Raw genomic sequence first — 103,825 nt, forward strand, 5'->3', positions numbered from 1 at the left:
GATCGGCGATTCGCAGCACGCCGTTGTCGGGATAGAAAGTCAGAGTGACCGGCATGCCGTCGATCACGCAGGTCGCGGTGCAGGGACGCGTGCTAACCATAGTCAATGTCCTTTGATTGTGCGATGAGTGCATCTGGATGCTGTCGAGCATTCAGCAAGGGGCATGCCTGGGATTGTCGCGTGGTTTCGCGCGCGCATTTGAGCGCCGAAATAACCCCACCCGCAACCGCAATTTTCCGCAGTCTTGAGCGAACGATTTAATAGGATGCTAAGGTGTATTCCGTTCTCGGATGCACCACCGCTTCATCGTTCCGACCGTGTAAAAGCAGGCCACCCAGCCTGCTTTTTTTGCTCGTGCGCTATCGTGCTCGCGTGCGAACGCCACGGTGATTAGCGCGGTGCAGCCGCTCCAATCACATTCGTTGTTCGTAACCCGCCAAACAATACTATGTTGAGAGAAGACAAACTGCCGGCGAGCGCGGTCGCGCCCGACGACCGCGCGGCGTCGCCCCTGCGTTCATGGCTCGCGGTCGTGGCCGTTGCAATCGGCGCCTTCGCGTTCGTCACCACCGAATTTCTGCCCGTTGGACTTTTGCCGCGCATTGCCGCCGATCTGGGCGTGTCCCCCGGCACGGCCGGTTTGATGGTCACCGTGCCTGGCGTTATCGCGGCGATCTCGGCGCCTGGCCTCATGCTGGTCGCCGGCCGCATGGATCGGCGGCTCGTATTTCTGCTGCTCACGGCTTTACTGTTGGCGTCTAATCTGATTTCGGCACTGGCGCCGAACTTCATCCTGATGCTGGTGGGACGCGCGTTGCTCGGCGCTGCGTTGGGCGGCTTCTGGACGCTTGCCACCGCGGCCTCCGGGCGGCTCGTGCAACCCAAAGATTCGGCGCGTGCCATGGCGACAATTCTCACCGGCGTGACCTGTGCAACGGTGATCGGCGTGCCGCTCGGGACCTTTATCGCCAGCTTCGCGTCATGGCGCGCGTCGTTCATGGCAACGGGCGGACTCGTTGCAAGCGCGCTGATCGCGCAGTTCCTGTTCGTGCCGTCGTTGCCGTCGAACACCGCGTTGCGTCTGCACGACCTCGTTTCGCTGCTGCGCAGGCCGCATCCGCGTCGCAGCCTGGTGATGGTCGGGCTCGTATTCGGCGCCCATTTTTCGTCGTACACGTACATCACGCCGTTTCTGCTGCACAACGCGAACCTGAGTATGCCAACTATTACGTGGTTGTTGCTCGGCTTCGGCATCATTGGGTTCTTTTCGAACTTCGCAGTTTCGTCCACGGTTACGCGCAGCCTCAAGATCTCGCTCGGCGCGATGATTTCGCTGCTGATGTTCGCGCTTGTCCTGCTGCCCACGCTGCAACAGTCGTCTGCTGGCGTCGTCGCGCTCGTGCTCGCGTGGGGCGTGGCGTTCGGCGCGTTGCCGCTTTGCTTCAGCATGTGGATTCAGCGCGCCACGCCCGATTCGCCCGAAGCCGGCTCCGCGCTGTTCGTGAGCATCATTCAGGTGGCGATCGCGGTGGGCTCTCTGGTGGGCGGTATTGTGGTCGATCAGGTGGGAATTGCCACGGATTTCCTGTTCGGCAGCGGTCTCGCGTTGCTCGGCCTTGCGGCGCTCGTCAGCTTCGGCAGAAGCGGTCAGGCGAAGCCCGCACCGAAAACAGTGGCATGCCGCGAATGCAGCACCGCGTGCAGCGAGTAATCGCGCAAGCCGGGCGCACGAGTGTTGAAATTCGCGCGAGCGCCCGCAATTTCCGTTGCTAACTACCTGTGCGCTATATGCCTGCATATACGTTCGGGAATGCCGACAACCGAAGCAACACGTAAAGACAGGCGGATGAAAAAGGTTACTTCCCGACTACCCCCAGCCAAACGCGCCGAACTGCTGTGCTTTCTGGTCGCGATCGCAGCGGCGTCGTATGCGCTCAGTGCGGAGTGGCGCGTGGATCACGTCGTCCAGTGCTGCCGCCAATGGCTCGCCAGGAACAGCGCGCGCATGCATTGGCTCGAGCGGCTGCGCATCGGGCAACTTGCGCTGAAGATCGCGAGCCAGGACCTGCTGAACGCGGGCGTCGCAGTGCGCCTCTCGAACGTGCAGGCGCTCTTCACGAGCGAGCTGGAGTTGAACGAAGCCAGCACGATGGTTCAGCGCATGATGGCGCTCTGCCAGGAAGCGATCTGAATCGGCTAGTTGACGATGCGTATTGCGCAGCGCGCGTGCGGTTCGGCGCGCGCTGCGCCACTTCATGCAAAGCCTGAGCAGGCGCTCACGCTCACGTAATCAGCCCGGCGAAGTGCACGCAGTTGCCCTGAGCGTCGACGGCAATGCTCATGCCCTCGGCGTTCAGGTTCACTGTGGGCTGAGTGCCCGGCGTGCTGCTGACCGTTACGGCGATCGGTATGTACTCCGCCCCGTCGAAATCGAGGGTTTGGCCGGGGTGGCTGTCGCTGACCGCCGACAGTTGCTTGAGCAGCGGCGCCGTCAGAAACACGATAGTCGACAGACCAGTCGGCCAAAGCTCGCTCCACCGTGCGTCTGAACTCAGGGTCGCAGAGGCCACGAAGCGCGGCTCGGTCTCGTTGTTGATCGGCAGGTTCGCTGTGGTCATCCAGGCGGCGAACGCCAGGTTGATGTCCAGCTCCGGAACGTGCTGCTGCGTGAGCCATGCACGCAGCGAGTTCGGCCCGGTTGCAAGGCACATCATCTCGAATGCTTCTTCGCCATACGGCCGGACGTGCTTGATCAGAAAGTCTGCTGAGATACCCATGTTGAACTCCTTAATGCGTCGTGCGAGTGATTGGGCGCTTGCGGGAAAACGTTCGCCGCAGCCGGGGCCATGCCATGCGGTCAATTGGCGTTCTTCAGTTCGACGGGGCCTTCGGAGGTGCCCGTTGCCGCTTCCAGATGAACGATGTCGCCGAGCATGGGCGCCACGCCGTTGACCACGCGCGCGTTGACGATGACCGTGCCGTTGCTGAACTTCTCGACGGAGTAGCTCGTCGTCATGCGGTCCACTTTCATCGATGCATTCACGTAGCGCAAACCCGTCAGCACAATGTTCCATTGCGGCTGGCCGCGATATTCGCCGATGGTCGCGAAGGCGGGCGTGCTGAAAATCGTCGGTCCGTACGAATGATTGATGACGGCGCGTTCGATCAGGTCCACTAGCTCGGCCCATCGGATGCCATAGATCACGGTGCTCGCCCGTGCCGGCGGGTAGTCGCCGAAGCGCTCGCGCGCGGCCTGCGCGGCGAGCTCGGGAATATCGGTTTCATAAAAGTGCTTGTCGAGAAATTCGAATTCACTAGGCATGTCTTTCTCCCTGACGAGTGCCGGAATCAATGCGCATAGGCGCGGCGGGCCGGATGGCCAGTGTTCGTGCTACGCCGGTATGAACGCGCCGAAAGACGCTTTGTGAAGTCACGCCGCCACCGCCCGCGTGCGGCATACTGTGCGCATAATCGTATGACGATTGATTCACGCCAGGCCGAATCGAACGTTCAACGTGTTCCGCCAGAAGAGCACGCCGGGGGCAAGAAAAAGTGGAATCAACAGCACGCAATGCAACCGCAGATGCCGGTTTTTCCAGGACCGAAAACCGGCAAGCACTACTGAGGCAGTCGAAGCTTTTCCGCGACATGCCCGAGTCTTTGATCCATCACGTTGCATCGCATGTCGTGGAGCGACGGCTGGAAGATGGCGAGGCGCTCTTCCTCAAACACGATCCCGACGACTTCGTTGCGCTCGTCGTCTCGGGGCGTCTTTATACGCTGCTCTACGGCCCCGACGGCAGGGAACTGATTACCGAGAGCGCCGAGCCTGGCGAGGTGGTCGGCGAAACCGCTCTTGTCGATGCGAGCCGCCGTCAGGCGGCAGCATTCGCGTGCGGACCGACGCGCGTGTTGCTGCTATGGCGGCGCCACTTTCCTCAATTGACGAAAGAGCCGCTATTCATCCAGCGCCTCTTGATGCTTCTGTGCGACAAGGTGCGCAAGGCCGCAGCGTTTATCGAATCGGTCTGCCTTTACCGGCTTGAATCGCGTCTTGCGCGCCATCTCATCTCGGCAATCGATCAATGCGGCCGGGCAGAACTCGGCGGCATTGTCGTGCCGCTGCCGCCCAGCCAAAGCAATCTCGCGGCCATGGTGAACGTGAGCCGCCCGAAGCTCAATGCGCAATTGCAAGCCTGGCGGCGCGACGGAGTCATCAGCTGGACGCACGACACCTTGCTGATAGCCGACGTCGATCATCTGCGCTCGGTCGCGTACATCTCCATTACCTGAGCGCGTGCCGCTCGCCGTTTGCCGATCCGCCCGGCCGGGGTCTGCGCGCGGCATGCAGCGCGCGGCGCACCCTCGTGTCCGTGCGTGGATGCGTGCAAACGTTGCGTTGAACAAAGAAGGGAATGACGAAACAGGAGGGAACGACTCGCGCCGGAGAGCGTTTCGCTGCTCCGGCGCGTGGCAGCGCGTCAGATTGCGCTGGTGCTAGGCGGGTTCAGCGCATTGAGGATCGTCAGAAGGCTCGTCAGGTTGTCGCTGACACCAGTCTGCGCGACCTTTTCGGTGGCCCCGGCCGCCGCGGTGGTGTCGAGCGTGTAGACCTGCATGACGCCCTGGTTGGCGGCAGCCTGCGACAGCGTGTTCTGCTGCTGCTGCGAGGACACGGCGTTCTGGAAGAGAATGCCCGTGGAATGCGCCATCGTTTGATACAGCGAGCCCATTGCCATTGCGGGCGCTTCTGCGACAACCTTGACGTTCGACTGCGTGACGGCATCGGTTATCTGATTGTTGACGGCTGTGGGAAAGGCCATTGCTATGCTCCTGGGTTCAAGGTAAAGACGGAGATCGAGCCGCTACGCTTGCGCGTGGCGGAACTGCCGGGCGTTATCGACGGCGGAAGGCGTTGAGCACCGTGAGCAGGCTCGTCAGGTTGTCGGCAACGCCGGTCTGTGCGACCTTCTCCGTGGCGCCTGCAGCGGCCGTCGTATCGACGCTGTAAATCTGCATCACGCCCTGGTTCGTGGCCGCCTGCGTCAGCGTGTTCTGTTGCTGCTGCGCCGACACCGCGTTCTCGAACAGAATGCCGGTCGAGTGGGCCATGGTCTGATAGATCGAGCCCATCGCCATGGCCGGCGCTTCGCCGACCACCTTGACGTTCGACTGAGTGACGGCGTCGGTGACCTGATCGTTGACGGAAGTGGGAAATGCCATTTTCGAACTCCTTCGGTTTAGTGCGCGGCGGGTGTCGCGCTGGTTGCATGAACGTCCTCTGAGGGACTCTGTGAAGCGGGTGTCGGTGTCGGTGTGGATTCGTTTGCTGTCGTTGCCGTTGCCGTTGCAGAAGCCGGAGCCGGAGCCGCGTTCGCCGCGTTGTCCAGTTGCGCGAGTGCGCTTGCCAGTTGCCGCTGCAACGGACCAAAGTAACGCTCGAAGCACTGCTCGACTTCCGTCTTGACAAGATTGGCGAGGCGGTCCGCAATCTGCGGCAACGCCAGTTGCGCGGCGGGCGGCAGGCCGCTCGCCGGGGTCACGAGCATCGACGGGCGCAGATCGTTGAGCGATTGCGCCGTTTCTACGATCTTCAGAATCGCCTGCTCCTCGCGTTCCTGTGCTTGCAGCGCTTGCGCTGCGGTCGCCTTCAGCTTCTGCAAGACCTCGCGGATCAGCGACTCGGAACGCTGCCTGCCTTCGTTGAGCGCTTGCGCTGCTTGCAACCTTGCGTGGACGGCCGGGTCGGTGGAGGCGGCCGCACTCGCCACCGCACTCGCCACCGCGCTTTGCCCCGGCTGTTCCTTTGCCGTGGATTGCTGGAATTGCTCCAGCTCCGCCAGTTCAGCGGCGGTGAGCGGGCGTTGCAGCCAGGTCGTGGCGAGACGGCGAAGCGACGCTAATGCGTCTGGGTCGGAATTGCTCATCGGTATGCTCCTGATAGTTTCGGCTCGTGACCGGCGAAGCCCGTGAAAGCGGGTCGGTCAACTGGGCCAACCAGGCCAACGCAGCAGCAGCGCGCCGCGTTAGCTGGCTTTGCGGTTGGCGAGCGTCGCGCTGTAGCGTGCGATGCTCTGATCGATCTTGTCGATGGCGAAGCTGGCGGACTCCGCTTCGATTGCACCGGCTGCCGCTGCCACCGCCGCGGCTGCGCCCATCAACAGGTCGGTCGCCAATGCGCCGAGCGCGTCTTCCGCGGCGGCGGCGAGCTTCTGCTCGGCGAGGTTCTCGGTCATCTTCTTGAGCAGCACCGCCTGGCTCGCGAGCGCGAGCTTGCTGACGCCGTCGAAATAGCTCGCTGCCGATTGCGCGACGAGACCCGATGCCTGGCTGATCATCATGTCCGGAGGCGTTGCCACTTGCGACGCCGCATAGCTCGCGGTCTCGGCGTTCGTGAGTTGCACTGCCTGCACGATCTGACTGTTGAGCGCGCTCGTGGGCGGACTGCTGTTGGCCGCCTGTTGCGATGTCGCGCGTTCGCGCATCTTCGACAAAGGCGTGGGCCCTGGCATGGTCGCGGTCGTAGTGCGGGCAGGGGCGGATTCTTCCGGCACGTTCTGCCTGGCGGCTACAGGTGGCGGCATGCCGGCAGGGGCCGCCGCTTCGCTTTCAGCGGGTGTGCGTCCGGTTGCTTGCATCGTTGCTCCTGTTTCGTCGGTCGCGTGCGCCGGCGGCGTGGTCATCGGCCTGGTTGCGGCTGGAGTCGCATCTGCGGTCGCGTTTCGAGCCGCGTCCGGAGTCGTGGCCAGAGCCGCGTCTGAAGTCGTGGCCGGAGCCGCGTCTCGAGTTGTGCCTATAGCCGCGTCGGGGGCCCCGCCTCGACCCGTGTCTGTAGCAGCGTCAGGGGCCGCGTCAGGGCCCGATCGGGCGGCCGTCGACGCGGGCCGCCCGCGTTTGGTGAATAAGTCCCACAGAGCCATGAATGCCTTCTCCTTGCGTATGCGTGGTGGTCATGGCGCGGATCAGGTGCTCTTCTCGCCAATGGCCATGATCAGCGCAACGGCTTTCGACACCACCGCCGTCGAGATCTGGTTCAAAGACTGTTGGCCATGCACCGCGTTTTGCAGCGACAAACCCGCGGAATGACTCGCGACCTGATACAGCGCTGCGATGGCCTGGGCAGGCGCCTCGGCAACGACTTTGACGTTGGTCTGCGTAACCGCATCGGTTATCTGTGCGTTGACTGCAGTTGAATCCGCCATGAACGGCTCCTTCAAGGGTGGGTTGAGTTCGACGAGCGACGCAGCCATGAACGAGTCAGACGCGTTGTCGTGAAGCGTTTTTTTCCGCAGGGCGCGCCGTGCGCAGCGTCGCGCGCAGTCTTTTACGCAGGAGTTCGATCCGCTTGCGCGCCAGCGCCTCGCTGATCTTCAACTCGCTCGCAATGGCCGCGTACGTCATCTCATGCTCGAATCGCATGGAGAAGAGAAGCTGCTGGGCCGGCGGCAGATTTGCGACCGCGTCGGCGATCTGCGCGAGACCTTCGTCGAGTTCGAACACATGCGTCGGCGACGTCGCCGCGACGGCTGTGGCGCTCAGGTAGTCCATGTCGTCGGCGGAGCAGAAGTGCAGCACGCGTGCCTCGCGGCTCGCATGTCGCGCGCTGTCGAGAAACACGTGATTGAGAACGGCGAACATGAAGCCTTCCGGGTTGAGAACCCGATGCGGCATGCGGCGCATATACAGCAGTGCCTTCAGCGCGGTATTGGCAAGCAGTTCGTCAGCCGCCACGAGGTCGCCTCTGGCGAGCTTTCTCGCGCGTCGTTCGAGAAACGGACGCACGTTCTTCCATGCGCTTTCGAAGCTCGCATTGCCAGGCGCATTGAACTCGCATGGTTCATGCGCGAGGGCTGCACAATCGCTGGTGGTCTCGGTTGTCATTGCGCTCTCACTTGGGATGGTGCGCGCAAGCTTGGAGGCCCTGAAATAGCGGCGGCTGTTACCTAGGTGACAAGCCCGCAACGATGGGTGTATCGGCATGCCGCGTGCATTGGAGATGCGCAAGCGCGCTATGCGCATGCGATGCGTCGCCAGTCGGCGCGGCTCGGGCATCCCGGCAGAGCAGGTCAACGGGTGCGCCTCGCCTGGATGCGCCCTGATTCGCTTTTGTTATCGACCTTTCGAATTCTCGGATTGTTGCGGCATCGGCGGACCCGTATATTGGCGTGAAACGCGGATACGACAACACGAACGCTGGAGACACAAATGAACCGGATCGACCTTGAAGGACGCGTGGTGGCCATTACCGGCGGCGCGCGCGGCATCGGCTATGCAGTTGCGCAACGGGCGCTGGACTCGGGCGCCTCGGTCGCGCTCTGGGACATCGACGCCGAGCGCCTTGCGCGCAGCCAGCGCGAGTTGAGCGAACGCGGCAAGGTGACGGCGGTCACCGTCGAGCTCACGCAGGAAGCGGCGGTTGCGCAGGCCGTCGCGCAGACCGTCCTCGAGCACGGCGCGATCGACGTGCTCATCAACTGCGCTGGCATTACCGGCGGCAACGGCACGACCTGGGAACTCGAGCCCGAGGTGTGGCGCCGCGTGATCGACGTGAATCTGATCGGCCCGTATCTCACGTGCCGCGCAGTCGTGCCGCAAATGCTGAAGCAGGGCTATGGGCGGATCGTCAATATCGCATCCGTTGCTGGCAAGGAGGGTAACCCGAACGCCTCGCACTACAGCGCGTCGAAGGCGGGGCTCATCGGCCTGACCAAATCGCTCGGCAAGGAACTCGCGACGAAGAACATCCTTGTCAACGCGGTCACGCCCGCCGCCGCAAAGACAGAGATCTTCGACTCGATGTCGCAACAGCACATCGACTACATGCTCTCGAAGATTCCAATGAACCGCTTCCTGCTGCCGGAAGAAGCGGCGTCGCTGATTCTCTGGCTCGCCTCGGAGGACTGCGCATTCAGTACCGGTTCGGTGTTCGACCTGTCGGGCGGACGCGCGACCTACTGAGCATGCTGCGCGCGGCGGCGCGCCGACCGAAGACGCTCCGCGTCAGTTCATGCCAACCCGCGCCGCCGAAGCTGCAAGCCGTATCAAACCAAAAGCGCAGCTGCACAGGCGAGCTGCGCGAAGGAGACGACATGGACCCCCATGCGAGCGCTTCTCTGGAAGCAATCAACAGCAAGGTAATGCGCCGGCTGTTGCCGTTCCTGTTGTTGATGTACGTGCTGGCGTTTCTGGACCGGGCGAACATCGGCTTCGCGCAGAAAGCGCTGCAGCACGATACTGGTCTGTCGAACGCCGCGTTCGCGTTCGGCGCGGGCGTGTTCTTCGTCGGCTATGCATTGTTCGAAGTGCCAAGCAACCTGCTGCTGCATCGTGTCGGCGCGCGAGCATGGATGTGCCGCATCATGGTGACGTGGGGACTCGTGTCGGCGGCAATGAGTCTTGCGCATACCGCTACCGCGTTCTACAGCCTGCGGTTTTTGCTGGGCGTCGCCGAGGCCGGATTTTTTCCCGGCGTCATTTATTACCTCACACACTGGTTTCCGCAACGTGCGCGTGCGCGCGCAGTCGGCGTGTTCTATTTCGGCGCGCCGCTGGCCTTCATTTTCGGCAGTCCGTTGTCGGGCTCGCTGCTCGAACTGCATGGCGCACTCGGCCTTGCGGGCTGGCAGTGGCTGTTTCTCGTCGAAGGCATCCTGGCCTCGCTCGTGGGCGTGTGGGCATTCTGGTATCTCGACAATCGTCCGGAAGACGCTCGCTGGCTCGACGCACAAGAGCGCACGAGCTTGCGCGTGGCTCTCGACGAAGATGCACGCGCTGCCTCCGTCCACGGACCGCATCGCATTCTTGCCGCGCTGGTGGACCCTCGTGTGCTGCTGCTCTCGCTCATCTATCTGCTGATCCAGATGAGCGTGTACGGCGTGATTTTCTATCTGCCGCAACAGGTCGCCGCGTTGCTCGGCACGACGGTCGGCTTTCACGTGGGCCTGGTCGCTGCATTGCCGTGGCTGTGCGCGCTGGCCGTAACCTGGTACGTGCCTCGCCGCGCGGATCGCACGGGCGGGCACCGCCGCTGGGCGTCCGCATTGCTCGTGGTGGCCGGTCTTGGCATTGGCGTGTCGGGGCTCGCCCATAACCCGGCCATCGGTCTCGTCGCGTTGTGTTGCGCGGCAAGCGGTTTCATTGCCGCACAACCGCTTTTCTGGACCTTCCCGACGCGCTTGCTCACTGGCGCGGCGGCCGCGGGCGGCATCGCGCTGATCAACTCGCTCGGCAGCCTTGGCGGCTTTATCGCGCCGAGCTTGCGGACTGCGGCGGAGCGCGCGTTCGCTTCCACATCGGCGGGACTGGTGGTGCTCGGCTTCTGCAGTCTGCTTGCTGCGTTGCTGATCGGCACGCTGTTGCGGCGCGACGGCGCACAGGCACCCGGTGCATTTCACGACTTGCTGCATCGCGCCCGCTAGGCGCGTGTCAGGCGACACGTTCGACGTCAATCACGGAGCCTCTCTCTCATGGCCATGCCCACTATCCGGCACGTGCGTGCCTTCATCGTTCGCGGCGGCGGAGCGGACTATCACGATCAGCCCGACGGACACTGGATCGACGATCATATTTCCACGCCGATGGCGCGTTATCCCGAGTATCGCCAGAGCCGCCAGTCCTTCGGCATCAATGTGCTGGGCACGCTGGTCGTCGAAATAGAAGCGAGCGACGGCACGGTTGGCTTCGCGGTGACGACGGGCGGCGAGATTGGCGCGTTCATCGTCGAGAAACACCTTGCGCGGTTTCTGGAGGGCCAACTGGTCACTGACATCGAGAAGATGTGGGATCAGATGTACTACTCCACGCTTTACTACGGGCGCAAAGGAGTGGTGCTCAATACGATTTCCGGCGTGGATCTCGCGTTGTGGGATCTGCTCGCAAAAGTGCGCAAGGAGCCGGTGTATCAACTGCTGGGTGGCCCGGTGCGCGACGAGCTGGTGTTCTACGCGACGGGCGCGCGTCCCGATCTCGCGAAGCAGATGGGCTTTATCGGCGGAAAACTGCCGTTGCAGCACGGCCCGGCCGAAGGCGAGGCGGGGCTCAAGCTCAATCTCGAGAAACTCGCGGACATGCGCAGCCGTGTCGGCGACGACTTCTGGCTGATGTACGACTGCTGGATGAGTCTGGACGTGCCGTACGCGAAGCGCCTTGCACAAGCCGCTCACGAGTATGGGCTCAAATGGATAGAAGAGTGCCTGCCGCCTGACGACTACTGGGGTTACGCCGAACTGCGCCGCAACGTGCCGCGCGGCATGATGGTGTCCACGGGCGAACATGAAGCCACGCGCTGGGGCTTTCGCATGCTGCTCGAGATGCAGTGCTGCGATCTGATCCAGCCGGACGTGGGCTGGTGCGGCGGCATCACGGAACTCATCAAGATTTCGGCGCTGGCCGACGCGCATAACGTAATGGTCGTGCCGCATGGCTCGTCCGTGTATAGCTACCATTTCGTGCTCACGCGTCACAACTCGCCGTTCTCCGAGTTTCTGATGATGGCGCCCAAGGCCGACGAGGTCGTGCCTATGTTCACGCCGCTGCTGCTCGACGAACCGGTGCCGGTCAACGGTCGCATGAAAGTGCCGGACACGCCGGGCTTCGGCGTGCGGCTCAACCCGGAATGTGCATTGGTGCGGCCTTATCCGCGTTGATCGGGCCTCGTGCATCCGTTCGTACTCGCATCTACTGAGAGGGGAATCACGTGCTGCTCAAGGACAAGGTTGTGATCGTCACCGGCGGCTCGCGCGGCATTGGGCGCGCGATAGCGGTCGCGTGCGCAACCGAAGGCGCGGACGTCGCGATCAACTACTGGGGCGATAACGACGCGTCGTATGGACGCCGCTCGGCCGTCGCGGAAGTGGTCGGGCAAATCGAGGCGCTCGGGCGGCGCGTGATCGCAATCGAAGGCAATGTTGCCGCGCGTGAAACGGGCCAGCAACTGGTACGCGAGACGGTCGCGGCATTCGGCAAGGTGGATGTGCTCGCAAGCAATGCGGGCATTTGTCCGTTCCATGCGTTTCTGGACATGCCCGCGGACATATTGGAGTCCACCGTCGCGGTGAATCTGAACGGCGCGTTCTATGTCACGCAAGCCGCCGCGCAGCAGATGAAAGCGCAAGGCACCGGCGGCGCGATCGTTGCGACGAGTTCTATCAGCGCGTTGGTGGGCGGCGGCATGCAAACGCATTACACGCCGACCAAGGCAGGCGTTCATTCGCTGATGCAGTCGTGCGCGGTCGCATTGGGACCGTACGGCATCCGCTGCAATTCGGTCATGCCGGGCACGATCGCCACGGACCTGAATGCCGAAGATCTCGCGGACGAAGCCAAGAAGGCCTACTTCGAAAAGCGCATTCCTCTCGGACGCCTTGGCCGTCCGGAGGATGTCGCCGAGTGCGTGGTGTTTCTCGCATCGGACCGCGCGCGCTATGTAACGGGCGCGGCGTTGCTTGTCGACGGCGGCCTGTTCGTCAATCTGCAATGACGTGCGATGCCGCCTTCAACTGACCGGCGCCGAAGCATTCGCGGCTTGCGTGGAAGCAGCCGCGCCGTCGCGCGCAAGTCGCCGGGAAAACCCGCGCAGCAGTTCGATGAAGCGCAGCGCCGGCTCGGCGAGCGGTTCTTCCTTGCGCGTGAGAATGCCGAAGCCCGCGAGGCTCTTGCCGATTTCGAGCGGCAGCGCGACCAGCAGCTTGCCGCGCACGTGGTCGCGCACCACGGACTCAGGCAGCATGGCCACCGCGTCGTAGTTCTCGAGCAATTGCAGCGTCGCGAAAATCGACGCGCATTCAGTGAGGTTGACCGGCGTGGCCAGCCCGGCACGCGCCAGCTCTTCTTCGAACAGCACGCGCGCCGGACTCGTCACCGGCTGGGCGACCCAAGGCCAGTCGATCAGTTCGCGCAACGTGATGTGCGTGCGGCTTGCCAGTGGATGCACCGAGCGCACCACCAGCAGCAGGGTCTCGCGCGCGAGCGGCTCGAAACCGAAATCGTTGTGTTGCAAGGGACTTGTCAGGCGGCCAAGCGCAAGGTCCACTTCGCGGCGATGCAGCAACTGCACGACCTGGTCGCTGGTTTCGCCGAGTATGCGCACGTTCAGCAGCGGGCTTTCGGTCTTCAGCGCGGCAACGGCCATGGCCATCAGATCGGGCGCGGCGCCCATGATCGCGCCCACCGTCAACTGACCGTGGCCGCCGCGGCGCTTGACTTCGAGGTCTTCGGCAAAGCGCGTCAGTTCGGCAAGCGCCCGCCGTGCGTAGGCCAGCGTGACGACACCAAGCGGCGTGGGCGTCATGCCGCGCGCGTTGCGCTCGAACAGCAGAAAGCCGAAGGCTTCCTCGATGTCGCCAAGCATGCGGCTTGCGCTCGGCTGCGCGACGTTGATGGCCTCAGCGGCCTGATGGAGATTGCGCGCGTCGTCGAGCGCGACCAGCAGCGCTAGGTGTTTGAACTTGAGCCGATTAACGAGTGAGACGGTTGCTGAGAGTTGGCTCATGGTCCGGTGCGATTCGGTTTGTGGATCGCCCAATCAGAACAACGGATTGAGATGCTATCGACGCACGAATTATAGTCTTTGCAGGCGCTGCGCCTCGAAAGCGCCAATAACGAAGAGACAGCCGCAATGGAGACAATCGCTTTCCGGATGGTGCTCAACCCCGGCATGCGCGAGGAATACGAGCGCCGTCACGCGCAGATCTGGCCGGAACTGGTTGACGCGTTGCACAACGCCGGCGTGCGCGACTACCGCATTTTCTTCGATCCCGGCACCGACCACCTTTTCGCCGTGCTCACGCGCACCTCGCAGCACACGATGGACGCGCTCCCGCAACTCGAGGTCATGCGCAAATGGTGGGATTACATGGCGGACATCATGCATACCGCCGCCGACCATACGCCGCTGCAGCAACCGTTGGAACAGGTGTTCCGCCTGGGTCCGCTCAACTGATCTTCACGCTGTCCACGCTTGAATTGCCGGAGGCACCGCATGCAGGTTGTCGATTCGCATATCCACTTGTGGGACCTGAAAACGCATCGTTATCCGTGGCTGGAAAATCCGGGGGTGTCGTTCGTCGGCGACGCTCGCGACCTCAAGCACGACTATCTGCTCGACGACCTGCTCGCCGAAGCAGGCGACATCGAAGTGAAAAAACTCGTGCACGTGGAGGCGAATCACGATCCTGCCGATCCGGTGGAGGAAACGCGCTGGCTGCAGTCCATTGCAGATAAAGCGCAATCGCGCGGCATGCCCAATGCGATAGTCGCCGCAGTGGACCTTGCCGCGCCGAACGCGCCGGCCTGGCTCGAAGCGCATGCGTCGTTTGCGAATACGCGCGGCATCCGCCAAATTCTGAATGTGCACGAGAACAGGCTCTTCGATTATGTGGGCCGTCACTATATGCGCGAACCGCAGTGGCGCGAAAACTTCGCGCTGCTGCGCCGACATGACCTTTCTTTCGACCTGCAACTCTACCCGTCGCAAATGGAAGAGGCTGCGGCGCTCGCGCGCACACATGCCGACACGCTCTTCGCCGTCAATCATGCGGGCATGTTCGTGGACCGCAACAGCGTCGCCGGTTATCGCGCGTGGCGCGACGGCATGCGCATGCTCGCCGGTTGCCGGAACGTGTGGGTGAAAATCAGCGGACTCGCGATGTTCGATCATCAATGGACGGTGGAAAGCCTGCGGCCCTATGTGCTCGAAACGATAGACACGTTCGGTGTCGAGCGCGCGATGTTTGCGTCGAACTTTCCCGTCGACCGTTTGTTCGGCTCTTATGCGGACTTGTGGCATGCGTATGCGGCGATCGTGGAAGGAGCGAGCGTAGCGGAGAAAGACGCGCTCTTTTGCGGTAATGCGGAGCGCTTCTATCGCATCTGATGCAGCTACCGCTGCATCCGGCAAACCGCCGCAACGCTGAAGCAAATCCGAAGCAAATCCGAACTGACGCGGCAGCACGGCATACGCGCCTATCACGCAACAGAAGGAGACACGCAGTGCAGCAACCCTCAACAGCTCACGCTCAGCCGAGGCTTGAATTGCGGCATGCGAGCAAGTCGTTCGGGCGCGTGCGCGCACTGTCCGACGGCGACCTCGCGCTCTGGCCAGGCGAAGTGCATGCATTGCTCGGCGAGAACGGCGCGGGCAAGTCGACACTCGTCAAGATTCTGGCGGGCGTGCATCAACCGGATAGCGGCGAGCTGCTCGTCGACGGCGTGGCGCGCCGCTTTGCGACGCCTGCCGAAGCGCGCGATGCCGGGCTCGCGGTGATCTACCAGGAACCCACGCTGTTCTTCGAGCTCTCCATTGCGGAAAACATCTTCATGGGTAGGCAGCCGGTGGACCGCATCGGCCGTATTCAATATGACGCGATGCGCCGCGAAGTGGATGGTCTGCTCGCCTCGCTCGGTGTCGATCTGCGCTCGGATCAACTGGTGCGCGGTTTGTCGATTGCGGATCAGCAGGTGATCGAAATTGCCAAGGCGTTGTCGCTGAACGCAAACGTGCTCATCATGGACGAACCGACAGCCGCGTTGTCGCTGCCGGAAGTGGAACGGCTCTTCGCCATCGTGCGCAAGCTGCGCGAGCGCGACGTGGCGATTCTTTTCATCACGCACAGGCTCGACGAAGTCTTTGCGCTGACCCAGCGCGTCACCATCATGCGCGACGGCGCCAAGGTATTCGACGGCCTTACAGCCGACCTGAGCACCGAGGCCATCGTCGCAAAGATGGTCGGCCGCGATCTGGAAACCTTCTATCCGAAAGCGGAGCGACCGCCTGGCGAAGTGCGGCTCGCGGTTCGCGGCCTCACGCGCGTGGGTGTTTTCAAGGACATTGCCTTCGACGTCCGCGCGGGCGAAATCGTCGCGCTCGCCGGGCTGGTCGGCGCGGGGCGCAGTGAAGTGGCGCGCGCTATCTTCGGCATCGACCCGCTGGATGCCGGTGAAATCCTGGTGGGCGGCCAGCGTCTTCGCCCCGGCAGTCCTGCCGCCGCAGTGCGTGCGGGACTCGCGCTCGTGCCTGAGGACCGTCGCCAGCAAGGACTCGCGCTCGAACTGAGCATTGCGCGCAATGCGTCGATGACGGTGCTCGGCCGACTCGTCCGGCACGGCCTCATCACCACGCGCAGCGAGACGCAACTGGCGAACCGCTGGGGCACGCGGCTGCGTCTGAAAGCGGGTGATCCGCATGCGCCGGTGGGCACGCTGTCGGGCGGCAACCAGCAGAAGGTGGTGCTTGGCAAGTGGCTCGCAACCGGCCCGAAAGTGCTGATTATCGACGAACCCACACGCGGTATCGACGTGGGCGCAAAAGCCGAGGTCTATGGCGCGCTCGCCGAACTGGTGCGCGACGGCATGGCGGTGCTGATGATTTCCAGCGAATTGCCTGAAGTGCTGGGCATGGCTGACCGCGTGCTCGTCATGCACGAGGGGCGTATCAGCGCGGAGATTGCGCGCGCCGAGGCCGACGAGGAACGCATCATGGCCGCAGCACTCGGGCAAGCCATTGCACCGTTCGGACGGGCCGCATGATGCGCCATTCTTCGACACACTCCGCGCCGGTGCAGGCGCCGCCGCCCGCGAGGCGCGCCGCAAGTTCGCCTCGCGGGCTTGCCGCGAGTCTCGCGAAGAGCCGCGAGACCACGCTCTTCATCGTGCTGATTCTGCTGATTGCGGGCACCGCGCTCGCGCGGCCGCAATTCCTGAATATGCAGAATCTGCGCGACGTGCTGCTCAACGTGTCGATCATCAGCCTGCTGACAGCGGGCATGACCGTGGTGATCCTGATGCGCCATATCGACCTGTCGGTCGGCTCGACGGTCGGCATCAGCGCCTATGCGGTGGGTAGCCTCTACGTCGCCTTCCCGCATATGCCGGTAATCGTTGCGCTCGCGGCGGGGCTCGCCATCGGCCTCGTGGCGGGCGGCATCAACGCGTTGCTGGTGGCGGTGGGCCGCGTGCCGTCGCTGGTCGCCACGCTATCTACGCTCTACATCTTTCGCGGCGCGGACTACGCGTGGGTGCATGGCGGACAGATCAACGCAACCAGTCTGCCCGAAGCGTTTTCGCGTCTTGCCACCGGCACGCTCTTCGGCATACCAACGCTTGCGCTGATCGCGCTTGTCGTGCTGCTCGCGCTTGCCGTCTACCTGAAGCAGTTTCGCGGCGGCCGCGAGCATTACGCGATCGGCTCGAATCCCGAGGCCGCGCGTCTTGCCGGCGTGAATGTCGAGCGGCGCGTCATGGCGGGCTTTCTGCTGTCCGGGGCGATCGCCGGCTTTGCTGGCGCGCTGTGGCTCGCGCGCTTCGGCACCGTGGACGCGAGCACTGCGAAGGGCATCGAACTGCAAGTCGTGGCGGCGGCGGTGGTGGGTAGCGTCGCCATCACTGGAGGCGTCGGCACGATTCTTGGTGCCACGCTCGGTGCGCTCGTGCTGGGCGTGATCAGCATCGCGCTCGTCGTGCTGCATGTCTCGCCATTCTGGGAGCAGGCGATAGAAGGCGCGTTGATCGTCGCCGCGATCGCCGCCGATACCTTGCTGGCCCGCTCCGTCGCCGAACGCATGATGAGGAAACGCGATCATGGCTAAACCCGATTCCGCGCTGCTCACGCGCAAACGCGAAACGCCGCTGCAATGGGAAGTGCTGCTGGCGATCGTGCTGATACTTTCGCTGGCACTCGGACGCGTGCTGTCGCCGGTGTTTCTGACGGGCGCGAACCTGAGCAACGTGCTCGCCGACCTCACCGAGATTGCGTTGATCGCGTTGCCGATGACGCTGATTATCGTTGCCGCCGAGATCGATCTTTCGGTGGCTTCGGTGCTCGGGGCGTCGAGCGCATTGATGGGCGTGCTGTGGCACATGGGCTTGCCGATGCCGGTCGTGATCGCGCTCGTGCTGGTCGCAGGTGCTCTGGCGGGCCTGCTGAACGGCCTTGTCATCGTCAAGCTGAATCTGCCTTCGCTTGCGGTCACGATCGGCACGCTCGCGCTGTTTCGCGGCCTCGCTTATGTGCTGCTCGGCGATCAGGCCGTAGCCGACTTTCCGCCTGCGTACACCGCGTTCGGCATGGATACGCTCGGCGCGACGTTTATTCCGTTGCCGTTTGCAATCGTGATTGTCGGCGCGGTGCTCTTCACCGTGCTGCTGCAAGCCACGGCGTTTGGCCGCAGTCTCTATGCGATCGGTGCGAATCCCACCGCCGCGGCGTTCTCGGGGATCGAGGTCGCGAAAATCAGGCTGCGCCTTTTCGTGCTGTCTGGTTTGATGAGCGCGCTGGCCGGCGTGATCTACACGTTGCGCTTCACGAGCGCGCGCGGCGATAACGGCGAGGGCTTCGAGTTGTCGGTGATCGCGGCGGTGCTGTTCGGCGGCGTGAGCATTTTCGGCGGACGCGGTTCGATGATCGGTGTGCTGTTGTCGCTGCTGATTATCGGCGTGTTGAAGAACGCATTGACGCTCGACGACGTTTCCAGCGAGACGCTCACGATCGTTACCGGCGTGCTGCTGCTCGCCTCCGTGCTGATACCGAACGTGGTCGCCCGTTGGCGCGCGGCGCGCGACCGGCGTTTTATCGCGAAGTCGGCTTCTTCCACATAGCTTGACCATCAAAACCCGGACACCACTTCGTCCAACAACAAGCAGGAGACATTTCATGTTCAAACCTCTACGTCACACCGGCGCGGCGGCGCTCTGCGTAGCGTTGCTGGCGATTAGCTGCGCGACGTCTGCGGCCGGCCTGAAAAACGGCCTGAAAATCGCATTCGTGCCGAAGCAGATCAACAACCCCTACGAAGTGATCGCCGACGACGGCGGCATGGCCGCCATCAAGGAATTCGGCGGCACTGGCAAGGTGGTGGGGCCGTCGGATGCAGGCGCCTCGTCGCAGGTGCAATACATCAACACGCTGATCACACAGCGTCAGGACGCAATCGTGATCGCGGCCAACGACGCGAACGCCGTCGTGCCGTATCTGAAGAAGGCAATGTCGCAAGGCATCAAGGTCGTCACTTTCGATTCGGACACGGCGCCGGAGGGCCGGCAACTGTTCGTCAATCAGGCGAACGCGGAGGGCATCGGCCGCGGGCAGATTCAGCTCGTGTCGAAGCTGATGGGCGGCGAGGGCGAGTTCGCGGTGCTGTCCGCCACGCCGAATGCGACCAATCAGAACACGTGGATCAAGTGGATGCAGGAGGAACTGAAAAAGCCCGAGTATTCGAAGATCAAGCTCGTCAAGATTGCCTACGGTAACGACGACGATCAGAAGTCGTTCGTCGAGACGCAAGGTTTGCTGCAGGCGTATCCGAACCTGAAGGCGATTGTCGCGCCAACTACGGTTGGCATTGCGGCGGCCGCGCGTTACATCTCGTCGTCGTCGAGCAAGGGCAAGGTCGCGGTGACGGGGCTCGGCACGCCGAACCAGATGCGCGCGTTCGTGAAGAACGGCACGGTGAAGGCATTCCAGTTGTGGGACCCGAACCAGTTGGGCTATCTCGCCGGCTATGCGGCGGCGGCGCTCGCTTCGGGCACGATCAGCGGCAAAGAAGGCGAGTCGTTCGACGCCGGCAAACTCGGCAAGCGCACCGTCGGCGCGCAAGGCGAAATCATTCTCGGACCGCCGACCACCTTCGACGCGAGCAATATCGACAACTTCAATTTCTGATCGACGTGAAACGCCGCGCCTTTCGACGCGGCGCCCATGTCTGCGCGATCACGCGCGAGGTACAGACTCGAGCGACGAAACGCGAGGCGCGCCGGACGATGAACCGCCCGGCGCGCCTTTGTCGTTTTGCGTGCGTGGCCCGGCTCGCGTGCCGCACGCTCAGCGCGTTTAGAACCGGTGCTGAATACCCGCGGTGACGCCCGTTTGCGTGTCCGCTGCGCCGGTCAGGTCGCGAGACAAACTAACAGCATTGCCGTGCTTCGCCATCGCATAGCCGCCCGCCAGATACAGCACTGTGCGCTTGGAGAGCGCATATTGGCCGCGCAGCGAAAAGAGCGTCGGGTCCGCGTCGCTCGCGTTCCTGATGTCCTGGTGATAGACCGCGCCGAATAGCGAGAAGAACGGCGTGATCTCGTACTGGCCGCCGATCCAGTACATGTCGCTGCGCAGTGTCGGCGTGGCGGTGTGGAAGGTGCGCCGGTAGTTGCGGTAGCCGGCCATCGCTTTCACGGCGCCGAAGTCGTAGCTCAGGCCTGCGTGAATGCCCTGGATGTAATTGGTGGTGTCGGCGGGCGTCACGCTGTCGTTGGCACCGTTCTGACGGTCGAAGGTGACCACGGCCGCAAACGGACCGTTCTCGTAGCCCACGGCGAAGTCGTATTTCGAACTTGATTTCATGCTGCCGGGCACATTGCCAAAGCCGTACATTGCGCCGAGTTTGAAGCCGGAGAAGGTGCCGTCGTAGCGCACGGCGTTGGCCGAGCGCGTGAACATGCCGTCCTTGCGGGCGCCCGTTGCCGTGGATGAAGTCGCCCACGAATAGTTCGGCGCGTAACCCATCGGGTCGAACTGCAGCATGTAGTCGTAGGTGGTCGTGAAGGTGCGGCCGAGCGTGATCTGCCCGAAGCGGTTTTTCAGCCCGATGGTCGCGCGCCGGTCGAAGATTGCGCCGGGGCCGTCGTCGAACTGGCCGTTCGCGACGTTGATGCCGCTTTCCAACTGGAATACCGCCTTCAGGCCGCCGCCGAGATCCTCCACGCCGCGCAGACCCCAGCGCGACGTGTTCTTGCCGCCGGACACGAGGCGCGTCGCGCCGCCGTCCGCGCTCGCATGGTTCACGTATTCGACGCCCGCGTCGACAATGCCGTACAAGGTCACGCTGGACTGCGCATGCGCGCTGCTCGCCCAACCCGCCAAACCGGTGAAACCGGCAAGACCTGCGAGGCTGGCGCAGGTCGCGCCGAAGGTCTTTTTCCTGATGCTCAACTTCATCAACAGTCTCCTATAGCTGCTTTTTTTACTTCGATGGGTGATTCTGTACAGCGGCTCGGCTCGGCTCGGCTCGGCTCGGCTCGGCTCGGCTCCGTGCCGGCCTGTCAGCTCGCCTGGGCGAACGCCCAGCAGTCGTTTGCCGGGAATTCGATCCAGTGGCGCCCGGCTGCGCGCGGCACGTTGCCGAACGCCCGCAGACGCAGCGCGCCGCAATGGAACAGATACTCCCAGCGGTCGCCGAGATACATCGACGTGATGAGCTCCGCTTCGAGGCGGTTCGCGCCGGGGCCGTCGGCCACCTGCACGCGCTCGAGGCGAATCACGGCTTGTGCCTGCTGCCCGGCGCTCAGCGCCTCGCGCGCTTGCGCCTGCAACTGCCAGCCGTCGCCAGCCAAGGTCACGCGCTCGCCGTCCACCGCTGCCACGCGTGCGTCAATGCGGTTATTGCTGCCCATGAACTCGGCGGTGTAGAGCGAGCGCGGCGCGCCATACAGCTGCGCGGGCGTGCCTTCCTGTTCGATGCGGCCGTTGCGCAGCAGCAGGATGCGATCGGACATTGCCATCGCTTCGGTCTGGTCGTGCGTCACGCAAAGCGCCGACAACCCGAGCGATACGATCAGCTCGCGCAGCCAGGCGCGCGCTTCTTCGCGCAGCTTGGCGTCGAGATTGGAAAGCGGTTCGTCCAGCAGAATGACGGGCGGGTTGTAGACCAGCGCGCGCGCAATCGCGACACGCTGCTGCTGGCCGCCGGAAAGCTGATACGGGTAGCGCGCTGCGAGATGACCGAGTCCGAGTTGATCGAGCGCGCTTTGCACGCGCTTCTTTTGCTCGGCCGACGAGACGCGCCGCAGCTTTAGCCCATAACCGACGTTATCCGCCACGGTGCGATGCGGCCACAGCGCGTACGACTGGAACACGAGCCCAAGCGAGCGCTGTTCAACGGGCAGATCGACGCGCGCAGCGCCGTCGTAGAACACCTTGCCGTCGAGTTCGATGCGCCCCGACGAAGGCTGTTCGAGGCCGGCGACCGCGCGCAGCAGCGTGGTCTTGCCGCTGCCCGACGCACCGAGCAGGCACACCACTTCGCCGGGATTCAACTGGAACGACACGCCCTTGAGAATCGGGTTGTCGCCATAGCTCAGAAAGAGATTGTCGACCGAGAGCTTATCCATGAAGTTTCACTCCGAAGCGCAGGGCCACGCCGAGCCCGGCGCCGACCATCGCAATGTTGATGACAGAAAGCGCCGCGACCTGATCCACCGCACCGGTCGCCCACAGCGAGACGAGCAGCGCGCCGATCACTTCGGTGCCGGGGGAGAGCAGATAGACAGCCGTCGAGTATTCGCGCTCGAAGATCATGAAGATCAGCAGCCACGCCGCGAGCAGACCGAAGCGCACGAGCGGCAATGTGACGTCGAGGCTGACGCGGGCACGCGTGCCGCCGACGCTGCGTCCGGCTTCCTCCAGTTCGGGGCCGACCTGCAGCAGCGCGCTTTGAATCAGACGCATGCCGTATGCGAGCCACACGACCGTGTAAGCGATCCAGATGCTCCACATCGAGTTCTTCAGCTCTTTTACGCCCGGCACGAACAGAAAGATCCACAGGAACGCCAGACCGGCGAGCAGCCCCGGCACCGCGCGCGGCAGCAGCACGAGGTAGTCGAGCAGCCGCGTGGCCCAGTCGTTGCGGCGATGACCGGCGAACGCCACCAGCGAATAGAAGCCGACCGCGAGCGCACCGCCGAGCACGCCGATGCCGAGTGTGTTGAGGATCGCGCGAACCAGGTTGTCCTGTTCGAACAGCTCGGTAAAGTTGGCGAGCGTGAGCACGTCGGCAAGACGCACGCCTTCGCCCCAGTTGGTGACGAACGCGCGCAGCGTAATGCCCGAGAGCGGCACGAACACCGTCAGCAACAACCACACGGCCACGATCGCCAGCGCGACCCAGCGCCATGCGCCGAGCGGCAACACGGTCTGGCGTCCCGCCTTGCCCTTCACCGTGACGAAGCGGTTCGCGCTCCTGAGCAGCCGGCGTTGCAGCAGCACGAGCGGAAACGTGATGGCGACGATGCACACCGCGACCGCTGCCATCAGGTGATACGACGGCACGCCAAGCTTGTTGGTGAGCTTGTACAGATAGGTGGCGAGCACGAGGTGTCCTTCGGGGTCGCCGAGCACGAGCGGCAAACCGAACACCTCGAAGCCGAGAAAGAACACCAGCACGCCCGCGAAGAGCAGCGCAGGCAGGGTCATCGGCAGGCTTACGTCGAGCGCGACGCGAAACGGGCGCGCCCCCGCGACGCGCGCGGCTTCTTCAACATCCGAGCCGAGATTGCGCAGCGCCGCCGACGAATACAGGTAGACGTGCGGCACGTGCGTGAGGCCGACGATCACCGTGATCGCGAGAATCGAGTACACGGTCCACGGCGCTTCGGCGCTGCCGAAGAGCGCTTTCCACCAGACCGAATAGAAGCCGACCGGGCCGGCCGCGACGACATAGCCGAAGGCGAGCACCATCGGCGAAACGAATACGGGCGTCAGCAGCAGCGGTTCGAGCCAGCGGCGGCCGGGCAGGTCGGTACGCACCATCAGGAACGCGAGAATGCCGCCGAGCGGAATCGAAATGAACAGCATGCCGCCCGCGATCACGAAGGAGTTCTTCAGCGCGGACCAGAAGTCCGGGTCGCTGAAAATGAATTCGAAGCCCGCGAGGCCGAGCGTGCGGTTGGCGTCGAAGAACGGCGCGTTCAGCACGCTCTGAAACAGAATGAAGCCGAGCGGCAACGCGACGGCGACGGTCAGCACGGCGACGACGAGCCAGCGCAGCAGCCCCGCCAGCGGTTGCAGACGGCCGCGCGGCAATGCGCCGATGGGGCCCTCGTCGGCCGCGAGCGGCGCGCTTTCGCGAGGCCCGGTTGCGCTAGTGGAAAGCATGAGTGTCCCCCTGCGGCACAAAAGCCGCATATCGACAGGTGTTCAATGGAAAACCGCAGGCGTTCGCGCGTGGCGGCGCGAACGCGGGCGTCAGGCGAAAGCCTTTAGCTCAGAGGCAAGCGTTTAGCGCTTGATCGACTGTTGCCATTGCTTGAGAAATTCCAGGCGCTTGGACTGGTCCAGATAAACCAGCAGGCCCGAGCCGATAGGAATCGGCTTGAGGGAGTCGCCGAGTTGCTTCGTGAGGCCGGCCATCGACGTTTCGCCTTCCACGTCCGAGCGGATCGAGAACAGGCTCGCCTGATTCGCGAGCAGGGTCTGGCCGCGCTGCGACAGCAGATAATCGACCCACAGCTTCGCCGCGTTCGGATTTTTTGCCTTCTTCGAAATGGTGACGAGGCGGCTCACCACCAGCGTATAGTCTTTTGGGTAGACGTAGCCGATGGACGGATCTTTCTTGGCCTTGCTGAGCGCGTACGAGCCGAGAATGTTGTAGCCGATCAGATTCTCGCCCGAGGAAATGCGCTCCATCATCGCGCCCGTGCTCGATTGCAGCTTGGGCCCGGTGGCGCCCATCGCTTTCACCAGATCCCACGTGACTTGCGGGTTCACGCGCGCGTCCTGAGTCAGATAGTTGAAGCCGACGCCGGACTTTTCGATGTCGTAAGTGGTGACCTTGCCCTTGAACTGGTCGGGTTTTGTCTGCAGCAGCTTGATCAGATCGGCGCGCGTTTGCGGCACTTCGCCGGCGGGCACGAGACGCTTGTTGTAGACGATCGCGAGCGGTTCGTAGGTGGTGCCGTACGCCTGCTTCTGGTACTGCGCCCATTGCGGCAACTGCTTTGCTTCCGGCGAGTCGTAGCTTGCCATCAGGCCGTCGTTGACGAGCTTCACCTGCAGGTCCATAGCCGAGCTCCACAACACGTCGGCGCTCGTGCTGCTCGCCGCATTCTCGCTGATGTAGCGGTTGTACAGCTCGGTGCTGTTCATGTCGTTGTACTCGACCTTGACGCCGTAAAGACTTTCGAAGTCCTTGATAAGCGGACGCACGAGCGCAGTGTCGGTCACCGAGTAGACAATCAGCTTGCCTTCTTTCTTCGCGCCGTCGACAGTAGCCTGGTAGTCGCCCGGATAGCCGGCCGGAAAGGCTGCCCACGCGGCGTTTGCGGCGAACGCCGCAGCGGCGGCGAGAAGCTTCAGAGAGATGTGCATGTCTTCCTCCAGAAAGATGTCGTGTTGGTTTTGTGAAGGCGAATGGTAAGAGACAGGCGCTTTCTGATCGCTTTCATTTTTCGAGGGAAATGCGTCACAATGGTCGAAATCGCCTCATGGATTTCCCTGGGATTCTGTTCATGCGTGTGCTGCTTGTCGAAGACAATCCGATTCTTTCCCGCTCTCTTACCGACGCGTTGACCAATGCGAAACTCACCGTGGACTGCATGCATGACGGCGAATCCGCCGATCACGTTTTGCGCACGCAAGACTACGCGCTGGTGATTCTCGACATTGGTCTGCCCAAGCTCGACGGGCTCGAAGTGCTGCGCCGCCTGCGCGCACGCCGCAACACAGTGCCGGTGCTCATGCTGACCGCGCACGGCTCGGTGGAAGAGCGCGTGCGCGGCCTGGATCTCGGCGCAGACGACTATCTCGCCAAGCCTTTCGCGCTCACTGAACTCGAAGCGCGAGCGCGTGCGCTGCTGCGCCGTGGTCACGGTCAGGAGGCAGCGCGTGCCCAATGCGGCACGCTGGTGTATGACAGCGTCGACCGCAGCTTTACGCTCGACGGCGAGCCGCTCGCGCTCACGCCGCGCGAACGTTCGGTGCTCGAAGTATTGATCTTGCGCAACGGCCGCGCGATCAACAAGGAAACGCTGTCGGAGAAAATTTTCGGGCTCGACGAATCGGTGAACGCGGACGCCATCGAAATCTACGTACACCGTTTGCGCAAGAAGCTCGAGCGCAGTTCGGTCGGCATCGTCACGTTGCGAGGCCTCGGCTATCTGCTCGAAGCGCGCACACCATGACACGGCCGAACCTGCGCGTGCGGGTTGCGCTGTGGCTGCTGTTGCCGCTGCTGTTGCTGCTCGCGCTCGATGCCTGGCTCACCTATCAACGTGCAATGAACGCGGCGCACGCGGCATTCGACCGCACGCTCGAATTCGCGTTGCGCTCCATTCGCGACGGTGTGCGTCTGCGCGATGGGCGCATCGAGGTCGATCTGCCTTATCTCGCGTTGGAAATGTTCGAGTCGAACGGCGGCGGCAACATCTACTATCAGATTCGCGAGGAACATGGCCGCGTGGTGACGGGTTATCCCGATCTGCCGGAAACGGTCAAGATGCCGGCCGAGCCCTTCAGCGTGCAGTTCTACGACGATGTGTTTCGCGGCCGTCCGTTGCGCGTCGCTTTCCTCAGGCTGCCGGTGCACGACGTGCCCACCGCGCAAACCCGCGTGGTGCTGGTGAGAGTGGGCGAGACGATCGAGCCGCGCCAGGCGCTCGCACGCGAGATTCTCACTGGCTCGCTGCAGCAGGAGGGCCTGCTCGTCATGCTCGCGCTCGGCATTGTGTGGCTCGGCGTTGCGCGTGGCTTGCGGCCGCTCAACCGTCTGTCGGCCAAAGTCGCGGCGCGCGCCGAAGACGATCCCACACCGCTCGATACCGTCGGTCTGCCGAGCGAAGTCGCACCGCTCGTCGATTCGATCAACCAGTACATTGGCCGCACGCGGAACATGCAGTTGTCGCGGCGGCGCTTTTTCAACGACGCCGCGCATCAGTTGAAAACGCCGCTGGCGGTGATTCAGGCGGAGTCCGAACTGGCGCTGCGCGATCTGGACGGTGGGGAAGAGAGCGGGGCAGGCCCGCGGCGCGAGGGCGTGCATTTGCGGCGCCTGAATCGCGCGGTGCAGCAGGCCGTGCGCATCGTGCAGCAGTTGCTCTCGCTGTCGCGGCTGGATGCGGATAGCGGCTACACCGTCAGGCATGCGACGGTGCCGCTGCATAAGGTTGCACGCAGCGTAACGCTCGACTGGTCGCCGGTGGCGCGCTCGCGCGGCATCGATCTCGGCTTCGAAGAGGACACGCGCATCGACGTGACGGGGCAGGCCGATCTGCTCGCCGAACTGGCGGGCAATCTGATCGACAACGCGATCCGTTACTCGGGCGATGGCGCGGTTATCACCGTGCGGGTTGCATGCGAGCACGGCGCGCCACTGCTTCAGGTCATCGACAATGGACCGGGCATTGCCGCGAGCGAGCGCGACGCGGTATTCGAGCGCTTCTATCGCAGCGAGGCGACCCAGGCAGTGGAGGGCAGCGGGCTTGGGCTGTCGATTGTGCGCGAGATCGCGCGGGTGCACGAGGCGCGCGTCGAGCTGAGCGATGCGCGCGGCGGCGGCCTGGTTGTGAGCGTGTGGTTTCCGGCACGCCCGCAACAGGATGCGTGAGCCGGGCGCTTATCGACGGATCGCGAAGCTTTGGGCAAACGCCGCGGCCGGCGTGGAGCTGTTCCAGTGGGCGCCGTCCATGAATACCGGCGCGGTTGCCTGCGCCGGCACGGCGACCTTCACCTGCGCGGCCGCCTCGCGGTACAACTGCGTTTGATTGATTTGCTCAGCGATCTGCGCGTAATCGCCACGCGCGTCGATCATGCCCCAGCGCTCGAATTGCGTCAGGAACCAGGCGCCCTCGAACGGCTGCGGATAGTTCACCGCGCCCTCGTCGAAGAAGCGCACCGGCAAACCACGCGGCGCGGAGGCGGGAAGCGCGTCGCCAAAACGCGCCGCGATCAGTGCTTGGTCTATGCCGATATACTCCGGCCGCGCGAGCCAGCGCGCGATCTCGCTGCGGTGTCCGGGTCCGTCAAGCCAGCGGCAGGCTTCGAGCATCGTCTGCACGAGGGCACGCGCGGTATTGGGATTCGCGCTGACGAAATCGCGCCGGCAGGCCAGCACTTTCTCCGGATGATCGGACCACACTTCGCTCGTATAAGCCACCGTTCTGCCGACGCCTTTGGCTTCGGCCATTGCATTCCACGGCTCGCCCACGCAGAGGCCGTCGAGCCGCTCTTCGGCGAGCGCGGCGACCATCTGCGGCGGCGGAATGACCACGCTTTCCACCTCGCGCAAAGGGTCCACGCCTTGCGCGGCGAGCCAGTAGTACAGCCACATGGCGTGCGTGCCGGTGGGAAAGGTCTGCGCGAAGACCGGCTTGCGGCCGAGCGTAGCGAGCGCTTGCCGCAGCGTGCCGTGCGCGGCGAGCGCATCAGCGAGACGGTTCGACAGCGTGAACGCCTGACCGTTGCGGTTAAGCACCATCAGCACGGCCATGTCCGTTTGCGGACCGCCAAGGCCGAGCTGCACCCCGTAGACGAGGCCGTACAGCGTGTGCGCCGCGTCGAGATCGCCTGCGATCAGCTTGTCGCGCACGGCGGCCCATGAAGGCTGGCGCGACAGTTCGAGCGTGAGTCCGTGCGCGTGACCGAATTCGAGCAGCTTTGCGGCGACGAGCGGTGCCGCGTCGGAAAGCGCGACGAACCCGAGCCGCAGATGCGTTTTCTCGAGCTGCCCCAGTGGCGATGCAGCTGACGACGAAGCGGGAGGGCTGGCAGAGTTCATGGAATGCTTCACTTGAGCGATTCGGCCGCCGCGACGACCGCGCGCGCGACCTCGGCGAGCTTGACCCCCTGGTTCATCGCGCGTTTGCGCAGCGCGGCGTAGGCGGCATGCTCGGTGATTTTCTGCTGATCCATCAGCAGGCGTTTGGCGCGGTCGATCAGCTTGCGCTCGGCAAGTTCGTTCTCGACCTGGGCCAGGCGTTCGCGCAGTTGCGATTCCTGTGCGAAGCGGGCAAGCGCGACTTCCAGAATCGGCGCGAGCCGCCCGGTTTCGAGCCCTTCGACGAGATAGGCAGTCACGCCTGCGCCGACGGCGTCGCGGATCAGCTGCTGGTTGTCGTCGTGGCTGAACATGAGCACCGGCCGCGGCGCGGTGGCGTTCATTACCGCGAGCTGCTCGAGCGTGTCGCGCGAGGGCGAATCCGTGTCGATGATGATGACGTCCGGCCGCTCGCTCTGCACCGTGCTGTGCAGCGCGTGCGGGGTGGCGGTACTCGCCAGCATCTCGTAGCCGAGCCGGGCGAGCGCGTCACGCAGGTCGCCTATCGGCTTGTCGGTATCAGTGACGAGGAGAACACGCAGCATGGAGTAGTGGCAATCGACGGCTGAACACCGTTAAAGCAATTTCTATGCCATATGCTGGAAAGTCTTGTGTGCCAAGGAAATTGCGCTTTGGTGCAGGGTTTTCGCGTGGCGGCAGCGCACCGCAACAGGGCATGCGCAAGCGATGCACCGAAGCGGCGCACGCTGAGCTTTCATGGGAGGACGAATGGGAAGGTGCGCGAAGATCGCGAGCCGCGCCAAATGGGCAACACGCGCTTGCAAAAGCGCTGGGCGTGCAACCGCTACGAGGGACGCCAGTTGGCTCGAGATGGCACCACTGGCGCAACTGGCACGACTGGCACGGCGCTCCGGGTGACAATGAGCACCCTCAACATGCCTGCTGCAACAGTCCCGCGGCTACGCCGCCCCGGCTCGGCTCATGCCGAACCGGAGAACGCGCGCGAATGGATCCGCGTACAACGCCGGCGCCGGAGCACGTGCAAGAGCTTGCCCGGCCCGGTGCCTTTCGCCTTAACGGCGACGGAATTGCGAATTGCTGCGAGCCGCGCCGCCACCGCCTGCGCGCTCGTCCTTGTGACGGAAGTTGATCCGGCCTTTGGTCAGATCGTAAACCGACAGTTCCAGCGTCACGCGGTCGCCCGCGAGAATACGAATGTGGTTCTTGCGCATGCGTCCGGACGCGTAAGCGCCAACCACGACGCCGTTGTCGAGCGTCACGCGGTAACGGCTGTCCGGAAGTACTTCGTCGACGATACCGTCAAGTTCAAGCAGTTCTTCTTTCGCCATGCATAACTCCTGGTCGATGGGATTGGGGTGCGCGACGCCTCGGGCAAGGCGCTGCAGCGGATAGTGTTGCGAGCGGGCGGCAAGCCCGCGGTTGACGGCAACGGCCGATGCGCCGTTGACGCCGCTTAAAGATCGGCGACCGACTGGCCGTCCACGCGGCCGTCTATCAGTTGCTCGGCGTGGGCCGTGCACGCGATGCGCGCCTTGCCCGTGCCGTCGAACGGAAACAGATACTGCAGGCGGAACACGCGGCCCTCGGCCGCGGGGTTCGCGCCCACGCGGCAGATGCGCACCGACGCGTCGTAGCCGGCGTCCGCATGGCGGCTCGTCTGGCCGTTGGTGGGGCGGCGCGGATAGACGAGCGGGTGGATTTCATAACCCTTGTACGTCTTGACTGCTGAGTTCATAAGCATATATGTCCTGTATTACGTGGCCGGCGTGTCACGCGTGTTACGCGCGGCACGACAGGCTGGGCGGCGCTGCACCGAAAGGCGCGCCGCCATGGAAAAAGTTGGCACAGGCCCGATGCGAAAGGCTTGAGCGCGCCGCGCAAATTCGCGGATTCGATGGAGAAGAAACACGCTGATGTCGCGCGGACACCGGGCGCGTGAAAGCTGAAACTCAGCTGAACAGCTCAGCTACACAACTCGCGACGGCTAATGCAGGCGGCGCATTGCCGGAGTGACGGGACCGCCGACGGGCGGCGCTCGAACAGTCGGGGATGTTGCGGAGATGCCGGTATGAGACTGCCAGTGCTGCAAATGCGGAATACGACTATTCCAATATGATGCACTAAATGGGTCCGGTTGGATAGCAAAAAGTTCCCGGCGCGCCCAGATCGCCCGGCGGGCTCGCTACAATGGCGAGTTGCCGCGCGAGGCCGCGCTGCAACTGCGCTGCCGGTTTTGCAGCCTGATCGTGCGTGAGGGCCCGGCCGGGCTGCGCGCTCCTTCATTCGTTCTTAACGCCGCCACACCGTCATTTGCCAATGCGCCAGACCACCGCGTCCCCCGTCAAAGACCTGCTGCTCGAGCGCTATGCTCCCATCGCCGACGGCATTGCGGCGCTCTTCTACCCGTGCGCCGAAGTCGTCATTCACGACCTGCGCGACCAGAGCATCGCGTATCTTGCGAACAATCTGTCGAAGCTGGAGGTCGGCGGCCCCTCGGTGCTCGACGAGGTGCACTATGCGGCCCGCGGGCGCACCATCGGCCCCTATGAGAAGCTCAATTGGGACGGCCGGCGCATGCGTTGCGTGAGCAACATTCTGTTCGACGACAACGGCAAGCCCGCCGGCATGCTGTGCATCAACTTCAATATCGCGGTGTTCGAAGACGTGCGCGCGACGCTCGACCTTTTCATCCGGGGCGGCAATCTGACCGACGCACCCGCCGAAGACCTGTTCCGCGACGACTGGCAGGACCGCATCAACACGTATCTGCACACGTGGCTGCGCGAGCGGCAGATCGGCATTAACGCGCTCACGCGCGAACACAAGCGTGAGATTGTCGAGGCGCTGCATGCGGAAGGCGCATTTCGCGGCCGCAGTTCCGCGAACTACGTGGCGGCCGTGCTGACCATGGGCCGCGCCACCGTCTATAAAATCCTCAAACAGATGAAGGAAGGCGGCTGAGCGCCGCCCACGCAATCATGTCGACAAACGCGCGCTACCGTCACTACAAAGGCGGGATTTACGAGCTGATTTGCGAGGCGACGCTCGAGTCCGATCCGTCGGTCACGATGATCGTCTACAGGGCAAGCAACGGCACGATCTGGACACGCCCGGCAACGGTGTTTTTTGAGCAGATTGAGCATGAAGGCGTGAGCATGCCGCGCTTCGCGCAGATCGACTGAGGTCCAGCGCGTTCGACTGACGCCAGGACGGCCGGCACGGCCAGCCGCTCACGCCGCTCACGCCGCGCAACCCGCGCAACCCGCGCAACCCGCGCAACCCGCGCAACCCGCTCAGCGCGCTCAACGCGCTCAACGCGCTCAACGCGCTCCGCGCGCTCCGCGCGCCGGCAGTGCAATTGCCTCCGGCGCTTCGATCACCACGTCGGTTTGCGCAATGGCCACGCACGGCAGAATATAGCCTTCCTGCTTTTCCTCGCGGCTAAGGCCCGGCCATTCGATCGTGTAGCGCACTTCTCCCGCCGTCATTTTGCAGATGCACGTGCGGCACGTCCCGTTGCGGCATGAACGCGGCAAGCGCAGATCGGCGAAGCCGGCGGCTTCGAGAATGGTGAGCGAATCGGGCGCCTCGAAGCTGCGGCCAAGCGGCTCCACGCAAACGAGAGGCGGGCGGTCGGGATCGGACATCATGTGAATGTGTGACTGTGCTCGTCACACTTTACACGCTCGTGCGGCCGATTATCGGCAATCGCGGCAGGGACGCCTCAGCGAGTCGAGCCGCCGCGCCGTAAATAGCGGTACACGGTGTTGCGCGCGAGTCCCAGTTCGCGGGCCGCCGCCGACACGTTGCCGTCGAGCCGCGCCAATGTCTGTGCAATCAGCGTGGCCTGCCAGTCTTCCATGCGCGACGGCGCGGGCGCCTGCGTCCGCGCGTCGGGGAGTGGTAGCCCGCGCGTGTCATCGTCATTGGCTCGCGTCACGAACGGCTTGTGAGGCGCGCTGTCTTTCGCCGCAGCCTCGGCACAATCGTGCAGGAAGTCCTCCGGCAGGTCATCAAGCTCGATCTGATCCGCGTTCTCGGCCATGATGCCCGCGGTGCGCAGCACATTCGCGAGTTGCCGCAAATTGCCGGGCCAACGGTAGCTCATGAAGCGTTCCAACACCTGCTGCGAAACACGCCGCGGCACATTCTCGCCCTCGCTTTGCAGTTCGAGCATGCGCGTGACCAGCGCGGGCAGATCGGTGCGCTCGCAAAGCGCCGGCAACGTCACCACAAGTCCGTTGATGCGGTAATACAGGTCTTCGCGGAAGGTGCCTTCTTCGATCATCGCGCGTAGATTGCGGTGCGTCGCGCACACTATGCGCAGGTCCACCGGAATTGCGCGGGTGCCACCGAGCGGCACCACCGTGCGTTCCTGCAGCACGCGCATGAGCCGCACCTGTTGCGCGAGCGGCATATCGCCGATTTCGTCGAGAAACAGCGTGCCCCCGTCGGCCTGCACGATCTTGCCGACGCTGCCGCGCTTTTTCGCGCCGGTGAACGCGCCGTCCTCATAGCCGAACAGCTCGGCCTCGATCAAGCTGTCGGGCAGGGACGCGCAATTCAACGCAACGAAGGGCGCGGCGCGCCGCGGCGAATCGTGATGGATGGCGCGCGCGAGCCATTCCTTGCCCGTGCCCGTCTTGCCGAGGATCAGAATCGGAATGTCGCGGCCGCGCACTTTGGCGACGCGCCGCAAAACGCCCGAGACTTGCGGGTCGCCGGTCTCGAGCGTCTGGAGCGTGGCCGGTGTGCTCGTGGTGGCGGGCAGCGCCGGCCTGGCCGCGCGCGTTGCGCGACGCGCTGCGTCCGGTGCGAACTCGCCCACCGTTTCCACTGCATCCGCCGCTGCCCCCACATAACGCTGCGCCGCATATTCGCCGCGCGCGACCACCCGTACGCCGCTTGGCAACGTCAGCACCACGTTCTCGCGCGGCGCGTGCGCGATCCGCTGCAATACATGGGCGAACGCAACGCCGAACAGCGCCTCGAACGGCTGCGCCTGCAGTGCTGCAAGCGGTTGCCCGAACTGGAACAGCGCGCTGCGATTGGCCGACAGGAACGTGCCGTCGGCGGCGAACGCGGCGAGCCCCTCGAACAGCGTGCCGATGAATTCCGCGCGCGCGTGAAAGTGCACGCGCACTGCCTCGGCAAATTGATTGGAGAACAGATGATTTTCGATCATCTGCGCCGACATTCTGACCAGCGCGAGCGTGTGCTTATGAAAGCCGCGCGTGTCGCCGCTCACGTCGAGCGCGCCGATGGTGCGCCCGAACGGATCCGCAATCGGCGCGCACGAGCAGGTGAGAATGCGGTTGGCGTGCAGGAAGTGCTCGTCGGCGTGGACCACGGTCGGTTGTCCATCGACGAGCGCCGTGCCGATGGCATTCGTGCCGCGGTCGGCCTCGGCCCACGACACGCCCGGACACAGCGCGACGCGCTTGGCCTTCGCGACGAAATCACTATCGCCGAGACTATGCAGGACCACGCCCTGACTGTCGGTGAGCAGCACCATGCTTTGCGTGTCGACAATCTGCGCATGCAACGTTTCCATGACCGGCAGCGCATGCGTGAAGAGGGACTGATTGCGATCGACCAGTTCGCGCAGCGCAGGCTGGCGCAGCGGATGAAAATCGGGCATTTCGGACGCGCGCAGCCCGAGCTCGAGCGAACGCGCGTGAGCTTGCGCGATGACATCGGGCCGACCGATGCGGGACGGCGTGGCGGGGCGATGGCTCAAGGCATGTCTCCGGTGAGCGGTGCGGCGGGTACGTAGCCCGTCGTTTCATGCCGCAGCGCAGCATGCGCGCCGGCGGCCGAACACCGATATTACAGGAGCCAAAGCCCTGCGCGCGGCAGGGAAAACACCGCGGCGCAGTGCGGCAGCAGGTGCGCGCGGCACAGCCATGCGGGCCGACGCGCGCGCGAATCGGCGCGGCGAATGCACAATTCCCGCGCAACCCGCACCAGCGTCAAGCAAACCCGAAGAAAACTTGCGCCGCGCGCGAACTCGTCTAAAGTGGATCAAATCATCCTCGCGGCGCGCGTAGCGCGTGCAGTGCCGACGGATGACGAGCCCGCGTCGCCGGCATCGGACAAGGAGGAAGCAACGGCCAGGCGCGATCAGATGTAACCGGCTTGCGCCATTACCCATGCGAATCGTGCGCAGTGCCTAACTTCCAGGTGACTTCCATGCAGATCCTTTTCCCGAACGAAAGTCCTGAATATTCAGGTCGCGAACTCACCCTGGCGTTTCCGGCGCTGGTCGATGGGCAGAGGGTGGAGTGCATGATTACCGCGGAAGCACTCGAAGATCACTTTGGCGCGGCCTCGCCGCGCCTCGAGGACATGGTCGGCGCATTCGACACGCACCGCGAGCGCATTCAGGCGGCCACCCGGCGCCTGCTGTCGGAAACCAGCGCACAGTGCGTCGTACTGCGAAGCGGCTATGTGCGGTTCTATGAAGCGAACGGACGCGCCTGATGCGTGAGGCGTTATCCCTCACGCGTTATTCGTGATGCGTTATTCCTGATGCGTCACCCGTGATGCCTGACGCGTGAGCGCGGCGGCTCCGCCGGCCTGCTGCGAGCCTACTCGCTGCCGAGATAGAAGTAGCGGAACAGAAAGATCGCCGCGATGATCCACACCACGAGCTTCACCTGGCGCGCGCGGCCGGTCAGCAGCTTGAGCCCCGCATACGAAATGAAGCCGAATGCAACGCCGTTCGCAATGGAGTAGGTGAACGGCATCAGCAGTGCGGTGAGCGCGGCCGGCACGACTTCGGTTGCGTCGTCCCACGGCAGGTCGAGCATTTCGCGCAGCATCAGGCACGACACGTAAAGCAGCGCGGGCGCTGTCGCGTAGCCGGGCACCACGCCCGCGAGCGGCGCGAAGAACAGTGCCGCAAGAAACAGCACGGCCACGGTGATGGCCGTCACGCCGGTGCGGCCCCCCGCCTGCACGCCCGAGGCGCTTTCGATATACGCGGTCGTCGACGAAGTGCCGAGCACCGAGCCCGCCAGAATCGCGGTGCTGTCTGCGAGCAGCGCGCGATTGAGCCGGTGCATCTTGCCTTCCACCAGCAGACCCGCACGATTGGCCACGCCCATCAGCGTGCCCGTCGCATCGAACAGTTCGACCAGAAAGAACACGAGGATCACGTTCAGCACGCCGGTGGACAGCGCGCCGCGAATGTCCAGTTGCGACAGCGTCGGCGCAATGGAGGGCGGCGTGGAGACAATGCCGTGGAACTGGTTGCCGCCGAAGAAAAAGCTCAGCACGGTCACGCCGACAATGCCGATCAGAATCGCGCCGCGCACGCGCAGGTAGTCCAGCGTGACGATCGCGAAGAAGCCGATAATCGCGAGCACTACATGCGGGTTATGCAGATCGCCGAGCGTGACGAGCGTGGCGGGATTGCCGACCACCACGCCCGCTGACTTCAGCGAAATGATGGCGAGAAAGAGGCCGATGCCGCCGGTAATGGCAATGCGTATGGAATGCGGAATGCCATTGACGATCACCTCGCGCACGCGAAACAGCGTCACCACGAGAAACAGGCACCCTGAGATGAACACGGCCCCGAGTGCGGCTTGCCACGTGAAGCCCATGCCCTTGACCACGGTGTACGCGAAGTACGCGTTCAGTCCCATGCCCGGCGCGAGTGCAATCGGGTAGTTCGCATACAGACCCATGATCAGCGAGGCGAGTGCCGCCACGAGGCAGGTCGCGACGAATACCGCGTCTTTCGGCATACCCGCGTCGCCCAGAATGGCCGGGTTGACGAAGATGATGTAGGCCATCGTCAGGAAGGTGGTCAGGCCGGCCAGCACTTCGGTGCGCAGGTCGGTGCCGGCCGCATCGAGGCCGAAATAGCGTTTTATCGAATCCATAGGGCGGATCTCTCGTCGTAGGGGCGAGATGATACCTTGCCAGCGCCTCATGCGCAGCCGCAAGGGAATTCGTGCGGTTGGGCAAGCGAAAGCCTGGCGGCAGGCCGGGTTTCAATAGGCCGGAGCGGGCCCGGCGACCAGTGCGGTCGCAAGCGGCATGGCCTGCCGTGCTTCGGTCGGACGCTTATTGCGTGACGGTCGTGCCCGTCTGCTGCGCATGCCGTTGCGCGACGATGCGTGCGGCGTGCTGAGCGTTGTGCGGGTAGTTGATCCAGTCGAGCGGATCGTAGCCGGCCGCGCGCCACTCGGCGAGATCGGCTTTGACCTCGGCGCGCGTTTTCGGCGCCGAGGGATCGTAGGGACGGGACGACGACTGCGCCACCGCGGCGCTCATGCTGACGGCGGCCAGCAGCGCGCCGAGTCCGACACGGAAAAGCGTTTTCATGACAGGCTCATCTAAGCAGTTAGGGATGTCCCTGGTATTGTAGGGACGCCGGGTGCGCCGGTTAAGGCGCCGTTGCGCAATGCACTGTTTCATCCGGCGCGCGCGTGCCCGGTTCATGGCGCCGGCGGCGTGGTGGTGAGACGGTCCACCACGGCTTTCAGCAGATCCACGGGCAGCGGAAACACAATCGTCGAGTTCTTGTCGGCGGCAATCGTCGTGAGCGTTTGCAGATAGCGCAACTGCATCGCCTGCGGCTCGCGCGCGAGCGTCTGTGCCGCCTGTAACAGTTGCTGCGACGCCTGCAATTCGCCTTCGGCATGAATCACCTTGGCGCGCCGTTCGCGCTCGGCTTCGGCCTGGCGGGCAATCGCGCGGATCATCGTTTCGTTGATGTCCACATGCTTGATTTCGACGATGGCCACCTTGATGCCCCACGCATCGGTCTGCGCGTCGAGCACTTTCTGGATGTCGGCGTTCAGCTGCTCACGGTCGGCGAGCAGTTCGTCCAGTTCGTGCTTGCCGAGCACCGCGCGCAGCGTGGTCTGCGAGAGCTGGCTGGTGGCCTCGAAATAGCGCGCCACCTGGATCACCGCCTTCTCCGGATCGACCACGCGGAAATACACCACGGCGTTGACCTTCACCGAGACGTTGTCGCGCGTAATCACGTCCTGCGGCGGCACGTCGAACACGACGGTGCGCAAGTCGATGCGCACCACCTGCTGCACGACCGGAATGATCAGCACGAGCCCGGGCCCCTTGACCTTCCAGAAGCGGCCGAGCATGAACACGACGCCGCGTTCGTACTCGCGGAATATCCGTATCGACGAAGCGATCAGCCCCGCCACCAGCAGAATCAGAAGACTGCTGAAACCGAATGTGAAACCGATCATGAGGTCTTTCCTCCGGTAGAGGGCTGTTGCTGCCGCGCGCTGGCGGCAATGACGGGCTCGACCATCAGCGTGAGCCCTTGCCGCGCGCTCACGCGCACCGCTTCGCCCGCCGCGAGCGGAACCGGGCTCGACACGTGCCAGCGCTCGCCGTTGATGCGCGCCCAGCCGGCCGCCGTGCTGCCAGACGCGGCACTTGTTGCGGTACTCGTTGCGGTGCTCGTGGTGCGGCGTGCCTCGCTGTTTGCCATGCTGTCTGCAAGGTTGCGTGCGTTGCTGTCTGCGCTGTTGCCTGCGTTGCTGCCTGCGTTGCTGCCCGCTCCTGCGGCGCTGACAAGCCCCTCTTCGAGCACCACGCCGATGCTGCCGATCAACCCCTCGGAACCCGTCACCACCGGCCGGCGCCGCGCGCGCAGCGCGAGCCTGGACACACCCAGCACGAACAGCACGCTGAATACGACGACGGCGGCGATCATGGGCAACGGAATGCCGTAGCCGGGCACGTCGGTGTCGATCAGCATCAACGCGCCGATCACGAACGCGACAATGCCGCCGAAGCCGAGCGAACCGAAGGTCGGCAGAAATGCCTCGCCGATCAGAAACGCAATGCCGAGAAAGATGAGTCCGAGGCCGACGTAATTGACGGGCAGCATCTGCATCGCGAACAGCCCGACCAGCAGACTGATTGCGCCGACCACGCCGGGCAGCACGAAGCCCGGATTGGCGAATTCGAAGAAGAGCCCGTACATGCCGAGCATGAGCAGCATGAGCGCGACGTTCGGATCGGTGATGACCGCCAGAAAGTGGCTGCGCCAGTCGGGCTCGAGCGTGACGACCGGCGCGCGGGCTGTTGCAAGCTTGACGTTGCCCGCGCTGGTTACGACCGTGCGGCCGTCGAGCTGGCGCAACAGGTCGGGCACGTCGCGCGCATTGACGTCGACGACGTGCTGCGCGAGCGCGTCAGCGGCCGTCAGGCTCACCGCCTCGCGGACCGCGCGCTCGGCCCAGTCGGCGTTGCGGCCGCGCATTTGCGCGAGGCCCCGGATGTACGCGGCCGCATCGTGGACCTGCTTGCGCAGTTCGGTCGACTGGGTGTCGAGCGGCAGCGTGGCGGGTGCGGCGGGTGTGCCGGTTGCGCTACTGGCGGGAGTGCCGGCGGCGTTGCTTGCGGCAGGCGCCGCCGGGCTGCCTGAGCCCGGCGCCTGCCGCTCCCGGTCGCCGGAGCCCGGCAGCCGCGGCGTGCCGCCTCCGGGCGGCTCGGTGCCGCCAATGCCCATCTGGATCGGCGTGGCCGCGCCGAGATTGGTGCCCGGCGCCATTGCCGCAATGTGGCTTGCATAAACGATGTACGTGCCGGCGCTCGCGGCTCGCGCGCCGCTCGGCGCGATGAAGGTCGCGACCGGAACCGGCGAGGCGAGAATCGCCTTGATGATCTGCCGCATGGAGGTATCGAGCCCGCCTGGCGTGTCGAGTTGCAGCACCGCGAGCTGCGCGTGGCCGTCGGCGGCGCGCTGCAGGCTGCGCACGATGAAGTCGGCGCTCGCCGGACCGATTGCGCCGCTTACCGGAATGACCACCACGCTGTTGGCCGCGTACGCATGGCCGGGCGGCTCTGCGACGGCTGCCGCGTGGGCCGCGGGCAGTGCAATGTCTTCGCCCGACGCGAACACGGACGCTAGTTGAGATACCAGCAGGGATGCGAATGGAGAAGCAAGCAACAGCGCAAACGCCAAGCCCCTCCCAAACGCGGTCATGCCGCGCAGGAACCGGCGCGCGGCACCGCCGTGGATCAACGGCCGGCGCGCGTCAGACTGCCGGAACGGGCGACGCGGATACGTGCTCATCGCTAATGGGCGCCGCGCGCCGTCGACGGATATTCAGCGGCGCGGGCCGACACTCCAGAAAGACTGGCCTGCTGCTTACAGCTTAGTCCGATTCCGCGCGCCGCGTGAGGTCCGTGCGCGCCGGGCGATAGTCGGTGGGTCGCATGCCGGTCCATTTGCGAAATGCGCGATGAAACGCGCTCGGCTCCGCGAATCCCACCGAAGTGGCGATATCCGCGATGGTGCGCCGCGACTTCTGCAGTTCGCCGATTGCAATGTCGCGCCGCAGGTCGTCCTTGATCGACTGATAGGTGTGGCCTTCCTGCTTCAGGTGGCGCCGCATCGTCGCCTCGGCGACGTTCAGGCGCGCAGCCATCTGGTCCGCGGCGGGCCAGGCGGACATCGGCAATGCGCGCAGCGTCTTGCGCACGCGCGCGGCAAGCGAGCCCGGATTGCGGTACTTGACGATGAAGCTCGCCGGCGCATCGCGCAGGAACGGCTTCGCCGACCGCGGAGTTTGAATCACCGGAAGCTCGAGAAACACCGGCGAGAGATCCACATACGACTCGGCCTGGCCGAACGCCATGTCGTCGCAAAACATCAGCTGGTACTCGTGCGCGGCGGGCGGCGCCGCGCAGCGAAAGCGCGCCTCGATCAGCGGAATGCGGCGCCCGACCAGCCAGCACAGGAGCCCATACACGACGATGAAATACGTCGCATAGGCAAACATCGTGGGCGGCTTAGCCCCTTCCCGCTCGACAAAGCGCAGACGCACGCGCTGTGCGTGCGTTTCGATCTGCGCGCCCAGGTCGTCGAGCACGAGCCGCATGAAGCCGACGGCGCGCGCCAGCGCCTGCGCGCCGGTGCGCGCCGTGAGCGCCGCCTGCGTCATCGCGACGAAGCTGCCGGATTTCATGCGATGCGAATCCTGACCGAAAAATTCGTCGTCGAGCGCGCGTGCTATGCCGCTCCATAGCGCGCCATATTGCGCCGACGACACGCGGCTTTTCGGCGAAGCCAGCATGGGTGCGGCAATTCCCGCGGCTTCGGCGAGCTGCGACGCGTCCAATCCACGGGCGAGCGCAAGTGCCAACGTTTCGTTGACGAGACTCACGGAAATGGTGCCCTTTTCGGTTTTCATCGAGGTCGACTCTCGGGTGTGCTCAGAGTGGCAATCGCGCTCAACGTTTTGCGTCGCGGAGCAGGCGTCGCACCGTGACAAGCGGGAATTGGCGACACTGCATGGTAGCAGTATGGCAAATTCGCTCACACACAATGATCGCGCTGAGCATCGAAGCGCGCAGGGGAGTTGCCTACACTTGCTGCGAACGCAAGCACAGGACTCATGCTCATGGACAGCTTCTACACCGAAGAACAACGCATGATTCGCGACGCCGCACGCGACTTCGCGACCGAGCGCCTCGCGCCGAACGCCGCGCAGTGGGACCGCGACGCGCAACTGCCCGAGGACGTCGTGAAGCAAATGGGCGAACTGGGTTTTCTCGGCATGATCGTGCCGCCGCAGTGGGGCGGTTCGTACACCGACTACGTGGCCTACGCACTCGCGCTCGAAGAGATCGCCGCGGGCTGCGCCGCCTGCGCAACGCTGATGAGCGTGCATAACTCCGTCGGCTGCGGGCCGATTCTCAACTTTGGCAGCGACGCGCAGAAAGACCGCTATTTGCAGGACCTAGCGAGCGGTCGGCGCATCGGCGCGTTCTGTCTGACGGAGCCGCAAGCGGGCTCGGAAGCGAACAACCTGCGCACGCGAGCAGTGCTGCGCGACGGCAAGTGGATACTCAACGGCAACAAGCAGTTCGTGACAAACGGGGCCCGCGCGGACATCGCAATCGTGTTCGCCGTGACGGACCCGGATCGCGGCAAGCGCGGTATCTCCGCGTTCATCGTGCCCACCGACACGCCGGGGTTCGACGTGGGCAGGCCGGAGCACAAGCTGGGCATTCGTGCTTCGGACACCTGTCCGGTTTCGCTCGACGACTGCACGGTGCCCGAGGCGAACCTGCTCGGCGAGCCGGGCGAGGGTTTGCGCATCGCGCTGTCGAATCTCGAGGGCGGGCGCATCGGCATCGCGGCGCAGGCGGTCGGCATTGCGCGGGCCGCCTTCGACGCGGCGCGCGCCTATGCGAGCGAGCGCACGCAGTTCGGCAAGGCGCTCAAGGATCATCAGACCATCGGCAACATGCTCGCGGACATGGCCACGCGCCTGAACGCCGCGCGTCTGCTCGTGCATCACGCGGCGCGGCTGCGCTCGGCGGGCGAGCCGTGCCTGTCGGAGGCGTCGCAGGCAAAACTGTTCGCGTCGGAAACAGCCGAACAGATCTGCTCGAACGCCATTCAGATCCACGGCGGCTACGGTTATCTGGAGGACTACGCGGTGGAGCGCCACTATCGCGATGCCCGCATCACGCAAATATACGAAGGAACCAGCGAAGTGCAGCGCATGGTGATTGCGCGTCATGTTTGAGCGCTGCGCGAGCCGCGTTTGAGCGCAAAATAGCTTGCCGACAGAGCAACCGATGCCAACCGAACAAGAGCGGACCCATACCGCGCCCATCAGGAGACGACCATGACTGCAGCGAAAGCCTTCTTCGACGCCCGCGAGCTGTTATTGCGCCATCGAACCGACTATGAGCGCGCCTACCGCGAATTCGCATGGCCCGTGCTCAACGAGTTCAACTGGGCGCTCGACTACTTCGACGTGATCGCGCGCGGCAACGACAACCCCGCGCTGTGGATCGTCGACGACCCGGCCAGCGAGGGCCTGCGGGTGTCCTACGCGCAGATGTCCGAACGCTCCGCGCGCATGGCCAACTTTCTGCGCAGTGTGGGCGTGAAGCGTGGCGACCGCGTGCTGCTGATGCTGCCCAACCGTGTCGAACTATGGGACGTGATGCTCGCCGCGATGAAGCTCGGCGCAATCGTGCTGCCCGCCACCACCCAGCTTTCCGCCGACGACGTGCGCGACCGCGTGCAGATTGGCGGTGCGAACTTCGTCGTAGTGGACAGCGCGGAGTTGTCCAAATTCGATTCGCTCGAAGTACCGCTGACGCGCCTTTCCGTGGGCGCGCCGCGCGACGGCTGGATCGATCTGGCCGCGGCGTACGACGCGTCGCCGCAATTCACACCGGAAGGCGTCACGCACGCCACCGATCCGCTGCTGCTCTATTTCACGTCCGGCACCACGTCGAAGCCGAAGCTCGTCGAGCATACGCATCAGAGCTATCCGGTCGGGCATCTGTCCACCATGTACTGGATCGGCCTGCAACCGAACGACATCCATTGGAATATCAGCTCGCCGGGCTGGGCCAAACACGCGTGGAGCTGCTTCTTCGCGCCGTGGAATGCGCAGGCGTGCGTGTTCGTTTTCAACTTCGCGCGCTTCGTGCCGAAAGACACGCTGGACGTGCTGGTTCGTTTCAACGTGACCACGCTGTGCGCGCCGCCCACCGTGTGGCGCATGCTCGTGCAGGAACATCTCGCGGATTATCCGGTGAAGCTGCGCGAGATTGTCGGCGCGGGCGAGCCGCTGAATCCGGAGATTATCGAGCGCGTGAAGCACGCATGGGGCATTACGATTCGCGATGGCTATGGGCAGACCGAGACCACCTGCCAGATTGGCAACCCGCCGGGGCAAGCGGTGGTCGCGGGGTCGATGGGGCGCCCATTGCCGGGGTACAGAATCGAACTGCTCGACGCCGACGACCAGCCGGTCAGCGAAGGCGAGATCGCGTTGCCGTTAGGTCCTGAAGGCAGCGGGCGTCCGCTTGGGCTCATGACCGGCTACGCGAACAACGCGAAGGCCACGGCCGACGCCATGCGCAACGCCTTCTATCGTACGTCCGACGTGGCGCTGCGTCGCGACGACGGTTACTACGTGTACGTGGGCCGCGCCGACGATGTCTTCAAATCGTCCGACTACCGGCTAAGTCCCTTCGAACTGGAAAGCGTGCTGATCGAACACGAAGCGATCGGCGAAGCGGCAGTCGTGCCGAGCCCCGATGCGCTGCGCCTTTCGGTGCCCAAGGCGTTTGTCACCGTGCGGCAGGGCTACGAAGCTGGCCCCGAGCTTGCGCGGGCAGTGTTCGCATTCTCGCGCGAAAAGCTCGCACCTTATAAGCGGATTCGCCGTCTGCAATTCAGCGAGTTGCCGAAAACCATCTCCGGCAAGATCCGCCGCGTCGAATTGCGGCGCCGCGAAATGGAGCGGCAGGCCGAGCCCGCGCGCTTGCCGGACGAGTACTGGGAAGAAGATTTCCCCGACCTGCGCTAGCGCGCATTTCATGGCGGCATGGACCGCTTGGGCCGCTTGGGCCGCCCAGACCGCATCAGACATTCATTTTTTAAGCCACTGTCCGGGCCCAGGCCCACAACAGGAGTTCCAGCATGAACGCAATGGCCTCGAACACCGTGAAGCTGCTGATCAACCGCGAGTTCGTCGAATCGAAAACCACTGAATGGCGCGACATTGTTAATCCGGCCACGCAAGAAGTGCTGGCGCGCGTGCCGTTTGCAACCACGGACGAAGTCAACGAAGCGATCCGTGCCGCGCATGCCGCGTTCGGTACATGGAAGAACACGCCGGTCGGCGCACGCATGCGCATCATGCTGAAGTACCAGGCGCTGATTCGCGAGCATATGCCGCGCATCGCAAAGACGCTGAGCGCGGAGCAGGGCAAGACGATCGCGGACGCCGAAGGCGACATTTTTCGCGGACTCGAAGTGGTCGAGCACGCATGCTCGATCGGCACCTTGCAGCAAGGCGAATTCGCGGAAAACGTCGCGGGCGGCGTGGATACGTACACGCTGCGCCAGCCGCTTGGCGTTTGCGCGGGCATCACGCCATTCAACTTTCCCGCGATGATCCCGCTGTGGATGTTCCCGATGGCGATTGTGTGCGGCAATACCTTCGTGCTCAAGCCCTCCGAACAGGACCCGTTGTCGACCATGCAACTGGTCGAGCTCGCACTCGAGGCGGGCGTGCCCAGGGGCGTGCTCAGCGTCGTGCACGGCGGCAAGGATGTGGTGGATGCGCTCTGCACGCATGAACTGGTGAAGGCGATTTCGTTCGTCGGTTCCACGGCGGTCGGTACGCACGTATATCGCCTCGGCAGCGAACACGGCAAACGCGTGCAATCGATGATGGGCGCCAAGAATCACGCCGTCGTGCTGCCGGACGCGAATCGCGAGCAGACCTTGAATGCGCTCGCGGGCGCGGGCTTCGGCGCGGCGGGGCAGCGTTGCATGGCAACTTCGGTAGTCGTGCTGGTGGGCGCGGCGCAGCAATGGCTACCCGATCTGGTCGCCAAGGCGAAGACGCTCAAGGTGAACGCGGGCAGCGAGCCGAACACCGATATCGGCCCGGTCGTTTCGCGCGCCGCGAAGGCGCGCATTCTCGGGCTGATCGAAGCGGGCGTGAGGGAAGGCGCGACGCTTGCACTCGACGGCCGGGACGTGAAGGTGCCGGGCTACGAGCAAGGCAACTTTATCGGGCCGACGATTTTCACGGACGTGAGCACCAGGATGGAGATCTATCGCACGGAGATTTTCGGGCCGGTGCTGCTCGTGCTCAACGCGGCGACGCTTGACGATGCGATTGCGCTCGTCAACCGCAATCCGTTCGGCAACGGTGTCGGACTGTTCACGCAGAGCGGCGCGGCGGCACGCAAATTCCAGAGTGAGATCGACGTGGGGCAGGTCGGCATCAACATTCCGATTCCGGTGCCGGTGCCGTTCTTCAGCTTTACGGGCTCGCGCGGCTCCAAGCTCGGCGATCTCGGCCCGTACGGCAAGCAGGTCGTGCAGTTCTACACGCAGACCAAGACCGTGACCGCGCGCTGGTTCGATGACGACACGGTCAACGACGGCGTGAATACCACCATCACCCTGCGCTGAGCGAGCCCGCAACAACGGAGGCGGCATCATGAAGATTGGTTTTATCGGACTGGGCAACATGGGCGCGCCGATGGCGCACAACCTGCTGAAGGCGGGCCACGCGGTCAACGTTTTCGATCTCAGCGCGCAGGCCGTGCAGGCGCTTGTCGAGGCCGGCGCGAAAGCGGCCGCTTCGCCGAAAGCGGCAGCGAGCGACGCCGAGTGCGTGATCACGATGCTGCCCGCAGCCGCGCATGTGCGCAGCGTGCTGACGGCCGAAGACGGCGTGCTGGCCGGCATTGCCAAAGGCGTGACTATCGTCGATTCGAGCACGATCGACCCGGCCAGTGTCAAAGCGTTCGCCGAACTCGCGCAGCAGCATGGCAACACGTTTGTCGATGCGCCCGTTTCGGGCGGCACGGGCGGCGCAGCTGCGGGCACGCTGACCTTCATGGTGGGCGGCAGTGCGAGCGCGTACGAGCAGGTAAAGCCGGTATTGTCGGCAATGGGCAAGAACATCGTGCATTGCGGCGACACGGGCACAGGCCAGGTCGCGAAGATCTGCAACAACCTCGTGCTCGGCATCACGATGGCGGGCGTGGCCGAAGCCATGTCGCTCGGCGAAGCGCTCGGCATAGACGTGAAGGTGCTGGGCGGCATCATCAATACGTCGACGGGGCGCTGCTGGAGCTCCGACACCTATAACCCGATGCCGGGTGTGATAGACAGCGCGCCGTCGTCGCGCGGCTATACCGGCGGCTTCGGCACCGACCTCATGCTGAAAGACCTCGGGCTCGCCACGGACGCCGCAAAGTTCGCACGTCAACCTGTGTACCTTGGGGCGCTCGCGCAGCAGCTTTATCAAACGATGAGCGCGAAAGGCGCCGGACGTCTGGATTTTTCGGCGGTGATCAAGCTGTATCGCAACGACAGCGAGAACGGCAGCGGCGACAACAACGACAACAACAGCGGCAACCGCGCCGCAAACGGAGCCGCGCGATGATCGACCTCGATTACATGCACGAAGGCAGTGTCGCGCAACTCACGTTGAGGCGGCCGCCCGCAAATGCATTCACACCGGAAGGCTTGCTGCAATTGCAGCAGATAGTGGAGCGTCTGAACGGCGAGCCACGTGTGCGGGCGATTGTAATTACCGGCGAGGGACCGAAATTTTTCAGCGCGGGCGCGGACCTGAACACGTTCGCCGACGGCAATCGCGAAGTGGCGCGGATTGCAGCAGCCCGCTTCGGCACCGCCTTCGAAGCGCTGCAGAATGCGCGGCCAGTCGTGATCGCCGCGATCAACGGTTATGCGATGGGCGGCGGGCTCGAATGTGCGCTGGCTTGCGATATCCGTATTGCCGAACAGCACGCTGTGATGGCACTGCCCGAGACCGCCGTCGGCTTGCTACCGTGCGGTTGCGGCACGCAGACGCTGCCGTGGCTGGTTGGGGAAGGCTGGGCAAAGCGGATGATTCTGACCGGCGAACGCGTCGACGCGGCGACTGCACTGCGTATCGGTCTTGTCGAAGAAGTCGTGGAAAAGGGCGCTGCGCGCGACGCCGCGCTCGTCATGGCCGCGCGTGTCGCGACGCTGAGTCCGCAGGCCGTCGGTTTCAGCAAGACGTTGATTCATGGAGCCCGCAACGGCGTGCCGCGCTCGGCTGCGCTTGCTCTGGAGCGCGAACGTTTCGTCGATCTGTTCGACGGTGCCGACCAGCGCGAAGGCGTCAACGCGTTCCTCGAAAAGCGCGCGCCGCGCTGGGGGATCATGCAAAGCGATGACGCCACCAACGCCACCAACGCCACCAACGCCATCAGCCAGGAGACGCCCCGATGAGCGCTGTACAAAGCGTCGTGCCAGAGCTCGCGCCGCCCGCGGGCGTGAACGTCGAGCGCGAGATCCTGTTTCGTGTGGTCAACCGCGTCGCGATCATCACGCTGAATCGGCCGGCCGCGCTCAATGCGCTGTCGCACGCGATGATTCGCGAACTCGCGGTGCTCGTCGAACATTGCCGCAACGACGACGGGATCGTCGCGCTCGTGCTGAAAGGCGCTGGAAACAAGGGCTTTTGCGCGGGTGGCGACGTGCGCGAGGTGCATCGCCTCGCGAAGAACGGCGACAGCCGCTGGCTTGCGTTTTTTATCGACGAATACCGGCTCGACTATGCATTGCATACCTTTCCGAAGCCGGTGGTCGCGCTGCTCGACGGCATTGCGATGGGCGGCGGCATGGGGCTCGGGCAGGCTGCACGGCTGCGCATCGTCACCGAGCGCAGCAGGATCGCCATGCCCGAGACGCGCATTGGCTTCGTGCCGGATGTCGGCGCGACGCGCTTTCTCGCCGTGATGCCTGTTGAATTAGAGTTGTATGTCGGCCTGAGCGGCGCGACCTTGTCAGGCGCCGATGCATTGCGGCTGCAACTCGCCGATCTGTGCGTGCCGGCCGACTGGCTTGCCTCCGCCGAAGAACGGCTGCGGCGCATGTCGCATGAAGCCGATCTGCTGAGCGCATTGCGCGGCGTATTCGAGCCGCCGTGCAATATCGTGCCGCACGCCGCGTTGGCGCCATTGACGCAACTGGTCCTGCGGCATTTCGACCGGCGCTCCGGCGTCGACAGAATCGTGGCGACGTTGCGCCATGACCTCGAACGCGACTCGCCGCGCGAGGTGAGACAGTGGCTGCAGTCCACTTACGACGCGCTCACGGCGCATTCGCCCACCATGCTTCATGTGACGCGCGAGGCGCTGTTACGCGGCCGGCAGATGACGCTTGCCGAGTGCTTCCGCATGGAACTGGGCATCGTCAAACGCGCAATCGAGGAGGGCGACTTCTGCGAAGGCGTGCGCGCGCAGTTGATCGACAAGGACCGCAAGGGCCGCTGGGCGCCCGCCACGCTGCCGGAAGTGCGGCCCGAGCGCGTCAGGCACTTTCTGACTTCGCCGTGGAAGCGGGAAGCGCATCCTCTCGCGGACCTTGGGGGCGCAGTCTGACTGACGTTCGAGTCATGGCCGCTCGAGTCATGGCCGCTCGAGTCATGGCCGATTTGTTCAGGCTTCGCCGACTACCGCATCACTGCGCAGCACAGTGGGCGCGGGTGCCTCGCCTTCCGGCGCCTGCGCGCTGCGAACGCGCGAAACCCACAGAACGCCTGCCAGCGCCACCGCCACCGAGACCCACCCCACCGTGCCATATCCGACGATCTGGCCAGCAGACGAGTTGCCGAGCATCAGACCGCCGATCCATGCGCCGCAGCCTGTGCCCAACGCCTGCAGTGCACTGTTTGCACTGAGAAACGCGCCTCGCCGCTCGGGTTGCGGGACGGTGGTCAGCAGGGCTTGCATCGGCACCATCCGCGCCGACAGCAGCACCATGAAGAGCGGGAAGAACAGCAGCAGCGCGTAGAACGGCAGATCCGGCAAGTGCGTGATGAAAAGCACCGGCAGGCAGGCAAGCAGCGCCGCGATGCGGAACACGCGCCGCGCGCCGAAACGGTCCGCGAGTTTGCCGACGCGGCGTGAGGTGAAGAACGTTGCCGCACCGCCCGCCATGTAGAGCCACGACAATTGCTCGGGCGCTACGCCGTGGTTCGCGACGAGCACCGGCGCAATGAACGGAATGATCAGCATGTGCGCGACCATCATCACGAAGGTCAGTGCGAATGCCGCCATGTGGCGCGGATTGCCGAGCAGCCGTATGAGTTCGGGCAGCACTTCGGCGAGCGGCGGCTGGCGTGCGCCCAGATGCGCGGCGAGCGACGGCACCAGTCGCCAGCCCGTCAGCCAGATTGCGCCCGAAAGCGCGACCAGCAGCAGGAACGGCGCGGCCCAGCCGAAGTGCGCGCCGAGCATCACGCCGGCCGGCACGCCCGCGATCGCCGCGAGCGAAAAGGCGGTCATGATGGTGCCCGTCGCGGCGCCGCGCCTTTGCACGGGAATGACGTCCGCGACGATCGCCATGATCACCGATGCCAGCACGCCGCCCGTGATACCCGCAAAAGCGCGCGCGGCAAGCAGCAAGTGAAAACTGTTCGCAAACGCGCACGCGAGATTGGACAACGCGAACAGCGCGTATACGGCGAGCAGCAGACGGCGCCGGTCGAAGCGGTCGATATAGGTGGCCGCGAACAGTCCCGACAGGCCCGAACACCATGAATACGCCGACACGGCCGTCGCGAACGCGGCCGGTGTGATGGCAAACGAATGCATGATTTGTGGACCGAGCGGCATCATCACCATGAAGTCCATGATGATGGTGAACTGGGTCAGCGCAAGCAGCCAGAGCAGCCGGCGCTCATGCGTCGAGTCGATTGAATACATCGGCATTTCCTGTTTTTGTTGTTGTCGTTGCAGCCGCCGCTTGCAACCGCCGCTTTAAGTCGCGGCGCTCAGTTGCGGCGCTCAGTCGTCGAGCGTTTCATGCACGGCCGCGGCGCCCTGTTTCCAGTAGCTCGCCGCTCGAATGCGCGATTTGTCGACGCCGCGTTCCGTGCACAGGTGATAGCGGATCGCGCGCATCGTCGCGGCTTCGCCCGCGGCCCATACATAACCTTCGCCTTCTTCCGGCAAATACGTTGCGCGGACAGCTTGCAGCAACGCTTCGCCGCGCGTGGCTTCGTTATTGCGGTAAACCCACACAGGATGCAGTTCCGCCTGAGTCCTGAACTCGATGCAAGCCGACGGATCGGCCACTTCGATCACCGTGGCTACGCGCTTGCCGGCCGGCAGTTCTTCGAGGCGCCGCGCGATGGCGGGCAGGGCGGTGTCGTCGCCGATCAGCAGGTGCCAGTCGAAAGCGGTCGGAATCACCAGCGAGCCGCGCGGCCCGCCGATACCCAGATACTGGCCGGCTTTCGCCTGCGTCGCCCATGTCGCCGCAGGGCCGGCTTCGTGCATCGCGAACTCGATGTCGAGTTCGCGCGCCTCGGGGTCGAAGCGGCGCGGCGTGAAGTCGCGCGCGGTCGGCCTGCGTCCTTCGGGGAACACGGGACCGTCTGGGCCCGCTTGCGGCAGCACCGGTTTGTCCGCGCCCGGCTCGGGGAAGAACACCTTGATGTGGTCGTCGAACGAGGCCGACATGAAGTCATGCAAGTCCTCGCCGCCGAATGTCACGCGTACCAGATGCGGAGTGAGCGTTCGTACGTTTTTCACTTGCAGCAGACGGAACTTGAGCGGATGCCGTACACGCTGTACGGCGAGGTCGGGGCGGTTTTGCTGGGTCGGCATTGAGGCACTGGTCCTGTCGGTTCGGTGAGTGAATGCGCCGCGGGCTGGGCGCCAGAGGGGCGTGCGCGGCCTGCGCGGCCAGCGTGTGGCGAACAGCACCGCGGCTGGAACGAGGCGCCGGCGCGTGAAAAAGGCTCCGGCGCTCGTGCGCTCACGCGGCGGGCGCGTCGTCGCTGTTGCTGCTGGCGGGGTTCTGTTCGCCTTCGATTTCCTTCGCGGCTCGCATGAGAATCGCGGCGATGCGGCGCTGCTCTTCGGCGGGCGCATTGTCACGGCGCAGCAGCGCGTTTTTCAGCGCGCGGCGCGCCTGGTTCAGCTCGGGCAGCCAGCCGCCTTCGCTGATGTCGGCAGGTTCTTCGCCGGCAAACGCGCGGCGCACCGAGTCCATCTTGCGGGCAATGTGGCTGAGCTTTGCCAGCATCAATTCGACGCGCTCGCGATTGGCCGCGAGGTAATCGCGGCCGGCTTGCGCGAGTTCGTAGCGCTTGCGGTTGCCTTCGAGCTGCACGGTCACGTAGCCGAGTTCCTCCAGATACGTGAGCGCGGGGTACACCATGCCGGGGCTCGGGCTATAGAAGCCGTTCGAGCGCGTTTCCAGCGCCTTGATGAGCTCGTAGCCGTGGCTCGGTTGTGCGTCGATCAGTTTGAGCAGCAGCAGTTGCAGATCGTCGGAAGAGAACTTGCGGCCGCGCGGAAAACCGTCGCCTTCGCCGCCGAAGCCGCCGGGGCCGCCGCCGAACAGACCGCGTCCGCCGCGATGCTCGTGATGACGTCCCATTGCATGCCTGAGAGCCCAGGGGGAAAAACGATGGGCATGTTCGTCGCGATCGTCGTGCATGGCATGGCGATGGGCAAACGCATGCCAGAGCGCGTGCAGTGAATGGCGCTCGAAGCGAGCGTCGAAAGCGTGGTCCGCAGCGTGCGGGCGGCCGGAACGAGGGTAGTGACGCATCTTGTGTTCTCCAGATATGTCTTAAGATGTGTCGTAAGATATATATCTAAAGATGGTTTGTCAAAGTATTTTTGGGGGGGATGCCGGGCGGGGCCGGCCGCTCCATGCGAAGCGTTTGCTGCGAGAAAACGCCCACGACGTAGTCGCCGGCCCCTCGCGCACAAGGCCGGCGTCACGCGCGACGGTTTACGGCGCGAGTTGCCAGCGCAAAACCGGATGAGCCCCGTCCGTCGGCAACGCCCACACACCATCCGGGCCGAAGTCGTAGCCGGCGAAAGACGCCGGGGTCGCCATCTGCGCGGTGGTGAGACCATTTGCGGCGGGCACCGGCGTGCCCGTACTGACGCCGATGCTTGTCCCCGTCGCGACCTTGTTCCAGTAGACATTGCTGGCAACGGTTCCGTTGTTGATGTCGGCGACGCCCACGGTAGGCGGCCCGCCCGCGGGTCCGTAGCGGTTGCTCAGCGGGCTGGTCGAGAAGGATTCTTCGATGATTCCGGTGTTGCGGAGCACGAGGCCTGCCGCCGCGCCCGACAGACACGTGGAGCCGTAGCCGCCGCAGTAATTCGGCGCGAACTCCACCGTACCGGTTGCGTACGACTGACTGATGCGTCCGGTGTTGCTGGCCGCCAGCCCGCCTCCGCCGCCGGTATGCGCGAAAGCGAAGACGTCGCCCGCGGCGAATGATTGCTGTATGGACCCGCCGTTTGAGCCGACAAGGCCACCGGCTCCGCCTTCGCTCCTGACGGCTGCGTCACTGGACGACCGGACAATCGTGCCGTTGTTCCACCCGACCAGTCCGCCGGAGCTTGCGCTTGCGCTGCCGCCAGCCGAGACATCCACGCGCCCGCTCGTGTGCGCGTTGGCAATGGTTCCCTCGTTGACGCCGGCGAGCAGTCCAAAACCTCCATAACTTCCGAAGTCTCTCAGCGTGCCTTGCACGGTTACGTTGCGCACGACGCCACCGCTGCCGATCACGGCGAACAGGCCGTGCGCGTCGTGGCCGGCCGGCGGCGGGCCCGGCGAGAACGAAGTGCTGAGGCTGACATTCGAGAGCGTATGTCCGAAGCCGTCGAATTGCCCCGTGAAGGGTGCGAGGACGCCGCCGATCGCCGTGTTGTGTGCGCCGTCGGGAAGGGTGGCGTCGACATCTTTTCCCAAGGCGTAGTTGCCGGCGAGATCGACCGAAACGTTTTGCAGATCGGTCGCGCTGTTGACCAGCTTGTAACCGGTCACCTGGGTCACCAGCGCGCTGAACGGCGACGCTGCCCACGCGCTGTTCGTGTGGATCGTCCCCGGGCTGTAGCTGCCGTTCATGTCGTATAGCGCAGTGACCGTGCCGGTGCTGCCCGACCAGTCGATGGTGCCGTGGTTGAGCACGCTGCCGCCGTTGTCGATGCCTGCGGCGTCTGCTCGCAACACGAGGTTGCCGCTGCCGGTGTTCCTGAGCGTCCTGGCCGGGGCGATCGTCACGTTGCGCGAAGCAACCAGCGCTAACGACGCCGGACCGCTCCAGTCGAGATTCGACGCCACCGTCATCTCACCGGCCGCGCCATGCCCGCCGGTCGCAATTGCGTTGATCGAGGTGCCGGCGTTCAGGCTGCGCGCGAAGGCGGCCGCCGTAGGGTGATCGACGGTGAAGTCAGGCGTCGAAACGCTCCATAGTCCCGCTTCTACAGCAGCGTCTTTCTTTAACGTCAGCGAGTTCGCGAGTGTGTCGACGGTGCCGCCGCTGCCGTCTGCATTGGTTGCGTTGAGCGTGCCTTGTTGCGTGACGTGACCGCTGTCGGCGACCAGCCAGATATGGCCGTNGCGCATCGCCGTGCCGGTCGCGCGAATCCGCTCACCGCTGCCGGCGAGCGCGTAGATGTTGCCGTCGGCCGCTTGCAGATTGATTTGCGCGGCTTCTGTGATGCCGCGATCGAACACGTTGCCTTTGCTGCCGATCTGCACGAATGCCTGCCGGCTGCCCGACGATTCATACAACACGACTTCCTGGCCGGCGACGTATTCGGCCGTCCCGTTCGGCGCACTGACGGAGCCTGCATTCACGACTTCGTTGCGCGAGATGAGAAATACGTCAGCGCCGCTCGAGCCGATTTTGCCGAGATTTACCACTTTGCCATTCGACGTGCCGGTGAGCGTGAGCGTGCCACCGTTCATGAACGCGTCGTTCGGCAGATCGAGGGTGGAAGCAACGAAGCGGCCGCCGGTGCTCACGACGCCTCCCGGACCCACCAGGATACCTTGTGGATTGATCAGGTACACACTGCCGGTTGCACTCAGGCTGCCGAGAATGGCCGAAGGCGAGCCGCCCGTCACGCGGTTGAGCGTGGCGCCCATACCGTTTGCGAACGTGACGCTGTTGCCCTTGCCAATAGAAAAGCCGGTCCAGTCGATCACGCCGCGCGTCGAGCCGGGCTGCGTCACCGAAAGGGTATTTCCCTGGACCGCGATCGTTCCGGCCCCAGCCACATAGTGACCGCCTTGCGGAAGAGCGCCGCCTGCCATCGCAGCGTGCGCCCACGACAGCCCCGCGATCGAAACAACCGCGAGGGGCAGCTTGCGGGGCCAGCGCTGTCGCCGTATCAGCGCGGGTTGTGTGGGATGACTGACTGACAAGCGTGCCATATGTCCTCCTGCATCGGATGGCGGATTCACCAGCGCCCGCAGTCCGACCCGAACCACGTGGACGGTGGCTGATCTACACGCAAAATACTAGTCGGCATTTTCCGTGTTACCGATGGAACGTCCGGTTTTTCAGCCGATTTGGCGCATGACACCTTAAGCGCGCGTCGATGTATCGCTTCCGAAAATGCAAAGATTTATCAAGACGCCGTTAAACTGATTTGATATATTCAGCGGGCGCTTAGCATTGGCTTTTAAGCGGGGGTAACTCGACGGGTTTTGAATCGAGGTCCGTGCTGGTCATAGATTTGGCGCTCCGCACCTGAAACGAAAATTTTCTAATAAAGATGACCGGAGAGCTTGCCACCGTCGATGTCAGTCCCGCGGACGCGCCCGTCTCAGCGGCGACCACCGCGGCCCACGCTGCCGCGCCTGATGCGTCGGGAAGCGGCGCTCGCGCGGCGGGCGACGCCGCCGACACGCGCAAGCCGCCGTTTCGCGCAGCCGCGCCGTTGCCCACGCAAACCGCACCGCTTGGCAGTAGAAAATACTTCGTGCCGTTTTCAATCGAAGTCGAAGCAAACGGCAAACGCGTTTTCGAGCATCGTTTCGACGCAACGAATAAACCCGTATTAATCGAGTTTCCGGTTGGCACGTTCGGCGACATCATCGGCTGGTTTCCGTATGCGGTGAAATTCCAGCGGCAGCATTAGTGCAAACTCACGTGCTCGATGGGGCCGCTGCTGATCCCGCTCTTTCGGGACTGTTACCCGGACATCGAATTCGTCACTCCAGAAGAGGTCGAGCCCGAGCTCTATTACGCAAGCTATCGAGTCGGACTCTTTTTCGGCGATGAAGCGAATGTTCATCAGCCGACCGACTTCCAGATCGTCGGGCTGCATCGCACCGCCGGCTACATTCTCGGGCTGGACCCGGCCGAAGAGCCGCCGAACATCGGCTCGCCCGATAAGCCGTCCCATCGCTGAAAAATACGTTTGCGTCGCGGTGCAAAGCTCGACCCAATGCAAGTACTGGAACCATCCGCCGGGTTGGCGCGAACTGGTCGCGTTCCTGAAAGAGCATGGTTACCGCGTCATTTGCATCGATCAGAAAGCCACGCTTGTCTACGACGGCGGTACCCGGAACGTTCTCAGCGGTGGCAGCGCTTCGATTTATACGAAGGTCCGCACGGGCGGCACGCAGAACGTGATGTCCGGTGGAACAGCCTATGCAACCTTGCTTTTCGGCGGTGTGCAGAACATGTACGATGGAGCGTCCACGTCGTTGACGTTCGTCAGCAGCGCGCCACGCAGAACGTACTGAGCGGCGGTCAGGCGTACCGATACGCGGGTTTCGTCCGGTGGAGGGTGGTCGTTTCGAGCGGCGGCTCGATCTCGGCGCTGAGCGTGACGGCCGGAGGGAGCGCATCGATCGCGGCGGGCGCCGCGCTGATTGCCAACACGGCGGACAGGATCGTGTCCGGCACGAATGCGTCCGGGACTTTCTCGATTTCAAACAATACGGCGCACTCCGTATTGCTCGAGAACGGCGGCAGTCTAAGCGTGCTTAACGGCGGCGGCTACGTCGATACGCTGGCGACCTCGGGAGGCCGGCAACTGGTTTATGGACTGGCGAACGACACGACCATTACCAATGCCGGATAGCAAGCGGTGTTTCCCGGGCGTTACGCGAGCGGCAGTGTGGCAGGGCTTCAGCGAACATGGCGGTGGCGCATTTAATCTGGACTACGCGTCAACCAACAGCAATGCGCTATCGAGCGTGCTGGGGCTGCGTTTTCTCAAAGGGCTCGGCACCTTGTTCGGTCATCCGCTCGACTGGCAGACGGAACTGGCGTGGGAACATCGCTTTAGCGGCACAGCGCAGTGGGTGAGCGCAGCCTTCACCGATGAGGCGACGGCGGGCGCGCAGTGGAAGTGGTGATGCGCAAGGGGCGGGCCGAAGCGGCGCAACGCATGTCGCGCCTTCGCGGCCTTGCCCTTGATGGCTCGTTCAGATCTCCGGCTTGAGCCGATACAGTTCCGGCACGAGTGCGAGCAACAAACGTTTGAACGAAAAAAGCCGCGGCGAGATATGCGTGGCGACGTACCACGTCGCGGCGACGTTCATGCTGCGCAGCTTCAGATCGGGGCCGACGAGGGCGCTTGCGAAATGCAGGTCGCCGAGCGTCTTGCCGATAATCTCCTGCTTGATCTGCGCGCGCACCGGTGATTCGAGCGCGATGAAAGACAGTTGCGAGATCTCGTGAAGCAGCCGGTACATGCTGTTGTAATGGTGCAGCGTCTTGGTGGTGAACATTGTCGAGTCCATGCGCAGGCGTCTTTTGAACAACGCCTGATTCAGCACGGCGAGCTTGATTCTTTGCTGCAGCAGCAACGCCGCGAAAAAATGATTGTCCTCATATACGATGCCTTCCACGAAACGCAGATTGCCAATGGCGGAACGCCGCGTGACGAAGCAGCAGGGCGAGACGAAGTACCGTCCCTGGCTGAGCGACTCGACCACGAACTCATCCGACCATAACGTCGCGGTTCCCAGCGGCCGCCGATATCCGTTCACCTCCTGCTTGTACATGGGGGCGTCGTTCGGGAATACCGCCGCTTCGAACATCACGGCGTCGATCTCGGGATTGCTGAATTCCCGGTGGCACACACTCAATGTGTCGGCATCGATCAGGTCGTCGCTATCCATGTAGTACACGTACGAGCCTGTTGTCAGCGAGGTGCCCAGATTGCGCGCCGCGGATTGTCCCCGGTTAGGTTGATAGACGTATCTGAATCGCGAGTCGTTCTCGCAATAGCGCTGCGCAATCGCGGCGGTGCCGTCTGTGGAGCCGTCGTCCACGATGATCGCCTCGAAGTCCGTGAAGGACTGTCCCGCAACGCTGGCGAGCGCCTCGTCGAGATAGTGCTCCACGTTGTAGGCCGGCACGATGATGGAAAAAGCGGGCATAAGGGACCTCGATGGATTGGTAAGCAGGAACCGGAACTCAGCCGGCATCCGCGCCGCGTGCTTCCTGAGCCGCCGGCGACGCAATGGAGATGCGCGACGCGCGTCGCGAAGCAGGCGCAACGCCGCGAAAATACAGCCATGTGAAGGCCGCGGCGCCGACCGTTTCAGTCAGGATCACGGCAGCGATCGTCCCCTTCGCGCCGCCATAGCGCGTGAGCGGAACGACATAGAGAAGATGCAGAACCGTCGCGGCGAGAAACACATTGGTCAATGAGCGGGCCCGGCCCTGAGCGAGCAGCCCGAGGTCGCCGAATACGACAGCGACGCTGATGATCGGCGGCAACACGGCTTCGAGTCTCAGAAGAGGAATCGAAGCGTGAAATTGCGGGCCGATCCATGTTTCGATACCCCATGCCGCCAGTAGCTCGATGCCGATAAAGAGACTCACGGACGTCGAGAACACGATCAGCATGGCCATGCGCATGAGCCGCTGCGCGGCTTGCGGATCGGTTGCGTGGTACTGACTGATGCGCGGATAGAAAGCCTGACTGATCACCATGAACATGGCCTGCGCCGCCACCCGAATCTTGTCCGCCATCGCGAACTGACCCACCACCTCCGCTCCGTGAAAGTAGTTGAGCAGGATCGAGTTGAAGTTCACATAAAAACTGATCAATACAAAAGAGAGGAACAACGGAAAGCCGTCTTTGAGCGCGTCGACAATTTTTTTTGTGGAGACGCCGACGAGTTTCACCCACCGGTTGCGATAGAGAATCCACAGCGCGCAGACCGCGAGCAGTACATTGCCCAGACTCACGCCGAGTGCGGCGAGTGCAGCATCGCCCGGACCTTTGACTGCCAGATAGACGAATGCGAGACCGAGAAGCCGCGAAACAAAAGTCGGCAATACCAGCGCCCGCATACGTTCGAGGCCCTGAAAAAGCCACACCGGCGTAACAGCGTTGGCAACGATACCGATGAATAGCGCGGCGAGTACATCGGCATGCTCACGCAGGTCAGGCACGAACACCACGCCTGCGACGATCAGAACAAGCGCCACGCCAACCAGTATCAGCCGCGCAGCCGAGGTACTGGTACAGACCTCGGCGAGCCCTTGCGGGTCACCGCGCGCGACCGACACATGCCGCGTTGCCGTGAAATTGAAGCCGTAATCGGTCAGCAACACCATGTATTGCGCGACGGCCTGACAATAAGCCAACACCCCGAACTCTCTCGCTCCGAGTACATGTCCCAAGTACGGCAACATCAGCAATGGCACGACGTAATTGCCGCCCTGAATCAGGATCAGATAGAACAGCGTCTTGCGAATCGGAGTGGTCATGGAAATGCGCCAGGTGCGATGGTGGCTTTCGTCATGCGTAAGCCGCTCTACAGGCTCAAATGCCGCTGTGCGCGGAATTCGGTGGGCGACATGCCGTAGCGTTCCTTGAAAAGCCGGCCAAGGCGGTTTCCGTCGCCCATGCCGCATCGCCGCGCAATTTTTCCGACCGGGATATTGGTAGAACTCAACATGGTTCGAACCACGTCGAAGCGCGTGCGCAGCAGGTACTCCAGCGGAGTCATGCCGAACTCCTGCTTGAAACGGCGACGGAAATTGCGCTTGCTCATTGCCGCGGATTCCGCTGCCTGCGCAATGGAAATGGGCTTGCTGTAGTTTTCCTGTATCCAGCGGGCCGACTCGCGAACCTTGTTGGTGGTAGTCAGCGACTTGGCGTCGCCTTCACGCGGCCTCGTATGCTTGAGCGTATTCGTCTGCAGATCGACGGCTACCTTTCGGGCTATGCGCGGACCGAGGTCGCGCTCGACCTGCGAAAGGGCCAACTCGGCCGGTGCAGCGCCGCTCGTACGCGACGTCGCGGGGTTGTCGTCAAATAGAAAGACCGGTACTGCGAGCCGCGAAGCGTTTTTATAAACCAGCGCAAGCTTCGACCCTTGCGTAATGCGCAGCGATGCAACGGCACCCTGGCGCGTAATCCACGAATAGAGGCGGTTGTTCGGCTCGGTGACAACCGAGGCGTCGCGGCACGCCACGAATAACGCGTGAAAGTCGCTCACGCTGTAACGCCTCAACTGCTCGGTGACAATTGAAATGCCGCACGAGCTCGTAACAAGGCCTCCTTCTTCCGACAATACCGTGAGCCGGTACGGAGCACCCTCGCCACGGTGCAGCTCCGCCAGGTTGGCGAGGCGGAAAGCGTCGCCAATCGCACCTGCACTTGCGGTGAAGAAGTTTTGCGAAACGAGAAGACCTATGTGCATCGACGGTGCCAGACAGTCGGGTTTCTCATTGACGAGCGGCCTGGAAAGTTCGACGAGATCCATCACGATTAGGGCTCCCAATATATTTATTAAATGAGCTAAAACACGGGCGACAGTGAATTGTAATAACGGCGGTTTCTTCGGATGTGCTGCCAATCGGCGGCTCAGCCGCCAATTGCTTGTCGTGTTTCGCCAATGCGCGGCTTGCCGCGAACGCCGTTATCGGCGCCGCTTTGCGGCCCTGATTGCGGCTCTGACTACGGCCCTGATCGCGGGTCGCATTGCAGCCGCGAGATGGGCGGCGATTGCGGCGAAAACCCGCACCGGGATCAATGCAATCGCCACGACAGCAAAGACGATGAATACGGCCAGAACATAAAAAGTTGCAAAGACAATCAGTATCGGCGTGAACCAGAACCTTTCGCCACGCGATGCCAGTGGCAGGTCTCGCCAATGACCGCGCAGCGGGCCTTCTTCCATGTTGCTCTCGCTCAGGCAGAACTTGTGCGGCCGCGGCGCCGGTACTCCGTTGGCGAGACTCCAAAGCGCTTGCGAAATAGCTTCGCGAGCTGCGATCCGTTGCCCATACCGCTGCGTCGAGCGATCTTGTCGACTGGAAGATCCGATTCGGCAAGCAGCCGGCAAGAACGTTCGAGGCGGGCTTTCAGCAAGTACTCGGAAGGCGTGGTGCCGAGCTGCCGCCGGAAGCGACGCAGGAAAGTCCGCTCGCTCATCGCTGCGTTCTGGGCCACATCTGCAATGGAAATGTCGTGTTCGCAGTTCTCGCTGAGCCATTGCGCGCAGGCGTGCATTCTGCCGTCTTCCGTTTTGGGCTTGTCCGACGCTGCGGGGTTTGCGCGATTTGGGTGAGGAAGAAACGTAATACGTATTTCAGCAGGCCGTGCAATGACAGCGCCATGATCTGTGTGATCCACGATCCATACCGGAGCAATCAGATCCTGGCAATCCAGACTCGACCTGACAATAGAAGCGAGCGTTGCATCCGTATCCGGCGCAATCAGCATCTGCAGCTTGTCGGCGCCTTTGTGCGCGCGATGAATGGACTCAGCGTTTGCGGCAGCGAGGCGTTCAGGACGCGGTTCGTTTTCGCCGCATTGAAGTTCGCGGCTCGAAACGATGTCGACGTGTACATTCGTATTAATCAGACGATGTACTTGTGCCGCTTTATCCATTGGTAGGAGGCGACTAGCCGGGCCGAGTTTATTCATGCTGTCTCCTGGTGTTCAGAGTGTCGTGCGTTATTGCCTGAATGCCGGTCAGGTATGACAGTGCTTTATATCGGGCAGGAGCGAAGAGGGCGTCAGAAGAACAATACTTACGCAATCTTTCTTCGCCTTGTTTTGAATGGAAGAATAGCTGTAAGGCTAGTTGCGCGCTCACCTAAATTCAGCCTTCACCGGCCAACCTTGGCTGACAACGCAGACGTGCGTTTATGACGTACCGCGCAATGAAGGAGCGCATGCCACGGGCTGCCAAAACTCAGCTAAAGTGCATTAGCAAGGGCGCTTTGTCGGCAGGAAATTCGGCAATACAGGATCGATATGCGCCTTACATGGGAAAATATACGTAGCAATACGAAATAACGTAATAGCCAGTTATTCGCAATCGCGGAATCGGCTTGATCTGCGATCCGGCATCGGCGTGTGCGCAACCGTCGGTGCTCTCATCACCTCATAGCGGACCTGTCATCCAGCGTCGGTATGCAGTGCGACCTCGCCGGCGGCATCGGCTGTCTGGTGCCGCGCGTAGGTCTGCTGGAATACGCTTGTCTCTTCCGTACCGGTGTATTTGCGCAGCACGTTGCGGGTAATCTGCTCGACCACGCCGTGGCTCTTCGCCGAACTGTCGCCGAGTGCCCGTGCCCAGTCCGTCGTGCCCACGTTGAACACTTCTCCGGCGCTGCGACGGCCGTCCCGCAACAGCGGACGAAAAATGCCGATCGCGCCTGCACCGCCCATTTCCCATCCAGTAAGCTGATCTGTGACCGCCAGCGTTTCGAATGCATCGTCGGGCCAGTCGGGCGGAAGGCCGTCGGCCTCATAGCCGACAAGCCGGTCTTCCGCACCGAATGTCTCGTCTTTCTGCAATTGAGTGCCGGCGAAAACCCAATGTTCCGGCTGTTTTACGGTAAAGCCGATAGCCTCACGCTCGCATCTGACCCAGCGCCGGCGCCAGCGCGACCACGTGCCCCAGTGGCCGCCGCCGTGCTTATAGGTCAGTCCTATCAGATTGCTTTCATTGCCGCTTACGCGCGGGTCGAGGTCGATCTGTTCCTTCAGCACGTCCCAGTTCTCCGCAAGCTTGCGCATTTCAGTCGGCTGGCCCGGTTCAGAGCCGATAAACCTGATTGGCCGGTAGCACGTATTTCCGCTGAAAACCGCGACGTTGCCGCCCTGCGTGACGAAATACGCGACATGTGCGCGCATTTCCTCGCTCCAGTATTCGTGATGACCGACGCTCAGCATGCAGCGGTAATGTGTGAGATCGAGTGTGGTCGCGTTGTGCAGATCGAGGTCTGTATAGAAGTCGCAGGCAATGCGCTCTTTGCGTAGCCAGCGTATGAACTTCGCGTCCCAATGAGCGAATTGCTGGCGCATCGAGCGCGTGTCGTACGGATCGACCGGCTCGCCGAGGCGTGCGCCGAGTCCACCGCCCGGGCGTCGCAAACTGACGCGATTTGCCGCGCGATAACGGTGGATGCGGTCGTCGTAGAAGCTCCCGCCGCCGGTCGAGTTATAGGCGTGATACGTTGCAGTCGGAATGATGTAGGCAAGGGCCGCCTGGGGCGTGCGCGGACGGGCGATCACGAGCGCCATGCTGTCGCTTTGCGGCTGCGCCGCGAACACTGAGCGATGCGCGGCGCACAAGCGCCCGAGCTCGTCGGCGGGCTTGCCGGTAGCGTCGACTTCATACGCAATCGCCACATACGCGCCGCTGTGCAGGCTCGATGCATTCGGCCGCAGGGTGATTGTCGGCCAGTTCCAGTCTTCGTCGAAACGCATCGGCGCGCTATTGCCTGTCGATTCGAACACGTATTTGCCGTCCAGCAGATTGGCGCTCACGCCGTTCTTGCCTGTCACGACCACGCCGCACAGGCTGGTGAGCGCGTCTTCGTCCTGTTGCTGATAAATGGCGATGCTAAAGCGCCGGTTCGGCTGAACCGCAAGTTCGAATGAGGCTCCCGCAGTAAAGCTCGGATGAATCGGATAGATCTGCATGTTCGCTTTCCTTGCGCGAATTCGCCGGGCACCGGCCCAACCAATGAGTTCCGATTGCATTGCGGCACGCGATTCACGTCGCGCAACCCTTTGCTTATACAGACATGCCCCGCGCGCATCTGTGCGCTATGCCTCATTCGACTGTCACGGACTTCGCGAGATTGCGCGGTTTATCGACGTCGGTGCCGCGTGCGCATGCGGTGTGATACGCGAGTAGTTGCAGCGGCACGACGTGCAAAACCGGCGACAGGCTGCCATAGTGTTCGGGCATGCGAATAACGTGGAGCCCGTCGCCTTCCGCAATACGCGAATCGACATCGGCAAACACATACAGTTGGCCGCTGCGGGCTCTTACTTCCTGCATATTCGACTTGAGCTTGTCGAGTAGCGCGTCGTTAGGCGCCACTGTCACGACGGGCATCTGGCTTGTCACGAGCGCGAGTGGTCCGTGCTTCAATTCGCCCGCAGGATAGGCCTCGGCGTGCACGTACGAGATTTCCTTCAGCTTCAGTGCGCCTTCTAGCGCGATGGGGTAATGCAGCCCCCGGCCGAGAAAGAGCGCATGGTCGGTGCGAGCGAAAGTTTCTGCCCACGCGACGATCTGCGTTTCGAGCGCCAACACGCTGTTCAGTTTCCCCGGCAACCGATGCAACTGATCGAGAAATTTGCTTTCCTGCGCCGCGGTAAGGCGCCCGCGCTGCTTGCCCAGCGTCAACGCCAACAGGAACAACGCAACAAGCTGCGAAGTGAAGGCTTTTGTCGAAGCAACGCCGATTTCCGGTCCAGCGCTCGTCAGATACTGAAGCTCTGCCTGCCGCATCATCGTGCTGCTGGCAACGTTGCAAATGGCCAGCGTATGCCGGTGACCGTGCGATTGAGCGTGCCGCAAAGCGGCGAGCGTATCCGCCGTTTCTCCCGACTGCGAGACGACCACCACCAACGTGTTTGGATTGTGCACACTGCTGCGATAACGGTATTCGCTTGCAACTTCCACTTGAGTGGGAATTTCGGCGAGCGATTCCAGCCAGTACCTGGCTGTCATGCCGGCGTAATAACTCGTGCCGCACGCGATGATCAGTACTGAGTCGATTGCGCGAAACGCGTGCCGCGCACCCTGACCGAAAAGATCGGCTGTGACCGTCTGCACGGTTTCAATTGCGTCCGCAATGGCACCTGGTTGCTCGAAGATCTCCTTGTGCATGTAGTGCCGGTACGGGCCGAGTTCCACGGCGCCCGTGCTCGAGCGGTGTACCTTGACTTCGCGCTCGACGTGCTTGCCGCTGCGATCGAAGATCTGCACGCCCTGCAGTGTCAATTCCGCTATATCGCCTTCTTCCAGATAGATGAAGTTCTCGACGGTGCCCGCGAGCGCCATGACGTCCGAGGCCAGATAATTGCCATGTTCTCCAAGACCGACGACGAGCGGCGATCCCGCCCGCGCACCGATTACACGGCCCGGATCATTGCGCGCGAACACTGCAATTGCATAAGCACCATGAAGGCGGTCCAGAGCGTGCCGGACGGCGGAAAGCAGATTGTCCGGATTTGGTGCCGGCTGCTTTTGCCACATCTGATGAATAAGATGCGCGACAACTTCGGTATCCGTATCGGACTCGAACACATAACCGAGTGCTTCGAGTTCTTCTCGCAACGCCTCGTGGTTTTCAATGATGCCGTTATGCACGATGGCGATTTCGTCGCCCGAAAAGATGGGATGCGCGTTTCTCGCGACAGGTGCACCATGAGTCGCCCATCTTGTATGTGCGATACCGATCATTCCGGACAACCTGGCTTCGGCAACTTCGGCGGCGAGATTCGCGACCCGCGTGACACTGCGCACGCGCCGCAGTGCGCCTTGCTGCACGACGGCGATTCCGCATGAGTCGTAACCGCGGTACTCCAGCCGCCGCAAGCCCTCGGTCAACATGGAGGTGACGTCGCGGCGATCCACTGCTCCTACGATTCCGCACATGGAAGATCTCCTGATTTCGCTGCGATTCGGACCGGCCTGAAGAACTATTGAAGCGGGCTCTTGAATCTGTTGCATTGCAACCAAGCATAAACACCGCGAACTCATGCGCGCGCGGAGCGGCGCGAAACGTTGAACGGTTGTCCGGTAAATGAGCAGGTTGCTTCCGCACGCAACAGCCATGAAACATGCTCATGCTCTTTGGTCATTAGGCAAATGACATTGATGCTCTCGCGAAATGTGTGTGAAACCTTGAAAATGCACCGCACTACCGTATGAATTTTCAAGGAGTGTTCGAACATGTATGCGATTATGGGTGTGACAGGACAGGTGGGCGGGGCGGCTGCACGCGCATTGCTGGCAGGCGGGCACAAGGTGCGCGCCGTGTTGCGCGACGAGACAAAGGCCGCCCAATGGCGGGAGCGCGGCGCGGAAGTAGCTATCGCGTCGTTTGAAGACATCGCGGCGCTGACCGCTGCGTTTCGCGACACGACGGGCGTGTTCGTCATGATGGCGCCAAATTTTGCTCCGCCGCCGGGTTATCCCAATGCGCATGGCGCCGCGCAGGTGCTGAAAAAAGCGCTGAGCGACGCGCGGCCTCAACGGGTGGCGGTGTTGTCGTCGGTGGGCGGGCAGCGTGAATCGGGCCTTGGGCTGATTACCCAGGTGCGCATTCTCGAAGATGCACTCGTCGGCTTGCCTGATCTGCAGGTCCCCACCGCAATCATGCGGCCCGCGTGGTTCATGGAGAATTCGCTATGGGACATTGCGCCGGCGCGCGACACGGGCGTCATGCCGTCTTTCCTGCAACCGCTCGACCGCCCTTATCCGATGGTTGCCACAGAGGACATCGGCCGTGTCATTGCCAATACGCTGACGCAGTCATGGCAGGGAAGGCGCGTTATCGAAATAGAGGGACCGCAGCGTTATACGCAGCATGACATAGCGGCGCTGCTTGGCGGCGTGCTGCAACGCGAGGTGAAAGCTCGGGCAGTGCCGCGCGATCAGTGGGAAGCGCTGTTTCAGTCGCAAGGCACGGCGTGGCCGGCGCCGCGCATCGAAATGCTCGACGGTTTCAACGCAGGGTGGATCGATTTCGAGGGCGGCGCAAACGAGCATGTGACAGGCCGAACCACCTATCAGACCGTATTGGCCGACCTGGTCAAGCGGGCGGGTTGAACTGCCGCAAAACGCTACAGCTAAGTTGGCAATAGCGCGGCACGAGTACTTTCGCTGAAAGGACGAACACTGCCGCGCTATTCGCTAGCCCCGGTTCGCTGTCATGTCAGTGCGCTGCCGCGCATTGGCCATTAAAAGATCGACTTGCCCGTATAAGTCGTCAACCATTCGAGCGCGAGCACGCCGGCCAATGAATTGCCATTTGCGTCGAGCCCAGGCGACCATACGCACACTGCCATTTCTCCGGGCAGCACCGCGACGATGCCGCCGCCCACGCCGCTTTTAGCCGGTAGGCCCACGCGATACACGAAGTCGCCGGCAGCGTCGTAAGTGCCGCACGTCAGCATGAGTGCCGAAAGACGTTTCGCGGAGCTCGTGTCGAGAATCCGCTCGCCTGTGGACGGCACGACGCCGTGGTGGGTGAGAAAGAGTGCGGCTTTTGCCAGTTCGACGCAACTCATTGAAATTGCGCATTGGCGACAATACGCGTCGACCACTACTTCGGGCGGCATTTCCATGTTGCCGAAGCTCGCCATGAAATGCGCCATTGCGCGATTGCGATGCGCGTGCTGCAACTCTGATTGAGCCACGCGCGAATCGTAGTCAATGCTGGCTTCGCCTGTTAAGCGGCGCATGAACTCGACAAGCGCGGTTTCCGCCTGCACGAAGCGCCGGCATAGTACATCGGTAACGATTAACGCGCCCGCGTTGATGAACGGATTGCGCGGCTTACCGTGCTCCGCTTCGAGCTGAACCAGTGAGTTGAATGCGTTGCCCGACGGCTCGCGGCCCACACGTTGCCACAGCGCATCGCCCAGCAGGCGGAAAGCCATGGTGCAGGCGAACAGCTTCGAAATGCTCTGAATGGAAAAACGCGTGTCCGCTGCGCCCGCCCGAAAGATTTCGCCCGACGCCGTGATAATTGCCATGCCGAAGCTCTCGGCGGGGACTTTGGCCAGTTGCGGAATGTAATCGGCGACCTTGCCCATGCCCAGATAAGGCCGCAAGTCGCGATGAATCTGATCGAGGATGGATGCGTAGTTCATAAGGCTCAACCCGGTGGAGCCGCGATTCTACTGTCATCGGCGCTCGAACGGTTCAGGCGGGCGCCGCGCGGCGGCTTTTGTCCACGGCTGCGCCAGAGCGGCACGCGCGTCCGCCGTGCGGTGCCCGTGCCGGTGTGCTCGTCAATGTGCGCCCGCTGCGCCTCCACCGCCGCCGCCTTTGGCAGGCCGCGTGATCCAGATGAGCGGAATGATCAGAATAAAGATCACCGCCGACACAAAGAAGATGTCATTCAGACCCATCATCGCGGCCTGCGTAGTGACGTTGAAATCAAACAGCGCGTGCGCCGATTGCGTGTTCAGATGCAGTAGCGACTGGGTCGAGTCAATTTGTTGATTGAACAACGGGTTGTTGACGGAGGCACGTTCAGTGAGCCGTTCGTGATGCAGCACCGTGCGGTTGTTCCAGGCGTTGCCGGCTACCGAGGTACCCACTGCGCCGCAAAACACACGCACGAAATTCGACAGGCCGGCTGCCGCCGGAATCTTGTGCGGCGGCTGTCCCGACAGGATGATCGAGGTGAGCGGCACGAAAAAGAGCGCCATGGGAATGCCTTGCAACAGCGTGGGTATCACCAGATGCCAGGTGTCGATTTCGATCACGTACTTCGAACGCATGTAGAAGACGATCGCGAAGCCGACAAAAGCCATGGTCGAAATGATGCGGGCGTCCGAGCGCGGCAGCACGCGGCCCATGACCGGCGCGAGGATCACCGCGAAGATGCCGAGCGGTGCCGTGACGAGGCCCGCGTCGACGGAACGGTAATTGAGGTACTCCTGCATCCATTGGGGCAACAGCACCAGGTTGCCAAAGAACACGCCATATGCGACCGAGATGGCTATCGTGCCGCCGAGAAAGTTGCGCTCGCGAAACAGCCGCAAATCGATAATCGGATTCTCTTCGGTCAATTCCCACACGAGAAAGAACGCGAAACTGACGAGCGCGGTCAGGCCGAGAATCACGATAACCGGCGACGCGAACCAGTCGAGGTCCTTGCCTTTGTCGAGCATGATCTGCAGTGCAGCAACCCAGGTGATCAGTAGCCCCAGCCCGACCACGTCGATGGGCGGCTTGCGGGTGGGCGACTCGCGAGTGCGATAGATCATCCACGTGACGCCGGCGGCGAACAGCCCGACGGGAATGTTGATGTAGAAGATCCATGACCAGCTATAGCTGTCCGTGATCCAGCCGCCCAGCGCCGGACCGGCGATCGGACCCACGGTGGCCGTCATTGCCCATAATGCAAGCGCGGTCGACGATTTCTCCTTCGGATAAGAGCCGAGCAGAATGGCTTGCGACAGCGGGATCAGCGGGCCCGCCACCGCACCCTGGAACACCCGCGCGAGCAGCAGCACCGGCAGCGTCGGCGCAATGCCGCACAGCCACGACGCGAGCACGAACATGAGGATCGCGCCGACAAAGAGTTTCACCTGGCCGATACGCTGCGTGAGCCAGCCGGTGAGCGGAATCGATACCGCGTTCGCCGCGGCGAATACGGTGATGACCCACGTGCCTTCGTCGACGGAAACGCCCAGGTTGCCCGAAATGGTGGGAATGGCGACATTTGCGATCGACGTGTCGAGCACATTCATGAAGGTGGCGAGCGCGACCGCGATGGTCGCGAGCACCAGTTGGCCGCCTTGCAGCGGCGGCGGAGGAGCGGGCGTAGCGGGCGCGGGCGCTGGAGACGCCGCGGTGTTGGATTGGCTCAAGACATTCTCCGGTATTGGTTTGCTGCGGACCTCCCGGGCTTTGCGCAGCGCTGTGCGTGCTGCCGGCGCTGCCGGTTCTGCCGGTTCTACGGGAGCGAAGGCATGCCCCTATGCGTGAGCACGCGCCGTGCAGGTTCGTGAGCCTCTGCATGAGCCGCGCACGCAGGTCCGCCGGATGCTCGCAAAAGCATACCCGCATTCCCCCTGCAACGTCGCCGACCCGCGCAGCCCCACGCGACACGAGCAAGGCCGACAGCGTATGCTCGCGGTTAAGGCCGAACCAATCCGCATACCACCGTTAGCACCGTTAGCACCGTTAGCACCGGTATCACCGGTATCACCGCATCGACCAGCATGCGGCCGGCCCCCGTCAACCGCGATTCACTGAAGCGAAGGAACAGCAATATGGCCTGGGAGCAATTCGAACATGGCTGGCGGCGTGCGCCGCTCAACTCGCCTGCGAAGGGACTCGTCGTGCTGATGCACGGCGTGGGCAGCAACGCGCAGGATCTGGTGCCGCTCGCGGACATCTGGAGCGAGCGTCTGCCGGATGTGGCCTTTACGTCGCTCGACGGCACCGACCCTTTCGACGGCGGTTTCGGCGGCCGTCAGTGGTTCAGTCTGCGCGACATTAGCGAAGGCAATCGCGAGGCGCGCGCAGCCGCGGCCTACGCGGCCCTGCGCAGCATGCTCGAAACAGAGCTCGAGCATTGGCAGCTTGCTTTCGGACGCCTTGCGCTGGTTGGCTTTTCGCAAGGGTCTATCATGGCGCTGCATCATGTGGCGACGAGCGCCGAGGGCGCCGCCTGCGTCGTCGCGTACTCGGGGCGGCTCGCTTCGCCCGTGATCGCGCGCAATGGCACGCCGCTCACGCTGATTCACGGCGAAGAGGACGAGGTAATCGGGGTGCAGGAGCTCGAATACGCCGCCGACCAGTTCAGCGCGGCCGGCTACACGGTGGATGCCTACGCGTTGCCGGGCGTCGGACATACGATCAGCGCGGACGGCGTCGCGCTCGGCGAGGCCGCGCTCGAACACACGCTCGGCGCCTTGTCGCGCGATTGACACGGTCCGCGCGAAAAGCGGGCTAAAGTTATTGATCGGCTTGCCGTTAACTGCTCATAGCACGAAAATCACGCCGCCGCGGGACTGCGCAATGCCCGCGGTCTGGGTGACCGGGGCGCATTTTCCACACTGTCGCGCATGAGCCGGCTTCGCAGCCGGGCGACGCTACCGAGCGATACAACAGAGCCTCCTTATGGCCAGACCGACGCCGCATCACCCGCTTTTCGATCGACTGTTCCGCCAGGCCGTGACCGTGGACCTCGGCACCGCCAACACCCTCATCTATACCGACGACGGCGGCATCGTGCTGAATCAGCCGTCGGTGGTCTGTTTCGAGAAGGACCAGTCAAGCGGTCCGAAACGCGTGGCGGCGGTGGGTGCCGAGGCGCGCCAGCTTCTCGGCCGCGCGCCGCGCAACCTGGAAGCCGTGCGGCCCATGCGCCACGGCGTGATTGCCAATTTCTCCGCTGCCGAGCATATGATCCGGCAATTCGTCGACATGGCACGGCCGCGGCAACTGTTCAGCCGCCGCGCTGCTTTCACGCTCTGCGTGCCGGCTGGGGCGACGCAGGTCGAGCGCCGCGCGATCACCGAAGCGGCAGTGTCGGCCGGCGCGTGGAAAGTGAGCCTGATCGGCGAATCGCTGGCGTCGGCGGTGGGCGCGGGTCTGCCGGTGGCGGAGGCGACCGGTTCGATGGTGGTCGACATCGGCGGCGGCACGACCGAAGTCGGCGTGCTCACGCTCGGCGGCACCGCGTACAGCGGTTCGATCCGCGTGGGCGGCGACGCCTTCGACATGGCGATCGTCAGTTACGTGCGCAATATGTATGGCGTGCTGCTCGGCGAGCAGACCGCGGAACACGTGAAAAAGAACATCGGCACCGCGGTGCGCGACGTGCCCGCCGAGCACATGAACGCCACCGGGCGCAGTGTCGACGACGGCCTGCCGCGTACGGTCCAGCTGAGCAACCATGATGTCGCCGACGCAATCGAGGGGCCGCTGCGTCAGGTGATCGGCGCGGTCAAGCGCGGGCTTGAAATGGCGCCGCCGGAACTCGTCACCGACATTGCACATAACGGCATCGTGCTGACGGGCGGCGGCGCGCTGCTCGCCAATCTGGAGCGGCGTCTCACGCATGAAATCGGCCTCGCGGTTCGCGTGGCCGACGAACCGCTGACGTGCGCCGTGCGCGGCGCCGGCGCGGCGTCCGCGAGCGGCCTGCTGGACGAATTTGCCTGCCAGTGACCGGACGTCAATAGCAACCCGCGCGCCTTAGCCTTTCAATCTTCTACACCAGGCGCCGGCCCGTGCGCGCGGCTCGCTCAGTGCTTGCGATGCGCGTCCGTGTCGAGCGCGCGCTCCGCCGCCTCGCCGACAAGACCGTGATAGTAGAGATGCACGCCGATCGCGAGCGAGTCGTTGCGAATCTCGTGAAAGGCCTTCCACGCCTTCACCGGATCCTTGAACAGCAGATAGTGCGCTTCATGCGCGATCAGATCGGCCACTTCGTGCAGCCCGTGTCCATGCAACACGTCGACGAGCGTATCGAGGCTGCGATGCGTGCGGGCATCGGTGCGCGGGTACAGCATGTGCAGCACCGCCACGTTCTGCGTCTGCAAAGCCGCCGACAACGCGACGACGATGTCCTGATGGTTCAGCGCGCTGACGACGCTGTCTTCGGCATGGACGTGGTCCGGGAAAAGCGTTTCGAGTGAGGCGTTCATACGGGTCATTCCTGTTCTTCTGGCCGATTAAAAAGGCCCGCCTGTACAGCGGGCCAAACACAGCGACATGTCCGCCGGGTCAGCGGAACACGAATGAAGTATCGCAGAAGGCCCAGCGCTCACTCAGTGCCCGCGGGGCAAAACATTGTTGCGGCCAGTGTACGCATGCACCGGTCAGACAGGCGTAGCCGCCGGCGAGGGTGGCTGCGCAACCGCGCCGTCGGACCGCAGCCCGCGGCCCGAACGCTAGCGGCACTGCACGTCCTGTGCCACTGAAAAAAAACCGAAACTCCCCCGTGATAAGTTCGTCTGACGAGTCGAGAGCTTCTACAATCGGAAGCGACCGGGCACGACCGGGCACGGCCGGGCACGTCCTTGCACCACCCGGCGGCCACCGCAAGTGAAGCATACGCAGCAGCGAACCATAGGAGCGACCCTGATGCAGCAGCCTGAAGCCCTCGGCGGCCTGTCCCACTCGGGCGGAATCGACCATCGCGAATCCGAGCCGGACGGCGCATTCATCCCGACGGAAAATCTCAACGTGGCGAGCGCCACGCAGCACGTGCTGAAGTCGGGCGACACCTTCATCGTCAACGATCCGCTTGGCGACATCACTGGCCACGACGACGGCCTGTTCGTCAACGATACCCGTGTGCTTTCGCAACTGCGCCTGACGTTCGGCGGCCGCGCGCCCTCGCTGCTCTCGGGCAGCGTCAGCAGCGACAACACGTCTTTCACCGCGCATCTGACCAATCGCCCCTTGCCGCCGCTTGGCGGCGACAGCACGCCGGAAGGCGTGATCCACGTCGAACGCGTGCGCGTGCTGTCGGGCACGGTGCTCAACGAGGCAATCGAACTCACCAACTACGGCACGAGCGACGCCATCGTGCCGCTGTCCATTTCGTTCGATAGCGACTTTCGCGACATGTTCGAGGTGCGCGGGCTCAAGCGCGCGCGGCAAGGGCGTGTGGAGGCGGCGCGCGTCGAGAACGACGAAGTGCTGCTCGGCTACGTCGGTCTCGACGACGTGGCGCGCAATGTGCAGATCGCTTTTGCGCCGCAGCCCGACAAGCTGTTTGCCAATCGCGCGGATTACACGGTCAAGCTGCCGGCGCAGGCATGCGTGTCGATTTATCTGTCGGTCGCCGTTCAGGTCGTGGCGAAGTCGCCTGATGCGCCGAGCGCCGGCGTGTCGTCGCCGACGCATCCGGTAAGCGAAGCGCACATGTCGCAGATCGATACGGAGCGGCCGCGCGTGGGCCGCGCCGCAGTGCGCGCGGCGCTGGTCGACGCGCACCTCGTCATGCGCGAGCGGCGGCGCGTGACCGCGCGGGTCCGCTCGAGCAATCCGCTTTTCAACGCATGGATCGACCGTTCGCTTGCGGACCTCGGCTTACTGACCACCGACCTCGCGACCGGTCCCTACCCGTATGCGGGCATTCCGTGGTTCTCCACGCCGTTCGGCCGCGACGCCGTGATTACGTCGTTGCAGACGCTGTGGTTGCAGCCGCAACTGGCTGCCGGGGTGCTGCGTTTTCTCGCCGAGCATCAGGCGCACGAGAACTCGCCGTTTCGCGATGCCGCGCCGGGCAAGATCATGCACGAGATGCGCAAGGGCGAAATGGCCGCCACCGGCGAAGTGCCGTTCGCGCTGTATTACGGCGGCGTGGACACCACGCCGCTCTTCATCGTGCTGGCGGGCGCCTATGCGGCGCGCACGGGCGACCTCGGCCTGATCGACGAATTGTGGCCCGCGCTCGAGCGTGCGGCGGGCTGGGTCGCGGGCGTGTGCGACAAGAACCGTTATGGTCTGCTCGATTATCAGCGCGAGTCGGACGGCGGCCTCGCCAATCAGGGCTGGAAAGACAGTCACGACTCCGTATTCCATGCCGACGGCCGCTTCCCCGATGGCCCGATTGCGCTCGTCGAAGTGCAGGCGTATGCGAGCGCCGCCTTCGACACGATGGCTCACCACGCCAAGCTGCGCGGCCTGCACGACGCGGCCGCGCAATACAAGGCGCGGGCGAAGAAGCTGCGTGAATGCGTAGAAGAAAAGTACTGGATGGAAGAGTCAGGCTTCTATGGCATCGCGCTCGACGGACATGGTGAACTGTGCCGCGTGATGGCGTCGAACGCGGGACATCTGCTGGCTTTCGGCTTGCCCTCGCGCGAGCGCGGCGAAGCGGTGGTGCGCGCGCTCGACTCCACGCTCTTTCACACCGGCTGGGGCGTACGCACGCTTGCCGCGAGCCAGTCGCGTTTCAATCCGATGGCGTATCACAACGGCTCGGTCTGGCCGCACGACAACGCGATCTGCGCGCGCGGTCTGTCGCATTACGGCGGCAAGGCAGCGGCGGTGCGGCTTCTGCAAGCGCTGTTCCAGGCGGCGGTCAACTTCGACATGCGCTTGCCCGAACTCTTCTGTGGCTTCCCGCGTCGGCGCGGCGAGCCCCCTACCGCGTATCCGGTTGCCTGCCTGCCGCAGGCGTGGGCGGCGGGATCGCCGTTCATGATGCTGGAGGCGTGTCTCGGCATTACGATCGACGCGGAGCGCCGCGAGGTCCTGATCGAGCAGCCGATGCTGCCTGAAGGCATCGACTGGCTGGAAGTGGGCGACCTGCGGGTAGGCGACGCATCGGTATCGATCACGTTCCGCCGCATCGGCGAGAAGGTGGTGGCCTCCGCAGAACAGGGCGATGTGCGGGTAGTGGCGCTGTTGTGAGGGGGCTGTTGTTAGGGGGCTGTTGTTAGTGGACTCAGGCACGGAGCGAGGCTCGGTGTTGGTGTCGGGCCGATGATCGGCTATCGGCTATCGGCTATCGGGCTCGGCTCGCTTGCAGGCGCTGTCGTTCAGGCTCCTATGCGCCGGCTTTGATGCTCTGGCTCCCACGCGCAGGCTGTGGTACTCGGGCTCCCGTGCGCAGGCTATGGCGTTCGGGCGCCCACGTGCAGCCTCTCTTGCTCAGTCCGGCTTCCTGAGGCCGCTTGGGTTGGCCGGCGTGCCTGGCGACGCCTCCGGGCGCGGCGGCCGCCCGCCGTCCTCCGGCGCGACGATGATGCCCGCGCCGGGCAGCAACGGCGCGTTGCCGGTGGTCGGGGCGGAGGCTGGCGCGGCAGGCGGCACTCGCGGTTTCGCGGCGCCTGTCGAATTGCCGTCCGGACGCTGGTGGCCTGTGCCTGTAGCCGCGCCGGTCCCCTGCGCGCAGACCGTTCCAGCGAACGCGAAAGCCGATGCCGCGATAGCGACAAGTCTCGTGAGCATGACGGCGTCCTCCACCTGAGCTCCACGCCCGCGCGGCTTCGTGAGGCGCTGCGAACGAGCGGGCCCGGACAGGGTGTCCGGTATGCATACGGAATTCTTAGCGCACGCCGCTGGGCGGGTCAATCAGGGGGAAATACTCCATTTTTTCGGCTTGCCCCAAGCGCCCGGCCGGCGGGGCGGGACCTTCCGGGGCTTTGACAAGCGGCACGCGGATTGCGCGGTGACACGCTGGCTTTGCGCGCCCCTATACCGCTCCCACGCTTGCATCGCAGTCGGCTCCCGGCTGCGGCTCGCTGTCCTCGCCGGAAATCCGATAGGTGCCTTTGCCGGCTTTTTTCGCGCTGTACATTGCCTCGTCGGCGCGTCTGATGAGATCGTCGACGGGTTCGTGCTCCTGCGCCAATGCAATGCCAATGCTCGTGCCGATGCTGATCGAGGCGCCCGTTGCGAGCGGATACGGTTGGGCTACTTCGCGGATCACGCGCTGCGCAATCGCGACAATCGAGTGCAACGTCGCGTCTTCGACGATTACGGCGAACTCGTCGCCGCCAAGGCGCGCCGCAATCTCGCCGTGGCGAAGCGTCTGCCGCAGGCGGGCCGCGACTGTTTCCAGCACTTCGTCGCCTGCGCTATGGCCGTGTCTGTCGTTGACCTGCTTGAAACCGTCCAGATCGAGGTACAGGACCGCGGTTCGCGTCGCCCTCCTGGGGCGGGCATTCAAAAGGATTTTCTCCAGACGCTCGCGCAGTTCGCGCCGGTTCGCGAGCCCCGTCAGCGAATCATGGCGGGCGAGATAAAGCACCTTGGCTTCGCTTTGCCGGCGTTCGGTCACATCCTCGATGATGACGACGGCGCTGCCGTCGGGCACGGGGTTTCGCCGTAACTCCAGTTGCCGCCCGTTGCGCAGTTCCAGCGCGAGCGGACGCCCTTTCTCCCGCAGCCAGGCCGCGCATTTTTCGACGAAGTGCTCGCGCAGCGTGTCGTCGAACTGCGCGAAGCCGGCGTGGGCGAGGAACTCAGGTAGCGGCAAATTCAGCTTGAGCATGTCGACGCTCGCGCCGAACAGCTGCGCGGTGCGGCTGTTCGCAATGACCACCTTGCCTGCACGGTCGAGTGTGCAGAGGCCGTGCGGCATGTGGGTCAGCGCGGCATCGAAGCGCGCCGCGAGTTCGGCGTGATTCTGCTCGGCGATCATCAGCGCGACGAGGCCGCGGTAGTGGCGCCGCACAATGGACGCCATCGCGGCGACATAGAGAAGCAGAGGCGGTATCAGGATCCACGACCCTTCGGTGGGCGAGAGCAGGGCACCGATGCCGATGGGGATCGACACGGCGCAAATCTGCGCGATCGCGAGACGCGGAACCGCGGCGTTTCGCGAGGCCACGCCGCCGAGAATGCCTGCCGCAACCATGATGGCGAGCGATGCCAGCGTGGTGTCGGCGGTGCTGACGCAGCCCATCGTTCCCAGCCCGAGCAGCAGGCTCGTCGCGACGCACAACGGCGCGTAGGCGACCGCCCACGGACCCGGACTCAGCGGGCCTTTGCGGCTGTGCACGGCATACGCGTGGATGATGCTCAGGCGTCCTAGCAATAGCCACAGATCGGCGAACAGCCATACCGTGGCCCACGGCTGATGCAGGCGCACATAAGCCATCACGGCGACGAACGTGCTGGCGACGATCGACATGACAAGGGGCCAGCGGTTGTCGAAAAGCGTCGACAACAGACGGGCGCGGATAGTGTGCGAAACGGCTGCGCCCAATTCGGGCGGAGTCGCGAGGATCGACTCGGAAACGGAAAGATTGACTGCCATGGTGCCGCTCGATGGTGCGGGGCCGAGCTACGTTCCCTGTCTTAACGGCCCAAGGCAGCGGTTCTTTATGGGGATTTGCCCGCATACGTGATACGGGAGCAGATCGCGGCGCAACGCCGGGTGAGCTCAGAGGCGTACGCGTTCGACGCAGGTGTCACGGCGCGATTCGGCGGGCCGTTGCCGGCGTGCCCGAAGTTAGATTTGCGTTGACCGGAGCGGGCGACTGCCTGGCCTTCGCTTGAACCACCACGGGCCTGCCAGCTGAAACCGTGTTGCTCGTCAGAAGCTGGCGCCCCGTCGGAATTACCTGCGTTCCGATCACCATTCCGAGCAATCCTATCAGGGCGACCATTGGCGGTGCCGGCGACCGGACACGAATGAGGCTATATATCGCCCCGGCGAGAAGGCCGCCAAGAAGCGAAAGGATATAAGGCTTCATCGCCAGGGCAGTCCTTTGGCGCGCGCATCGCCGTGTTTGAAGAATTCGTTGACGTTAGGCCGAAGGCCCGGACCGGAATGGTTATTCCGGAGACGAGCCTCGCTTTTCAGCACACAGCGATGCGTCACGACCTTGCCGGAACGGGGGCGAGAGACTCGTGCATTGTCTTCGTACGCTGCGCAGCGTTATGAACCCTGGTATACGCGTAGTCGACACCCATCCCGTATGCGCCCGAATGCTCCTTCACAATATCTATCACAGCGTCATACGTTTCTTTGCGCGCCCAGTCGCGTTGCCACTCGAGTAGTACCTGTTGCCAGGTGACCGGGACGGCGCCCGCCTGGACCATCCGCTGCATGGCGAAGTCGTGCGCGTCTTTCGACGTGCCTCCGGACGCATCCGCGACCATGTAGATTTCATACCCGCCTTCAAGGATCGCGCACAGCGCGAAGGTCGTGTTGCAGACCTCTGTCCACAGGCCGGAGACCACGACCTTGTTTCGACCGTTCTTCTTTAGCGCGTCGCGAACCTTCTGGTCGTCCCACGAGTTCATCGAGGTTCGCTCCAGAGTGGGGTGGTCTGGAAAGACGTCGAGAAGCTCCGGAAACGTGAAGCCGGAAAAGCTCTCGCTTTCGACAGTCGTGATAGTGGTGGGTATGTTGAATGCCCTCGCTGCCTTCGCTAGTCCGACGACATTGTTCTTGAGTACTTGCCGGTCTATTGACTGGACCCCAAATGCCATCTGAGGCTGCTGGTCAATGAAAATAACCTGGCTGTTGGCGGGGGTGAGTACCTCCAGTTTCTCCTGGCTCATGATGTCCTCTGCACGAATGAGGTTTGAACAGAACGTCGCGTTGCACCTGACGGGTAGGCAAGCGTTTGGGTGGTGGTGGGAAGACCGCTGGAACTACATGTTCTCGCTGGAAAGATCCGACATGGAGAATCGCTTCTGCGGTATCGAAATCATCATAGTTCACGTTCCCCCGATGTGAAGTAGTCGTTAGCGATATCAGGGGTTTTGTGTATGCGGTCGATGCGGGCAAGACCTTTTATTTGGAGATTGAAAAGCCTAAGCTGCTAGGAGTGCCGAAGAGACTCGTAGTTTGCCGGTGAAGGAGGATTGTGATGAAGGCCTATGTGCTTTCGCTGCTCGCTGGAATTCTCGTCGGCGTCGTCTACAGCCTGATTGGCGTCACGTCACCGGCTCCTCCGATAGTCGCCCTTGTGGGCCTTTTGGGGATACTGGCGGGAGAACAGATCTTCCCGGTTGCAAGAAGAATGCTCACTGGTGCCGACTTTCGCGACGCCTGGAGAGAGGAGCATTGCAATCAACATGTGTTTGGGTCTTTGCCCGGCCGGAACTCAGGAAGCTCTCGGCCCATGACGAGAGTATCGTCTGAGGAGAATCGGTCATGACCTCTCAGCAAGACGCGCCGGACGTTATTTTTCTTAATGGCCGGTTCACGACCTTGGATAAATCCAGGCCAGTTGCGAGTGCGGTTGCTATCAGGGACGGCAAGTTCATCGCCGTTGGCGGCGACGGCGAGGTCAGCCAGCTTAAGTCCGACAGCACGCGCACTGTTGACCTGGCGGGACGCTCGGCACTGCCGGGTTTGATCGACAACCATCTGCACATCATTCGCGGCGGGCTCAACTTCAACATGGAGCTTCGGTGGGATGGCGTGCGGTCTTTGGCCACCGCGATGGACATGCTGAAGGAGCAGGTCGCTATCACGCCACCACCGCAATGGGTACGCGTCGTCGGAGGCTTCACGGAGCACCAGTTCGACGAACGTCGATTGCCGAGCATCGAGGAACTGAACGCCGCAGCGCCGGATACGCCGGTTTTCGTGCTGCACCTCTACGACCGCGCGTTGCTGAACGCCGCGGCGCTGCGCGTGGTGGGCTATACGAAGGAGACGCCTGAGCCTCCGGGCGGCGAGATTGTGCGCGATAGCGCGGGTAATCCGACAGGATTACTCCTCGCGAAGCCGAACGCCGCGATCCTCTATGCAACGTTGGCGAAGGGGCCCAAGCTTCCGCCTGAATATCAGTTGAATTCCACGCGCCATTTCATGCGTGAGTTAAATCGGCTGGGCGTCACCGGCGCTATTGATGCCGGCGGTGGTTACCAGAACTTCCCAGAAGACTATGAAGTCATCCGCAAGCTCGAAGCCGAGGGGTTGCTGACCATCAGGCTGGCCTACAACCTTTTCACTCAGAAGCCGAAGGGCGAGAAGGAAGATTTCCTGAACTGGACAAAGACGTCGAAGTATAAAGACGGGACCGACTACTTCCGGCACAACGGCGCAGGCGAGATGCTCGCATTTTCTGCTGCGGACTTCGAAGACTTCAGGGTAATGCGCCCCGACATGCCTGCGGAAATGGAGGGCGATCTTGAAGGGGTCGTTCGCGTCCTCGTGGAGAATCGCTGGCCGTGGCGCATGCATGCGACCTATGACGAAACCATCGGTCGCGCGCTCGACGTATTCGAGAAGGTCAATCGCGATACCCCGCTCGCCGGGCTCAACTGGTTCTTCGATCACGCCGAAACGATTACAGAAAAGTCGATGGACCGCATTGCTGCCCTTGGCGGTGGTGTTGCGGTTCAGCATCGAATGGCATATCAGGGTGAGTATTTCGTCGAGCGATACGGTGACAAGGCGGCTCAGGGTACGCCGCCTGTTGCGCGAATGCTGGAGAAAGGGATTCATACATCGGCGGGCACGGATGCAACGCGTGTGGCGTCATATAACCCGTGGGTGTCTCTCTCCTGGTTGATAACCGGCAAGACTGTCGGTGGCACGCGAATTTATCCCCAGCGCAACTGTCTGGACCGCGAAACCGCCCTGCGAATGTGGACGGAGAAGGTGACGTGGTTCTCGGATGAAGTCGGCAAGAAAGGGCAGATTGCAGTGGGTCAGCTCGCGGACTTTATCGTTCCTGACCGTGACTTCTTTGCTTGCGCCGAGGAGGACATTGCCGGGGCTTCGTCGTTGCTCACGGTGGTAGGCGGAAAGACCGTGTACGCGACGGGCCAATTTGCCGCGCTGGACGATAGTGAGCCGCCTCCTGCGATGCCTGACTGGTCTCCCGTTCGAAAATATGGAGGATTTGCCGCCTGGAAGCAGGGTGACGCGTCCGGTGCTCCATTGCAGCGCATTGCGTCCACTGCATGTAACTGCGCGCGGGCCTGTGGCGTGCATGGACACAACCATGGGCGCGCGTGGCTCCAGAATGCACCGACCTCCGACTATCAAGGCTTTTGGGGAGCATTGGGATGCGCATGCTGGGCGGTCTAGAGCGGGAGCAGGTGAACAGTCCGACCTGGGTGGAGATACTGTTGCGGCAACCGTGGGTCATGCCGCTGGTCCGCGTCTGCCTCGTTTCAGCGTACCTGATTGGCGGTGTTTCGAAGTTGTTGCATTTCGATGCCGCAGTTGCCGAGCAGGTGCACTTTGGCCTCAATCCGGGGTGGCTGTGGGCCGGCCTGGCAATTTTTGTAGAGATAGCCGGCTCGCTGTGCGTTGTTTTCAACAGATTGACGTGGCTCGGCGCAGGAGCGCTGGCTGTGTTGACGCTTGTGGCGATGCTGGTCGCAAACAACTTCTGGGTTCTGGAGGGCGCAGCGCGCTTCATGGCGCTAAACAGCTTCTTCGAACACCTCGGGCTGATTGCCGCGTTCGTCATGGTTACCTATCTTGCGTGCGCTGGGCGACGCTCTCGCGTCTTGAAAGAAGAGCGGCAAAGCCACTATCATGCTTAACGTTCAATCTCCCGGTGCCGCTCTTGCGTTTGCTGTAGCCTCGGTCGCAACTGTGTTGCCGGTCTCTTTTGCGAGGGCAAATGCATATAACTGAGAAGTAGGGAAGTGCCGGCGGGAGGATAGAGCGTCGATAGGTGAAAGGCCAACTCAAGCTAACGCTTCTTCAGAGGGTGCGCAATGAATGACGACAATCTGCTCGCGGCAACCGCGGGTTATGTCGACACACTCAGCTTTGTTTCGCTGTTTGGGCTGTTCACGGCGCATGTGACCGGAAACTTCGTGCTCATTGGCGCTGGCCTCGCAGGCTATGGGCAGGGTATCTTCCTCAAGCTGATGGCCTTTCCGGCCTTCGTCCTCGGCGTTGCGCTGAGCAGCTTCATCATCCGCGGTCGCAATCCGGAAACCCCGATGCGTGGCGCGTGCCTGCTCTATGCCGTGGAGGCGCTTCTGCTTCTGGCGTTCTGCCTTGCAGGCGTCAACCTTGGACACGGATTCCACGCTGAAAACTGGTCGGTGGTTGTGTGTGGAATGATTGGTGCGACTGCGATGGGCGTTCAGAATGCCCACAGCCGTCTCGTTGCCCGACAGGGGGTGCCAAACACGGTGATGACTGGTAACGTCACGCAGGTCATTCTCGACCTGCTCGACTTATGTTCGACACGCGTTACGCAGGACGTGAAGGCTGCCGCACGAAGACGCGTCGTCAAAATGCTTCCGGCAATCGTTGCGTTCGGTGTCGGCGCAACCGTCGGCGCTCTTGCATACAAAGCTTTTGGTTTCTGGGCTCTTCTATTTGCAGTAGTAACGCTCGCCTGGCTGGCCATGCAGGCATGGGTGCACCGCAACGCGATAGGTGACACTGTCTCCTGAACGCTCTGCCGCGCGTCGTGGCGCTGGTAGCGGCACCGCCGACTGCCAGGTGTGAGCGAGGCGACCTGCCGTCATATCTGGCGACGAATGGATTCGCCAGAACCGGCCAGTTGCGGTTTAACTGCCGGCCTGTGGCGTCTGCTTCACAGAGCTGAACTAATTTTGCCCGCATTCCAAGCTGCCGTCACGAACGCGTAGGCGACTCCTTTTGAAAGACACCGGATATCAGGCTGGTTCTGTTTGCAATGAACCGTCAGGATAGCTGCGATTGCACGCGGCAGCTTTGGATTGCATGCCACGAGTAGCCCTGCCTCGATGTTTCGCCCACGTCCCCGGTGGTAACATTTGTTGTCGTCCTCTCAACCCTCCGCCGGCCCCTCGCATGCCAGATAGTTTCGACCAGCTTGCCGCCCTGATCCGGGCGCGCTTCTCCGAACTGAGTCCGCAATTCCAGATGGGCGCGGGGTTCCTGCTCGACCATCCGGACGAGGTCGCGGTCTCGTCCATGCGCAAGGTCGCCGAGCGCGCGCAGGTGCAACCGGCGTCCCTCGTGCGTCTTTCGCAGCAACTGGGCTTTCCCGGCTGGAACGAGCTGCGCAACCTGTTCGTCGCGCGCCTGCGCACGCGGCCTGAGCCGCTGACGAGCCGTGCGCGGTCGCTCGTCAAATCGAAAGAAGCGCTCGCCAACGACCTGCTCGTTGCCCAGCGACACAATCTCGAAGTGACTGCCGCGCACAACGGTCGCGTGATTGTCGAAGCGGCGCGACTTCTGCGGCGCGCGCCGCACGTCCACGTTGCCGGTTTCCGCTCCTGTTACCCCGTTGCTTTTGGGCTCGTGTACGGCTACCGGCTATTCCGTTCGTCGGTGTCGCTGCTCAACGGCGAGGCAGGCACGCTGGAAATGCAATTGCGCACCGTGCAGCGCGACAGCGCCACCATCGTAATCAGTTTTGCGCCGTATTCCGTCGAAGCCGCGCGCGTCGCGGAAGCGGCGCTCGAAAAGGGCAGCAAGCTCATTGCCATTACCGACAGCGCCGTCTCACCGATCGCGCTGAATGCGGACAAGGTGCTGATCTTCTCGCACGAGAGCCCGTCGTTTTTTCCCTCGCTCGTGGCGGCCACCGCCATCGCCGAATCGCTGGTGGCGCATCTGCTCGCACTCGAAGGCGCGGTCGCCGTCGAACAACTGAGCATCGTCGAACAGTCGTTGCACGCCAAAGGCGCATACGTATCCTGAGCACAGTCGGGTAAATGAATCGCCGGCGGTGCCGGTGCATCGTGTTTGACAACATATGTTGTTGCGTCGTATAAAGATGTTCCGATTGTTGAGTGGATGCGGCGCGGTGGGGTCGATGCGAAATCTGGAATTGTTTGAGGCAAAGGGCGAGCCGTACGAGATCGGCTACCGTTTGGGCGAACTGGCGCGGCCCGTGTTCTCCGCTTACATGGAGCAGAGCAGCACATGGCGAGCGGTGAGCCGCTGGCGCGGCGCGCCCTTCGTGCAGGCGTTACGCGATGCCGCCCGGCTTCATTTCCCCGCACTGCTGGCCGAGCTCGATGGCATGGCGGCAGGTCTGCACTGGCCCGCGGAAGACCTCTTCTTGTGGAACTGCCGGGGCGAACTGGTCCACCACGCGCCGGACGGCTGCACGACGCTCGCCGCGATGGAAGGCGCGACCCGCTTCATCGCCCACAACGAAGACGGCGACCCGTTCCTGCGCGAGCGCTGTGCATTAGTCGACGTGCAGCCCGTCGGCAAGCCGGGATTCGTGAGCTTCTATTACCCCGGCTCGTTGCCGGGACACACGTTCGCTGCTAACCGCGCCGGCCTCGTACAGACCATCAACAATTTGCGCATTCGCACGCCGGCCGCCGGTGTGCCGCGCATGATCCTGGCGCGGGCCGTGCTCGACGCGCATTCGCTCGACGAAGCGCTGCGCATACTGCGGGCTGCGCCGGCTGCGAGTGGCTTTCATCACACAATCGGCGGGTCGCACGACGCGCGCATCGTTAGCGTCGAAGTGACCGCGCAGCGTTGTTCCGTGCAGCACATCGGCACGCGCGCCGGTCATGCGAACCATATGATCCATCCAGGCTGCGAAACGCAGGCGCAGATTGTCACTGAGTCGTCGCGCGACAGGCAGTGTCGGGTGAATGCATTGCTGCAAGCCCCAGCTCTTCCGCTGACGAAAGAAGCCCTGCTCGCCGTGCTGTACGACCGCGCGCCTTCGGGCTTGCCGATTTATCGCGACGACCCGCTTGATCCCGACGGAGAAAATACGCTGGCCACGGCGCTCTTCGAGCTTGGCGCGGCCGGAGTGTCGGTGCAGGTGATGTGCGGCGGACGGGCCGTTTTCGATATTTTCATTCCGCGCACGTCAGCGGCATCCGCATGCTGAACGCGGCCGACTTCTCTCATATGTGAAAGCCATGTCCACCGTATTCCATCGTTCTCCGAAGCAGTCGTTGCCGTTTGCAGTTGCCGGCGACGGCATCGAGATCATCGACTCGAGCGGCAAGCGCTACATCGACGCATGCGGCGGTGCCGCCGTTTCGTGCCTTGGCCACAGCAATCAGCGCGTCATCGACGCGATCGCGCGGCAGGCGCAGCAACTGCCGTATGCACACACGTCGTTCTTCACCACGCAGCCTGCGGAGGAACTCGCAGATCGGCTCATCGAGCGCGCGCCGCCGGGTCTCGGGCACGTGTACTTCGTGTCGGGCGGATCGGAGGCAATCGAGGCCGCGCTGAAGCTCGCGCGGCAATATTTTGTGGAGAAGGGCGAGCCGGCCCGTCGTCATTTCATTGCGCGGCGGCAGAGCTATCACGGCAATACGCTCGGGGCGCTCGCCATTGGCGGCAACGCGTGGCGGCGCGAACCGTTCTTGCCGCTGCTGATTGAAGCGCATCACGTGAGCCCGTGCTACGCGTATCGGGAACAGCGGGCTGACGAAACGGAAAGCGAATTCGCGCAGCGTCTTGCCGATGAACTCGAACAAAAAATCCTCGAACTCGGCGCGGACACGGTGGCCGCGTTCGTCGCAGAAACGGTGGTTGGGGCAACCGCGGGCGCAGTGCCGCCGGTGCGCGAATACTTCCGCAAGATCCGCGCCGTGTGCGATCGCTATGGCGTGCTGCTGATTCTCGACGAAATCATGTCAGGTATGGGCCGCACGGGTTATCTGTATGCATGCGAGGAAGACGGCGTCGCACCGGACCTGCTGACCATCGCAAAGGGACTCGGCGCCGGTTATCAACCCATCGGCGCGACGCTCGTGAGCGAGCGCATTTATCAGACCATTGTCGGCGGCTCGGGGTTCTTTCAGCATGGCCACACCTATATCGGTCACGCCAGTGCATGCGCGGCGGCGCTCGAGGTGCAGCGCGTGATAGACGAAGAAAACCTCTTGCCCAACGTGCTGGCGCGCGGCGAACAGTTGCGCGGGCTGTTGCGCGAGCATTACGCGCAGCATCCGCATATCGGCGACGTGCGCGGGCGCGGGCTGTTCGTCGGCGTCGAACTGGTCAGGGACCGCGAGACCCGCGCGCCGTTCGACGCCGGTCTCAAGCTGCATGCCGCGATTCGCCGCGAGGCATTCGCGCGCGGCCTGATGGTGTATCCGATGGGCGGCACGGTCGACGGCAAGATCGGCGATCATGTGCTGCTCGCGCCGCCGTTTATCTGCACGGCGCGCGACATCGACGAAATCGTGAGCCGTCTGGCCGAGGCAGTTCAGGGCGCGCTGGGCGCGATCTGAGCGCGCGACAAGGAAGTCGCGTCGGCAACAGCCGCCGCCGCTTCCTCGACGGGTGCCGCGCTTTGCCCTTTGCTGTTCCCACTCATCTCATCTTCAACTTGCGAGACCGCCATGACCGAACGTCTGCCTGCCTTCCAGATAACCGACGCAACGCCGGAGCAAAAGGCGGTTCTCGACGAGATTTTGTCCGGCCCGCGTGGCAACCTGAACGGACCGTTTCTCGGCTGGATTCATAGCCCGGAACTTGCGCAGCAGGCGCAGCGCCTTGGCGCCTTCTGCCGCTATCGCACCGAATTGCCGCTGCGTCTCTCCGAGCTCGCCATTCTGGTCACGGCGGCGCGCTGGCAGGCACAGGCGGAGTGGTACATCCACTATCCGATTGCGCTCGAAGCCGGCGTGCGCGAGGCCGACGCGGAGGCGATCCGCGCGGGACGGCGGCCGGTTTTCGCCGATCCCGACGACGCGCTCGTCTACGACTTCGCAAGCGAACTCTACGACACGCGGCGGGTGTCCGACGCGACCTATGAGAAGGCGCTCGGGCGCTTCGGGCATCAGGTGGTGATCAACCTGGTGGGGCTTCTCGGCTACTACGCGCTTGTCGCGATGACGTTGAACGTATTCGATATGCGCGCCATCGGGCAGGAGAGCCTGCCGTTCGCGGAGTAGGCGCGTCGCAGCATAGAGGCTTGCCGCGGCAGATGTGGCTCATCTGGCGGATGTTGTAGATGCGGCAGATGTGTCATGCACGGCGCGTACGATCAACGGCACCTACGCCATGTACGGCACGTACCCATATGTGCCGCATGAGCCGCATACCGCGTGTGGCACCGTCACGGCATTCGCACACGGAAGCGCCTATGATGAAGGTCGGTCCACGTCCGCGCCGGTCACACTGCGCCGCAGTCACGACCGATGCACAAGCCGCGGACCATCCGGGCTGGACCGTTGCGGCGGGCATCACGCTCAGTCGTGCGGCGCAAAGCAGGGCACAAACAGGAGAGAACGATGAAGCGCAAGGCATCAGCAATCTGGCAAGGCGGTCTGCAAGACGGCAAGGGCTCCATTTCCACCGACAGCGGCGTCCTCAAGGAGACTCAATATTCGTTTTCCACGCGCTTTGCGGACGGCATCGGCACGAACCCGGAAGAACTGATCGCGGCTGCGCATGCAGGCTGCTTTTCAATGGCCTTGTCCGCGGAACTGGGGAAAGCGGGTATTACGCCTGAACGTATCGGCACGACTGCCACGGTCACGCTCGACAAGGAAGGCGGCGGCTTTACGATCACCGCCGTGCATCTCGACGTGGCGGTCAAGATTCCCGGCGGCGACAAGGCCGCGTTCGACAAGGCCACGGCCGACGCCAAGGCCGGCTGTCCGGTCTCGAAGGTACTGAACGCCACCATCACGATGGACGCGAAGCTCGAAACCTGAGTTCGAGCCGGGGTACAGCAGATTGGCGGCGCGCGGGCGTGCTGCGCGTTGCGGCGCTTCGCCCCGCCTTCCTGTTCGTGAAGTCTTTCCGCACAACCCGCGCCGCAGTGCCGGCTTCGCGCCAGCGCGGCGCTTACCGGTGCCACCGCGATGACCACCCAAGCCGAAAAAGCCGAACAATTCCGGGCGCTTCACAAAGCGCCAGAAGCCTTCGTCATTCCTAACCCGTGGGACATCGGTTCGGCGCGGCTGCTTGCGCTGGCCGGCTTCAAGGCGCTTGCGACGAGCAGTGCGGGTTATGCGTTTTCGCGCGGCCTGCCGGATAACGCGGTGGGCCGCGCGCAGATGATGGTCCATCTCGCCGAAGTAGCGGGCGCGACCGACCTGCCCGTCAGCGCCGACCTGGAAAATGGCTTTGGCGACGCCCCCGAAGAGTGTGCGCAGACTATCCGCATGGCCGCGCAGGCGGGCGTGGTTGGCGGCTCGATAGAAGACGCAACCGGCCGCGCCGACGAGCCCATCTATGCCTTCCAGGCCGCTGTCGAGCGCGTGTGCGCCGCGGTCGAAGCGGCGAGGGCGCTGCCGTTCCCCTTCACCCTCACGGCGCGCGCCGAGAACTATCTGGCTGAGCGCCCCGACCTCGACGACACGATTCGCCGCCTGCAGGCGTATGAGCAAGCCGGCGCGGACGTGCTGTATGCGCCCGGACTCAGAACGCGCGAGGAAATCGCGGCCGTGGTCGGCGCGCTCGAGCGCCCCGTCAACGTGTTGATGGGCTTGCAGGGCGTACTGCTCAGCTTCGACGAATTGCGCGCAATGGGCGTGCGCCGCGTGAGCGTGGGCGGCTCGCTGGCGCGCGCGGCGCTCGGCGCCTTCCTGCGCGCCGCGCATGAGATACGCGATCAGGGCACTTTCAATTACACGAAGGACGCGGCGAGCGGCACCGAGCTCAATCAGTTCTTTGCTACCGCCGAGCAGCGGTGGCCGACGCCGGGGTGAGCGTCAGCGACTCGGCGTTCGTATACAGCCGCTCTACATCGTGCGCGACGATATCGTCGCCGGGCGGCTCGTGCCGGTGCTCGAAGACCGGCATTGCCGCCGGTCATCATCAATCTTGCGTATTAGAGCCGACGGCATCAGCTGGCGAAGATTGGAGTATTCGCACAGTCGCTGCGCGAACATATGGAGTCGGCCGGCAAACGTGCAATCGGGGCGATCCTGGTCATGACGCACCCGCGCAACCGGGCCGCACCGACAGAGTCCCGGTGCCGTTCAATGTGGCGTGCGAGGAAGCCCTCGCAGAGCTGCGGCACCGTGTATGATTCCGGCGTCAAAGCCACCCCCAAGGCGGTTCGATGTCCTGCGGGTGAGCGCCAAGGTCTTCGCCCACGTCACGGCGCGCTCGAACGTCCTGCCATTTGGCTATCGCAGGCGCATAGCCGCGGCTGGCCATTCTGCCGGTATCTGCTGACGCATCCGTCCGTCGACGGGCGAATTGAATCGGTATGTTCAACTGCGCCGCGCATGGCCGGCGCAGGTTATCCATGAATGACCGAAAAAACTTACGCCAGGCGTTTGAAAAGCGTCTGAAGTTTCGCAACCTTAGACGAGTGTAGATGCGGTTCCTGGCGTCGGCGATCAGCGCTGTCAGCCGTTGCGGGCGGGCTTTTCAAGCATGAATGCCCCGCTCGACGCACCTCTTGCAAATGACGAAGGAAACGTGCTGAATGCTCGCAGAACAACGTCCCGTCGCTTTCGCGATGCGTGCGCTCGCGCCGATGCGGATGCTGCACGCGCGGCAGCGACACATGGGGCAGGGACGGGTCGACATCGGGCCGGACCACACAAGATGAATTGGTGAGCGGAAGCGCCTTGGGTGTCAGGTTGAGCGCGGCAACCCCCAATTTAGAGCAGCAAATGCAGTATTGCTAATAGCAGTTATCAACACTGGAGCACTCCACAATTTCACGCAGTTTTCGCAAGGGCCGCCGTCGCCCTTCGCCGTCAAATTCTTCACGCTCCCACCTGACCCAACTCCGATGCGGGCTACGGTTGCATGGTGCCGGACCGATGGGGGAGGGTGACGGCATCGCAAACCTGGAAACGAACGAAACATGAACAAACAGGAACTAGTGGACGCCGCACCGCCGCAACGGGAAAGAGCAAGGCGGCCGCGGCCCAGACGATCGACGCCTTCATCGGGACAGTAACCAAGGCGGTCACGAAAGGTGACGCGCTTTCGGAAGCTGGCTAGGCAGGGTTGCGACGCGTCATCAGATTAGCGTTGGGACGCTATGGGAACTCAGCGTGTCGGAAGATATGCCTGAGCTGGGAACTGCGGGATGGATACTTCCCGGCGATTTCGCAATCCGCACTACGGCGATTCCGACGCTCGGGCGTCTTGATGACGGCAGGTTGAGCTCCATACAGACGCCATCGGCATGGCTTGCTGACCGTCGGTGCATGCCGTATTGGTTCAGATGCTTCGTGCTAAATGACGCGGGCGTGTCAGCGCCACTCTGGAAACGCGAGTGGCTTGATCCGACTGCCGAATTCTGTAGCGTGCACCACAGGCCCCTTGAAACGGTGCCGGCGTCCGTGTTCCGGCTATCAAATCATTTCCATGCCGCGCTTCGAGCCATCAGCCGCTACCGCGAGAAATGCTTGTTTCGGGCCACCGGCCGCCTGCGCTAGCAGAATTAATGGACAGAATTAGCGCTCGAATGGACACCGCTAGCAAAATTAACGATCTTCAACAAAAGCAAACGCGAACTGCCCGGTGGCATCGGCGAACGCCTCGATGGGCTGCTCGGCGAGTTGGCCGAGCCACTTCCGAATCATTGCGGCAAGCGGTCTTGGCGTAAGTGGCGACACGGCCTGCGCCGATCACGTGATTGTGTATCGGATGCGCAAGCTGGCGGGACTGGGCGCGGTGCTGGCCGGTGAAGGTCCGAACAATACCGATAACATTCTCTATTCGACGGGCGCGTCGCCGACGGGCTTCGAGCATCCTCATTGCCTGCCGACCGACTGGAGCGCGAGCATGATCGAGAACGGCCATTCGACCAGGGCTTCGGCATGCGCCGGGCCGCCGCATTGACGGCGGCTTCAGCGTCTTTGCTTGCGCTGGCCGCGTGACGCTCATCGGTGATGCCGCGCCCGCCCCGTTCGATCAAAACTTGTGGCGAATGCCGACCGACACCGCGACTTGCGACGCTCGACGACGCGCCGCCCGCTGACTGGATATACGCGATCTTCGCGAGCGCGTTGCCGGACTTGATCGAGGGGTCTTTCAGCAGAGAGCGGACCTGATCTGTCGACCTTAGCCGACGCAGTCACGGGGCCGTAGCACTCTCCAATGCGCTTCACTCTCTTCTACGCTGCTGGGCTTTGACTTCCGCATTCGGAATACGCGCGGCTGCTCCGAGCGCTGGCGAAGTTCTATAAGCGTATATTGGACAGAGCGTCCCTGTTCGATCGGATTGGCGCCCGTGGTGTTCAGAATGTATTTCTAAGAGGTCCCGCGGCAAGGAAGTTCGCACTCATTTCGCCCGCGAGGCGTCCGGAGTCAGCTTGAAGATTGCGTCGAGCGCACCATTCACCATGCCGCGTACCACCGGTTCCACTTTCTTTGCGACCTCGGGCAGATAGTCGAACGGCGCGTTCTCGCTCATGTAGGTGGACTGGCACATCTCCAGTTGCACCGCATGGACGCCGTCCTGCGGCGCGCCGGCGTGCCGCGTGATAAAGCCGCCCTTGAAGCGGCCGTTCGCAATCCACGTGAACGGACTCGCCGCGGCGACGCGCTGCACCGCTTCCTGCACAGAAGGTGCGGCGGTGCGGCCATCCTGCGTGCCGATGTTCAAGTCCGGCAGCTTGCCTTCGAAAAGGCGCGGCAGCACGCTCGCTATCGAGTGCGCTTCCCACAGCAGCACGTTGCGATGTTGGCGGCGCAGGCGCGTCACTTCTTCATGCAGGGCGTCGTGATACGGCTGCCAGTAAGTGGACACGCGACGATTGCGCTCGGCCGCGTCCGGCGCGCAGCCCTCGCGATACAGCGGCTCACCGCGAAACGTTTCGGTTGGGCACAGCGACGTGGTCGTCTGCCCCGGATACAGGCTTTCGTCGTTCGACGGCCGGTTCAGGTCGATAACGTATCGCGACACGCGCGCACCGAGAATCGTTGCGCCGAGCGCGCAGGCGAATCCGTAGAGGCGGTCCAGGTGCCAGTCAGTGTCAGCGACCGTCAGCGCGAAATCGGTGTACCGGTCGCGCAGCGCATCGGGGATCTGCGTGCCCAGATGGGGAATGGAAATAATCAGCGGCGCATCGCCGCGTTCGAGTGAGAAAAGATCGTTCATGGTGCCTGAGATCGGTTGACGGTTGCGTTCAGGCGTCGGCGAGCAGCTGTGCTAGCGCCCGGCGATAGTCTGCGTAATGCCTGGCTTCGTCGCGATGACGGCGCTCGTGGATCACGCGCTCGCCGCCGACGAAGACGTCCCGCACCGGTGTTTCGCCGTGCTCGCAGAAGACGGCGGACGACAGCCACGTCGCGCTGGTCTGCTCGGCGAGATCGGGATGGTCGGGATCGAGCACGATCCAGTCCGCCCGCGCGCCCTGCTCGAGGGCGCCGACCATTCGGCCGGTGGCGCGCGCGCCGCCCGCAAGCGCGCCCTGGAACAGGCGGTCGGCGACATGCGATGCCTGCGGCGAGGCCAGCACGTTGCGTTGACGCCGCGCGAGCCGCTGGCCATATTCGAGCAGGCGCAGTTCCGCGCGCCAGTCCACGCCGATATGGCTATCCGAGCCGACGCCGAACGCGCCTCCTGCATAGAGGTAGTCGCTGGCGGGGAACAGGCCGTCGCCCAGATTCGCTTCGGTCGTGAGGCACAGGCCTGCAATTGCGCCGCTCCTCGCGAGCGCGAGCGTTTCGCGTTCGTCGACGTGCGTCGCATGCACGAGGCACCAGCGCGCGTCAACGTCGAAACGTTCGAGCAGCCATTGCACGGGCCGAGCGCCGAGCGCCGCGACGCAGTCATCGACCTCCGCGGTCTGCTCGGCAATGTGGATATGCACGGGCGCGCCGGGCGACATCGCGTCGAGTCCCTCGAGCGCGGCGCGCAATGAATCCCCCGATACAGCGCGCAGCGAGTGCGGCGCGATTCCGTAACGTAGCGCGCCGTGCTCCGGACGCGCGGCGCGCAGCGTGCCGAGAAGCTCCAGAAAGGCGTCGGTCGCGTTGATGAAGCGGCGCTGGTCGGCGCGCGGCGGTTGTGCGCCGAATCCGCTGTACTGATAGAGCACCGGCAGCATCGTCATGCCGATGCCGGTTTCGCTGGCCACATCCACGACGCGCTGCGCGAGTTCGGCTGGATGCGCGTGACGGCTGCCGTCCTGCGCGTGGTGCACGTAGTGGAACTCACAGACGGACGTATAGCCCGCCTTGAGCATCTCGACATACAGCCAGCGCGCTATTGCACCGAGCGTCTCGGGCGTGATGCGTGCGACGAAGCGGTACATCAGGTCGCGCCAGCTCCAGAAGCTGTCCGTGGGATTGGCGCGGTATTCCGTGAGACCGGCCATGGCGCGCTGAAACGCGTGCGAATGCAGGTTCGGCATGCCCGGAATGACCGGCCCCGCTGCGCATACGGCATCCGCCGGCGCGGTGGTCGTGTCGGGCGTAACTGCGATGAGCGTACCCGCGTCGTTCCACTCGATCAGTACGTTGGTGCGCCAGCCATCCGGCAGCAGCGCATCTGCTGCAAAGAGCGATTTCGGGGATGAATTCAAGAGTTGGCTTCCGTATTCAGCGACGTGCACACCAGCACGCCGTCTCCGTGTATGGCGATCTCGACGGGATTCGCCCGGTCGATGCGCAGTGTGTCGAGTGGCGTCAGCGCGATGCACGCCGCCCGGGCCCGCACCTCGATCGATCCCTGAGCGCAAAGCAGCAACGCCGTGTCAGCGGCGAAGGTCCAGCGCCCAGGTGCGCGCACAATGTCGACCGAGGCGCGTGCCACGCCGCGGTACGTCATCAGGTTGAACACCCGCACGGGACCGTTTGCGAGGTGTGCCGTCACCGGGGCCTCGCCGGTGAAGCGAGCAACGTCGAACGCACTCAGGACACCTACGCCGCGGAGTGTTATCTCTGCGCCGTCGAGAACCATCAACAGGCGATCGACGCCTTTGAGACACGAGAACGGCCCGTCGCGATCAATATCGGCGATGCTCACGCGCCAGGCGCGCGCGCAAGACGCGACTTCGCGCGTGAGGCCGCCGCCGTTCTTCCACGGCGCCGCCGCGAGCGCGGCGCCGGGTATCAAGGTCGCGTTCATGCGCGCGACAGCACCGCCTGCAGGAAAGAGCGCGTGCGAGGTTGCGAGGGAGTCGAGAAAATCTGTGCGGGCGGCCCCGCTTCGACGATCTCTCCGCCGTCCATCACGACCACGACGTCCGCAACTTCCTTCGCGAAGCCCATCTCGTGAGTGACGACGAGCATGGTCATGCCTTCGGAGGCGAGCAGCTTGATCACCTGCAGCACTTCGCCCACGAGCTCGGGGTCGAGCGCTGAAGTCGGTTCGTCGAAGAGCATGACGCGCGGCTGCATTGCCAGAGCCCGCGCGATGGCGACGCGCTGCTTTTGGCCGCCCGAGAGGCTGGCGGGCATCGCATGCGCCTTTTGCTCGAGGCCCACCTTCTTGAGCAAGGTGAGCGCGGCGGCCTCTGCATCGGCTTTCGAAGTGCCGCGCAGCATTCGCGGACCCACCGTTATGTTGTGCAACACCGAAAGATGCGGGAACAAATTGAACGACTGAAACACCATACCGACTTCGGTGCGCAGCGCGTTGAGAGAGCGTTCTTTTAGCACCGTGCCGTGATCGACGAGCCGGTGGCCGCAAATATCGATTGTGCCGTGCTCGGGCTGTTCCAGTCCGTTGCAGCAGCGCAGGAACGTGCTTTTGCCGGAACCGCTCGGCCCGATCACGACCACGACCTGGCTCGGGTGGATGTCGAAGTCGATGGCGTTCAATACGCGATGTGTGCCGAACGACTTCGTGAGTTCACGAATGCTGACGATTGGTTGAGCGCTGCTCATTGCACCATGCCTCCTGCGCGCAGCCGACGCTCGACGCGATGAAGAATGAAGTTGGTCGCCTGCGTGAGCACGAGATACACGAGCGCGATCACGATATACACTTCGAGCGATCGGTAGGACACGCTGATGATTTTCTGGCCCTCGTGCATGAGGTCGTCAATCGTCAGTAGCGACACGAGGGCCGAGTTCTTGATCAGCGCGATGAACTCATTGCCGAGCGGGGGGATCATGCGCACAATGGCCTGCGGCAGAATGATCGCGCGCATGGCCTGTCCCGACGACATGCCGATGGAGCGCGCCGCCTCCATCTGTCCTCGATCCACGGACTGGATCGCGCCACGCACGATCTCCGACACGTAGGCCGCCGAATACAACCCGAGCCCGAGCATGCCGCAGACGAACGCAGGGAGCAGGATGTTGAACTGCGGCAGGCCGAAGAACAGCAGGAAAAGCTGCACGAGCAGCGGTGTGCCGCGGAAGAAGATCAGGTAACCGGTGCAAAAGCCGTAAGCGAGCCGCCGTTGCGGATAGAGCCGGCCGATGCCAATCAGGAGGCCGAGCAGGCACGAGAGCACGAGCGCGGCGGCGGTCACTTCAACTGTGACCAGCGCGCCGTGCGCGATGTCGGCCCAACCGGCGAACGCCGGCGTGAAGTCGAGTTGCATGAGTCAGGTCCGCCGGATTACTTGGCGTTCGCCGCAGTGCTGGTACTCGCGCCGAACCACTTCTTCACGATGGCGTCGTAAGTGCCGTCCGCCTTGATCTTCGCGAGCGCGGCGTTCATCTGGTCGCGTAGTTGCGGTTCATCCTTGCGCACCGCGATGCCGTACGCTTCGGTCGTCAACTCCTTGTCGAGCACACGGAAACCGGGGCGCGTCCGCACAAACTGATACGCGGCGGGCTTGCCAGTGACGGCGGCGTCGGCACGGCCGATACCAACGAGATCAAACATCTCCTGGTTCTTTTCCACCTCCACGCGCTGCACCTGCGGATAGTTGTCGCGCAGGAAATTGACTGACTTCGTGCCGACCTGCACGCTTACTTTCTTGCCGTTGAGATCGGCGAGGGTCTTGATCGGCGAGTCGGCCTTGACGAGCGCGGAGAGACCGCCCGCGAAGTATGACTGCGTGAAATCGACAACCTGCGCGCGTTCCGGCGTGATGTAGATGCCCGAGATCGCCGCGTCGAACCGCCGCGCCACGAGACCAGGAATGAGCCCCTTGAAATCGATGTCCGTCCACTGGACCTGCTTGCCCATCGCCTTGGCCAGTGCGTTCATGATGTCGATGTCGAAGCCGGTGCGCTGGCCCTTATCGACGAATTCCATCGGCGGGAAAGTCGCGTCGGTTGCGACGTTGAGCACGTTCGAATCTTGCGCGGATGCCGTGCCGGGCGTGATCGCCGTCAGCAGCGCCATACCGAGGGTCGCAGCGGAGAGAAGGTTTTTCAGTTTCATGGTGTGGGCTCCAGATTGTGTGGCCGTCGTTGAGTGAGATTCAGGCAGATTGCAGCCGGGTGGAGATGCTATTGGCCGTGCGCACGGTCCAGTCGGCGAGTTGTTGTTCGCGGCCCGCGGCGCGCGAGGACGGGGCCATCAGCGTGATCGATGCGCTCGCGCCCGCGCCGCGCGACATGCGCCGGAACACGGGCGCACTCACGCCCCAGACGCCGGGGTCGACTTCGCTGTCGCTCACGGCGTAACCGCGCGCGCGAATGCGCCCGAGCTCGGTCTCAAGGGCGGCCCGCGCCGCTTCGTCGCCGGCGAACTGGCGCTCCAGTGCTTCGTTGCGCGTTTTCTCCGCCATGAAGGCGAGCAGCGACTTAGCGGACGCACCCGCGCGCAACGGCACCGCGCGGCCTTTTTCGAACGAGCAACGCAGCGAGTGCGTGCTCTCGACCATCTCGAGGCAGATCACCTGGTCGTTCAAGGCGATGATGAGCCCGACGCTCTCCTGCGTCGCGCGCGAGAGCTGCACCATGCCGTCGCGGCTCGCGTCGACCAGCATCGAATTGATGTCGAAGCCGAGTGCGAGCTGCAGGCTCACAGGACCGGGGGCATAGCAGCCTGCGTCCTCCGTCACGAAGCCCCAGCGCTTAAGCAGCGCGATTTGGCGATAGAGCGTGCTTTGCGCGAGGCCGGTCACGCCGAGCATGTCCTTCACGGACATGGCCTTGCCGTGGCTCGCGAGCGCAGTAAGTACGAGCAGCAGCCGCTCGGCGCCGATGACGCTGGATTCCTGTTTCACCTTGAGTCTTGCCCGAAGAGATGCGATTCCGACGACGCAGAATGCCACAACGCTCCCGCCGGACAAAAATGCGATTCCCATTCCGCGGGAAAGATGAGTTGGGGTTTCCGCTACGGCTTACCTGGATCCGTGCTCAGTCGCAGCAGTACCGCAATGCGAGGGGCGCAGTCGTTACGCTGGCGAGCAGATGCAACAGCGCCATCATGTGTTAAACGTCAACAGCCAACGTCGCTTCGATCGGACGGCGCCAGCCACTGTTAGTTCTTTTGAGGTTGGAGCTGCCAGCTTGAAACACTCGAGGGCTAGTCGACTGGTCGGACGAAATCAGCGATGGTTTCTTCCAGCACATTGCCTCGTTTGACGCGTCGTTTGATCGGCGGCGGCCACCATGACATCGAGTTCCATCATTTTTTAGATCTCGGCCCTGCAGTCGAGTGACCGGTGTATCTCATTACCCGACGCCAAAACCCTGGTCCAGCGAACGGCTGTTCAGGGGGCGGGAGCAGGCGCGGACGACTGGCCGCTTTCGGGAAGCCAAACTCCATCGGCCGCTTCGCGGCGTTGAATTGGGGGACGGGGCCCGGCACATTCCGACCGAGATGGAATGGACACCGCCCCCCTTCGGGGACGTGGGCATAATTGAGGGCCTCCAGAACCGAACGGCATCAATGTGCCAAAGTGGAGTTGCGACACAACCACTTGAGGAACGGAGGCCCCAAATGAATGCTACGACATACGGACTGGATGTTGCAAAGCGGGTGTTTCAGTTGTACTGGGTCGACGCCCAAAACGGCGAGATTGCGAATCGGAGGTCTGGCCGCGACGATCTGATTACGTTTCTGGCTCAGCGTCCTGGCGGGCGCGTCGCTCTTGAAGCTTGCGGGAGCGCTCACTGGTGGGCACGTAAAATTCAGGCGTTGGGACGCGAGGTCGTGTTGTTGCATGCGCAGTTCATCCGACCATTTGTGCAGACGGACAAGACCGACGCGGCGGATGCGAAGGCCATATGGACTGCCGTTCAGCAACCTGGAATGCGCACCGTCGCAGCGAAGACAGAAGATCAACTTGCTGCCGTCGATGGCCACCGTATCGGCAGATAGCAGTTTCAGACGACGGCATGGTTCGACGAAACGCCGGCATACGTTCCGTATCGCCACGCCGTTGTCGCGGCGAAAGTCTCGATCGTCTTGAAGTCTGGTGTCAGACGTCCTGTCAGCCACATCATTTCGATATTGCGCTGGCATTCGCGCTCAAGACGCCGACTGGAAGGTTCCCGGTTCAGGTAGCCATAAATGTAGACCTTGAGCATCACGCCCGGGTGGTAGGGCGGACGCCCTGTGGCCGCCGGCGTAGCGCCGTTGAAGCCCGGGTTCCGCGGGGTCTAGTTCGTCGACGAAGACATCTATGATTCTGACCGGATTGTCCTGTCCTATGTAGTCGTCGACGCATTCGGGAAGTAGTGTGACCTGTTTGCGGTCATCGCCTCCAACGAATCGCTTCATGAGTCACCCGGTCTCAATGAGTTGCTTCAGTTTAGGCGATGAGTGCGTTTTCACACAGGCTCGGCCAGTTTCTGCCGTTCGCCTGCGCCTTGCAGTGGTAACCCGAACGGCCGGTCCGCGCCAGAACCTGCCCAAACTTCAACTTGATCGTTTCGGCCTCAGCCGACATTGGAGCCGTCGGAGGTGTACGGCAGGAATGCGGCGAATTCCCGACCGTGGCGGAGTAGCCCGCGGACAACTTCGTTTGCCACGAGCGCTTAGAACTTGTGCCTGATACCCATTACGACACCCGTCTGATTCTCGTTGGCGAGAGTAGTCCCGTAGCCGCCAACGCCGAGCGTTGAGCCGCCTTTGTTGCGTGCGTAGGCTGCCGTCGCGTAGAGGTCAGTCCGCTTCGACAAGAAATAATCAGCGGACAGGACCGCGAGCCACGGGTCTGCACCCGTCGAATGAACGTCTTGGCAGTAGCCGCTCGCAGTGAGAGAAAATGCTGGCGTGACGAAATATTCAGCGCCCAACCAATACATGTTGGCGGCGTTGGCTTTCGAGCCGTTTGGCACCGCAATGGGATTTGCAGGAAGGAAAGCGCTCGATGCGCGCAGGTAACGATACCCTGCATACGCTTTCACTGGACCAAATTGATACGAGGCGGCAGCGGACACTCGACGTTCAGTGCCGGTGTTCGTTGCTGCCGTGTTGCTGTTGCGTTGCTCATACGCGGCGGTCGCGGCGAACGGGCCAGTAGCGTAACCGATCGCGCCGCGGCGGGGAAGGGTAGCGTGTCACCACCGACGCGGGCAATCGTCGGGCAGCGCCGCAGTCCCGCGATTGCAGCCGCAGGTATTGCCGCGCAGACCTGCAGCCGGGCGTTTTCCCAGCGCGCAACGAACTGTCCTTCGATACTTTGATAAGGCCCGCACCACGGCCGGCCACTGCTCAGTCCCAACAAACTGATCTGTCAGCACTTAATGAATTCCCGATACCTGCCGATATCCCACTTTGAGAGCGGCCCAAAGGCGTCGCACCCGTGAAACCGATTCGCGCGCAAAGAAAAAGAATGACTGGGTATTCAAAGGTGATGGCAGCGTTGAATTATGCGCGGTGGATAGATAGGTGGTTTCGTTTGCAGGCTATATTTGCGCTGCTCTTTATCTCTGTCCAGGCCATTTTTGGCAGCGCTGCGGCTTTCGCATTGTCCGCTGGTTGTACGGCGGTCAACGGGTTAAGCACGTCCGCGACGACCTCCACATTCCCGGCTTCTGACTTTGTTTCTGGCGATACGCTCACCGTCAGCTTCTACAACGACGGTCAGGACTCAAGCGGTTTGGAAATCGGATCGGACCACGTACTGGTGGAGACTGCCGGTTATTCGCCATATCTCGTGTTCTATGCGTCGGATCACACGACGGCGGGCAGCCAGTCCGTTACCGTTCCAGCGGGAGACCTCTCGGCCAGTGGCCTGAACCTCTTCGTGTCAACGTCCAACGGCAATATCAGCAATGTTGTCTATTCGTGTACGAATGCAACCGCCGCTGCGCCTGTGGCCGGAGCCGTCAGCGCGACAGTGGCGGCGAACAGTTCTGCCAATTCGGTCACGCTGAACATCACGGGCGGCACGCCGACCTCGGTGGCCGTTGCAACGGGCGCATCGCACGGCACGGCGACGGCAAGCGGGACCTCGATCAACTACACGCCGGCTTCGGGCTATTCTGGCAGCGACAGTTTCACCTATACGGCGACCAATTCAACAGGGACCTCATCGGCAGCAACGGTCACAGTTGCCGTCACAGCGCCCACGCTAGCGTTTTCGCCGTCAGCGGGCGCGCTTGCAGCGGGCACCGTCGGCACCGCGTACAGCCAGACAGTCACCGTATCGAACGGTCTTGCGCCGTATAGTATGTCGCTCGGCACGACGAGCAACGTGTCCGGGACACTGTCGGCGACCGGCACGGCAACGATCGCGTGGACGCCGACAACCGCAGGCACCTACAACGTGACGGTGCATGCCACGGACGCGGATGGCGTGGCGGGCTCGGCAGCGTATACGATCACCGTGACGGAGCCGGCGCCGATAGCAGGCGCAGTTTCAGCGACGGTCGCCGCGAACAGCAGCGCCAGTCCGATTACGCTCAACCTGTCTGGTGGATCGGCCACGTCTGTCGCGGTGGCTTCGGCCGCCTCGCACGGAACTGCGACGGCATCCGGCACCTCGATCACCTACACGCCGACGTCCGGATACTCGGGCACCGACTCGTTCACGTACACGGCAACCAATGGCACGGGCACTTCAGCGGCGGCAACCGTCGCGATCACCGTGAGTTCGCCGACCTTGGGGTTCACGCCCTCTGCAGGCACCTTGACAAGTGGCACGGTCGGCGTCGCGTATAGCCAGTCCGTGGCCGTGACCGGCGGAACGTCGCCCTATACGTATTCTGCAACCGGACTGCCGACCGGGCTGGCGATCTCGTCGTCCAGCGGAACAATCTCCGGCACGCCGACGGTGTCCGGGACATTCTCCACCACCGTCACCGCGACGGATGGCAATCACGTGACCGGAGCCGTGGCCTACACGCTCTACGTTGCGCCCCTCGCGCCTGTGGCCTCGAACGTGAGCGTGAGCGTCTCAGAGAACAGCACGAACAACTCAATCACCGTGAATGCCGCAGGCGGTGCCGCAACCTCAGTCGCGATTGTGTCGACTGCGCGCCATGGTCTGGCGAGCGTGTCGGGAACCTCCATCACCTATACGCCTAACACGGGCTACACAGGATCGGACAGTTTTACGTATAGCGCGACAAACGCCTCGGGCACCTCAAGTGCGACGGTCAATATCAGAGTGTCCGGCAACGCGCCTGTCGCCCTGGATCACAGCGCTACGCTGTATGCAGGCCAGACGGCTTCGGTGAACCTGAGCGACGGCGCCACCGGCGGGCCGTTTTCTGGCGCGGCGCTCGTCAGCGAGCCTGCCGCGGCACATGGCACTGCCAGGATCAGCGCGAACAGCACCGGCTATGTGCTGACGTTCGCTGCCGCTTCGCATGCGAGCGGCGCAGTGGTCATCCGCTACACGCTGACCAATTCGTGGGGCACATCGACGCCTGCCACCGTCACTTTTCAGGTGACGACCCGTCCGGACCCGAGCAAGGACGCTGAGGTGGTTGGCTTGCTCAACGCGCAGGCCCAGAGTGCAGAGCAGTTCGCGAATGCGCAGATCGGCAATTTCAACGACCGCCTGGAACAGTTGCATAGCGAGCGCACGCGGCACGATGGTCTATTTAACATCCACGTCGGATTACCGCAGGCGCGTACAGCGCAGACGGGCACCCGTACGTCCGCGCAGCAGACCGGCATCTCGACCGCTCATTCTGCCGCGCTGGATGAGCAGACAGCGGAAAATGTCGGTCCACAACTCCCGCAGTGGCTGTCACGCGGAGATCTCGCCGTCTGGACGGGCGGCTTTGTCAATTTCGGCACGTCTGAAAAGGATTCCGTTCAGCTCAGTCATACACTGGTCGGTTTGAGTGCCGGCGCGGACTACCGGTTCCAGCCGGCCCTTGTAGCAGGGTTCGGGTTTGGTTATGGGCGAGATATCAGCGATGTCGGAAGCTTGGGGACGCAAAGCCGGGGCGAGGCTGTCAGCGTGGCCTTTTACGGAAGTTACCACCCCAGCGCTGTTTTCGTGGATGGCCTGCTGGGCTACAGCCATCTGACCTTCGACAGCCGGCGCTATGTGACGGATACGGGAGCGTTCGCGAACGGCAGCCGTGGTGGTGACCAGATTTTCGGCGCCTTGACCTCTGGCTACGACCTGCGCACGGGCGCGGCGCTGCTCTCGCCGTATGCCCGGCTGCAGTTCTCATCAACGCTCCTCAGGCGATATGCGGAAAGCGGAGCGGGCGCGTTCGATCTCGCCTATGCCGATCAGCGGCTCAGCCACGTATCCGGCGTGGCCGGCTTGCGTGGCGAATACGGCATTCCCGCCTCGTGGGCGGCGATCAGACTGCGCGGCCGGATCGAATACAGCCACGCACTGACGGGAACTAGCACGGCGCGGCTAGGTTATGCGGACACGGATGACAGCACGTATGCGGTTACGGTGCTCGGACTGAGCGAAAACCAGTTGATGACCTCGGTGGGGGTCGACTTCCAGATGCCCCTCGGCTTTACTACGGGACTCACGTACCAAGGCACGTTTGGCATGAGCGATCACACGCGGAATCATGCATTCGTGATTCGCCTGTCAGTGCTGTTTTAAACGTGCGGTGACGCGTCATCGCACCGTATGCATGGTCTTGCCCGCAGACGGAACTCATACGTCGCAATGCCATCTTCGCAAACAGCCTTTGCCGGTCCGGGAGACCCTTCGACGTGCTGGAACGTGAACATGCTCGGCTTACTTTCTAAATCTGTCGGCAACTCTTCTTTCATTGCCGGTCAGCAGCGAGACTTTCAAGGGCACGACAAGCGGGGCGGAAATCGCCGTCAGCGGCGATGGGCGCTTTGTCTATGCCGAAAATCGAGCAGAAGATTCGCTGGCCGTCTGTAGGGTCGATGCGAATTCCGGCGACCTCTCGCTGGTTCAACGTGTGGCCGCGGGCAGTGAAAGGCCTTGGGTTTCGCGATCGATAGGTCCGGTAAGTGGATGCTGGTTGCGAACCAGGGCAGCGGCAATGTGAAAGTGTTGGGCATCGACACCGCGTTCGGCAAGCTTTTTGATGGCGGGCAAACGGTCAGCGTGCCGACTCCGGTCAGCATCGCCTTCGTTAAATAGCTGATTTAGAGGTGGGCTCGCATAATACCGCTCAATGTCCGGGACGCCGCAAATGCGCAAGATGGAACCGCCGTTGGAACAGATGATCGACACCGACGGTGAATATAGTCTCACGGTTCACGCCGGCGGGTGCGCGCGAGGAGCGTGAGCGTCGCGAGGGTAATCCGCTTGCGCATCGCACATCGCGCGTCGCGGTGGAGGTTGAATGCGGCTGTTAAAGTTGCTCGTGCAGGCGAGGAAGGTCTAGGCTTAAGAGTGGTTGCAGGTGAGCATCGCGCACGGGCGCGCCGCAGCGCCACCGCCGCGAAGATCAAGAAACTGATCCGTGCATCAGTCGACCGCACGCAGCGCGGCGCTTCACCTATTATGCAAGCGGGCAAACGATTGGAAACAATTTACGATGCCGACGAAGCGCTCCAATCCGGCGGCTGCCCCGATCGACGAAACAGTCATGAGTTGGGCTTGTCTTTGCCAGTTTGCCACCGGTTCTTCGTTGCTATTCTTTGCGACCTCTCAGGTTCCGCCCTGGCCCTCGGATTGGGCAGGATCATCTCGCCAGGTGCGAAGCTGGCCTGCCTACCAAGCGAAGGGCCGCTCCTGACAACTTCGGCCGTCCGCTACAGGTCAAGCCGCCTGGCACGCCCGGACTTCTTCCAACCTTGGAATCGAAGGTTGCGCGCCGTGACGTTGAACGCAGATGCTTGCGGCGACCTGCGCGTGCGTGAGCGCATCCGTGAACGCGGCCCGCATCGCCAGCTTCGCTGCCAGCGCGCCGACGAAGGTATCGCCGGCGGCGGTCGTATCGATCGCGCGAACCTGTCGCGCGGGATAGCGCGTTCCCGCGATTACCTCGCCCACGACATAAACGCCTCGTTCGCCGAGCGTCATCACGATGTTGCGCGCGCCAGCACGATGCAGCCTGCCCGCCGCGTGTGCGGCGGTGTCGCTTGCATCGGGGGCGAGTCCCGCGAGAATCGATACCTCGATTTCGTTGGGTACGAGATAGTCGATCAGTTCAAGCCAGTTGGCGGGCAAAGGTTGCGTCGCGGGCCCTGGATTCAGCACGGTCAGCTTGCCTAGCTGGCGCGCGATGACAAGCGTCGCGTGCACGGTCTCCGGCGGCGTTTCGAGCTGACACACGACCACGTCGCAAGCACGAAAGCGCGCTTCGTTCGCGTGAATGGTTGCGGGCGACAATGCGCCATTGCTGCCCGNCACCACCACGATACTGTTCTCGCCGGCAGCGGACACCGTGATCATCGCGAGGCCGGTAGAGTGCGTATCTGAGACTTCGATGCCCCCGCAATCGATGCCTTCGGCTGCGAGTTCATCGACACGTTGCGCGCCGTAAACATCGCGTCCGACGCAGCCGATCATCGCGACGCTCGCGCCCATGCGCGCGGCGGCAACCGCCTGATTCGCGCCT

100 protein-coding genes and 5 pseudogenes (1 of these 105 only partly in view) are annotated in these 103,825 nt (G+C 63.2%); 51 read left to right on the plus strand and 54 right to left on the minus strand.

Annotation, left to right across the window (positions count from 1 at the left end):
* Window positions 1-100: the 5' portion of a hypothetical protein gene (locus F757_RS0113910; RefSeq protein WP_027211921.1), read on the minus strand. Its footprint begins 173 nt before the window's first position; only the first 100 of its 273 coding nucleotides appear in the window; its start codon is at window positions 98-100; the stop codon falls past the left edge of the window.
* Between the two features lie 348 nt (window positions 101-448).
* Between F757_RS0113910 and F757_RS0113915 the strand changes: the two genes are divergently transcribed.
* Window positions 449-1,711, plus strand: a complete 1,263-nt coding sequence (locus tag F757_RS0113915) for an MFS transporter (RefSeq protein ID WP_027211922.1) — start codon at window positions 449-451, stop codon at window positions 1,709-1,711.
* Between the two features lie 135 nt (window positions 1,712-1,846).
* Window positions 1,847-2,191, plus strand: coding sequence for a hypothetical protein (locus tag F757_RS0113920; RefSeq protein ID WP_027211923.1), 345 nt, complete (start codon window positions 1,847-1,849; stop codon window positions 2,189-2,191).
* A gap of 91 nt (window positions 2,192-2,282) precedes the next feature.
* Here the strand turns inward: F757_RS0113920 and F757_RS0113925 are convergent, their stop codons facing one another.
* Window positions 2,283-2,777 (minus strand): hypothetical protein, encoded by a 495-nt coding sequence (locus F757_RS0113925; protein WP_027211924.1) that lies wholly within the window; start codon window positions 2,775-2,777, stop codon window positions 2,283-2,285.
* Between the two features lie 80 nt (window positions 2,778-2,857).
* Window positions 2,858-3,322: a hypothetical protein gene (locus tag F757_RS0113930; protein ID WP_027211925.1), complete on the minus strand. Its 465-nt coding sequence runs from the start codon at window positions 3,320-3,322 to the stop codon at window positions 2,858-2,860.
* A gap of 153 nt (window positions 3,323-3,475) precedes the next feature.
* Here F757_RS0113930 and F757_RS36175 point away from each other — a divergent pair, with 153 nt between their 5' ends.
* Entirely contained in the window at window positions 3,476-3,625 is a 150-nt protein-coding gene (locus tag F757_RS36175; protein WP_198021396.1) for a hypothetical protein, read from the plus strand.
* A gap of 23 nt (window positions 3,626-3,648) precedes the next feature.
* Window positions 3,649-4,293, plus strand: coding sequence for a Crp/Fnr family transcriptional regulator (locus tag F757_RS0113935; protein WP_232221402.1), 645 nt, complete (start codon window positions 3,649-3,651; stop codon window positions 4,291-4,293).
* Between the two features lie 188 nt (window positions 4,294-4,481).
* Here F757_RS0113935 and F757_RS0113940 read toward each other — a convergent pair whose 3' ends face one another.
* The 6 genes from F757_RS0113940 to F757_RS0113965 form a co-directional block, all read right to left on the minus strand.
* Entirely contained in the window at window positions 4,482-4,823 is a 342-nt protein-coding gene (locus F757_RS0113940) for a RebB family R body protein (protein ID WP_027211927.1), read from the minus strand.
* Between the two features lie 73 nt (window positions 4,824-4,896).
* Complete coding sequence (locus tag F757_RS0113945) at window positions 4,897-5,223, minus strand: RebB family R body protein (RefSeq protein WP_027211928.1); 327 nt, start codon at window positions 5,221-5,223, stop codon at window positions 4,897-4,899.
* A 17-nt stretch (window positions 5,224-5,240) separates the two neighbouring features.
* Window positions 5,241-5,927, minus strand: a complete 687-nt coding sequence (locus tag F757_RS0113950) for a hypothetical protein (RefSeq protein ID WP_027211929.1) — start codon at window positions 5,925-5,927, stop codon at window positions 5,241-5,243.
* A 99-nt stretch (window positions 5,928-6,026) separates the two neighbouring features.
* Window positions 6,027-6,638: a hypothetical protein gene (locus tag F757_RS35120; RefSeq protein ID WP_232221403.1), complete on the minus strand. Its 612-nt coding sequence runs from the start codon at window positions 6,636-6,638 to the stop codon at window positions 6,027-6,029.
* Window positions 6,639-6,962: 324 nt separating this feature from the next.
* Window positions 6,963-7,202 (minus strand): RebB family R body protein, encoded by a 240-nt coding sequence (locus tag F757_RS0113960; protein ID WP_013342971.1) that lies wholly within the window; start codon window positions 7,200-7,202, stop codon window positions 6,963-6,965.
* A 55-nt stretch (window positions 7,203-7,257) separates the two neighbouring features.
* Complete coding sequence (locus tag F757_RS0113965) at window positions 7,258-7,881, minus strand: RNA polymerase sigma factor (protein ID WP_027211931.1); 624 nt, start codon at window positions 7,879-7,881, stop codon at window positions 7,258-7,260.
* Window positions 7,882-8,205: 324 nt separating this feature from the next.
* On the opposite strand from F757_RS0113965, the gene F757_RS0113970 reads away from it, so the two are divergent.
* The 4 genes from F757_RS0113970 (at window position 8,206) to F757_RS0113985 (ending at window position 12,478) form a co-directional block, all read left to right on the plus strand.
* Entirely contained in the window at window positions 8,206-8,958 is a 753-nt protein-coding gene (locus F757_RS0113970; protein WP_027211932.1) for an SDR family NAD(P)-dependent oxidoreductase, read from the plus strand.
* A 131-nt stretch (window positions 8,959-9,089) separates the two neighbouring features.
* A complete protein-coding gene (locus F757_RS0113975) occupies window positions 9,090-10,418 on the plus strand; it encodes an MFS transporter (protein WP_027211933.1) in 1,329 nt (442 codons plus the stop codon).
* Window positions 10,419-10,466: 48 nt separating this feature from the next.
* Window positions 10,467-11,645: an L-rhamnonate dehydratase gene (gene rhmD, locus F757_RS0113980; protein WP_027211934.1), complete on the plus strand. Its 1,179-nt coding sequence runs from the start codon at window positions 10,467-10,469 to the stop codon at window positions 11,643-11,645.
* A gap of 50 nt (window positions 11,646-11,695) precedes the next feature.
* Window positions 11,696-12,478 carry an SDR family NAD(P)-dependent oxidoreductase gene (locus tag F757_RS0113985; protein WP_013342988.1) on the plus strand — a complete coding sequence of 261 codons (783 nt, stop codon included), beginning with the start codon at window positions 11,696-11,698 and terminating at the stop codon, window positions 12,476-12,478.
* A gap of 15 nt (window positions 12,479-12,493) precedes the next feature.
* On the opposite strand, the gene F757_RS0113990 is transcribed toward F757_RS0113985, so the two are convergent.
* On the minus strand, window positions 12,494-13,489 hold the full coding sequence (locus F757_RS0113990; protein WP_027211935.1) for a LysR family transcriptional regulator: 996 nt from the start codon (window positions 13,487-13,489) through the stop codon (window positions 12,494-12,496).
* 126 nt (window positions 13,490-13,615) lie between these two features.
* Here F757_RS0113990 and rhaM point away from each other — a divergent pair, with 126 nt between their 5' ends.
* From rhaM to rhaS, 6 genes are all read left to right on the plus strand, one after another.
* Window positions 13,616-13,939, plus strand: coding sequence for an L-rhamnose mutarotase (rhaM, locus tag F757_RS0113995; RefSeq protein WP_027211936.1), 324 nt, complete (start codon window positions 13,616-13,618; stop codon window positions 13,937-13,939).
* 39 nt (window positions 13,940-13,978) lie between these two features.
* On the plus strand, window positions 13,979-14,872 hold the full coding sequence (locus F757_RS0114000; protein WP_027211937.1) for an amidohydrolase family protein: 894 nt from the start codon (window positions 13,979-13,981) through the stop codon (window positions 14,870-14,872).
* Between the two features lie 116 nt (window positions 14,873-14,988).
* Window positions 14,989-16,524 (plus strand): sugar ABC transporter ATP-binding protein, encoded by a 1,536-nt coding sequence (locus tag F757_RS0114005; RefSeq protein ID WP_027211938.1) that lies wholly within the window; start codon window positions 14,989-14,991, stop codon window positions 16,522-16,524.
* On the plus strand, window positions 16,521-17,582 hold the full coding sequence (locus tag F757_RS0114010; protein ID WP_027211939.1) for an ABC transporter permease: 1,062 nt from the start codon (window positions 16,521-16,523) through the stop codon (window positions 17,580-17,582). The genes F757_RS0114005 and F757_RS0114010 overlap by 4 nt, the downstream gene beginning before the upstream one ends.
* A complete protein-coding gene (locus F757_RS0114015) occupies window positions 17,575-18,591 on the plus strand; it encodes an ABC transporter permease (protein ID WP_027211940.1) in 1,017 nt (338 codons plus the stop codon). The genes F757_RS0114010 and F757_RS0114015 overlap by 8 nt, the downstream gene beginning before the upstream one ends.
* A 55-nt stretch (window positions 18,592-18,646) precedes the next feature.
* A complete protein-coding gene (rhaS, locus tag F757_RS0114020) occupies window positions 18,647-19,654 on the plus strand; it encodes a rhamnose ABC transporter substrate-binding protein (protein WP_027211941.1) in 1,008 nt (335 codons plus the stop codon).
* A gap of 168 nt (window positions 19,655-19,822) precedes the next feature.
* Here rhaS and F757_RS0114025 read toward each other — a convergent pair whose 3' ends face one another.
* The 4 genes from F757_RS0114025 to F757_RS0114040 all read right to left on the minus strand — a co-directional run bounded on the left by F757_RS0114025 (window position 19,823) and on the right by F757_RS0114040 (window position 25,072).
* On the minus strand, window positions 19,823-20,926 hold the full coding sequence (locus F757_RS0114025; protein ID WP_027211942.1) for a porin: 1,104 nt from the start codon (window positions 20,924-20,926) through the stop codon (window positions 19,823-19,825).
* A gap of 104 nt (window positions 20,927-21,030) precedes the next feature.
* Complete coding sequence (locus F757_RS0114030) at window positions 21,031-22,098, minus strand: ABC transporter ATP-binding protein (RefSeq protein WP_027211943.1); 1,068 nt, start codon at window positions 22,096-22,098, stop codon at window positions 21,031-21,033.
* Window positions 22,091-23,860 (minus strand): ABC transporter permease, encoded by a 1,770-nt coding sequence (locus F757_RS0114035; RefSeq protein ID WP_027211944.1) that lies wholly within the window; start codon window positions 23,858-23,860, stop codon window positions 22,091-22,093. The genes F757_RS0114030 and F757_RS0114035 overlap by 8 nt, the downstream gene beginning before the upstream one ends.
* Before the next feature lie 123 nt (window positions 23,861-23,983).
* A complete protein-coding gene (locus tag F757_RS0114040) occupies window positions 23,984-25,072 on the minus strand; it encodes an ABC transporter substrate-binding protein (RefSeq protein ID WP_027211945.1) in 1,089 nt (362 codons plus the stop codon).
* A gap of 140 nt (window positions 25,073-25,212) precedes the next feature.
* Between F757_RS0114040 and F757_RS0114045 the strand changes: the two genes are divergently transcribed.
* A complete protein-coding gene (locus F757_RS0114045; protein WP_027211946.1) occupies window positions 25,213-25,884 on the plus strand; it encodes a response regulator in 672 nt (223 codons plus the stop codon).
* Window positions 25,881-27,305 carry a sensor histidine kinase gene (locus tag F757_RS0114050; protein ID WP_027211947.1) on the plus strand — a complete coding sequence of 475 codons (1,425 nt, stop codon included), beginning with the start codon at window positions 25,881-25,883 and terminating at the stop codon, window positions 27,303-27,305. Before F757_RS0114045 ends, F757_RS0114050 begins: the two co-directional genes overlap by 4 nt.
* Window positions 27,306-27,314: 9 nt before the next feature.
* Here the strand turns inward: F757_RS0114050 and F757_RS0114055 are convergent, their stop codons facing one another.
* The 4 genes from F757_RS0114055 to F757_RS0114070 form a co-directional block, all read right to left on the minus strand.
* Window positions 27,315-28,475, minus strand: coding sequence for a CmpA/NrtA family ABC transporter substrate-binding protein (locus tag F757_RS0114055; protein ID WP_027211948.1), 1,161 nt, complete (start codon window positions 28,473-28,475; stop codon window positions 27,315-27,317).
* 8 nt (window positions 28,476-28,483) lie between these two features.
* The gene (locus F757_RS0114060; RefSeq protein WP_027211949.1) at window positions 28,484-29,059 is read right to left on the minus strand and encodes an ANTAR domain-containing response regulator; all 576 of its coding nucleotides are present in this window, start codon (window positions 29,057-29,059) and stop codon (window positions 28,484-28,486) included.
* A gap of 489 nt (window positions 29,060-29,548) precedes the next feature.
* The gene (infA, locus tag F757_RS0114065; protein WP_013343004.1) at window positions 29,549-29,824 is read right to left on the minus strand and encodes a translation initiation factor IF-1; all 276 of its coding nucleotides are present in this window, start codon (window positions 29,822-29,824) and stop codon (window positions 29,549-29,551) included.
* 125 nt (window positions 29,825-29,949) lie between these two features.
* The gene (locus F757_RS0114070; RefSeq protein ID WP_027211950.1) at window positions 29,950-30,231 is read right to left on the minus strand and encodes a hypothetical protein; all 282 of its coding nucleotides are present in this window, start codon (window positions 30,229-30,231) and stop codon (window positions 29,950-29,952) included.
* Window positions 30,232-30,812: 581 nt separating this feature from the next.
* Here F757_RS0114070 and F757_RS0114075 point away from each other — a divergent pair.
* Both F757_RS0114075 and F757_RS0114080 read left to right on the plus strand, forming a co-directional pair.
* On the plus strand, window positions 30,813-31,457 hold the full coding sequence (locus F757_RS0114075) for a helix-turn-helix transcriptional regulator (RefSeq protein ID WP_027211951.1): 645 nt from the start codon (window positions 30,813-30,815) through the stop codon (window positions 31,455-31,457).
* Between the two features lie 17 nt (window positions 31,458-31,474).
* Complete coding sequence (locus tag F757_RS0114080; RefSeq protein ID WP_027211952.1) at window positions 31,475-31,678, plus strand: DUF1653 domain-containing protein; 204 nt, start codon at window positions 31,475-31,477, stop codon at window positions 31,676-31,678.
* A 138-nt stretch (window positions 31,679-31,816) separates the two neighbouring features.
* Here the strand turns inward: F757_RS0114080 and F757_RS0114085 are convergent, their stop codons facing one another.
* Both F757_RS0114085 and F757_RS0114090 read right to left on the minus strand, forming a co-directional pair.
* Window positions 31,817-32,143, minus strand: coding sequence for a 2Fe-2S iron-sulfur cluster-binding protein (locus tag F757_RS0114085; protein WP_027211953.1), 327 nt, complete (start codon window positions 32,141-32,143; stop codon window positions 31,817-31,819).
* 77 nt (window positions 32,144-32,220) lie between these two features.
* Window positions 32,221-34,236 carry a sigma-54-dependent Fis family transcriptional regulator gene (locus tag F757_RS0114090; RefSeq protein WP_027211954.1) on the minus strand — a complete coding sequence of 672 codons (2,016 nt, stop codon included), beginning with the start codon at window positions 34,234-34,236 and terminating at the stop codon, window positions 32,221-32,223.
* A gap of 452 nt (window positions 34,237-34,688) precedes the next feature.
* Here F757_RS0114090 and F757_RS0114105 point away from each other — a divergent pair, with 452 nt between their 5' ends.
* Window positions 34,689-34,979 (plus strand): DUF1488 domain-containing protein, encoded by a 291-nt coding sequence (locus tag F757_RS0114105; protein WP_027211956.1) that lies wholly within the window; start codon window positions 34,689-34,691, stop codon window positions 34,977-34,979.
* A 107-nt stretch (window positions 34,980-35,086) separates the two neighbouring features.
* Here F757_RS0114105 and F757_RS0114110 read toward each other — a convergent pair whose 3' ends face one another.
* The 5 genes from F757_RS0114110 to F757_RS0114130 all read right to left on the minus strand — a co-directional run bounded on the left by F757_RS0114110 (window position 35,087) and on the right by F757_RS0114130 (window position 40,684).
* Window positions 35,087-36,388 carry an NCS2 family permease gene (locus F757_RS0114110; RefSeq protein ID WP_027211957.1) on the minus strand — a complete coding sequence of 434 codons (1,302 nt, stop codon included), beginning with the start codon at window positions 36,386-36,388 and terminating at the stop codon, window positions 35,087-35,089.
* A 184-nt stretch (window positions 36,389-36,572) separates the two neighbouring features.
* Entirely contained in the window at window positions 36,573-36,833 is a 261-nt protein-coding gene (locus F757_RS0114115; protein ID WP_027211958.1) for a DUF4148 domain-containing protein, read from the minus strand.
* 113 nt (window positions 36,834-36,946) lie between these two features.
* Window positions 36,947-37,723 (minus strand): slipin family protein, encoded by a 777-nt coding sequence (locus F757_RS0114120; RefSeq protein ID WP_027211959.1) that lies wholly within the window; start codon window positions 37,721-37,723, stop codon window positions 36,947-36,949.
* Window positions 37,720-39,564: an NfeD family protein gene (locus F757_RS0114125; RefSeq protein ID WP_027211960.1), complete on the minus strand. Its 1,845-nt coding sequence runs from the start codon at window positions 39,562-39,564 to the stop codon at window positions 37,720-37,722. The genes F757_RS0114120 and F757_RS0114125 overlap by 4 nt, the downstream gene beginning before the upstream one ends.
* Before the next feature lie 82 nt (window positions 39,565-39,646).
* The gene (locus F757_RS0114130) at window positions 39,647-40,684 is read right to left on the minus strand and encodes an AraC family transcriptional regulator (protein ID WP_027211961.1); all 1,038 of its coding nucleotides are present in this window, start codon (window positions 40,682-40,684) and stop codon (window positions 39,647-39,649) included.
* A gap of 210 nt (window positions 40,685-40,894) precedes the next feature.
* Between F757_RS0114130 and F757_RS0114135 the strand changes: the two genes are divergently transcribed.
* The 6 genes from F757_RS0114135 to F757_RS0114160 all read left to right on the plus strand — a co-directional run bounded on the left by F757_RS0114135 (window position 40,895) and on the right by F757_RS0114160 (window position 48,428).
* Window positions 40,895-42,028: an acyl-CoA dehydrogenase family protein gene (locus F757_RS0114135; RefSeq protein ID WP_027211962.1), complete on the plus strand. Its 1,134-nt coding sequence runs from the start codon at window positions 40,895-40,897 to the stop codon at window positions 42,026-42,028.
* A 102-nt stretch (window positions 42,029-42,130) separates the two neighbouring features.
* Window positions 42,131-43,834, plus strand: a complete 1,704-nt coding sequence (locus F757_RS0114140) for an AMP-binding protein (RefSeq protein WP_027211963.1) — start codon at window positions 42,131-42,133, stop codon at window positions 43,832-43,834.
* 113 nt (window positions 43,835-43,947) lie between these two features.
* Window positions 43,948-45,456, plus strand: coding sequence for a CoA-acylating methylmalonate-semialdehyde dehydrogenase (locus F757_RS0114145; protein ID WP_027211964.1), 1,509 nt, complete (start codon window positions 43,948-43,950; stop codon window positions 45,454-45,456).
* A gap of 28 nt (window positions 45,457-45,484) precedes the next feature.
* The gene (gene mmsB, locus F757_RS0114150; RefSeq protein ID WP_027211965.1) at window positions 45,485-46,438 is read left to right on the plus strand and encodes a 3-hydroxyisobutyrate dehydrogenase; all 954 of its coding nucleotides are present in this window, start codon (window positions 45,485-45,487) and stop codon (window positions 46,436-46,438) included.
* Window positions 46,435-47,274, plus strand: a complete 840-nt coding sequence (locus F757_RS0114155) for an enoyl-CoA hydratase (protein WP_027211966.1) — start codon at window positions 46,435-46,437, stop codon at window positions 47,272-47,274. The genes mmsB and F757_RS0114155 overlap by 4 nt, the downstream gene beginning before the upstream one ends.
* The gene (locus F757_RS0114160) at window positions 47,271-48,428 is read left to right on the plus strand and encodes an enoyl-CoA hydratase/isomerase family protein (RefSeq protein ID WP_027211967.1); all 1,158 of its coding nucleotides are present in this window, start codon (window positions 47,271-47,273) and stop codon (window positions 48,426-48,428) included. Before F757_RS0114155 ends, F757_RS0114160 begins: the two co-directional genes overlap by 4 nt.
* A gap of 57 nt (window positions 48,429-48,485) precedes the next feature.
* Here the strand turns inward: F757_RS0114160 and F757_RS0114165 are convergent, their stop codons facing one another.
* The 4 genes from F757_RS0114165 to F757_RS0114180 form a co-directional block, all read right to left on the minus strand.
* Complete coding sequence (locus F757_RS0114165; protein ID WP_027211968.1) at window positions 48,486-49,754, minus strand: MFS transporter; 1,269 nt, start codon at window positions 49,752-49,754, stop codon at window positions 48,486-48,488.
* Window positions 49,755-49,835: 81 nt separating this feature from the next.
* Complete coding sequence (locus F757_RS0114170; RefSeq protein ID WP_027211969.1) at window positions 49,836-50,660, minus strand: siderophore-interacting protein; 825 nt, start codon at window positions 50,658-50,660, stop codon at window positions 49,836-49,838.
* Between the two features lie 151 nt (window positions 50,661-50,811).
* Entirely contained in the window at window positions 50,812-51,612 is an 801-nt protein-coding gene (locus F757_RS0114175) for a PadR family transcriptional regulator (protein ID WP_027211970.1), read from the minus strand.
* A 186-nt stretch (window positions 51,613-51,798) separates the two neighbouring features.
* Window positions 51,799-54,243: a two-partner secretion domain-containing protein gene (locus tag F757_RS0114180; RefSeq protein WP_027211971.1), complete on the minus strand. Its 2,445-nt coding sequence runs from the start codon at window positions 54,241-54,243 to the stop codon at window positions 51,799-51,801.
* A gap of 344 nt (window positions 54,244-54,587) precedes the next feature.
* Here F757_RS0114180 and F757_RS36180 point away from each other — a divergent pair, with 344 nt between their 5' ends.
* From F757_RS36180 to F757_RS36190, 3 genes are read left to right on the plus strand one after another with little or no spacing between them, the layout of a single operon-like run.
* Window positions 54,588-54,953, plus strand: coding sequence for a hypothetical protein (locus F757_RS36180; RefSeq protein ID WP_027211972.1), 366 nt, complete (start codon window positions 54,588-54,590; stop codon window positions 54,951-54,953).
* Between the two features lie 18 nt (window positions 54,954-54,971).
* Window positions 54,972-55,226, plus strand: coding sequence for a hypothetical protein (locus tag F757_RS36185; protein WP_027211973.1), 255 nt, complete (start codon window positions 54,972-54,974; stop codon window positions 55,224-55,226).
* Window positions 55,227-55,245: 19 nt separating this feature from the next.
* Window positions 55,246-55,563, plus strand: coding sequence for a hypothetical protein (locus F757_RS36190; RefSeq protein ID WP_027211974.1), 318 nt, complete (start codon window positions 55,246-55,248; stop codon window positions 55,561-55,563).
* 7 nt (window positions 55,564-55,570) lie between these two features.
* Here F757_RS36190 and F757_RS36195 read toward each other — a convergent pair whose 3' ends face one another.
* Complete coding sequence (locus F757_RS36195) at window positions 55,571-55,759, minus strand: hypothetical protein (protein WP_198021397.1); 189 nt, start codon at window positions 55,757-55,759, stop codon at window positions 55,571-55,573.
* Here F757_RS36195 and F757_RS37045 point away from each other — a divergent pair.
* Window positions 55,716-55,904 carry an AIDA repeat-containing protein gene (locus F757_RS37045; RefSeq protein WP_198021392.1) on the plus strand — a complete coding sequence of 63 codons (189 nt, stop codon included), beginning with the start codon at window positions 55,716-55,718 and terminating at the stop codon, window positions 55,902-55,904. The genes F757_RS36195 and F757_RS37045 overlap by 44 nt on opposite strands.
* Window positions 55,905-55,938: 34 nt before the next feature.
* Window positions 55,939-56,181: an autotransporter domain-containing protein gene (locus F757_RS0114205; protein ID WP_027211976.1), complete on the plus strand. Its 243-nt coding sequence runs from the start codon at window positions 55,939-55,941 to the stop codon at window positions 56,179-56,181.
* A gap of 69 nt (window positions 56,182-56,250) precedes the next feature.
* Here the strand turns inward: F757_RS0114205 and F757_RS0114210 are convergent, their stop codons facing one another.
* From F757_RS0114210 to glmS, 7 genes are all read right to left on the minus strand, one after another.
* Window positions 56,251-57,210: a glycosyltransferase family 2 protein gene (locus F757_RS0114210; protein WP_027211977.1), complete on the minus strand. Its 960-nt coding sequence runs from the start codon at window positions 57,208-57,210 to the stop codon at window positions 56,251-56,253.
* Window positions 57,211-57,247: 37 nt separating this feature from the next.
* Window positions 57,248-58,552, minus strand: coding sequence for a flippase (locus tag F757_RS0114215; RefSeq protein WP_027211978.1), 1,305 nt, complete (start codon window positions 58,550-58,552; stop codon window positions 57,248-57,250).
* A gap of 47 nt (window positions 58,553-58,599) precedes the next feature.
* On the minus strand, window positions 58,600-59,553 hold the full coding sequence (locus F757_RS0114220) for a GlxA family transcriptional regulator (protein WP_027211979.1): 954 nt from the start codon (window positions 59,551-59,553) through the stop codon (window positions 58,600-58,602).
* Between the two features lie 156 nt (window positions 59,554-59,709).
* Window positions 59,710-59,970, minus strand: coding sequence for a hypothetical protein (locus F757_RS33515; RefSeq protein WP_051376760.1), 261 nt, complete (start codon window positions 59,968-59,970; stop codon window positions 59,710-59,712).
* An 11-nt stretch (window positions 59,971-59,981) separates the two neighbouring features.
* Window positions 59,982-60,515 (minus strand): helix-turn-helix domain-containing protein, encoded by a 534-nt coding sequence (locus F757_RS0114230; protein ID WP_232221404.1) that lies wholly within the window; start codon window positions 60,513-60,515, stop codon window positions 59,982-59,984.
* 681 nt (window positions 60,516-61,196) lie between these two features.
* Window positions 61,197-62,729, minus strand: a complete 1,533-nt coding sequence (locus F757_RS0114235) for a N,N-dimethylformamidase beta subunit family domain-containing protein (protein WP_027211981.1) — start codon at window positions 62,727-62,729, stop codon at window positions 61,197-61,199.
* 133 nt (window positions 62,730-62,862) lie between these two features.
* Window positions 62,863-64,701 carry a glutamine--fructose-6-phosphate transaminase (isomerizing) gene (gene glmS / locus F757_RS0114240; RefSeq protein WP_027211982.1) on the minus strand — a complete coding sequence of 613 codons (1,839 nt, stop codon included), beginning with the start codon at window positions 64,699-64,701 and terminating at the stop codon, window positions 62,863-62,865.
* Window positions 64,702-64,998: 297 nt separating this feature from the next.
* On the opposite strand from glmS, the gene F757_RS0114245 reads away from it, so the two are divergent.
* Window positions 64,999-65,877 carry an NmrA family NAD(P)-binding protein gene (locus tag F757_RS0114245; RefSeq protein ID WP_027211983.1) on the plus strand — a complete coding sequence of 293 codons (879 nt, stop codon included), beginning with the start codon at window positions 64,999-65,001 and terminating at the stop codon, window positions 65,875-65,877.
* A gap of 131 nt (window positions 65,878-66,008) precedes the next feature.
* Here the strand turns inward: F757_RS0114245 and F757_RS0114250 are convergent, their stop codons facing one another.
* Window positions 66,009-66,923 (minus strand): glutaminase, encoded by a 915-nt coding sequence (locus F757_RS0114250; RefSeq protein WP_027211984.1) that lies wholly within the window; start codon window positions 66,921-66,923, stop codon window positions 66,009-66,011.
* Window positions 66,924-67,064: 141 nt separating this feature from the next.
* On the minus strand, window positions 67,065-68,654 hold the full coding sequence (locus F757_RS0114255) for a DHA2 family efflux MFS transporter permease subunit (protein WP_027211985.1): 1,590 nt from the start codon (window positions 68,652-68,654) through the stop codon (window positions 67,065-67,067).
* A gap of 405 nt (window positions 68,655-69,059) precedes the next feature.
* Here F757_RS0114255 and F757_RS0114260 point away from each other — a divergent pair, with 405 nt between their 5' ends.
* A complete protein-coding gene (locus F757_RS0114260) occupies window positions 69,060-69,719 on the plus strand; it encodes an alpha/beta hydrolase (RefSeq protein WP_027211986.1) in 660 nt (219 codons plus the stop codon).
* A 193-nt stretch (window positions 69,720-69,912) separates the two neighbouring features.
* Entirely contained in the window at window positions 69,913-70,965 is a 1,053-nt protein-coding gene (locus F757_RS0114265; protein WP_027211987.1) for a rod shape-determining protein, read from the plus strand.
* A 77-nt stretch (window positions 70,966-71,042) separates the two neighbouring features.
* On the opposite strand, the gene F757_RS0114270 is transcribed toward F757_RS0114265, so the two are convergent.
* Entirely contained in the window at window positions 71,043-71,444 is a 402-nt protein-coding gene (locus F757_RS0114270) for a hypothetical protein (protein ID WP_027211988.1), read from the minus strand.
* 439 nt (window positions 71,445-71,883) lie between these two features.
* Between F757_RS0114270 and F757_RS0114275 the strand changes: the two genes are divergently transcribed.
* On the plus strand, window positions 71,884-74,166 hold the full coding sequence (locus F757_RS0114275) for an amylo-alpha-1,6-glucosidase (RefSeq protein ID WP_027211989.1): 2,283 nt from the start codon (window positions 71,884-71,886) through the stop codon (window positions 74,164-74,166).
* Between the two features lie 240 nt (window positions 74,167-74,406).
* On the opposite strand, the gene F757_RS35135 is transcribed toward F757_RS0114275, so the two are convergent.
* The 4 genes from F757_RS35135 to F757_RS0114290 form a co-directional block, all read right to left on the minus strand.
* Complete coding sequence (locus F757_RS35135; protein WP_084530863.1) at window positions 74,407-74,706, minus strand: hypothetical protein; 300 nt, start codon at window positions 74,704-74,706, stop codon at window positions 74,407-74,409.
* Between the two features lie 244 nt (window positions 74,707-74,950).
* Entirely contained in the window at window positions 74,951-76,519 is a 1,569-nt protein-coding gene (locus F757_RS0114285) for a sensor domain-containing diguanylate cyclase (RefSeq protein ID WP_027211991.1), read from the minus strand.
* A gap of 154 nt (window positions 76,520-76,673) precedes the next feature.
* Window positions 76,674-76,958, minus strand: coding sequence for a DUF1427 family protein (locus F757_RS36845; protein WP_084530855.1), 285 nt, complete (start codon window positions 76,956-76,958; stop codon window positions 76,674-76,676).
* 124 nt (window positions 76,959-77,082) lie between these two features.
* Window positions 77,083-77,772, minus strand: a complete 690-nt coding sequence (locus F757_RS0114290) for a hydrolase (protein ID WP_027211992.1) — start codon at window positions 77,770-77,772, stop codon at window positions 77,083-77,085.
* Between the two features lie 311 nt (window positions 77,773-78,083).
* On the opposite strand from F757_RS0114290, the gene F757_RS35145 reads away from it, so the two are divergent.
* The 12 genes and pseudogenes from F757_RS35145 to F757_RS35790 all read left to right on the plus strand — a co-directional run bounded on the left by F757_RS35145 (window position 78,084) and on the right by F757_RS35790 (window position 89,884).
* Window positions 78,084-78,374, plus strand: a complete 291-nt coding sequence (locus F757_RS35145) for a XapX domain-containing protein (protein ID WP_084530856.1) — start codon at window positions 78,084-78,086, stop codon at window positions 78,372-78,374.
* Window positions 78,371-80,260 carry an amidohydrolase gene (locus F757_RS0114300; RefSeq protein WP_027211993.1) on the plus strand — a complete coding sequence of 630 codons (1,890 nt, stop codon included), beginning with the start codon at window positions 78,371-78,373 and terminating at the stop codon, window positions 80,258-80,260. Before F757_RS35145 ends, F757_RS0114300 begins: the two co-directional genes overlap by 4 nt.
* Window positions 80,245-80,724 (plus strand): DoxX family protein, encoded by a 480-nt coding sequence (locus F757_RS33525; RefSeq protein WP_051376767.1) that lies wholly within the window; start codon window positions 80,245-80,247, stop codon window positions 80,722-80,724. The genes F757_RS0114300 and F757_RS33525 overlap by 16 nt, the downstream gene beginning before the upstream one ends.
* A gap of 177 nt (window positions 80,725-80,901) precedes the next feature.
* Window positions 80,902-81,594: a YoaK family protein gene (locus tag F757_RS33530; RefSeq protein ID WP_051376761.1), complete on the plus strand. Its 693-nt coding sequence runs from the start codon at window positions 80,902-80,904 to the stop codon at window positions 81,592-81,594.
* 382 nt (window positions 81,595-81,976) lie between these two features.
* Window positions 81,977-82,831 carry a MurR/RpiR family transcriptional regulator gene (locus F757_RS0114315; RefSeq protein WP_027211994.1) on the plus strand — a complete coding sequence of 285 codons (855 nt, stop codon included), beginning with the start codon at window positions 81,977-81,979 and terminating at the stop codon, window positions 82,829-82,831.
* A gap of 115 nt (window positions 82,832-82,946) precedes the next feature.
* Complete coding sequence (locus F757_RS0114320; RefSeq protein WP_035466781.1) at window positions 82,947-83,993, plus strand: C45 family autoproteolytic acyltransferase/hydolase; 1,047 nt, start codon at window positions 82,947-82,949, stop codon at window positions 83,991-83,993.
* A 31-nt stretch (window positions 83,994-84,024) separates the two neighbouring features.
* Entirely contained in the window at window positions 84,025-85,353 is a 1,329-nt protein-coding gene (locus F757_RS0114325; RefSeq protein WP_027211996.1) for an aspartate aminotransferase family protein, read from the plus strand.
* A gap of 111 nt (window positions 85,354-85,464) precedes the next feature.
* Window positions 85,465-86,019 carry a carboxymuconolactone decarboxylase family protein gene (locus F757_RS0114330; RefSeq protein WP_027211997.1) on the plus strand — a complete coding sequence of 185 codons (555 nt, stop codon included), beginning with the start codon at window positions 85,465-85,467 and terminating at the stop codon, window positions 86,017-86,019.
* 339 nt (window positions 86,020-86,358) lie between these two features.
* Window positions 86,359-86,784: an OsmC family protein gene (locus F757_RS0114335; protein ID WP_027211998.1), complete on the plus strand. Its 426-nt coding sequence runs from the start codon at window positions 86,359-86,361 to the stop codon at window positions 86,782-86,784.
* Window positions 86,785-86,934: 150 nt separating this feature from the next.
* The gene (locus F757_RS0114340) at window positions 86,935-87,783 is read left to right on the plus strand and encodes an isocitrate lyase/PEP mutase family protein (protein ID WP_027211999.1); all 849 of its coding nucleotides are present in this window, start codon (window positions 86,935-86,937) and stop codon (window positions 87,781-87,783) included.
* A 10-nt stretch (window positions 87,784-87,793) separates the two neighbouring features.
* Window positions 87,794-87,981 (plus strand): annotated as a pseudogene (locus F757_RS37050) (LysR family transcriptional regulator); the annotation flags it as partial.
* Window positions 87,982-89,563: 1,582 nt separating this feature from the next.
* On the plus strand, window positions 89,564-89,884 hold the full coding sequence (locus tag F757_RS35790) for a hypothetical protein (protein ID WP_156923613.1): 321 nt from the start codon (window positions 89,564-89,566) through the stop codon (window positions 89,882-89,884).
* A 442-nt stretch (window positions 89,885-90,326) separates the two neighbouring features.
* Here F757_RS35790 and hutG read toward each other — a convergent pair whose 3' ends face one another.
* The 7 genes from hutG to F757_RS0114385 are packed head-to-tail and all read right to left on the minus strand — an operon-like array spanning window position 90,327 to window position 96,126.
* Complete coding sequence (hutG, locus tag F757_RS0114355) at window positions 90,327-91,145, minus strand: N-formylglutamate deformylase (RefSeq protein ID WP_027212001.1); 819 nt, start codon at window positions 91,143-91,145, stop codon at window positions 90,327-90,329.
* A 28-nt stretch (window positions 91,146-91,173) separates the two neighbouring features.
* Window positions 91,174-92,574, minus strand: coding sequence for a formimidoylglutamate deiminase (locus F757_RS0114360; protein ID WP_027212002.1), 1,401 nt, complete (start codon window positions 92,572-92,574; stop codon window positions 91,174-91,176).
* Complete coding sequence (locus tag F757_RS0114365) at window positions 92,571-93,119, minus strand: HutD/Ves family protein (RefSeq protein ID WP_027212003.1); 549 nt, start codon at window positions 93,117-93,119, stop codon at window positions 92,571-92,573. The genes F757_RS0114360 and F757_RS0114365 overlap by 4 nt, the downstream gene beginning before the upstream one ends.
* Window positions 93,116-93,880 carry an amino acid ABC transporter ATP-binding protein gene (locus F757_RS0114370; RefSeq protein ID WP_027212004.1) on the minus strand — a complete coding sequence of 255 codons (765 nt, stop codon included), beginning with the start codon at window positions 93,878-93,880 and terminating at the stop codon, window positions 93,116-93,118. Before F757_RS0114370 ends, F757_RS0114365 begins: the two co-directional genes overlap by 4 nt.
* Window positions 93,877-94,545 (minus strand): amino acid ABC transporter permease, encoded by a 669-nt coding sequence (locus F757_RS0114375; RefSeq protein ID WP_027212005.1) that lies wholly within the window; start codon window positions 94,543-94,545, stop codon window positions 93,877-93,879. Before F757_RS0114375 ends, F757_RS0114370 begins: the two co-directional genes overlap by 4 nt.
* Window positions 94,546-94,562: 17 nt before the next feature.
* Entirely contained in the window at window positions 94,563-95,336 is a 774-nt protein-coding gene (locus F757_RS0114380) for a transporter substrate-binding domain-containing protein (protein ID WP_027212006.1), read from the minus strand.
* Between the two features lie 40 nt (window positions 95,337-95,376).
* A complete protein-coding gene (locus F757_RS0114385) occupies window positions 95,377-96,126 on the minus strand; it encodes an IclR family transcriptional regulator (protein ID WP_027212007.1) in 750 nt (249 codons plus the stop codon).
* Window positions 96,127-96,845: 719 nt separating this feature from the next.
* Here F757_RS0114385 and F757_RS33535 point away from each other — a divergent pair.
* Window positions 96,846-97,211: pseudogene (locus tag F757_RS33535) on the plus strand (IS110 family transposase); the annotation flags it as partial.
* Here the strand turns inward: F757_RS33535 and F757_RS35160 are convergent.
* Window positions 97,191-97,628: pseudogene (locus F757_RS35160) on the minus strand (transposase); the annotation flags it as partial. The pseudogenes F757_RS33535 and F757_RS35160 overlap by 21 nt on opposite strands.
* 257 nt (window positions 97,629-97,885) lie before the next feature.
* Window positions 97,886-98,389 (minus strand): annotated as a pseudogene (locus tag F757_RS33540) (porin); the annotation flags it as partial.
* Window positions 98,390-98,952: 563 nt separating this feature from the next.
* Between F757_RS33540 and F757_RS0114410 the strand changes: the two are divergent.
* The 4 genes and pseudogenes from F757_RS0114410 to F757_RS35175 form a co-directional block, all read left to right on the plus strand.
* Complete coding sequence (locus tag F757_RS0114410) at window positions 98,953-101,883, plus strand: autotransporter outer membrane beta-barrel domain-containing protein (RefSeq protein ID WP_051376762.1); 2,931 nt, start codon at window positions 98,953-98,955, stop codon at window positions 101,881-101,883.
* 172 nt (window positions 101,884-102,055) lie between these two features.
* A complete protein-coding gene (locus F757_RS37055) occupies window positions 102,056-102,304 on the plus strand; it encodes a beta-propeller fold lactonase family protein (protein WP_198021393.1) in 249 nt (82 codons plus the stop codon).
* The gene (locus tag F757_RS36850; RefSeq protein WP_084530862.1) at window positions 102,271-102,399 is read left to right on the plus strand and encodes a beta-propeller fold lactonase family protein; all 129 of its coding nucleotides are present in this window, start codon (window positions 102,271-102,273) and stop codon (window positions 102,397-102,399) included. The genes F757_RS37055 and F757_RS36850 overlap by 34 nt, the downstream gene beginning before the upstream one ends.
* 144 nt (window positions 102,400-102,543) lie before the next feature.
* Window positions 102,544-102,783: pseudogene (locus F757_RS35175) on the plus strand (methyl-accepting chemotaxis protein); the annotation flags it as partial.
* Between the two features lie 240 nt (window positions 102,784-103,023).
* On the opposite strand, the gene F757_RS0114420 reads toward F757_RS35175, so the two are convergent.
* The gene (locus F757_RS0114420; protein WP_442856644.1) at window positions 103,024-103,794 is read right to left on the minus strand and encodes a PfkB family carbohydrate kinase; all 771 of its coding nucleotides are present in this window, start codon (window positions 103,792-103,794) and stop codon (window positions 103,024-103,026) included.
* Between the last annotated feature and the right edge of the window lie 31 nt (window positions 103,795-103,825).

The organism is Burkholderia sp. WSM2232 (assembly GCF_000472545.1).
Lineage (GTDB): Bacteria > Pseudomonadota > Gammaproteobacteria > Burkholderiales > Burkholderiaceae > Paraburkholderia.

Bases quoted from the DNA above. Each gene is read 5' to 3' on its own strand.
- rhaS (WP_027211941.1), top strand. From the start codon at position 18,647: ATGTTCAAACCTCTACGTCACACCGGCGCGGCGGCGCTCTGCGTAGCG.
- F757_RS0114025 (WP_027211942.1), bottom strand. From the start codon at position 20,926: ATGAAGTTGAGCATCAGGAAAAAGACCTTCGGCGCGACCTGCGCCAGC.
- F757_RS0114260 (WP_027211986.1), top strand. From the start codon at position 69,060: ATGGCCTGGGAGCAATTCGAACATGGCTGGCGGCGTGCGCCGCTCAAC.
- F757_RS0114325 (WP_027211996.1), top strand. From the start codon at position 84,025: ATGTCCACCGTATTCCATCGTTCTCCGAAGCAGTCGTTGCCGTTTGCA.
- F757_RS0114080 (WP_027211952.1), top strand. From the start codon at position 31,475: ATGTCGACAAACGCGCGCTACCGTCACTACAAAGGCGGGATTTACGAG.
- F757_RS35135 (WP_084530863.1), bottom strand. From the start codon at position 74,706: ATGCTCACGAGACTTGTCGCTATCGCGGCATCGGCTTTCGCGTTCGCT.
- F757_RS0114145 (WP_027211964.1), top strand. From the start codon at position 43,948: ATGAACGCAATGGCCTCGAACACCGTGAAGCTGCTGATCAACCGCGAG.
- F757_RS0113970 (WP_027211932.1), top strand. From the start codon at position 8,206: ATGAACCGGATCGACCTTGAAGGACGCGTGGTGGCCATTACCGGCGGC.
- F757_RS36175 (WP_198021396.1), top strand. From the start codon at position 3,476: ATGACGATTGATTCACGCCAGGCCGAATCGAACGTTCAACGTGTTCCG.
- F757_RS0114115 (WP_027211958.1), bottom strand. From the start codon at position 36,833: ATGAAAACGCTTTTCCGTGTCGGACTCGGCGCGCTGCTGGCCGCCGTC.
- F757_RS35120 (WP_232221403.1), bottom strand. From the start codon at position 6,638: ATGCAAGCAACCGGACGCACACCCGCTGAAAGCGAAGCGGCGGCCCCT.
- F757_RS0114320 (WP_035466781.1), top strand. From the start codon at position 82,947: ATGCGAAATCTGGAATTGTTTGAGGCAAAGGGCGAGCCGTACGAGATC.
- F757_RS0113920 (WP_027211923.1), top strand. From the start codon at position 1,847: ATGAAAAAGGTTACTTCCCGACTACCCCCAGCCAAACGCGCCGAACTG.
- F757_RS0114040 (WP_027211945.1), bottom strand. From the start codon at position 25,072: ATGCACATCTCTCTGAAGCTTCTCGCCGCCGCTGCGGCGTTCGCCGCA.
- F757_RS0113960 (WP_013342971.1), bottom strand. From the start codon at position 7,202: ATGGCGGATTCAACTGCAGTCAACGCACAGATAACCGATGCGGTTACG.
- F757_RS0114030 (WP_027211943.1), bottom strand. From the start codon at position 22,098: ATGGATAAGCTCTCGGTCGACAATCTCTTTCTGAGCTATGGCGACAAC.
- F757_RS0114220 (WP_027211979.1), bottom strand. From the start codon at position 59,553: ATGGATCTCGTCGAACTTTCCAGGCCGCTCGTCAATGAGAAACCCGAC.
- F757_RS0114070 (WP_027211950.1), bottom strand. From the start codon at position 30,231: ATGAACTCAGCAGTCAAGACGTACAAGGGTTATGAAATCCACCCGCTC.
- F757_RS0114285 (WP_027211991.1), bottom strand. From the start codon at position 76,519: ATGGCAGTCAATCTTTCCGTTTCCGAGTCGATCCTCGCGACTCCGCCC.
- F757_RS0114060 (WP_027211949.1), bottom strand. From the start codon at position 29,059: ATGCTGCGTGTTCTCCTCGTCACTGATACCGACAAGCCGATAGGCGAC.
- glmS (WP_027211982.1), bottom strand. From the start codon at position 64,701: ATGTGCGGAATCGTAGGAGCAGTGGATCGCCGCGACGTCACCTCCATG.
- F757_RS0114380 (WP_027212006.1), bottom strand. From the start codon at position 95,336: ATGAAACTGAAAAACCTTCTCTCCGCTGCGACCCTCGGTATGGCGCTG.
- F757_RS0114375 (WP_027212005.1), bottom strand. From the start codon at position 94,545: ATGCAACTCGACTTCACGCCGGCGTTCGCCGGTTGGGCCGACATCGCG.
- F757_RS36180 (WP_027211972.1), top strand. From the start codon at position 54,588: ATGACCGGAGAGCTTGCCACCGTCGATGTCAGTCCCGCGGACGCGCCC.
- F757_RS0114275 (WP_027211989.1), top strand. From the start codon at position 71,884: ATGCAGCAGCCTGAAGCCCTCGGCGGCCTGTCCCACTCGGGCGGAATC.
- F757_RS0114245 (WP_027211983.1), top strand. From the start codon at position 64,999: ATGTATGCGATTATGGGTGTGACAGGACAGGTGGGCGGGGCGGCTGCA.
- F757_RS0113990 (WP_027211935.1), bottom strand. From the start codon at position 13,489: ATGAGCCAACTCTCAGCAACCGTCTCACTCGTTAATCGGCTCAAGTTC.
- F757_RS0114155 (WP_027211966.1), top strand. From the start codon at position 46,435: ATGATCGACCTCGATTACATGCACGAAGGCAGTGTCGCGCAACTCACG.
- infA (WP_013343004.1), bottom strand. From the start codon at position 29,824: ATGGCGAAAGAAGAACTGCTTGAACTTGACGGTATCGTCGACGAAGTA.
- F757_RS0114105 (WP_027211956.1), top strand. From the start codon at position 34,689: ATGCAGATCCTTTTCCCGAACGAAAGTCCTGAATATTCAGGTCGCGAA.
- F757_RS0114235 (WP_027211981.1), bottom strand. From the start codon at position 62,729: ATGCAGATCTATCCGATTCATCCGAGCTTTACTGCGGGAGCCTCATTC.
- F757_RS0113965 (WP_027211931.1), bottom strand. From the start codon at position 7,881: ATGACAACCGAGACCACCAGCGATTGTGCAGCCCTCGCGCATGAACCA.
- F757_RS0114110 (WP_027211957.1), bottom strand. From the start codon at position 36,388: ATGGATTCGATAAAACGCTATTTCGGCCTCGATGCGGCCGGCACCGAC.
- F757_RS0114125 (WP_027211960.1), bottom strand. From the start codon at position 39,564: ATGAGCACGTATCCGCGTCGCCCGTTCCGGCAGTCTGACGCGCGCCGG.
- F757_RS36185 (WP_027211973.1), top strand. From the start codon at position 54,972: ATGGGGCCGCTGCTGATCCCGCTCTTTCGGGACTGTTACCCGGACATC.
- rhmD (WP_027211934.1), top strand. From the start codon at position 10,467: ATGGCCATGCCCACTATCCGGCACGTGCGTGCCTTCATCGTTCGCGGC.
- F757_RS35145 (WP_084530856.1), top strand. From the start codon at position 78,084: ATGAAGGCCTATGTGCTTTCGCTGCTCGCTGGAATTCTCGTCGGCGTC.
- F757_RS0114265 (WP_027211987.1), top strand. From the start codon at position 69,913: ATGGCCAGACCGACGCCGCATCACCCGCTTTTCGATCGACTGTTCCGC.
- F757_RS36845 (WP_084530855.1), bottom strand. From the start codon at position 76,958: ATGAAGCCTTATATCCTTTCGCTTCTTGGCGGCCTTCTCGCCGGGGCG.
- mmsB (WP_027211965.1), top strand. From the start codon at position 45,485: ATGAAGATTGGTTTTATCGGACTGGGCAACATGGGCGCGCCGATGGCG.
- F757_RS0114085 (WP_027211953.1), bottom strand. From the start codon at position 32,143: ATGTCCGATCCCGACCGCCCGCCTCTCGTTTGCGTGGAGCCGCTTGGC.
- F757_RS36850 (WP_084530862.1), top strand. From the start codon at position 102,271: ATGCTGGTTGCGAACCAGGGCAGCGGCAATGTGAAAGTGTTGGGCATC.
- F757_RS0113925 (WP_027211924.1), bottom strand. From the start codon at position 2,777: ATGGGTATCTCAGCAGACTTTCTGATCAAGCACGTCCGGCCGTATGGC.
- F757_RS0114270 (WP_027211988.1), bottom strand. From the start codon at position 71,444: ATGAACGCCTCACTCGAAACGCTTTTCCCGGACCACGTCCATGCCGAA.
- F757_RS0113930 (WP_027211925.1), bottom strand. From the start codon at position 3,322: ATGCCTAGTGAATTCGAATTTCTCGACAAGCACTTTTATGAAACCGAT.
- F757_RS0114035 (WP_027211944.1), bottom strand. From the start codon at position 23,860: ATGCTTTCCACTAGCGCAACCGGGCCTCGCGAAAGCGCGCCGCTCGCG.
- F757_RS0114120 (WP_027211959.1), bottom strand. From the start codon at position 37,723: ATGATCGGTTTCACATTCGGTTTCAGCAGTCTTCTGATTCTGCTGGTG.
- F757_RS33515 (WP_051376760.1), bottom strand. From the start codon at position 59,970: ATGGAAGAAGGCCCGCTGCGCGGTCATTGGCGAGACCTGCCACTGGCA.
- F757_RS0114290 (WP_027211992.1), bottom strand. From the start codon at position 77,772: ATGAGCCAGGAGAAACTGGAGGTACTCACCCCCGCCAACAGCCAGGTT.
- F757_RS0114340 (WP_027211999.1), top strand. From the start codon at position 86,935: ATGACCACCCAAGCCGAAAAAGCCGAACAATTCCGGGCGCTTCACAAA.
- F757_RS0113950 (WP_027211929.1), bottom strand. From the start codon at position 5,927: ATGAGCAATTCCGACCCAGACGCATTAGCGTCGCTTCGCCGTCTCGCC.
- F757_RS0114135 (WP_027211962.1), top strand. From the start codon at position 40,895: ATGGACAGCTTCTACACCGAAGAACAACGCATGATTCGCGACGCCGCA.
- F757_RS0113935 (WP_232221402.1), top strand. From the start codon at position 3,649: ATGCCCGAGTCTTTGATCCATCACGTTGCATCGCATGTCGTGGAGCGA.
- F757_RS0114315 (WP_027211994.1), top strand. From the start codon at position 81,977: ATGCCAGATAGTTTCGACCAGCTTGCCGCCCTGATCCGGGCGCGCTTC.
- F757_RS0113940 (WP_027211927.1), bottom strand. From the start codon at position 4,823: ATGGCCTTTCCCACAGCCGTCAACAATCAGATAACCGATGCCGTCACG.
- F757_RS0114175 (WP_027211970.1), bottom strand. From the start codon at position 51,612: ATGCGTCACTACCCTCGTTCCGGCCGCCCGCACGCTGCGGACCACGCT.
- F757_RS0114165 (WP_027211968.1), bottom strand. From the start codon at position 49,754: ATGTATTCAATCGACTCGACGCATGAGCGCCGGCTGCTCTGGCTGCTT.
- F757_RS0114365 (WP_027212003.1), bottom strand. From the start codon at position 93,119: ATGAACGCGACCTTGATACCCGGCGCCGCGCTCGCGGCGGCGCCGTGG.
- F757_RS0113975 (WP_027211933.1), top strand. From the start codon at position 9,090: ATGGACCCCCATGCGAGCGCTTCTCTGGAAGCAATCAACAGCAAGGTA.
- F757_RS0114230 (WP_232221404.1), bottom strand. From the start codon at position 60,515: ATGCTGATTGCGCCGGATACGGATGCAACGCTCGCTTCTATTGTCAGG.
- hutG (WP_027212001.1), bottom strand. From the start codon at position 91,145: ATGAACGATCTTTTCTCACTCGAACGCGGCGATGCGCCGCTGATTATT.
- F757_RS0114130 (WP_027211961.1), bottom strand. From the start codon at position 40,684: ATGAAAACCGAAAAGGGCACCATTTCCGTGAGTCTCGTCAACGAAACG.
- F757_RS0114250 (WP_027211984.1), bottom strand. From the start codon at position 66,923: ATGAACTACGCATCCATCCTCGATCAGATTCATCGCGACTTGCGGCCT.
- F757_RS0114330 (WP_027211997.1), top strand. From the start codon at position 85,465: ATGACCGAACGTCTGCCTGCCTTCCAGATAACCGACGCAACGCCGGAG.
- F757_RS0114050 (WP_027211947.1), top strand. From the start codon at position 25,881: ATGACACGGCCGAACCTGCGCGTGCGGGTTGCGCTGTGGCTGCTGTTG.
- F757_RS0114000 (WP_027211937.1), top strand. From the start codon at position 13,979: ATGCAGGTTGTCGATTCGCATATCCACTTGTGGGACCTGAAAACGCAT.
- F757_RS0114140 (WP_027211963.1), top strand. From the start codon at position 42,131: ATGACTGCAGCGAAAGCCTTCTTCGACGCCCGCGAGCTGTTATTGCGC.
- F757_RS0114300 (WP_027211993.1), top strand. From the start codon at position 78,371: ATGACCTCTCAGCAAGACGCGCCGGACGTTATTTTTCTTAATGGCCGG.
- F757_RS0114075 (WP_027211951.1), top strand. From the start codon at position 30,813: ATGCGCCAGACCACCGCGTCCCCCGTCAAAGACCTGCTGCTCGAGCGC.
- F757_RS0114170 (WP_027211969.1), bottom strand. From the start codon at position 50,660: ATGCCGACCCAGCAAAACCGCCCCGACCTCGCCGTACAGCGTGTACGG.
- F757_RS33525 (WP_051376767.1), top strand. From the start codon at position 80,245: ATGCTGGGCGGTCTAGAGCGGGAGCAGGTGAACAGTCCGACCTGGGTG.
- rhaM (WP_027211936.1), top strand. From the start codon at position 13,616: ATGGAGACAATCGCTTTCCGGATGGTGCTCAACCCCGGCATGCGCGAG.
- F757_RS0113915 (WP_027211922.1), top strand. From the start codon at position 449: ATGTTGAGAGAAGACAAACTGCCGGCGAGCGCGGTCGCGCCCGACGAC.
- F757_RS0113945 (WP_027211928.1), bottom strand. From the start codon at position 5,223: ATGGCATTTCCCACTTCCGTCAACGATCAGGTCACCGACGCCGTCACT.
- F757_RS0114210 (WP_027211977.1), bottom strand. From the start codon at position 57,210: ATGCCCGCTTTTTCCATCATCGTGCCGGCCTACAACGTGGAGCACTAT.
- F757_RS0114055 (WP_027211948.1), bottom strand. From the start codon at position 28,475: ATGAACTCTGCCAGCCCTCCCGCTTCGTCGTCAGCTGCATCGCCACTG.
- F757_RS0114015 (WP_027211940.1), top strand. From the start codon at position 17,575: ATGGCTAAACCCGATTCCGCGCTGCTCACGCGCAAACGCGAAACGCCG.
- F757_RS0114335 (WP_027211998.1), top strand. From the start codon at position 86,359: ATGAAGCGCAAGGCATCAGCAATCTGGCAAGGCGGTCTGCAAGACGGC.
- F757_RS33530 (WP_051376761.1), top strand. From the start codon at position 80,902: ATGAATGACGACAATCTGCTCGCGGCAACCGCGGGTTATGTCGACACA.
- F757_RS0114215 (WP_027211978.1), bottom strand. From the start codon at position 58,552: ATGACCACTCCGATTCGCAAGACGCTGTTCTATCTGATCCTGATTCAG.
- F757_RS0114160 (WP_027211967.1), top strand. From the start codon at position 47,271: ATGAGCGCTGTACAAAGCGTCGTGCCAGAGCTCGCGCCGCCCGCGGGC.
- F757_RS0114045 (WP_027211946.1), top strand. From the start codon at position 25,213: ATGCGTGTGCTGCTTGTCGAAGACAATCCGATTCTTTCCCGCTCTCTT.
- F757_RS0114370 (WP_027212004.1), bottom strand. From the start codon at position 93,880: ATGAGCAGCGCTCAACCAATCGTCAGCATTCGTGAACTCACGAAGTCG.
- F757_RS0114010 (WP_027211939.1), top strand. From the start codon at position 16,521: ATGATGCGCCATTCTTCGACACACTCCGCGCCGGTGCAGGCGCCGCCG.